Origin of the sequence: Paraburkholderia sp. WC7.3g (assembly GCF_050436345.1) — a bacterium.
Lineage (GTDB): Bacteria > Pseudomonadota > Gammaproteobacteria > Burkholderiales > Burkholderiaceae > Paraburkholderia > Paraburkholderia podalyriae.
This window is the reverse complement of the sequence record NZ_JBNDMA010000004.1, coordinates 575,722-691,064: the sequence shown is the minus strand read 5'-3', so window position 1 is coordinate 691,064 and position 115,343 is coordinate 575,722. Positions and strand designations below refer to the sequence as shown.

Sequence of the window (115,343 nt, the reverse complement as noted above, 5' to 3'; positions counted from 1 at the left end):
GGCTCGTGTTGATAAGGATCGCGCCTGGCTTCGCGCGTTTGAGCGTTTGCGAATTGATGACGTGGTATGTCGTGGGTGTGAGCGGACAATGCAGCGAAATGATGTCGGCTTCCTCCCCAATCTCGCCCGGCTTCGCATAGCTCAGACCGAGCGCCTCGAATTCCGCCGAGGGTTGCGGATCGAAACCGATCACCCTGCAGCCGAAGCCGAGCATGATCTTCGCAAACACGCGGCCGATCTTGCCCGTTCCGACCACCGCAACCGTCTTGCCGCAAAGGTCGAAGCCGGTCAGACCGTCGAGCGAAAAGTTCGAGTCGCGGGTGCGGTTGTAGGCACGGTGCACCTTGCGGTTGATCGCGAGCAGTAGCGCTACCGCGTGCTCCGCCACGGAGTTTGGCGAGTACGTCACGACGCGCACCACCTTCATGCCGAGCCCTTCGGCAGCTTCGAGGTCGACGTTGTTGAAGCCCGTGCAGCGCAACGCGAGCAGACGCGTGCCACCCTTGTGCAGCGCGCTCAGTATCTGCGCGTCAGCCTTGTCGTTGACGAAGATGCAAACGGCGCCGTAGCCCGCGGCAAGACCGACGGTGTCTCTGTCCAGCAGCACGTCGAAGTAATGCAGCTTGTGCTCGCCGCTCCTGTTGGCCTCGTCGAGATACCGGCGTTCATAGCGCGTCGAGCTGAAGATCGCCACTTCCATGATGGGCTCCTTGCGTATCCGTCATTCGAATTTCGTTCGGCTGCGGCGCGGCTGCGTCTAGCCGGCTGCGATCGCTATGGCGATCTGCACGAACAGCACCTTGACGATGGTCATCGACGGGAAAATCATCGCGTACATGATGTCGGGCTGATCCGTCGGCGCGATGCGGTTGGCAAAGGCGAGGATCGCCGGGTTGCCGGTAGCGCCGCAGATCACGCCGACCGACGTATCGAAAGACAGCCTGAAGATCCACAGGCAGCAGATAGCCGTCACGCCGACGAGTACCAGCAGCGTGATCGCGCCATAAAGCAGCAGCAGCGGCCCGGCGGTGCCCACGGTCGCGACGAACTTGGGTCCGCAAGCAATGCCCACCTGCGCGAGGAAGATCGTGAGTCCAAGATTGCGAAGGACCAGATTCGCCGAAAGCGGCATCACCCAGACGAACGGTCCGTTGCGGCGCGCCTTGCCGAGGCACAGCGCGACAAGCAGCAATCCCGCGAGACCCAGGCTGAACGCGCCGAGACCAGGCAAGCGCAGCGGGATCGCGCCGACCAGCAGCCCCGCCGCCGCGCCTATGCCCAGGCAGATGAAACTGAGGTCGGCCGTGCTTTTGATCGAATCGCCGAAGAACGCGCGCACGCTCGCCTGATGCGCGCGATTGACGAGCAGGCCGACCCGGTCGCCCGCTTCGAGAATAAGGTCTGGACTGGACAGCAGATCGGCGTCGCCCCGCCGCACGTGCGCGACCGCGCAGTTCACGCCGTCCGGGAAGCGCAGACTGCCAAGCGACATTCCGACGACCGACGGATTCGATGCGAACACCCGCATATAGTCCAGATCTTCCCGATGACTCGCGATTCGCCCGGGCTGCAATTCGCCGCACAGCGCCGTTGCTTCGTCGAGCAGGCGGTGGTCGGTGGCGGTGACGAGCAGAACGTCGTCAGCGCGCAGAATGAAATCGTCGGTGGTGAGCTGGTTGTGATGGTCGCGCCGCACGGCCGCGATTGCCACACCGGCAGGCAGACGTGTCAACAGCTCAGGCAGCCTGAGCCCGAAGAAACTGGCATTGCGCAACGCGATTTCCGCAGTCTGCAGCAGCTTGGCAGGCGGCTTGTGTATCTTGACTTTGAGGGCCAACTGCAGCGCGTAGATAAATAGAATCGGCCCAGCCACGCCGAACGGATAGGCAACGCTATAGGCCACGGCGGCATCGCTGCTCTTCATCGACGCAATGGCAACCTGCAGGCTCGCCGTGCTCGTGCCGCTGCCCGCGAACATCCCGAGGGCATCGGCGAGCGTGATGCCGAAACGGATGAAGCCGCACGCGACGAGACCCGAAACGATCACGCCGATACACGCGGCTGCGTTGGCCTTCATGCCATCCCGGCTCGTGAGCCCGCGAAAGAACTGCGCGCCATACTGAATGCCGATGCCATAAAGAAACATCAACAGACCGAGCGTGCCCAGCAGCGCCGGCGGCGTGGCTTTCGGCGCGAACGCGCCGAGCGCCAGTCCAACGAACAGCACGGCCCCGGAGCCCAAAGCGACGCCCTTCACATTGATTTCGCCGATCAGGTAGCCGACCGCGATGGTCAAAAAGAGCGCGAACAGCGGCTGACTTTCGACGAAGGTTCTGACTGCATCCATGCCGCCCCCTGGTGATGGACAAAGCAACACAGCAGTACGTAAATATTAAAGTCGCTTTGCTGCGCACCGTTCAGCGCGATTGCGACCATTCATTGCGACCATTCATCGCGATTCAAGCACGACGACACTGCGCGCTTCCACACGGCAGGCACCGCATTCGACGCGGGCTGTTTCAACAATCGAAACAATGTCCGACGGTGGTTGCGCGGCCGTATCGACAATCCGCCGCCAGTTCGCGTCGTCGAGGGCGGGAAGCTGCGCATCGCGCGCATCCGCATTCATGTTAAGGACCACGTGCAACATGGGCTCGCCCCGCGCATGTCCCGCGAGCGTGAACGCGACCAGGCGAGCACCCGGGTCGCCCCATGCGGGAGATCCAAGCCGTTCGCCGTGCCAGGCGACATCCGGCTGCGTCCGACCGTGCTCGGCACCGCCCGTGAGGAAACGGCGACGGCGCAGGCTCGGGTGACGCTTGCGAAGCGCAATCATCTCGCGCACGAAACGCAGCATGTCGAGCGCGCCATCGGCGAAATGCCAGTCCATCCATGACAGCGCGTTGTCCTGGCAGTACGCGTTGTTGTTGCCGCGCTGGCTTCGCAGGATTTCGTCGCCGGCGAGCAGCATCGGCACGCCCTGGCTCAGCAGCAGGATCGCGATGAAGTTGCGCGCCTGCCGCAATCGCAGACCGACGATCGACGGATCATCGGTGACGCCTTCGGCGCCGCAGTTCCACGACAGGTTGTCGTTGCTGCCGTCGCGGTTGTCGTCGCCGTTCGCCTCGTTGCGCTTCGCGTCGTAGCTGACGAGATCGCGCAACGTAAAGCCGTCGTGGCAGCTCACAAAGTTGATGCTGTTCACGGGCAGTCTGCCGTCCGCTTCATAAAGGTCCGCGCTACCCGCGAGGCACGTGCACATCTGGCCGATCAGTCCCGGATCGCCGCGCACGAAGCGCCGGATCACATCGCGATAGCGGCCGTTCCATTCGGCCCACGCCATGCCCGGGAACGCGCCGACGTGATACAGGCCCGCCGCGTCCCACGCCTCCGCGATTAGCGGCACGCGCGCGAGCACCGGCGACGCTTCCATCGCCCACGGCAACGGCGGCGTACCCAGCAACGCGCCGCCCTCGCCGCGCGTGAAGACGCTCGCGAGATCGAAGCGAAAGCCGTCCACGCCGAGTTCCTGCACCCAGTACTCGAGGCAATGCAGGATGAACGCCGACACCAACGGATGATTGCAGTTGACCGTATTACCGCAGCCCGTGTAGTCGAGATAGCGCCCGCCGTCCGCCGGATCGACGTGATAGAAGACTTCGTTGGCGAGCACCTTGAAGTTGATCACCGGACCGCTCAGGCCCGCTTCCGCGGTGTGATTGAACACCACATCGAGCAGCACGGTGATGCCGGCCTCGTGCATCGCGTCGATCAACGCACGGAACTCCTGCGGCGCGCGCTCGGGGTCGACGCAATAGCGCGGATGCGGACTGTAGAAGCTATGCGTGCTGTAGCCCCAGTAATTGACGAGCCCTTTCGCCACTGCCGATGCTGGCACGTCCTGCTCATCGAAGGCCATCACCGGTAGCAGCTCGACGTGCGTGATGCCCAGTTCCTTCAGATACGGGATCTTCTCGATCAGCCCCGCGAACGTGCCGGGATAGCGAACCCCGCTCGATGGATCGCGCGTGAAGCCACCCACATGCAGTTCGTAGATGATCGCGTCGTCGAGCGTGCGCACGGCCACGTCTTCGCGGAGGTCCAGCGGTTCGGTGACGATGGCTCGAAAGGACGCATGCCCGGGTTCGTGCACACCGGCGGCGGGCTGGCGGTGCCAGTGGCGATCGCTGATTGCGCGCGCGGTGGGATCGAGCAACTCGTAACGGCTGGCGGCTTCGTCGTCGAGTTGCGGCACGCGATGATTTCCGTAGGCGCGCCACGTATAGCAGCACTGCGCCGGCAGATCTTCGATCAGCACATGCCAGAAATAGAACGTGCGGTTGCTCTCGGGTTCAAGTCCGATGATCTGAAACGGCTCGATGCTATCCGTCGACGCGTAAAGCAGCAGTTCGAGATGCGTCGCGTGCCGGCAAAAAATGCAGAAGTTGACACCGTCCGGCACGACCGACGCACCGAGCGGAAATCGCGAGCCAGGCCGCGCCTGATAACTGCGCGTGCTTTCGACGTTAGGGCTGAGCAAGATCGATCCTCACCGCACGTGTGTTCCAGATGCGCTCGCAATACTCGCCGATCGCGCGATCCGACGAGAACTTGCCCGAGCGCGCCGTGTTCATGATCGACATTCGCGTCCACCGCGGAGCGTCGCGCCACGCGTCGCTCACGCGTTGCTGACACGCGACGTAATCCGCGAAATCGGCCAGCACGAGGAACGGGTCCGAGTGCAGCAGATTGTCGACGAGTGGTCTGAATACATCCGGGTCGCCGCGCGAGAAACGCCCTTGCGCGATCTGCGTGAACGCTTCGCGCAGATCGTCGTTGGACTGCACATAGTCGGACGGCCGATAGCCGTTGCGCTTTAACTCTTCCACCTGCTGCGCGGTCAAGCCGAACAGGAAGAAGTTGTCGGCGCCCGCTTCTTCGCGGATTTCCACGTTCGCGCCGTCGAGCGTGCCGATCGTCAGCGCGCCGTTCATCATGAACTTCATGTTGCCGGTGCCGGATGCTTCCTTGCCCGCTGTCGAAATCTGCTCGGACAGGTCCGCGGCTGGATACACCCAGTGCCCATTCTTCACGTTGAAGTCCGGGTAGAAGACCACTTTCAGCCGGCCGTCGATCACCGGGTCTTGATTGACGACTTCGGCGATCCCGGTGATCAGCCGGATCATCAGCTTGGCCATCGCGTAGCCCGGCGCGGCCTTGCCGCCGAAGATAAAGCAGCGCGGCGCGACATCGAGCGCGGGATTGCGGCATAGCTGGTGATACAGACTGATGATGTACAGCGCGTTCAGATGCTGGCGTTTGTACTCGTGAATGCGCTTGACCTGAATGTCGAACAGCGCGTTAGGATCGACGTCGATGCCCGTTGCGCTAGCGATGCGTGCCGCGAGCGCGCCCTTGTTGTCACGCCCGATCGCACGCCATGCTTCATGCAAGCCGGCATCGTCGGCGTGTGCGGCGAGTGCGTCGAGGCGCGTGAGATCGGTGCGCCATTCGCTGCCGATCGTTCGATCCAGAAGACCCGCGAGGCCAGGGTTGCTCAGCATCAGGAAGCGGCGCGGCGTCACCCCGTTCGTCACGTTGAGAAAGCGCTGCGGAAATATCTCGGCGAAATCGTGCAGTACGGTCTCGCGTAGCAGATCTGAATGCAACGCGGCCACACCGTTGACCGCATGAGCGCCAACCGTAGCGAGATGCGCCATGCGCACTTTCTTGTCGCCGCGTTCGTCGATCAGCGACATGCGCGTCACGCGCGCGTCGTCGTCGGGAAAAACGCGCCGAACGTCATCGAGAAAACGGCGATTGATTTCGTGGATGATTTCGAGCGGGCGCGGCAGCAGGCTCTGAAAGAGCGGCAGGCCCCAGGTCTCGAGTGCCTCGGGCAATAGCGTGTGATTGGTGTACGCGAAGGTGCGCTGCGTGAGGTCCCACGCGGTATCCCACGCGAGCCCGTGCACGTCCAGCAGCAGACGCATCAATTCGGCGACCGCGATCGACGGATGCGTATCGTTGAGTTGCGCTGCGAACAGCTCCGCGAACTGCTCGATCGACGTGCCCTTTAATGCCATCAGCCGCAACATGTCCTGCAGCGAACACGAAACGAAAAAATACTGCTGCGCGAGCCGCAGACGCTTGCCCGCCTCGGGTTCGTCGTTCGGATAGAGAACTTTGGATAAGGTCTCCGACACGACTTTTTCCTGCACCGCGTCGTAGTACTGGCCGGCGTTGAAGTCCTGAAAGTCGAACGACTCCACCGCTTCGCTCTTCCACAGACGCAGCACATTGCAGGTATCGACGCGATAGCCCTGCACCGGAAAATCGCAGGCGACGCCCTTCACTTGCCGCGCCGGTATCCAGCTCACACGCAGGCGGCCCTGATCGTCGGTCTGGTGTTGCGTGTATCCGCCAAAGCCGACGTAGTGGCTCACATCTGGCCGCACGATTTCCCATGGGTTGCCGTTCTGCAGCCACTTGTCGGTTACCTCCACCTGCCAGCCGTCGCGAATCTGCTGATTGAAGATTCCGAACTCGTAGTGGATGCCGTATCCGATGGCCGGTATTTCAAGCGTCGAAAGCGAGTCCATGTAACACGCGGCAAGGCGTCCAAGTCCGCCATTGCCGAGGCCGGGTTCTTCCTCGATCGCGAGCAGCGCGTCGAGATCCTGGCCGAGTGCATGCATCGCTTCGCGCGCTTCGTCCTGCATGCCGAGATTGAGCAGATTGTTGCCGAGCTGCGGACCGATCAGGAACTCCGCCGACAGGTAGCAGGCAAGCTTGACGTCCTTCGCCGCATAGACTTTCGTCGACGCGGCCCAACGCGCCAGCATCCGATCGCGCACGCTGAAGGCAAGCGCCATGTACCAGTCGTGCGGACCCGCAATGTCCGGATAACGCCCCTCGCGGCAAATCAGATTCCTCACCACGTCGTGCTGGAACGCGTAGCCGCTCACGTCGCGCGACGCGGCTTTCGCGTTCGAAGCCGCCTGTGCTACTGAAACATCGTTCATGGTCTCTGCCCTCGCATTTCACGCCGGAGCTGGATGGGCCGCCGGTTTCCATTGGAGGATTCAGATGGGCGTTGGCCGCGCTGCGGCGGCGCCGTCATTTTGCCAGCCGCGTCGCGCCTGTCGACGGCCCTTTGCGACCGGGTTCCGGAAAAGATAGCCCCAAAAGGAAGCTTCAGAAAAGCATATGTTACTGAACGCAGATTGCAAGCAACGGCCGAATTTTCCGGTGCACACACGCGTGTCTTTACTGTTTGACCTGCGACGCGCGCTCTTCAAACCTTTGTTTTAGACGCTTAGCGAAGCCCGCGAGTATCGTTGGTACTGGTCTACCCGGTTCTTCGGCGTTCCCCCGAAGCGAAAGGCACCGAAGCGCAAGCAGAGGCGCACCTGGAAATATCGAGGCTAACCTTCAGCACCAGACCGGCGCGCGGCTTCCTGGACACCCCGCACCGCGGCGGCTGTGATCAGTCCTGTTATGAGCAACCCGATCAGACCAAGCAAGATTGCATCGATCCGCCCGAACGTCGTGGTGGGCACCACGTCGCCGTACCCGATGGTCAGCGCCGTGATCGCGCAGAAGTACAAGGTTTGTCCGATCGGCGATGGCGTTCGGTTCACAGTCTCGACGGGACCACCGAAGTAATGCATTCCGAGCGTCAATAGAACAAAGAGCACCAGGAGGCCAGCGAGGATCCCGCGCAAGTACCAAAGAGTCCTGCCGAATCCCTGCAGAATCTCACGAGCACGAAGGGGGACAGGCGCATCATTTGTGGCGTTTTTCATCTCGAGCACCTCCGTCAATATACTTGACCCTTGCATGCGCGTTGTCGATGCGGACGTTGTGCGCCGCCGTCCTCAGCCATGCGCTGTCTGTTTGCAGCGCACCCACAGTCGGCAATTTTCGGCAACACACCGCCCCGCGATTCAGCTGGGCGCGGACGCGCGTCGCGTCACCGCGTGCGACTACGTTGCTCAAATAGCTGAAGCATCAAGCACGCATAAACGGTGACGGCCAGAAATAGCCCCATACGCACTGCGAACGCGCTATAAACGTCCTTGCCGGCCACGCTGTCCTGCACCGACTGGCCAAGCAGAATAATCATGGTGACGAGGCTGTTCAACCAGAAACCCGGCGTGTATCGCGTCTGGCTGATGCGATAGAGCTTGCGTCCCACCAGCAAACCGAAGAGCAGCATCCACAGGAAAAACATCCAGATATTGACAAAGAGCCTGAGCGAAAACCAGAACAGGATCGCGAGCAGGCCGCCAAACAACGTGGACCCAAGCAGCTCGCGCGCCGCACCGCGCGCCGATGTGCCGCAGCTTTGTCGACCAAGGCTGACGGACTTCATGATGATCGGCATATAGCTGGCTGGATCACTCATGGCAAGCAGCCAGGCAGGCATGACCACCAGAGCGGCACGCAGCGCTATGAGGGTAGCGTGGTCATCCGACATGATGCGATGGGGAGGCTTTGGCCTTTCGCTCACAGGCTCGGGAAAGACACAATGGCTGAATGCCGACACCAATATGGCGAGCAACAGCCCTTTCACCAGCGCGCCCACGACGGTCATGGCCATCTGGAAGTCAGCCGTACCGGCTGCCGAAATCATCGTCAGCCCAGCCACCAGAAAGGTCGCGACAAGGTTGTTCCCGCCACGCAAGCCATAGCGAAACGCGAAGAACAGCGTGAGCCCGATCAGCAGTACGCCAGCAATGGGGTAATAGCGAAGCACCGGGACGAGCAGCAGGCCGCTGCCTGTCGTCAATGCGACGACGATCGCGAATACCAGGCTCGCCTTCAACGACAGCGGCCGGTTCTGCGTTGCGAGCAGGAATACGGCGAATACCGGTGCGACTACGGGAATCGACAGGTCTAACGCAAAGCTGATTGCGAGGCACAGCGCCGTACCGAGGGCAACGCGTAGTGCACGGTAACCTAAGCACTGGAGACCGGGTTGCATAGGTGTCTCAGTAGAGGTATGAAAGCCAGCTCATCACGCGAAGGAACAAACGGCCGAGAGGATTGAGCGGATTCCCTGGACTTGGAAACGCCATCGTCTCAGCCTGGCCGCCGACTCGAACATTCCGAAGGCGCGCGCGCTCACCTGCTGCGAATTCGACGATCACCGGAAAGCGTTGAGCGGGGCGTAGCCAGTCCCGGCTGTTTTGCACGGTCGGCAGACTGCCGGGCGGCGTGCTCTGTCCCACGGCGACCCCATAGCCGATGCTGCGGATTCGCCCTTCGAATATCTCGCCCGGCAACGCGTCCAACGCGATGGCCACGGGCGTGCCCGGCTGGACGTGTCCAAGGTTGTTCTCGGTCATATCCGCGCTGACCCACACATCGTGGATCGCAATCAACGTCATGACCGGGCTGGCCGCCGCCGCGAACTGGCCGACTTCGGTGCGCAGGTCCGTGATGACGCCCGCCGAGCGTGCACGTATGCGGGTATTGGCAAGATCGAGTTCGGCCTTTTCCAGTGCAGCGGCAGCGCTGCGCAACTGCGCATTTTCCGCGTCGCTGCCGCCTTGCTGTTCGCGCGCGCGTTCCACCTCGGCACGGGCCGCGGCAACCTGGCTCTGGGCCTGCTGGTGAGTGGCGCGCGCCACTTCCAGCCGCCGCAGCGAGACCGTCCCCTCATCTTCGCGGTACAGCCTTTCGAGGCGCTCGCTGTCCTGGCGCGCCTTGACCTCGTTCGCGATGGCTGCGTGCAACGATGCAACCGCCGAATCGATCCCAGCCGTGCTCGCGCCGATCTGCCGCCGTGTGGACTCGAGGTCGGCGCGAGCGCGATCGACGGCGATCCGGTATTGCTCGCTATCGACCTCGAACAGCAGGTCACCCGCATTGACTTCCTGGTTGTTGTGCACAAGCACGCGGGTCACCCGCCCCGATGCCTCGGCGGCGACAGGTACAACATAGGCCTGGACACGTGCCTGTTGCGTATAAGGGGTAAAGCGGTCGGCAAGCAGATACCAGAGCAGGCTCACGACGATCACGACGACGATCCACTTCACTGCCTTGCCTGATGGATCGGTGGCCGGGGCAGGCGGCGGAGCCGGCGCGGCATGGGAGGGCTCAGGCGTATCGCTCATCGGGACGGACCTTCGGACTGCCTGACTGGGGCGGACGGAGCGCTCGCGTCGTTCAGCAGGTGACCCCAGTCGGTGCGTCGCTGCATCTGCTGACGGGTGGCCGAATCGATGAGTGGCTCTTCCGTGTGCCAGCCTCCGCCGAGCGCCTTGTAGAGCGCGATCAGACTGCCCGCCGCGTTGCTGCGGTTGACGACGTACGCGTCCTGCTGTGCGAACAGCGCGCGCTGCGCATCGAGGACCCGCTGGAAGTCCGAGTACCCTTCGCGGTAGATCGTATTGGCGAGCTTGAGCGAGCGCCCCGCGGCCCCTTGCGCGTCGTTCAGGATCGTGTCCCGCTGCAATGCGGCGATGAGTGCCGTGGCGGCGTCGTCCGCCTCGCGGGCTGCCTCGCGCACCGTGTTCTGGTAGGCGACGCTCAACTGCTGCAGGCGGGCGTCCTGCACGCGCACGTTGTTCGTGATCTTGCCGTGATCGAACAGGTTCCACGTGACGCTCGGACCGGCTGCTACGGCGAGCGTGCTCGGCGAGCCCGTGAGCGAACTGGCGCTCCAGACAAGAGAACCTAGCAACGACACGGACGGATACAGATCGGCTTTCGCCACACCGATGAGCGCGGACTGCGCGGCCATCTGCAGTTCGGCCGCGCGAACGTCGGGGCGACGTAACAGCAGATCGGCGGGCACGTCCTGCAGCACGGCGCGATCGACTAGCGGTACCACACCCTCCTTGCCCGGCTGCACGTCCAGCTCCGGCAACGGGCCAGGCGGCCGGCCAAGCAGCACCGACAGCGCATGACGTGCGAGCACGATCTGGCTCTCCAGGTCGGGAATGCTGCTGAGCGTGCCCAGATACTGGGTCTTCGCCTGCTGCAGATCCAGTTCATCGCTTTCGCCGCTCTTGAAAAGCTTTTGCGCAATCTCGTAGCTGCGCTTCTGCAGTTGGGCGTTTTCGCGCGCAATGCGCAGCCGCGCCTCGGCCGTGCGTAGCGTGAAATACGTATCGGCGACCTGCGCGTGCATCAGTACCAATACGTCTTCGCGATTGGCTTGCGTGGCAAAAAACGCGGCGTCCGCCGACTCGATCGCGCGGCTGAAACGCCCCCACAAATCCAGTTCCCATCCGATGCTGAGGCCCAGGCCATACTGCCAGTAGCCGCCCGAGCGGGGGTTGAATCCGTCCGAGCGCTTGCGCGCCGAGTACAGCACGTCGGCGTTGGCCTGTTGCACCTGCGGGTAGCGTCCCGCGAGCGCGATACCCAATTGGGCACGCGCCTCGATCACACGCAGGCCGGCAATCTTCACGTCGCCATTGTTTTCATCGGCCTGCGCGATCAGACTTTCGAGGTTCTGGTCCCCGAAGATCTGCCACCATTGACGGATGTCAGGCAGTGTTGCCTGGTGCGTGACCTTCTCTATTGACGCGGTGCTCCAGTGTTCGCTCCAGCTCTCATGCTGTGGATGAAAGTCTGGTCCCACACGGATGCACCCACTGAGGCAGCCGGCGCCGAGCAGCATCCAGTAAGAGCGCGCGCACGGGGACACGAGGGACACGGACCGGCCCCGGCGGCATCAAGCCTGCTGCTTTTCTTTCGCCCGCTCCGGGCGGGGCTGTTCCTCCACCCATCGCCAGAACAGCTGATAACCAACCGCGAGCATCACGGGACCGATGAACAGCCCGATGACGCCACCCGTCACCATGCCGCCGAGCGCGCCGATCAGCACGACGGGCATCGGCACGGCGACGCCGCGACCCAGCAGCAATGGCTTGAGTACGTTGTCGGCGAGTCCCGCGACAAAGACATAGACCGAGAAGATGATCGTCGCCGTGCTGAAGCCCTCCGTGACGAAGACGAAGATGATCACGGGCACCGTGATCAGCGTGGCGGGCAACTGCATGATGCCGATCAGCAGCACGGCGAGCGCCAGCAGGCCAGCACCGGGAATGCCCATCACCAAAAAGGCGATGCCAATCAACAACATCTGGATAAACGCGATCCCGACCACGCCTTGCGCCACTGCGCGGATTGTGGCTGTGCAAAGATCCGTGATCTGCGGGCCGTTCTCGGGACCGGAGATGCGCGAAGCGATCTGCACGGCGCTTTTATGGCCTGTCTCGTCATGAGCCATCAGAATGCCTGCGACGATCAACGCGACGAAAAAGATGAGCAGCCCCGCGCCCAGGCCTGTGAGCGTGCCGAGCAATGCAAGGCCAGCGTCCTTGAGCTGAGGTGCGAACTTGTGCGCGAGACCGGTGAGGTCCGTCGATGCCTGCTGCCAGAAGTCGTACACGTTACGGCCCACCAGCGGCCAACTGGCCACCGAGTCGGCAGGCGGCGGAATGCGGAAGCTGCCGCTCTTGACGACGGCCATCACATTCTCGACCGAGTCGGCCACCGCGACGCCCAACATATACGTCGGCACGAGAATCACCGCAAACGCAACGAGGATGATCAGCGTGGCGATCAGCCCATCCTTGTTGGCAAACCTCGCTCGAAGCCTCGCTTGCAGCGGATCGAGCGTGATCGCCAGGATCAACGCCCAGACCATCAGGTTGAGGAAGGGTACAAAAATCCGAAAGCAGAATATGGCGAGAACAGCAATGAGTCCGGCGCGGATCAGTACATCGAGTAGTTCTCTGGACAGCGCCCGTTGGACAATCGGCGTCTGCAGCATCACGTGCCTCCTGGCGGTTCGCCGCGAGGGTATATCCCGACGGCAAACCAGGTTTGCCAAGACTCCGGCACGGTCGGAATTGGACCAACCTGGGCCCCTCAATACTATCGCCGTAGATACACTCGCCAGTCTGAGTCTAGGACACGCTGGAAAAAGGGCAATAACTCTGCTGCAGTTCTTCGTTCAGCGCCGAATTAATCGGCTGCTGAATATCCCCGCCCGCATGCCTGCCGCAAATCACACGACGGCGAGTCCGAGGTAAGCGCGCAGAGTCTCCTTCAGGCTGCGCTCAACCTTTCCAGTTCGGTGTCGACCAGCAGCTTCTTTAGTTCCGGCACGCAAGATCCGCAGTTGCCGCCGGCCCTCACGCACGCTGTAATTTCGGCCGCGGTCTTCAGCCCTTGCTCACGGATTGCCGTGCAGATCGTATTGCGTCCCACACCGAAACAGGAGCAGACCGTGGGCCCCGTATCGACACCCTTGCCAATCGGCTGTCCGACCAGCAGTCCGGCGCGGTCCTCCTCGTCGAGCCTGTCCTTCCCGAACAGGCCCGCGAGCCACGTACGCGACGGTAACGGCAACTCGGGGCGCGCCGATACGAAGATGCAACTGTCGATACGCTCGTCGACCAGATGCACGGCGCGATAGATCCCCGCTGTCCTGTCCTCGTACTCCAGCCAGTCGGCGTGCGGGTCGTCGATGCCGAACAGCGCTTGCGCCCAGCCGCGGTGATCGGTGAGCGGCTTGCGCCCCGCGAGTTCGTAGCGCATGAACTGCATGCCGTGCACACGCGTCCAGTAGGTCATGCCGTCCAGCACCGGAGCGTGACGGCTCAATGAAAAACCCTGCCAGGCGACGTCGAACCGGTCGATGCGAACCGGCGTATGTTTGAACTCGGGCTGCCCGGAGACTGGATCGACCTCGGGATTCACGACCGCGCCGACACGCGCGTCGGACGCCACCTGATCGTTCCAGTGAATCGGCACGAACACGCTGCCTCGCGGCATGCCGCCGCCATGCTGCACACGTGCGACCATCGTGCCCCAACGGCTCGACACGCGCGCCAGTTCACCTTCGCGCACGCCGCACGACAGCGCGTCCTGCGGATGCAAATCGACAAAGGCTTCCGTCACATGGCCGGCGAGTTTCTCCGACTTGCCCGTGCGGGTCATCGTGTGCCATTGGTCGCGTACCCGGCCGGTGTTCAGCGTCAGCGGATACTCGCCGTCCGGCGCGTGGACCGGTGCGCGCGGCGGGGTGGCGACGAAGCGCGCCTTGCCGTCCGGGTGCGCATAGCGGCAATCGCCGAACAGACGCGCGGTGCCGCGCGGCGCGGCGCCGTTCGTCGCCAGCACCGGCCACTGGATCGGCTGCAGCGCATCGTAACGTTCGCGGCCGAGCGCGACCAGGCCGCCCAGATTGAACCGGCGCGGCACACTCGTTTCGCCTCCGATGCCGGCCTCGTTGCGATAAGCGCTCAGCCGCGCATGCTCGTCGAAGATCTCATGCGGAGCCGAAAAATCGAAGCCGGCATACCCCATGCGCTGGGCGACGTCGCAAATGATCCGCCAGTCCGCGCGCGCTTCGCCCGGCGCCGGCAGGAACGCCCGCTGGCGCGAAATTCTGCGCTCCGAGTTGGTGACCGTGCCGTCTTTCTCGCCCCAGCCGAGCGCCGGCAACAAGACGTGGGCAAACACATTGGTGTCCGTGTTTTCAACGATGTCGGAGCAGACGACGAGTTCGCAGCGCGCGAGCGCACGCTTCGCCTGATCGCCATCGGGCAGGCTCACAACCGGGTTCGTGCCCATGATCCAGACGGCCTTGATCCGGCCTGTTTCGATCGCCCCGAACAACTCGACGGCCTTGAGCCCGGGCCGTTCCGCGATCGCGGGCGAGTCCCAGAAAGTCTGCACGAGGTCGCGATGGCGTGAGTTGTCGAGTTCCAGATGGGCCGCCAGCATGTTTGCGAGGCCGCCCACTTCACGCCCGCCCATCGCGTTCGGCTGGCCGGTAAACGAGAACGGCCCCATCCCCGGCTTGCCGATGCGGCCCGTCAGCAGATGGCAATTGATGATGCTGTTGACCTTGTCGGTGCCGGACGTCGACTGGTTGACGCCCTGGGAATAGACCGTTACGACCCGCTCGGTGCGCGCGAACAGCCGATAGAATTCCAGCAGAGTGTGCGGGTCGACCTTGCAGGTCTTCGCGCACTGCGCGAGGTCAAAGCCGTTCGCTGCATCGGCCGAGGCGGCAGCGAGCGCCTGCGCATAGCCGGTCGTGTACGTGTCGACAAAACCTGCATCCGTCGTGTCGTGTTCCGCGAGAAAACTGAGCAGCCCGTTGAACAGCCGGACGTCGGTGCCCGCCTTCAACGGCAGATGCAGGTCGGCCATCTCGCAGGTCGCCGTGTAGCGCGGGTCGATCACGACCACTTTCATCCCGGGCCGCGTTTCCTTGATCCTGACGATCCGCTGGAACAGGATCGGGTGGCACCACGCTGTGTTCGATCCGACCAGCACGACCAGGTCCGCGAGTTCGAGGTCTTCATAGCACACCGGCACCAGGTCTTCGCCGAACGCACGCTTATGACCTGCGACCGAAGACGACATGCACAGGCGCGAATTGGTGTCGATGTTCGCGCTGCCGACATAGCCCTTCATCAGCTTGTTGGCAGCGTAGTAGTCCTCCGTCAGCAGTTGTCCCGAGACGTAGAGGGCGACTGCATCCGGGCCGTGCTGATCGATGATCCGGCGAAAGCCGGCGGCGACCGTATCAAGTGCATCGTTCCACGACACGTTGCGCAGTTCACCGTTGCCCGGATCGCGCAGCTTCGGATGCAGCAGGCGTCCATCGAGCCCGACCGTTTCCCCGAGTGCCGAACCCTTCACGCACAAGCGGCCGGCGTTGGCCGGATGACGTTCGTCGCCGGCAATCTCGGGCTGGCCGTTCGGGCGTGGCGTCGCGAGTACGCCGCAGCCGACGCCGCAATAGGGACAGGTGGTTCGGACCGCGTCACGACTGGCGTCAGGCGGGTTTGAAATGACGATGGGTAAACTCACGTTCGATTCCGGTTCAGGCGGGCTGAGCCTCGCACAGGGCTTTGCCGAACAACAGACGGGTGCGCAACGGGGCAATGTCGGTCCGGTTCTGGATCAGTTCGAAGTACCAGGCGCCGTCCTTGACGTCGCCGTACAGGACCGCACCGACTACCCGGTTGCCTTCGATCACGAGGCGCTTGTAGATGCCGCGTCGCGGATCGCGCAATACCAGATCCTCACTGTCCGGGCCGCCGACGAAATCACCGGCGGAATATAGATCGACGCCAGTGACTTTCAGTTTAGTCGCCGTCGCGCGCTGCACATACCGGCGGTGACCGGCACCGGCCAGGTGCGCGCCGCACACGCGCGCCTGATCCCAGATCGGCGCGACCAGACCGAATGTCGCCGTGCGGTGCTGCACGCATTCACCGACGGCGTACACACGCGGATCATAGGTCTGCAAGGTGTCATCGACGACGATGGCCCGTTCGCAGTGCAAGCCCGCCTGCTTCGCGAGTTCGATATTTGGTCTCACTCCGGCCGTCATCACAACCAGGTCGGCGGGAATCTCCATGCCGTCGTCGAAACGGACCGCGGTGACACGCTCCGGCCCGACGATTTCGGCGGTGCGTGCCATCATCAGGAAACGCAGGCCTCGGCGCTCGAGCGTCTGCAACAGCAAGGCCGATGCGCTCCGGTCGAGCTGGCGATCCATCAGGCTGTCGGTGTCGTGCACGACCGTCACCGACATGCCCTGGCGCATGAGCCCGTTGGCCGCCTCCAGTCCGAGGAGGCCGCCGCCGATGATCACGGCGTGACGGTGGCTGCGGGCTGCGACAAGCATCGTTTCGACGTCCTGGATGTCGCGAAACGCGATCACGCCCGGCAGCTGGTGACCCGGCACCGGAATCAGGAATGGCTTCGAGCCGGTCGCGATCAGCAGCCGGTCGTAGCCCACCTCGATGCCGCTTTGCGAGCGCACGATGCGGCGCTTGCGGTCAATTGCAGCTACCGGGTCGCCCGCGTGCAGCCGGATGCCATTATCCGCATACCAGTCACGTGTATTGAGGATGATCTCGTCGACACGCTTCTCGCCCGCGAGTACCGGCGACAACAGGATGCGGTTGTAGTTGCCGTACGGCTCGGCGCCGAATACGGTGATGTCGTAGAGGTCCGGCGCGAGCTTCAGCAGTTCCTCGACTGTGCGCATGCCGGCCATGCCATTGCCGACCACCACCAGCCGCGCACGCGCCGGCGTGCTGGGCGATGCGCCTGCAGAGGTTCGCCCGGCGTATTCGTGTCTCATGCGGCGACCCACACCTTACCGCTCTCAACGCGCACCGGGTACGCGTTGACGGAATTTTCGGGCGCCTCGAGGCACTCACCGGTGCGCAGATCGAAGTGATGCTTGTAGATCGGCGAGGCCACCACGATGCGCGCGCCGAGGTTGCCGATCAGTCCGCGCGAGAGCACCGCCGCCTGCGAACCCGGGTCGAAGTTGTCGATCGCATAGATGCCCGCTTCCGCGTCGCCGGTGGTCACGTGAAATACCGCGACCTGCTCGCCGTTCACGAGCGCGCAGACGCCCGTATTCGGAACGATGTCGTCGAGCGCGCACACGGGCATCCAGGATTGTGGAAGTCGATCGTTGTTCATGCTGGGTTCCTCACGTCAGGTTGTGGTGAATGGTCAGACGGTCTCGACGACCACAGGTATCGGGAATTGCTTCGCTTGCCGCTCTGCCGGCGTCGCCGGACGAATCTGGCCCCGCTCCTCGACGAAGGTTACGTTCTCGTCGAGCTTGTCGCTGTTGACGAAATGGCGGAAGCGCTTGCGCGTTTCAGGATCGGTCACGGCCTTCTTCCACTCGCACTCATAGGTACTCACCACGTGCTGCATTTCCGCCTCCAGCTCCGCAGCGAGTCCCAGTTTGTCGTGCACGACGACGTCGATCAGGTAGTCAAGCCCGCCCTCGAGGTTCTCGCGCCATACGCTGGTGCGCTGCAGACGGTCCGCGGTGCGCACGTAAAACATCAGGAAGCGGTCGATGTAGCGCACCAGCGTCTCACGATCCAGATCCGACGCGAGCAGCTCGGCGTGGCGCGGCTTCATCCCGCCGTTGCCGCACACATACAGGTTCCATCCCGTTTCGGTCGCGATGATGCCGATGTCCTTGCCTTGTGCTTCCGCGCATTCGCGGGTGCAGCCCGACACGCCAAACTTGAGCTTGTGCGGCGAACGCAAGCCCTTGTAGCGGTTTTCCATCGCCACGGCGAGCCCCACCGAATCGCCGACGCCGTAGCGGCACCACGTCGAGCCAACGCAAGACTTCACGGTGCGTAGCGACTTGCCGTACGCGTGGCCCGATTCGAAGCCGGCGTGGATTAGCTCTTCCCAGATCAGCGGCAGCTGGTCGACACGCGCGCCGAACAGATCGACCCGCTGGCCGCCGGTGATCTTCGTATAAAGGCCGTATTTCTTCGCCACCTGACCAACGGCAATCAGACCCTCCGGCGTGACCTCGCCCCCCGGCATGCGCGGCACGACCGAATACGTGCCGTCACGCTGGATATTGGCAAGGTAGTAGTCGTTGGAGTCCTGCAGGCCGGCGTGTTCTTTCTTGAGCACGAACTCATTCCAGCACGACGCCAGGATGCCCGCGACGGCCGGCTTGCAGATGTCGCAGCCAAGGCCATGGCCATGCTTTTCCAGCAGCGCGGCGAAGGTCTTGATGCGTTCGACGCGCACGATGTGGTACAGCTCCTGCCGCGAGTACGAAAAGTGCTCGCACAGGTGGTTGCTGACCGCGAGGCCCAGTTTCTTCATCTCGGCCTTCATCACCTGGGTGACGAGCGGCACGCAGCCGCCGCACGAGGTGCCGGCGCAGGTTGTGCTCTTCACGCCGCCAATGTCGGTCGCGCCCGCGCAAACCGCCGCGCAGATTTCTCCTTTGGAGACGTTGTTGCACGAGCAGATCTGCGCGCCGTCGGGCAGCGCGTCGACGCCGAGCCCAGGCTTCGCCTTGCCGTCGCTTTGCGGCAGGATCAGGAATTCCGGTGCTTCGGGCAACTCGATGCTGTTGAGCATCATCTGCAGCAGCGTGCCGTATTCGGTCGCATCGCCCACCATGACGGCGCCGAGCAGCTGCTTGCCGCACTCCGACACCACCAGCTTCTTGTAGACCTGTTTGCGTTCGTCGCTGAACTGGTACGTGCGGCTGCCCGGCGTCTTGCCGTGCGCATCTCCGATGCTTGCGACGTCCACGCCCATCAATTTGAGCTTGGTGCTCATGTCCGCACCGGTGAAGCCCGCGTCATCACCGCGCAGATGCTTCGCGGCGACGCGCGCCATGTCGTAGCCAGGCGCGACCAGCCCGTACACCATGCCGTTCCACGCTGCGCATTCGCCGATTGCGTAGATGTCGGGGTCGCTCGAGCGGCAGCTTGCATCGATCGCGACGCCGCCGCGCGGCCCGAGTTCGAGGCCGCAGGCGCGGGCAATCTCGTCGCGCGGACGGATGCCGGCGGAAAACACGATCATGTCGGTGTCGAGATGCGTGCCGTCGGCGAACTGCATGCGGTGCGCGCCCGACTCGCCGTCGACGATCGCAAGCGTGTGCTTGCCGGTGTGGACCTGCACGCCCAGTTCCTCGATCCGGGTGCGCAGCACGCGGCCCCCGCCTTCGTCGACCTGCACCGCCATCAGGCGCGGCGCAAACTCAACGACATGCGCGGCCAGCCCCATATCGTGCAGTGCCTTCGCGCACTCGAGGCCGAGCAGGCCGCCGCCGACCACGACACCCGACTTCGCCCGCGCGCCGCAAGCCCGCATCGCTTCGAGATCTTCGATGGTGCGATAGACAAAGCAGTCATGGCGATCGCCGCCAGCCGTCGGCGGAACGAACGGCACGGAACCTGTGGAGAGCACGAGTTTGTCGTAGGACAGCGCCTCGCCGCTCGAAAGGCTGACGGTGTGGGCCTCCCGGTCGATCGAGACTGCCTTCGTGCCGAGCAGCAGCTGCACGTTCTCGCGCTCGAAGAAGCCCGGTTCGACAAGCGACAGGTCCTCCGCCGACTTGCCGGAAAAGAATTCGGACAGGTGCACGCGGTCATACGCGGGACGCGGTTCTTCGCACAGCACGGTGATATTCAGCGCGGATCGCGGGTCGTCCAGCAGACATTCGAGAAGCTTGTGGCCGACCATCCCGTGGCCAACGACAACAACGTTCGTGACCGGGGTCTCATCCATTTCCAACGTGGTTCGCGCCATGTTTTGTCCGGCAAATAAAAAGGCGTCCCGCGGATGCAATCGCAAGTGCGACTGAATTCGGGGACGCCGTTGTCCAAAAACCTGTGATCTGAAGCGAGACTTTTTGCTGCGTGCTGACCGGATCACCGTTGATCCGCGCTCACATTTATGCAAGCGCCGTGCCATAACTGAACAAGCTCGCCGCCAAGGGGCGGCGGCGTATTGCAGCGCGTAAACGTTCAATGCGGGCGATGCATTCTGATGCGGCGGAGCGCAATGTTGGTGCGGCGCAGCACCTTCTGCGTGCAGCGGCACCTGACGTGCGCTGCTTTGCCATGCGGCGCGTGTCCGCTGCGAGGCATCCGCGCGTGCACCCGTGCGAGTCCATCAATTCATCACGCCTTGGGTGCTGGCGGCGGCCAACGCGCGCTCGCGCAGCGCCGCTTCGCGCGCCTTGTGCTCGCTGCTGAAGCGAACCGCCAGCGCGCAAAGCGCAGACACCGTGACGAGGACGCCGAGCGTCGCTAACGTCTGCTGGATACTGCCGACACCCTTCATCAGAAAGCCGGCGGCCACCGCGCCGACATTGCCTCCCGCGCCGATGATGCCGGCCACGCCACCCAGCGCCTTACGGTCGATGAACGGAACCAGTGCGTAGGTCGCTCCGCAGGCCATGTGCGTGAACAGACCGAAAACGAGCATGGCGACGAGAGCGAGTGCGATGCTATCCTCGTGCGCGAAGCACATCAGGCCGAGCCCTTCGCCGACCATCAGCACGCAGAGCAAGGTCGCGCGGACGCCGAGGCCTCGATGCGCGGCAGCCTTGTCCGACAGCCAGCCGCCCAACGCGCGGGCGAACAGCGCGAGCAGCCCGAAGCTGCCAGCGGCGATGCCCGCAGCCTTCAGCGACAGATGAAAATGATCGACGTAATAGATCGCTGCGACGTTGTGGATGAAGACCTCGACGCCGAAGCACGCCGCGTACGTAATGAACAGCATCCACACGCGATAGTTCGCGCAGGCCGCCCGGAAGCTCGCCCAACCGCCCTTCTTGCCACCTTCGACCGCGATTCCGCGCGCCCGCAGTTCCGCAACGTTTCCTTGCGGGCAATCCTGCGTGAAGCGCCAATAAAATATCGCCATAACAGGCATCGCAAGGGCCGGCAGCACCAGCGCAAGGCGCCACGCCGACGACTGCCCAGCGCCGAGCGCCATGATCGCTGCCAGCAGCAGCGGCACGAGTACTTGCGCAGCACCCGCCCCGGTGTTGCCCCACCCGGCCGTCGCCGCATTGGCAGTGCCGACCACGTTCGGCGCGAACATCATCGAGGTGTGATACTGGCTAATGACAAAGCATGCGCCCACCGCGCCGATGCACAGGCGGCACAGCAGGAAGCTCTCGTAGCCCGTGGAGAGCGCGGCGCCCAGCACCGGAAATGCACCCGCGAGCATCAGGGCGCAGTACATCTTGCGCGGGCCGTAGCGGTCGCATAGCGGACCAATCACCAGCCGCACGAGTATCGTCACCGCGACCGCAGCGATGCTGATATTCGCGACCTGGTCGACGGAAAGCCCGAATTCGCTCTTGATCAGCGGCATCAATGGCGCACAGGAGAACCAGGCAAAGAAGCAGACGAAGAACGCCATCCACGTCAGATGGAAAGCGCGCATTGGTGGTGTGAGCAGGCTGAAAAGTTCAATGCGAGTTGCCTTGTCCGTCATCGTCGTTCCAAAAATGAAAAAGCGTCCCGCGAACCGGGTCAGATGACCGGTTTCAGGGGACGCCGTTGTCCAAAAGCCTGTTGGGATGCTGCTATTGATTCGAATGAAGATAGGTCGACTTTGATCCTATGCGGGCTCTACATGCACATGCCGTGCCATACCGCGGAACTCGTTGTGCGGCATGCGAGACAACCGTAGTCACGCACGACGACGGTGCAGTGCAGCACCACTGTCGTGCGATAGCAGAAGCGACGGCGCACGGTTGTGCAACATAGTGGCCGTTCGTTGACGCAGCCGTTCGGGCTGTAACCCGGCCTTCTCGAGTTGAGCCAGTCCGGCCGCCAATGACTACAATCTAGAGATGGTCGCATTCCCTAAGGAGGCTGCCATGACTCAGTCAATGATCAGTTTTTGGGTTGGCATTGTGGTTATCGCTGTTGTTGCCTCGGCCCTGTCGAGGCGCTACAGGCGCGACCACCCCGAAGAGAGCGTGAGCCATTGGCTCGACACGCATCATATGAGCTGGATGCATCGCAAGCACTAGCTGGCGACGCGGGCTGACGCCGAGGAGCGCACCATGGCCTTCACCCTCACCTCGCAGGCTTTCCAGGAAGGAAGCGAAATCCCCCAGCGCTACACCTGCACGGGCGCGGACCTCTCACCCCCGCTCTCGTGGTCCGGGGTACCCGCCAATGCGAAAAGTCTCGTGCTAATCGTCGACGACCCCGACGCGCCCGACCCGGCCGCGCCACAGATGACATGGGTCCACTGGGTGCTTTACAACATCCCGGCGACGGCTCCGGGCGTTCAGGAGGGCGTCACTGCGGGCGCGCTTCCGGCAGGCACACTCGAAGGCACCAACGACTTCCATCGCACCACGTATGGCGGCCCATGTCCGCCCGCTGGCCGTCATCGGTATTTCCATAAGCTGTATGCGCTCGACACCGTGCTGCCCGATCTTCACAAGCCCACAAAGGCGGCGTTGGAAAGGGCAATGGAAGGCCATGTCGTGGCACACACCGAACTGCTCGGCACATTCCAGAAGTAACAGGCGGACCTTGGACGCTACTTGTGCCGGACTGTCGATTCCGCGTCGATGCATGGCGCAGATGTCATCGATTGGCGCGAGGCGTTTCAAGGCTACAAACTCGGCGAGGCAGCCGACAGGTGAACTTGAATCCCATACAGCGTTTGCGCACGGTTCGCCATCTCCAATGCGTCAGATGCGGCGCTGAGATCACCCGCCGGGTTTCCACGGCCACGACGGATAAAGACGTCCGTTGCTTTCGACACTTTCCCGCTGTGCGTCGCCCGCTTCTCCGCCACGCTCCGCTTTGGCGGTCTCGATGTCGGAGGTGTCCGACGTGGGCGAATCGTCGTCGCCCGCTTCACGTGATTGCCCGGTCGTCGCCGAAGCAACGGGCAATGCATCGCCGAACCATTCCACCTCGCGCGTTATTGCCCCGACATACGCGTGCCACCCTGAGGGGTCGTTCGCGAACAGATTGCTCCGTACGGCAAGTGCCAGTTGCCTATAGTCCACCTGCGCTTCCAGCAACTGTGCGGGCCAACCGGCAAACGACGCGCTAACACGCTTCGCGAACTCCGCGACCTCCATATCGGGCGGTACGGCGGCTAGCCATGCATGGGTGGCGAGAGTCGCGTCAGCGTCCAATAGATCGCGCACTGTGTCGCGCGGGTTGTTGGTTGCGAGCGCGGCAGCGACTGCTTGCAACGCGTCGCCGAGATGCAGCAGCAACGCGCGTCGTTCAAAAGCGTCTTTCATCTAACGATATCCGTCCGTAACTCGATCAAGTATTTATCCGTGGTCCTAGCTGGAGGCACTCGGCCACGATTGAGCATGCTCGGTCCAGTCGCAACTATGCCGGTTCCCGTTCAGCCCCGCCGCCAATCCGACGGACCAACATCACCGGATGCGTCGTCAAAGCGGACACGCGCGGCATGGATGTCGGGATAACGACGATCGGCCCAATCGATGAGGGCCGCCATCGGGTCCAACAGGGATTGGCCTAGTGGGGCCAGGCGATATTCGACGCTCGGCGGGCTGGTGGGAAAAACATGGCGGGTGATGAGTCCGTCGCGCTCCAGATCGCGGAGTGTCTGGGTAAGCATGCGCTTGGAAATGTCCGGGATGGCTCGGTGAAGCTCACTGAAGCGCTGCGATCGCGTCGCGAGTTCCATGATCATCAGCATGCTCCATTTGTCGCCGATGCGGTCGAGCACGTCGCGAACCGCGCAGTGTGCGGGCTGGGCGTCGCTCAATTGACGTTGATATCGGCTGAATCTGTCGATCGCATTCTGGGCGGTGCTCATTCGGGTTCCCTTTAAGTCTTCTGGTAACAAAAAACTGCCTCCTTCCGGCGCGAGGCACAGGTCTCTATGATAGACCTGCCCTCAAACAAGGACCGCAGCCGCAGAAATGTTGGCGTTCAAGGGCAATACAAATTTCAGGAGAAACACATGTTTTTGGTAATGGGAATTACGGGACGCGTAGGCGGCGCAACAGCCCGACATCTATTGGCGCAAGGCAAGAAAGTACGGGCGCTGGTCCGCAATCGCGAGAACGCGACGACGTGGGCGGATCAAGGTGTGGAACTGGTCGATGGCGACTGGAATGATGCGGCCGCCGTAGAAAGGGCGCTCGAAGGGGTCGAAGGTGCATTTGTCATGCTGCCGGCTGTCTGGGCACCCTCGCCTGATTTCCGCGAAGCGAAGAGCGTGCTCGCGAACTATGTCGAGGCGCTGACCAGGGCAGCGCCGCCGCGGGTGGTTGTGCTGTCGTCGATGGGTGCGAACAGAACCAGCGGGCTGGGAATGATCACGGCCCTGTCGCTTCTGGAGCAAGGACTGCGTCACCTGACGTTGCCGATCGCCTATGTGCGAGCCGGCGGGTTTTTCGAAAACTTCCTTTACGGCTTGCACGTCGCCCAGGGCGGCACGCTACCCGTCTACTACGACCCGACGAGTCGCAAGTCGACCATGGTCGCGACCGACGATATCGGCGCCGAGGTGGCGACGCTGCTGACCGGGCCGGCGTGGTCCGGGCATCGCGTCGTCGAGCTTGGTTCGATGGTCAGCGCGGATGAAGTCGCGGCCCAGCTAGGCGAAGTCTTGCGGCGCGACGTCAAGGCGTTTGCCATCCCGCGGGCTGGGTGGCCGGCAGCGTTCGAACAGTTCGGCATCCCGAAGGGCCAGACCGGACCGGCCGAAGCGATGTTCGATGCCGTCAACGCGGGCTGGATGGACCTCGGCGTCGCGGGTACGGAGCACGTCGCGGGCACGACGTCCCCTCGCGATGTCTTTGCGGCGGCCCACAAGGCCACTACGGCATGAGCAGCGGAGATCGGCCGGCTCGTCGACCAGGCGGCGACGCTGGTCCTCGGTTGCGCCCTCATCAGAGAAGGTAGAACGAATGTCCAAGATTTCCTGGCGCCAGGTATTACCGTTGGTTCTTGCCGCTTTTTTCGTCGTGGGATCGCTCAGCAACATCGTCGCCCCGCGATCCATCTTTGAGGAATACCTGAAGTGGGGATATCCGCACTGGTTCCATTTCGTGACCGGTTCGCTGGAACTCATGTCCGCCGTTCTGCTGGCGCGAGCACGGACGCGGCTGTGGGGCTCGGCGCTAGGCTGCGCCGTGATGTTGGCTGCGCTGGCAACCGTGACAGTCCACGGCGAATACGGACATGGGGTGGCGCCACTTGTCGTGGCGACACTATCGCTTGTTGTCGGCTGGATTGCTTGGCCCAAGCGGCTCGCTGCCGGTTCTACGGCTCGGGCCTAAACTTTACGCGGCCTCTTGCAGCCGGTGATCAGCCCTCTTCACGGCGTCTCACAGCGATCCGCAGCCGTCGCCGGCTTCACCGCATTCAGATCGAACTCAGCTTCCTGCAGCCCTTTCGGACTCGTCGCGACCCAATGCAATTGCGTCGGCGACCGCACAAGTCCGATGCTCCCCGTGTAAGTCCATTTGATCGGTGACGGCTGCGTGCCTGCGAGTTCGATCGATGTCGCAGTCAGCCGCAAATGCAGCAGCCGCCCGTCCTGTGACGGCGTAAACGCACGATCGCCGATCACCGCAATGCCCGCTTCGCGCACCGACGCCGGCATGCACGCGAGCGTCGCGGTCGTCTCGCCGTTCTGATCGATGAGTTGCGCAAAGCCTTTGCCGTCGCCCCCCGTGGCGACCACCAGAAAGCGGTCGACGGACGGCACATAAGCCGCCGCATACGTGTAGTACTGCAAGCGCGGCGCAATCACACGCGACTCGCCGAGAGCGCCGGTCGCGGGATCGAGCGTCGCGGCCTTGAGCCGCGCGAACGTCTCGCCGGCCACATATTGCTGCCACACGAGCAGCGCGCGCGTCGGCGAACCGGCAATCATCGGCCACCACTCGCGCACTCGCGGCGCGACATCGACCGCCTGCGCCAGCGCGCCGTCGCCGTCGTAAATCTTCGCGTAGACGCCGTTGCCGGTGCCCAGATTGTCGACGCCGCCTCCGTCGATCCAGTCGTTCGAATAGAACACGACGAAGCGCGAGCCGACCGCCGCGACGTGCCCCGAATGACCACCCGACAGCACGTCGACAGGATAAGGCCGCACGTCCCGAAGATTCGACGTGTAGACGCCATAACGCTGGCTCACCTCGTTGGGCGTATTCCATCCGTCCTCGAACGTCACCATCACGCGGCCACGGTGGTTCTGCGCAACCGACACCGGCTCCTGCGCTTCGGGCCGGCTGATGAACACGCGCGGCCTGTCGAGCTTCGCCTTCTGCGGCGTCCAGCGCGCGATGTACACGTCATGCGTCCAGTTCCTGTCGCGGCCCGCGCCGCGTGGCGGCAGGCCGGAGCTGCTGAAGAACACGGTCGATACGCCGCGCGCGTCGGTCGTCACGCCGATCCCGTGCATATAGGCGCGCAGATCGCCGATCGGCACGCGCGGCGCGTCGGCGGCCTTGGCGTTGGCTCTCGCCCCGGCCGCCGAAGCGCACGGAACGAGGCCAGACGCGAGGCCGCACGCGGCCGCCACGGCGAGAACTGCAAGGGTCGTTCGCATGCTGTCCGCTCACTCCACCGTGACGGATTTCGCGAGGTTGCGCGGCTTGTCGACATCGGTGCCGCGCGCGCAGGCCGTGTGATACGCCAGCAACTGCAACGGCACCACATGCAGGATCGGCGACAACGGCCCATAGTGCCGGGGCAGCCGGATCACGCGCACGCCTTCGTCATTCGCGATCTGCGCATCGGCATCCGCGAGCACGAACAGTTGTCCGCCGCGCGCGCGCACTTCCTGCATGTTCGACTTCAGTTTTTCGAGCAGCGCATCGTTCGGCGCAATCGTGATGACGTGCATTTCGTTCGTGACGATCGCGAGCGGACCATGCTTCAACTCTCCCGCGGGATACGCCTCGGCATGCACGTACGAGATTTCCTTCAGCTTCAGCGCGCCTTCCAGTGCGATCGGAAAGTGCACGCCGCGGCCCAGAAACAGCGCATGCTCTTTGCGCGCCAGCGCCTGCGCCCACGCGACGATCTGCGGCTCCAGCGCGAGCACGCTGTTGAGCGCGGCCGGAAGATGATGCAGTTGCCGCAACGCGGACGCTTCATGGTCGGCGCGCACGTGGCCGCGTTCCTTGCCAAGCGTGAGCGCAAGCAGGAACAGCGCGACCAGTTGTGTCGTGAAGGCTTTCGTCGACGCGACGCCGATCTCCGGTCCGGCGCCCGTCAGGTACTGCAGTTCCGTGAGCCGCATCATCGAGCTGTGCGGCACGTTGCAGATCGCGAGCGTATGGTGGTGGCCGAGCTGTTGCGCGTGCTTCAACGCGGCAAGGGTATCGGCCGTCTCGCCCGATTGCGACACGACGACGACCATCGCGCACGGATTCACCACGCTCTCGCGGTAGCGATACTCGCTCGCGATTTCCACCTGCGTCGGCATCCCGGCAATCGATTCGAGCCAGTATTTCGCCGTCAGCGCCGAGTAGTAGCTCGTGCCGCACGCCAGCAGCAACAGCGAATCGATCTCGCCGAAAGCACGCTCTGCCTTCGCGCCGAACAACGCTGGCGCGATCGCGCGCACGCGCTCGATGGCGTCGGCGACCACCTGCGGCTGCTCGAAGATTTCCTTCTGCATGTAGTGGCGATACGGGCCGAGTTCGGCCGCGTAGTGGCTCGCGTGCTGCGTTTGCACTTCGCGCCGCACGCTCGCGCCGTCGCGATCGACGATATGCACACCGTCGCACGACAGCACCGCAATGTCCCCTTCTTCGAGGAAAATGAAATGCTCCGCGGTGCCCGACAGCGCCATCGCATCCGACGCCAGATAGGTGCCGCGCTTGCCGACGCCAACCACGAGAGGCGAACCGGCACGCGCGCCGATCACGCGGTCCGGCTCGTTGTTCGCGAACACCGCGATCGCATACGCACCGCGCAGACGCCGCAACGAGCGTTGCACGGCCGTCAGCAGATCGCGCGATTCGTCCTGTTCCCGCGTGTAGTGAATCAGATGCGCGATCACCTCCGTATCGGTATCCGATTCGAACGCGTAGCCGAGCCCCTTCAGTTCGTCACGCAGCACCTCATGATTTTCGATGATGCCGTTGTGAACCAGCGCGATCTCGCCGCGCGAAAAGATCGGGTGCGCGTTGTCGGTGACGGGCGCGCCGTGCGTCGCCCAGCGCGTATGCGCGATGCCGATCGTGCCTGACAGCCGTGCCGCCTCGGCCTGTGCCGCGAGACTCGCGACGCGCTCGACACTACGCACGCGGCGCGGCGCGCCGTGCTGCAACACCGCGACGCCGCAAGAGTCGTAGCCGCGATATTCGAGGCGGCGCAAACCCTCGGTGAGTACCGCGACGACGTCGCGTTGCGCCACTGCTCCTACTATTCCGCACATGGTGATCTCCGTGGTGCGTTCAATACAGCTTGTGATAATTGCGTGTGGCTCAGGCCGTCTGACGCTCGAACTCGGGCATCGACACGACGTGCGAGACCGCGCCGTCGTCGTCGTGATAGGCGACGAGGCAGCGGCCCGCGTTGCCGACGGCGATTTCGCGTGTGGCATCGAGGGACACGTCGTCGCTGACGGGCATCCGGCGCGCGCGGTGGGTGTTGATCGCATCCATCTGGCGCCCGATGGTCCAGACAGTCATCGCCGCGGCAACGGCCGCGATGCCGGTGATGCCGGGCATGAACGCGTCGAGTGACAACTCCTCGGGACTCGCATTCGCAAGACACCAGCGGATGTAGACGGCCGCCAGCACCCACATGCACAGCACGAGCGCCGGCCGCACGACGCGATACCACGCGACCGTGCGCATCGCCCGGCCCTTGCTGCATTCGGTTGCGAACTGGGCGACGGACTGCTTCGAGACATCGATGATCGGGAAGTTCATGGTGTGTACCCTGCTCAGGAATGTTGACTGGACTGCGTGACGTCGAGCGGGCCGCCGAACTGCGGCTGCGCGACTAACTCCGTAGATGAATTGGCCGTCACGGCGCCGCTCGAGCGGATGCCGCGATCGGGACTGACCCAGCGCGCGCGCTTGCGGCGCCGCTGGCTGACGACGCCGGGCAATGCAATGACCGACGCAATCATGCTGATGGCCCAGAACGCGGCCGGATACCAGACGGTGTCGATGAAATAGCGCAACAGGTTCTTGTCGTAACGCCGGTCGATCAGACAGCCGACCAGGATCTGCGCGCAGCAGGTGGCGAACAGCAGCACGCCCGTGCCACGCGGCACGAACGCGAAGCGCCACGTTTCAGGCAGCGTGAATATCGCCGTGGCCGCCATCATCACGAGCGTGAACAGCATGCAGTACGCCCATACGATGCTGATCGCGTATTCGAAGAAGATCGGCCACATCATCATGTTGCGGCGGGACATCACCTCGCCCGCATACTTGAACAGCACCTGGATACCGCCCTTGGCCCACCGCAGACGTTGCTTGTAGAGGCCGCGGAGCGTCTCGGGCATCAGGATCCAGCTCAGCGCGCGCGATTCGAAATGCACGTGCCAGCCCTGCACCTGGAGCTTCCAGCTGATGTCGATGTCTTCCGTCAACATGTCGGAACTCCAGTAGCCGACTTCCTGCAACGCGCGCTTGCGGAACATCGACACGACGCCCGACACGGTCAGCAAACGCCCGTACATATGCTGCGTGCGTTTGATGAGGCCGACGATCGACGAGAATTCGCCCACCTGCATGCGTCCGAGCAGCGACGAGCGCGTGCGGATGCGCGGGTTGCCCGTCACGGCGCCCACCGACGCGTCGTCGATGAAGTGGCGCAGCATCCAGCCGATCGCTTCCTTGTCGAGCAGCGAGTCGCCGTCGATGCACATCAGATACTCGGCATCACTCAGCATCGCGGCCGTCGTGAGGCCGATCGCCTTGCCCTCGTTCTGGTGCTGATGCACGACCACCAGCTTCGGATAGACGTTGACCAGCTCGTTCAGGATCGCGCCCGTTTCGTCACGGCTGCCGTCGTTGATCGCGATGATGTTGTAGTTCGGATAGTTCAACTGATCCAGACACGCGATCACCTCGCGCACGTTGTCCGCCTCGTTATAGCAAGGCACCACGACCGACACTTTCGGATACGACGGCAGCGGCCCGACCGTCGTCTGGCTCGCGTGCTTCCGTTCGATCAGCAGATAGTGCAGCAGTCCGCCCACCATCCACAGATACGCCATCAGCAGCGGATAGTAAAAGACGAAGTTCGATATGACGCTCATCACATTTTTCATTGTTTTTTCCTAGCGTGGGGCTTGCGTGGCGGTTTCAGCCGACGCTCAGCCCAACATTCCCTGATTGGATCGCAGCGTGCCTTGCACCGACATCACGTCGCGCAACAAGGTCGTGTCTGGCCGGTTCGCGATGAAGTCGTCGGGCCCGTAGCCCAGATGCACGACGCCCGCCGCATTGAGCCGTTTCATCTGCGCGCGCAGCACGCCCGCTTCGACGGGGCGTTGCGACTGACCGTTGACGGCCGGCAACTCAAACACCGTTTTCGCCAGTGCGCCGGGCTGCTTCCTCACTGCCTTCGTGAGTCCGTCGAGCCATTCATCATCTGGCGCTTCACCGGCTCGGGGCGCCGCGACCAGTGCGACGAAGTCGTAATTCGCGAGCGACGACGCGAGGCTCTGCGAGAAGTTGAGTTCCGGGTTCGCATCGAATACGGCTTCGGCGGGCAGCGTGCGCGCGGTCAACACGTTGCCGCCGCCCTGATAGGCGCGTACGCGCCCGGCGAGCTGGTTCGTGAACGCGTTCAGATACGCGGTCTTGCCGGCGGCCCAGCGCTGCATCAGTTCGTCCGATGCGTGAATCTGCGCGATGTCCGCCGGCAGGCCCCACGATCGATAGACGGCAAGCGCCGCAGCGCTGGTGTCTTCATAGGCGTTGAGCGCCGCGTCCGGGCCGAACACCACGCCGTTGAAGCTCGCATAGCGCGTGAGGTCGTCGTAGAGGTCCTGAATCACGGCGCGCGCGACGGGATCGAAAGGGCTAAGGCGCGGCATGCGCACGTCGCGCGCGGCATTTGGGCTGCCGGCCGCCACTTCGACGAGACGGCCCGAGGCCGGATGCTGCGGCGGCAATGCGAACGCGAGCAGTGGCATGCGGGCGTAGACCTGCACGCCGGCGCGCGTGATCAGTTGCCACGCGGTGCGGTTGAACAGATCGGCGCGCATCGGCAGGTGGCGGTTCGGGAAGTACGTCGCGCGCGCAACACCCGTGTTGTCCGGGTCCGAATACGCCTGCAGATACACTGACTTCGGTTCGAGATCCTTGATGCGGTCGAGCAGCCGGCCAAGCTTCTCTTCACTCTTGCGCGGGTCCGGGTCGTACATCTGGTCGAGCGATACGTTGACGACGCGCTCCACCGGGTTGTGCTCGCCGCGATACGCTCGTGACGAACGCATCTGCGCGATCATCGTGCCGACGTCCCAGTCGTACGACACGAGCAGGCGCCGGATCTGCGTGAGCGGCACGTCGGGCGTGTTCGGCCCGTCGTCGAGCGTGAAGTGCACGGCCATGCCGAGCGCCTGCGACGCCTTGATCAGCGCGGCGTTGTACATGCCATACGGCCATACCGCGGAGCGCACGGTGACGCCCGTGTTCTGCCTGATCAGATCGGCGCTGCGCTGCAGGTCGCCCTGCACGCGTGCGTGATATTCGTCGTCGGTTTCGTAGCGTTTCAGATCGGCGAGATACAGATGCGCGCTGGCGGCGGGCAGCTCGTTGCCTTGCGGATTCGCGAGCGCGCCGTGGTGCATGTCGTGCGTGTGCGACGCGATTTCGACGAGACCGGATTGCGCCATCTCGCGCAGATCGTCCCAGCTCATGAAGTAGTCGGGCGGCATCACGGACTTGTGGCTGATCCGCACCGCCTGACCGGCCGGTGTATCGGTCCAGCGCGTCACGACGCCGATCAGCGCCGGATAGCCGTATTCCTGCAACAGCGGGAACGCGCGGGTGTACTGGCTTTTATAGGCATCGTCGAAGGTGAGCAGCACGGCGCGCGGCGGCAGGCGCGGGCCGCCGTTGCGTGACGCGACGATCTGATCGACGCTGACCGGGTGAAAGTCTTTCGCCTTCAGCCACGCGAAGATCGTGCTGAGCGTCGCAGTGCTGATCGCGCAAGTGTCGGCGACCGTCGACACATCTGCGTGAAGGTCGTCGCGCACGTCGTGGATGGCGAGCACGCGGAACGTGAGGCCGTCGTCGGCGTCCGGCGGCGGCAAACGGTCGAGAGCGACGCGCGCCTGCGCGGCGGGAACCGCGGCGAGCCCGGCGGCGAAAGCGAGAAAGCGTCTGCGGGTGAGCTTGTCCATGATGGCCTACAGAGGAATGTTCAGGTTCAGGTAGATGAGCTTGCTGGTCTCGCGAACGCGGTCCATGCGCTGGCTCGCTACACCGATGCCGTAGGCGAGCGATGCGTGCGCGCTGAACTGCCACTGCTGTTCGAGGCGAACCTCCCACAGCATGCTGGTGCTGATGTCGGTCTGCCGGTAGCCACCGACCGTTGCATAGGCGCGGTTCGCGAGCGACTGGTCCGCGTTGCGCCACGAGGTCCACTGGTACATCGCAGTGAGCTGCGCGGTCAGGTCACGATGCGGACTGAAGTACGCGGCGTTCGTGAGCGTGTTGCTGCTGGTGTTCAGCTCGACCCAGGTCGCGACGAGGTGGCTGGGCGTGTTGATCAGGCGCTCGTACCACGTCGCCACCCACGACTGATTGAGGTTCGAGTCGCTGTAGCGCGCGGCACCGTAAGCGAGTTCGAAGTAGCGGTAATCGTCCACGTCGTAGCGGATCTCGCCCGTCGCCGCGCGGCCCGTTACGCCCGCCTGATAGGCCTTCCACGGCAGCGTGTTGACGTTGCTGTCGACGCCCGCCGAGAATTTCCAGTGATCGTCGGGCGCGAAGCGCAGACTGCCGGCGCCGCCCGTTTTCGCTTGCGGGCCCGTCGAGCGGTCCACTTCGGCGGCTGCATCGATGCCATGAAAGCGGAAGTCGCCACCGATGCCGTTGCGAATGCGGCTCACGCTGTTGCCGTCGCCGGTGTTTGCGCGTCCGCTGAACTGATGCGCGAAGACGCGCCAGTAGTTCGCGATCGGCATCGAATAGAGTTGCGTATCGACGCCCCAGTCGTTGTCCGCGATGACCGAGTTACCCTTCTGTCCGTTCGCCGCGATGATCAGTTGCGGGCTCCTGTACGCCTCGAAGTCGCGTTGAAACGTCTTCACCGTGTTGTTGTCCGGGAAGCGGTCGCCGAACGTCGCGTTGACGTCCGCGGCGCGGTCGTACTGATTCAGTTGCAACGCGGTCCTGCCCAGGCCCGCAAGCGTTTCGACGTCGCCGGGGTGATCGACGAGCGTGCCCGCGTAGACCTGCTCCGCCTGATGCGGGCGCTGCTGCACAAGCGTTGCATCCGCTCGTGCGCTGATCAACGCGGGATCGAACGGCGCTTCATGACGCAGTTTGTCGAGCGCCGCAACGCCTTCGCGCGTGCGGTCCGTGTAGAGCAGGTACTGCGCCTGCAGCTTCTTCACACGGCCATAGTCTTCGCTGACGTCTTCCGGATGCTCGGCGAGATCCGCGCGAATCGGCGTGCTCGCCGTGATCGACTTCAGTAGTTGCTGCGCATTCTCGAAACGGCCCGCGTCGAGGTAGGCAAAGAAGAGACCTTCCTGCACGTCGATGCGCTTGAGCGCGTGCGGTTCGAGCGACGGCGTGAGTGGCTCGACGGGCGTCTGCAACGCACGCTCGTAAGCCGGCGCGGCCTTGCGCGGCTCGTCGACATAGGTGTAGGCGTCACCCGCAGCGGCGTAGGTATGCGCAGGCATCGGTTGCGGCGAGCGCGCGAGATCTTCGTACAGCGCCGCCGCTTCCTTCATGCGCCCGACGCCTTGCAGTACCGCGACACGTTCGGCGAGCACCGCACGGCGCAGGTCCTCGTAGTCTTCGCCGGCCGGCATGCGACCGAGCATGTCGTCGATGTGGTGAAGCGCGGCCCGGGTTTGCGCAAGCCGATCGGGCTCGTCCGTGGCGAGCGATTGCTGACGTCCCCAACGCACTTCCGTTTCAACGACGAGCGCTTCGATCTGCAGCAGATCATGTTCGGAGAATGCATCCGCACTGGCACGCGCCTCCTGCAACGCAAGTTGCGGAGCGCCCGCGCTGGCTTCTTCAAAAACGCGTTGGCGAAGCTGGTCGCGTTCGGACACGACCTTCCCTTGTGCAACCGTGGTTTTCGCGATGGTCCCTTCCGCAACGTTCCCCGGTGCTTCGGACGCAGTGGTCGGCTGCGCAGCGCAGTAGTCGCGCATCAGCAGCATCAGCAGCAGGGCTGTCGCCTTGACTGCCGCGTGCTTGCGTCGGCTAGAGCTTTTCGTTTTCATGGTTCCTCGTTTGTCGATACCGACGTTCAGACAAATCGAGGCCGTGCGTCATGCAAATGACGCATGGAGAACATTCAGAGAGCCTCGGAGGTCTGGCGTGCGGCGTGGAAGTTCAGCGTCTTATTCAGCATCCGGTCACTGCTTCGCAACGACCGGGTCCACTTGCGCGGCGAGGCATGTAGCGAAGTTCGTACCAGGCGGTACCCGATCCTTCACCGGCAACGATTCGACTGCCGAAAGATTTTGCGGCGCAACGACCCGCCGCTATATTCGTTTCATCGGTGAACGGTTCGACGAACGTGAAGTCATCGTCAGGGACGCGAATAGCCAGTTGTCACGAAGGGCTCGCTCGACGCAGACCGATGCACAGCAATGGCCTGCTTATGCAATTGAAATAGAGATCCGAGTGTTTCAAAGGTGATACAGCGCACCAGCCATGTATCAATGATGATGCGTACGGCGAAAACATCGCATCGCTTCGACGCCGTTTCTACGGGTCGAAAAAACCGGATGAAATCGATCTTGAACGGAAATAAGCCAGACCATCTCGATGCTGAAGTGCGCAGAACACTTCTGAAACATTTGCCGCAAAGTCGTGTCGCTATGCTTGTGGCAACGTCCTGGCGGCGCAGCGTTCACATGTGGGCAAACGCACAGAGACAGCATGTGCGCGTTGTGTATTGTCTCGCTGCGGAAGAAAGAAGAGAACAAATCGGCGACTCTCCGAGAGGCGCGAAGATCGCCATAAGCTTTACATCAGTGGTACTGATTAACAATGCGTGAGGCATCAGCGCGCCGCCCCCGCCTGTGCCCTGCCCGACTTCACACGCCAGTTCGCGACTGCGCCGAGCGCCATCAGCAGGCTGGTGCCGAGAAACACCGCGCGCATGCCGATGTGGCCGCCGACGAAACCGCCTAACAGCGGCCCGGCCACCTGCCCCGCGTACTGCGACGACACCGAGTAACCGAGAATCGCGCCCGTCACGTGCGCCGGCACGTTGTGGCGGATCACGCTCGCGATGCACGGCAGCAAACCGCCTAACGCGATTCCCATCAGGAAACGCAGCACGATCAACTGCCAGCTCGCGGTGACGAACGCCTGCGGCACGAGCAGCAGCGCCGAGACGGCGAGGCAGCCGACGATCACATTCCAGTGCCCCGCGCGATCGGCGAACTTGCCCAGCCGTGACGACGAGATCATGCTGCCGAGCGCCGCGCCCGACATGACGAAGCCCGCGACCATCGTCACGCTTTGCGGCTTCGTGAGCTGGGCGACGTAGACGGTGATGATCGGCTCGATCGACATGTTCGCGACCATCAGCAGCAGACCTGTGGCCAGCATCGCGATGGCCGGCCCCTTGTCGTCGACCGATGCCCACGCGCCCTGCTTCGGCGCGCTGCCCGCGCGCTTGCGAACCGGCATTTCGCGGATCAGGAACGCCGTCGCGAGAAAGGCCACGAAGATCGCCGCGCCCGATGCCCAGAAGGTCGCGCGGATGCCGATCAACGGCGGCAGGAAGCCGCCGATCAGCGGGCCGACCAGATTGCCCGCCATGATCCCCGACGACAGTACGCCGAGCGCCCAGCCCGAACGCGCCTTCGGCGTCTGCGTCGCGACGAGGATCATCGAGCCCGACGCATAGCCGCCCAGCAGCCCCGCGAGCAGCCGCAACGCGACCAGTTGCCACGCCGAGTGCGCCATGCCGATCAGCGACATCGCGACCGCCATGCCGAGGCTCGAGCGAATCAGCATCGGCTTGCGGCCGTAAAGGTCGGCGAGCTTGCCCCACAGCGGCGCGACGAGCGCGGCACTGAAGAAGGTCGCGCCGAACGCGGCGCCGGACCACTGCACGATCGCCGCGTGATCCTTGACGCCGAGTTGCTCGACGTAAAGCGGCAGGAACGGCAGCAGCAGCGTCATCGCGACGATGGTCGTGAACGAGCCGAACACGCATACGCCAAGATTGCGCTGCCAGTGCGCGGTGGCTTCGTCGGCCGTCGTGGCCTGCGCTTGCGGCGGCAGCGGTTCCGCCGATGGGACGTCGAGCTTGCGATTCATCTTTGGGAGTTTCCAGGTTGACTAGAAGCCGGTCGAGCTATCGAAAGCATCGTAACGGCGTGCGGTGCCATCAGGCAGTCAACCCGTCATCCTGGTATCGCTAATACCTCCTCCATAACTAATGGCCCGCGCGCGACGTACTGTGCGACGTCTGCGGCGCGGCCGCGCATCCGATACCCCGACCGCACCGCCCGGCAGATCGGCCCGCTTCGTCGAACTCACCGCATCCGGATAGAGCTGCATCAGCACGCGCAGCACGCCATTGGTCCAGCCGAAACCGTCCTGTAACGGATACTCGCCGCCGCCCGCGGACTTTTCGCTCGCGTCGCCGCCGAAGCGGGTGTTTATTGCCCCATTTCTTTAAAAGCGCTAGCGACTAGCGCTCTGGACGGGGTCGCCGGGTGTGCCGATCTGCTTCCAGCGAAATCGCGCATTCGGATGAAGCAGCCGAACGGTGTGTGAGCCTTGCATTACTCAATAGGGACAGTTCTTTGTCCGCCAGATCGTAGTCCCTAGCGGACATTTCTTGCGCTTGATTTTTGATGGCCTAGGAGTAACCTCACGTTATGCTAATAGTAATATTTCCAAGAGGTGGCTACATGAATAACGCACACAACGTTATCGACGCTTCTCGGCTCGTTGCAGCTTTGATCCTCGCCGGCATGGCGGCCTCGGGCGCACAAGCGCAAAGTTCGAACGCGGCACCGGCTGCGGCATCTGCGCCGGGTCTTGCAACAGCCGCTCAGGCGTCGTCAAACGCACTGAACCCATTCCCTCATGGCACGCACCCGTCTGGCGTCGGACCGAAAGTGCCGCCAGCCTTCGCCCTCGATGGATCGGACGTAGACAAACAGAACGGCGGAGACAAGATCAATCCGAATAAATTCCTCGACGATACCGGGCCGGCGGTGGATACGCCGTACCAAGCTCCCGAAGCAGCGACTAAAGCTACATTGAGCCGGACACCAGGGGCCGTCGCCGCGCCAACCTTTACGACGACCGACTGGCCGACGTATGGCATGAACAGGCAGCGGACTGGGTATAACTCAGTCGAGACGGTGCTCACCCAGACCAACGTGACGACGTTGAAAGAGCACTGGACGTCACCTGTCCTGGACGGTGCCATCCTGACTCAGCCGGTACTGGCTACCGGGGTGATAATCAACGGGATGCCAACCGATATCGTCTATGTTGCGACAGAGGGGAACACTACATGGGCACTGAATGCCGCGACAGGGAAGGTCATTTGGAAAAGCGCCCCTATCCCTCAAGCTATCTTGACGTCGAACTGCACCGGGCTGTTCCAAGGCAAGATCGGGGTGCAGGGCACGCCCGTCATCGACCATGCCAACAACCGGATTTTCGTTGCGAGCGGGCGAGGCTACCTGCATGCGTACAACCTCCAGACCGGCGTGGATCTCCCGGGCTTCAACCTGCCACTTCTAGACGCAGCCAACGCTTCTCCAAGAACGATGGTCTATGGCGGCTTGACGCTCAGTCCCGATAGTTCGTCGATATACGTGGCGACAGCCGGCGACCCCTGCGATACGGAGCCGTACCATGGACAGGTCGTCCGCGCGTCCACCACCAACCCAGCTGCGATTCTGCAACGCTGGTACCCAGACGGCGCAAGCGGGCCAGACGGGGGCGGTATATGGGGTGTGGGAGGCGTATCGATTCCGCCTGATGGAACGGTCGTCTATGCACTCACGGGCAACGCATTCGCCAATCCGGAAAATGCCGCGTTCGCGGAGCACGTCGTGAAGCTCACGCCGACCCTGGCGGTAGCCGCGTCGAACTCGCCGCTTAATCCGCCCAGCTCGGACTCCGACTTCGGCGCTACAGCATTGCTCTTCCAGCGTCCCACCTGCCCGACGATGCTCGCGGCCTACAACAAGTCCGGCAGCCTGTTCATTTATAACCGAGCCACTATTCAGCAGCAGGGCCCCATTGAAAAGTTGACTATTTCCCTCAGTTCAGTCGAGGGCAGCAACATAGGCCTTCCTGCATTCGACCCGGTGCTAAATCGGCTTTACGTCGTGTCCCCTGGCGGTTCGGGGAGCAACAACTTATACCAACACGGGGTCATTGCACTGTCGATCGACAGCAACTGTACTGTGAACCCCAAACCCGTGTGGCAGGCGCAAGTCGGCTTGAACAGATCCTCGTTCAACCCGGCTATCCCGCCCGTCGCCGCAAATGGTGTGGTGTATTACGCAGACGGTTTGGGCAACGACTTTTACGCATTGGATGCAGCGGACGGGACCATACTGTTCCACCGCCAATACACGCCAGTTCAAACCGGCGAGGGTAACTTCGCGTCGCCGATGGTCGTGAACGGGCAAGTCTTCGTCGCTGGTAGCGACCACGTGGTTCATGCCTATGGCCTCTGACTGCTAAATTCGTTAGGAATACGGTACCTTTTTCGCAAGAGTAACCACTCTGCCCTTATTGCGCGCAGTGATTCGCAGTATCGCGCCGCTGCGCGCGTCCTGCGGACACATCGCAATTCGATGTCGTCGACGCAGGCATTGCCGCGAGCGCTTCACGACATCGCGAATCTTTTTTAATAGTTGATAGCAGCGCGTTCCTTCGCGCTCGGGTCCTTTATTCACAGTGCCCTGACATCGAGTTCGACGAGCCTATCGTCTTAGCTCACTTTGTGGCTGCCATGAAAATGGAAGAAATATTTCGATGTACGAATAACAGCGTCGCAGATTTGACTGCACTCCTTAAAAATCAGATTGAAAAGATAATTTCTCCAACCGATACCGGTGGGACCAGCACGTTCGTTCCCCTGCCGACAGAAGGGATCAAGCTACTGAATTTCGTTTATCGAGAGCCCACGCTGGAAAACGTCAAACGCATGATGAATGTGTTTGTTTATGATCCTTCGGCACTGACCGATGACCTGCTGCAACAGCGTGTCAATAACTTGCAAGCCAACAAGCACCACGTCGAAAACTGGGTGGCGAGTATGGCAGCAAACCCCAGGCAGTTCACAGACTACCAACTGCGATTGTCGGAGATCAAGGCGCCGACACTGATCGTCTGGGGTAGAGAAGATCGATTTTTGCCCTTTGACATCGGGTTGCGTCTGCTATCCGGATTGCAGGAGGGGTCGCCGGCCCGAAGCGTGGGTAGCATCACGGGTAGGAGGCGGTCGGGAACGGTTGAGGTGGCACATGGCGACGCTTTCCGGGCGGCAGTCGGCGTTTGCTGCCATCCGCCATGATGGTTTGGCGGATTTTAGCGCACTGAAATGTCCGATAATTCATAAAACGTCCTCCCCGCAGTTGATTGGCTTAGAACAGCGACGCGCTATGGAATACGGCTTCACTTCATCTTCGCTTGTACTATGATGAACCGGTGTGTTCCGTCCTGTCTCTTGAGTAGTCGCGATCGGTGCTGCGACCGGAGGCGCGGTTATTAGCATCGGCACCGTTGGTGTTGGCATATTCGTGATGCACGTGATGCCAGGTTCGGTGCCTTCCGATATTCGCATGTATGTTCCTTGGGCAATGTGCTCGTCGCTACCTACGAAGGAGTAGCATGACTGCATCCGGTTCTAACGTGGCATCGAGGCGAGTCGCCATTCTGGTCCTGCTCTGTCGCGACTACGCAGCGCTCGAACTCACCCTCGCCAGTCACATGGCGTACCGGCCAACAGGCGTCGAGTTCATCCTGCTTCAGAACTGCCGGGGCGGCTATGACGCGGAACGCACGCTTGCCGTCGCGCGGCGCTACGCAAGACTTTTTCCGGGCATCGTTCGGGTCGTCGACGACATTCCGCCTGGCCCACCCTATCGCACGATCAAAAAACTACTCTCGCAACCGGCGCTCGCCGAAATCGACTTGATCTGCAAGGTGGACGACGACGCGTTCCCGATCGCCGGCGAGTGGCTCGACAAGATGCTCGCCACGTACGACGCGGCGGAAAATGAAAGCGCGAACGAGCTTGCCTACGTCACCCCGCTGATCAACAACAACAACTGGGGCTTCCCTGAGGTGATGCGTGTGATGAACCTGGAGCGCGAGTACTTCACGAGCCAGGCGCATTCCCATTTCGTCGGAGCCGACGGGGACAAGCGCTTTCCGATGCGAATCATCCCTGCGGAGCAGATCGAGATCGGCACCAATGGCACGATATGGGGCTATCCGCACATCGCGCGCTGGCTGCATGAACGGACCACGCTTCAGCCTGATGCTTTCATCGCTGCCACGCGGGACCTCGAACCTTGCGAAGTGCCGTCAGAATCGCGCTATTCGATCGGCTGCATTCTTTTTCGCAAGCGGTTATGGGACATGATCGACGACGGTGGGCTCGATGACGAGCACATGATGCATGTCTACTGTGCGCGAAACCGGTTGCGAATCGTCTGTGCGCGCAGCGTGCCATTCGTGCACATCGCGTACTTCTCCCAGCGCGAGGAGAACCGCGACATCGTCGATGCCGCTCGCGCGCTTTACGACGCGAGGCTTGGCCATCCCTTCCCGATTGCACTCTACGCGGACCGTGAACGCGATATCGAAGCACGGCTGCGCTGGCTCGAAGATCACCCGCCGCAGGCCACCAAGGGGACGCTTGAAGCGTCGAAGCGTGTGAGCCGCGCGATCTATCGGCGAGTGCGCGCGCTGTGGAAAAACGGTCGCCGAGCGTGGTATGTCGTGACTGGCAAGCGCGATGCGACGAGCGGCCGACGCTCTCCGTCGCCATGACGATGCGCAAGATCCATCCCCGGATCTTCTATTGCTTCGTGAGAAGCCTCAATAGCCGCTGACCCTGCGAAATGCGCCATCTGGCACATAACGCGGAGCGCGCTGCTATCTATCGAATCGAGTGCGCACTGCGCTTGTTCATGGCGGTGACTCTGATGCCGTCAACTATCCGAACGATCACGAATACACGAGGATTACGGAGTTCAAGTACCTCACCGGGCAGCAGCATCAGGGAACCTCGATCGTCAGGGAGTATCCGCGAGCCGAAGGCGAGTCGTACTATCCGATTCCACTCTGGCGGCTCAGGCGGTCAAGGTTTTCGACGATCAGCGTATCGCCGGGTACGACGTCACCGGCCTTGATACGCTCGATGAACGCGCCGAGCGCGCCGCCTTTCTTTACGTGCTCGCCCTTGTGAGCGGACTTGCCGCGGTCCTCCATGTGTAAAGAGCGATCGAGTATCAGGCCGTGCTGCTTGGCCCACGCTTCCGCGTAGGCATCCTGCCGCGCGATCGAGCTACCGTCTGCCTGCTGTGAACTCGAAAAACGGGCGCATGTATAGATTCGTGGCGTATTGCTTATCGCGCTTTGCGCTTTCGTTGACATGGTTCATCTATCCTGTGGCGTACTAGCTATATTCAGCAAATCTATTCGCGGCAATCGAGCTTCGTCGAACTCATCGCGTCCGGATAGAGCTGCATCAGCACGCGTAGCACACCAGCGGTCGAGCCTTCGCTTCCATTCGGCTGAAGCCCTTGCTGGACGGAGCCCTGCGGGCATTCATCTATTGTGCTTTGAGGTCCAACGAGCTTGCCGGTGCGCTGGTAGTACGCGACGTCGGTGCGGATCCAGCGCGTCGCGATATCGCGCGCGAGTTCCGGCTCGCTATAGCGGCGCAGCCCGATCACCGCGAGGTATTGCAGCGGCGCCCAGCCGTTCGGTTCGTCCCACTGCTGGCGGTGTTGGTCCGCCTCGTCGCGAGGCCGCCCGGGCGCAGCAGATCGCGCCGGATCGTCTGCGCCACTTCACGCGCGTCGTTGCGTGTCGCGACGCCGGCGTAGAGCGGATACACGGTTTTGCCTACGTAGCGTGTTCTGCCCCGCAGAACCTTCATCGACGCGCGCATTCCGTATTGCGCGAGCGTCTGATGCAATTCCGACCACGCCATGCTGTGGTCCGCTGAGGCGACCGGCCGTGTATGCAACACGGCAAAACGGTCGACAATGCCAACCTTCCCTAGCGGGGCGACCTGTTTGGGCCACAGGTAATCCAGACCCCAGCCGGTGCTGGTCCATCCAAAGCTGTCCTTTATCGCATGCAAGGCATTCGACGAGAAACATGGCACCATCACTTCCACGAAATTGGTTTCACGAAACTCGAACGCCCTGTTCTGCAACGTCGTTGCGTGACTGAAGTAGCTTCTCTGGTCGAGAGACGGTTGCGCGAGTGCGAAATTCTCCCGTTCTACATAGTCGAAGAACTCGTTGAGCGTTTGAACATCGGTCAGGATATCGTCGTCCGGGAGCCAGATGTAGCGGTATTGCAAAACCAATTCGGCGTTTCGCAACATGAAGTCGTGAAGACCATCCCACTTTGATCCCTTGAATCGATGTATGGTTTTAGCAAAGTCGTCCGCAAAATTTTTGTCTTTCCCGTAGTAACTCAGTATCAGGTCAAAGCGCGGGGTCTTTCCGCCGCTGAACCATTGCGGATGCAAGGAGCGGTCTCCACACCTCAGAACGACCAGGTACTTTTCCATCTTCCGAACTCCCTATGCGATGCTCCGAATCTTCCAGTCAGTCCCAGGAAAGCTCTCAGGTGCCCGCTAGCACTCGCTGATTGCTGCGCCCTGGATGAGCCCTTCCGCAGCTTTAAGCGCCGCACCAACGACCTGGTCCATGTTGTAGTAGCGATACTGCGCGAGCCTGCCCACAAAAGTAATATCGGCAACTGTCTCCGCAAGCGCGTTGTAGCGCAGGAACAATGCCTCGTTTTCCTTGCGTGGAATCGGGTAGTACGGCTCACCTTCGGCTCGCGGATACTCCCTGACGATCGAGGTGCCCGGATGCTGCTGCCCGGTGAGGTGCTTGAACTCCGTAATCCTCGTGTATTCGTGATCGTTCGGATAGTTGACGGTACCTGTCGTCTGAAAGCGCTCCAGGTCGCTCAGATGCTGGTGCTGAAAATCCAGGCTGCGGTACGGCAGCTTGCCGAAGCGATAGCCGAAATACGCGTCAATCCGTCCTGTGTACACAAGGTGTCCGCATTCGATACTCGCTTTCACCTCGTTATAGTCGGTCGACAGACGTACCTCGATGTCCGGACTGCCAAGCATCCTTTCGAACATCGCGGTGTAGCCTTGCGCCGGCATGAATTGATACGTATCGGTGAAGTACCGGTCGTCGTCGTTCGAACGTGTCGGGATTCGCGCAGCGACACCCGCGGACAGTTCAGAAAGATCGAGTCCCCATTGCTTGCGCGTATAGCCACGGAAAAACTTCTCGCACAGATCGCGGCCAACGCTGCTGAGCACCGCGTCTTCGCTGGTGGAGACGGTTCCTCGCGGTTCACGTACCGACTCGAGAAACGCCACGGTGGCCTGCTCGTTCAGATCGAGGCCGTATAACGTGTTGATCGTCGTGCGATTGATCGGTATTGGATAGAGATCCCCGTCTATACAAGCCTTTACGCGATGCTCGTAGAAGCGCCAATCGGTAAAACCCGACAGGTATTCGAATATCCGCTTGCTGTTGGTATGAAAGATATGCGGACCGTACGGATGGATCAGCACGCCGTTCTCATCGTGCCGGTCGTAGGCGTTGCCGCCTATATGATTCCGTTTGTCGACGACGAGCACGCGTTTTCCGCTTGCCGCGAGGCGTTCGGCACAGACCGCGCCCGCAAAGCCGGCGCCTACGATAAGGAAGTCATATTTCATCTGTGCGCACCCTCGTTTGGAAAGCCGGAACCTTGCATTTGATCAGGTAAAGCGCCATCGAGGCCGTGACGAGAAACTCGGTGGCCAGCGCTGACATTGCCGCGCCCTGAGCGCCGTAAAACCATACAAGCGGCACGAGGATGGCAAGATTGAACAGGCCGGCGACGATCAGGATCTCGCTGACCTTCTTCTTCATGCCGAGCGGCAGCATCAGCTGAACGCCGAATACACCGCTCAGCCCGATGAGCAGTGGCATCGGCGCCATCCACTTCAGGACGATCACGGCCGGTTCGTACCCGGAGCCCATCGCGATACGAACGATCAACTCGGCGCCGCCCCACAGCGCGACCGAAGCCAGCAACATGGACGAGCCCGCCAGGTAAAACATCTTGCGCACCAGCGCAAACGCCTTGGCGGAGTCTTCGGAAAAGAGCGCCGTCACGCGCGGGTACACCGCGTTGGCGACCGGTCCGAGCGGCGCCTGGGCGACGTTGCGGATCTTGTCGGCGACGCCAAAGAAGCCAACAGCGGCATCCCCCGCAATAAATCCGAGCACCACGCTATTGGTGGTGGTGTACAAACTGATCGCTGCGGTGGAAATGAACGTGTGCCAGCCGTCACGAAGCGTCTCCAGGATCTCCGCCTTGCCCGGCACCATCGCGACAATCATCCGGTCTTTTACGATCAGGAACGAGGCGACGAGTCCGGCAGCAACCACGCTCATCGAGCTGATCAGCGAGGCGATCCACGTGTCGGCCGGCGAGTGCACCAGGACGAACGTGAGCGGAAGCAGCAGCAGCCGCGCGCTCAGCATCGAAACGGTAGTCAGCGTCATCTGCTCCAGGCCCTGGAACAGCCACTGCGGAAACAGCACCGTTCCGATCACGACCGGATAGGTCGCCAGCAGAACCGGCAGCAATTCGCGCAGTCTTGCCACGAACAACGCCGCTAACAGCAGCATCGCGAGGCAGACCACCGCGATCAGCGCCTTGGCGCCTTGCGTCGCCCAGAAGATCTTCGACACCGCGTACCGGTCATTCTGGACCCGTGCGACGTGGGCAGTCGATGACCAGTTGAAACCGTAGTCGGTCAGCAGTACGAGGTAGCCAATGATGGCTTGTGCGAAGATGTATGCGCCAAAGTGTTCTGGGCGCAGCACGCGCAACAGGTAGGGAACGGTTGCAAGCGGCAGCAGCATGTTAGCCGCCTGCAGGATGGTCAGCGCGACGATGTTCTGTCGGAGTGGATTCGCCATGGTTAGACCGTTTTCAATACTTCGATGAAAGTTCAGGACAAGCGCGGCATAAGCATAAGTCCATCATATCTGTCATACGCACAGGGTCACCAGATTTCGTCGTCAGTAGGCGCGGCCCGTTGGGGTACGCAAACGCCGTGCCTTTCAGAGGGTTAAACGGATACTTCCAACGCGCTCTGCGTTATGTGCCAGATGGCGCATTTCGCAGGATCAGTGATGATTGAAGCGTCTCACGAAGCAATAGAAGATCCACGGATGGATCTTGAGCATCGTCATCGCAACGGAGAGCTTCGGCCGCCCGTCCGCATACATGCCGATCAGGTGCTTCATACGCAGCTTCTTCGCCATATAGGATCGGGCTCGCGAGCTCGTAGCTCGGCGCGGTCATAGCGGCCTGAAACGCGATCGTGCGGTATCCGAAGATGTATCTGAGCCGGAACAACAGACGTTTGTAGTCGGACAGGCTCCTGGAAGCTTCGGTTTCTCCGGGCCAAGCGATGCCCGTTGTTTTGCTCTGCAACTCTGACCTCAATCTTCGTCACCATCGTTGCCGTCAAGGCCGTAGCGCCGTTTGTCCCGGCAATCCCAGCGGTGACGACCTGGGAGTCCGGTGATCTTGCGGATCCTGAAACCATCGGCGACATACAGCGCTCCGTCACGCCCGAACGCGAGCCCCCTTGGACCCGACAGCATCGCCTGAACCGCGAGACCGCCGTCACCTGCGTAGCCCGCCGCACCAACCATGCACGAATGGGACATCTCATGACACACACCCTTGGATCTGTCCTGACGCAAGTAGTCGACGGAATGATCCGTCGACGCCCGTAGCGGGCGATCAGCCGGAAGGCAAAGTTTGAATATAGTCCTTGGCGCGAGGGCATTTGAAACACTGACCCGAAGCGCTGAAGATCTGGCGCGTTTGTTCGAGTGTATGCGTCATCCAGTTCAATGAGCCATGCGAGAAAACTTCACATGTCCAGCGGGCGAAGCCCTACCGGGCGGTGACAAAGCTCCAAAGCCCTGCGCATTCTGTATCGCTGAACGTGTATTGCGGCATCGCTTTCTTCAGCACGATTCCTGTCGGATCGACGCCGACATTCAGGACACGGCAGAACGAGCCCAAATCGTAACGACTCGGCGGGCCGCCGCGTCGGCGGGTATCGCTGAGAAGATACTGGCTTGTCAACGGGGGCGCAAAAGACGCTGCGTTGTCCGCGTGGCCGTGGCATCCGCCGCTATATTCGTTTCATCGATGAACGGTTCGAAGAACGTGAAATCAACGTCAGGGACGCGAATAGCCAGTTGGCACGAAGGGCTCGCTCGACGCAGACCGATGCACAGCAATGGCCTGCTTATGCAATTGAAATAGAGATCCGAGTGTTTCAAAGGTGATACAGCGCACCAGCCACGTATCAATGATGATGCGTACGGCGAAAACATCGCATCGCTTCGACGCCATTTCTACGGGTCGAAAAAACCGGATGAAATCGATCTTGAACGGAAATAAGCCAGAACATCTCGATGCACGAGTGCGCAAAAACACTTCTGAAACGTTCGGCGTAGATGTGTCGCAACACGTGCGGCAACCTATTCACAGCGAAGCGTTCACATGTGGGCTAACGCACAGAGCAAGCATGTGCACGTTGTGTATTGTCCCGCTGCACAAGAAAGAAGAGAACAATCGGCCACTCTGAGAGTATCGCGAAGATCGCCATAAGCATTACATCAGTGATACTGACTAACACGATGCCGTATAAAACGATACGCCGGGCGTGAATATCGAACCGCCGATAGATGCCATTGGCACCGGCTTGCGCGCACCCGAGATACTTGAACCCGAGCAGCCAGGAGTACGCAGCTTGATCGCGCGTGGACTTGTTCGATGATATTGTTCAAGAACTTCAACTGCCGGATCTTGATGGGCGTTTCGCGCTGATTTCGCGCGCAAGATCGCACCACTCCGAGGAGTAACTTGTGCCGCTCGCCTCCGCTACTTCCCGCCTTGCCGCCGACGCGCCCAACTACGTCGTCGCCATCGAGGCTGGCCACCACGCGCTGACCGGCGACGAAGGCCCGCACGAAGGCGGCCAGGATCGCGGTCCCGCGCCATTCGCTCTGGTGCTGTCCGGGCTTGCCGCGTGCACGGCCGCCACACTCCGCATGTACATGCAGCGCAAGACGTGGCCGGCCGCCACGATCGCCGTTGAGGTCAGCCTGCATGCCGATCACGACGGGACCCAGTACATCCGCCGCGGCGTTGCCGTCGACGGACCGCTTGAAGAGGCGCAACGCGCGCGCCTTGCCGAAATCTGCGAAAAGACGCCGGTCACGCTCTTCATCAAGCGCGGCACGCGCATCGACACAACACTGCGCATTGCATGACTGGCGAAAACGCGCTACCGCTGCGGTACGCGGTCGCGCCACTCGCCCCAATGCGTGACGATGTCCTGCACGAGCGGATTGCCTGTGAGGAACAGATTGTTGATCGCGATGGTGAAGCCGCCCTGCGACGCGTAGTTGAGCAGATTGTCCGCGCTCGACTGGCCCGCATACGGCCGGTCGAAGTCCGAGCCAGCGCGCAGCACCGCTACACGTTTCAGGTCAACGCGATGCGCGCTCGCCGCGCGCGTCAGCGCCTCGAAGGTGGCGTTGTCTTCCTGCTGCGTCGTGCAATAGGTGCCCTTGCCGTCGGTCAGGATCTTCGTCCATTGCCGCGCGCGCTCGCCGAGCTCGGTGCCCGACCACCAGGTATCGCCCGCCAGCGTGTCGCACTGGATCACGGTCGGCGGACGGTTCGCGGGCGCATAGCTGTACTTGGCACGGGCAGCCTGCGCCTGTGCGTCGTCGGTGAGCGTCACGTTGCGCGACAGCGCGAATGCCGCGTTCGAAAGCGCGGAATTGAGTTGGAACACTTCGGTGCGATAGTCGAGCGGCGGCTTCTGCGTCGGGCCCGTCGTGTTGATGCCGAGATAGCCGGTATTCCAGCCCGGTGGAATTTCGCGTCCGTCGATCTCCCATTGAATCCCGAAGTCGACGAGCCAGTTCGCCCATGCAGCCGAACCGACGGTCCCCTGAAGCGGATCAATACCAGCGATGCCCGCCACCATGAAGTACGTATGACGCAAGTCGAAACGCGGCGAGAACGTCAGCGCCATGATCGACGCGGCGGCATTCGCGTGCCCCATGCCCGTCGTCATCACGCAGACCTCCTGGCGATTGCAGTGTACGGCGGGGTAGTCAGGGGACAGACCCGCGACCGAGATGTCCTGCCACGGTCCGAGATGATCGAGCCACACCTGGCCTTCCGGACCGAACATCGAAATGATCATCACCTTGACCGGACGGCCATGCGACGCGCCGTCGTCCTGCGCGAAGCCGTCGTCGGCATGCGCGATGACCGGTGCAACTGCTGCGCCTGCCACGAGCAACGATGAAATTGCAGCACCAAAAGCACGATTTAGCATAAGAGGTCCCACCTGATATGTAAGAACTGCGGTTCCGGAATGTGATTCGCGTGCCAATTTTCGACTGACGTCGTGGCTTTTTGTCGGTGTGCAGCGTGGGACCTGGGCGTGAGCCGTTCAGGTGACTGTGAGTATAGGCAGAGAAAAATGTGAATGGGCAAGCGCCAGCGAATTTCGACGCGCACGACACGGCAACGGCGGAGACAACGTGCAGCGACTGACCACCAACGGACAACCGCCGAATACCGAAGCCGAAGAAACGACGCGCGCATCGCCGCCTCACCGGCGCCTTCGTGTGTTGCACGGGAGTATGCTGGTGTTTCTAGCGGGCGGGCGTATCTGCCACGTCCGTGATGGGACGAATGCGGGAGACGCGCATGGATGTGCCGAATAACGAATTCGTGCTCGTGGGGAGCCTCGAAGAGCTGAGGGCGAAGGAGCGGCTCGTTGTGCAGGGTGGCCATGGTCCAATCCTCGTCATCCACGATCGCGGGCGCATCTTCGCGCTCGACAATCGTTGCCCGCACATGGGCTTTCCGCTCGAGCGCGGCACTGTCGAGGATGGCATCCTGACCTGTCACTGGCACCATGCCCGCTTCGATCTGCAAAGCGGCTGCACCTTCGACCTCTGGGCGGACGATGTACCGAGCTGCGCGGTCGAGGTGCGCAATGGCGACGTCTGGGTGGCGACCACGTTCGGTCACGCCGATCCCGCGGCGCACTGGCGTCAGCGTCTTGCGGACGGTCTCGCACACGACCTCGAACTCGTCATCGCCAAAGCCGTGCATGGTCAGTTCACGGCAGGTGTACCAGTGACCGATATCGTTCGGCAAGTGGCGCTGTTCGGGGTGCAAAACCGCGACGGCTGGGGCGTGGGTCTCACGATACTCACGGCGCTCGCCAACCTGTTGCCTGTGTTGCCCGCGGACGACGCCTATCTCGCCCTGTTCCACGGCGCACGTCGTGTGGCAGCGGACTGCGAGGGCGAGGCGCCCCGGCGCGAACGTGCACCGCTTGGCAGCCGGCCGGAGCCAGCCGTGCTCCGGCGGTGGCTACGCCTTTGGACAACCGTACGCCACCGCGAGGCGGCCGAGCGCACCTTGTTGACGGCGATTGCCGCTGGTGCTTCACCCGCTGTGCTCGCCGATGCCCTGCTTTCGGCCGGTACAGAACGGGCGTTCGCCGACACGGGTCATTCGCTCGACTTCATCAACAAGGCGTTCGAGTGCCTCGACCGGATCGGTTGGGAGCACGCATCAGCTTTACTGCCCACGATCGTCGCCCAAATGGTCGGCGCCCGTGGCGCCGAGGAGTCGACCGCCTGGCGCCAGCCCGTTGATCTCGTCGAGCTGTGTGAGGAATCAGCCGGCCAGATGGCGCAACTTCTGGCTGACAGTCACACCTTGCAAAGCTGGTCCAACCACGCGGCGCTCGCCCGGGAACTGCTCGACGACGACCCAGCGAAGATCATTGATGCGTTGAAGGAAGCGATCCATGCCGGCGCCACTCCTGCAGACCTGGGACAGTCACTTGCTTATGGCGCGGCGCTGCGCGTGGCCCGGTTCGGCAATGCTAACGAGCACGCCGACTGGGAAACGGCGCACCACGTCTTCACCCATGCCAACGCGGTCCACCAGATGTTCAGGCGGATCGGGACCGAAGGCATCGACGGTAACGTCGCGATCGCGCGCGGCATCTTGCACGGCGCCATGGCGCTCTACCTTGCTCGCTATCTGAATATGCCACCGGCCCGCATCCCGGGCGAAGGCAACGATCAGCTCGACGACCTCCCTGCCGATCAGAAGTCGATCCACACCGCGTTACTCGACGCCTTTGACCGGCAGCGACAGATCGATCTTGCGGCAAGGCTGGTAGCGCGCCATCTCACGCTCGGCTATCCGCCACAGGCGTTGATCGCCACGCTTGCGCGGGCGGTGCTACGCGAAGATGCGGGGTTCCATGCCTATCAGATGCTGGAGGCTGGCGTCCGGCAGTTTACTGTGTGGGGCAATACCGACGAGGGCCGGCATATTCTGATTGCGGTCGTCCGCTATCTCGCGGCCCATTCACCGACTGAACGCGCGACGCTGCAGACGGCCGATATCGCACAACGTCTGATGCGGGGCGGCGAAATACATCAGGGAGCGGCAGCGACGTGACGGCTGTCAGTGCAATGGAGTTGATTGAACTGCACCCAGGGCTTCTGCATTGAGCACATATACGAACGACGACGGCCCCGTGCGCTCAACCATCGACGGTTCAGGTCCCGATCGACACGTATACAAGCACCATCGGCGCCTTCGAGCCGTTCGGCGTCGCGGCGCGCAAAGGCGCCGCATACGAGCAACGGAAATCGACGAAACGCGACCATTTGAAGCGCACGCCCGCACCGATGGCAGCGAGCAGGCCCGGGTTGTTCTCCGCTGGCTGGTCGATACGAGTCCACACACGTCCGGCATCGAAGAAAACGAAGGGTTGCACGAGCGCATTGCTCGCGCCAAATGCAATGGCCGGCGTGCGTAGCTCGGTCTGCACATTCCAGCCTCGGTCGCCCAGCACGACGTAAGGGTCGTAGCCTCGCACGCTGGATTCTCCGCCCAGGCCGATCTCCTCACTCGGCAGCAATGTGTTCGGGGTCCACTGGAACGTGCCGTTGGCCGCCAACGTGAAGCCGCTGCCGAGCGCGAAGGCGCGCGACGCAGTCAGTTGCATGTACACGTAGCGAGCCGTCGCGCCCTGTCGCGCCGCATTGAAAGCTGCGTCATCGTTGTTGCCGTCCAGCCCGCCCGGACTCGCGACGAGTGTCGCCGATGCGTGGGCCGTGCCGGCCTCGGTGGGCTTGCTGATGTCGTAGACCAGCAGAAACTGGTGAATGTGAGTGTTGGAATTGAATACCTGAAAGCCGCCGAATTCCAAATCGTTGTTGCTTCGCTTGAAGTCGTATCCGAACTGGACCATCTGCGTCGTGTCGTTGATGGCCGGCAGACGCCAGTCGTAGCGGAAACTCATCTGCGCCGAAATGCCCGTCTGCCCGTACGTATCGGGCAGCCGCGGCGTGCTCTGCGCATAGACGCCAAACAACTCGATACTGTCGAGCCAGGGCAACGGCGCCGTGTAGCTGAGCGCATGCGCGATGAAGCGTGCACGGTTCGGGCGGCCTTCGGAATCCGGATTGCCGCTGAAAAAATCGTTGCTGGCGGTGAATTGATAGGCGACTTGCTGATCGAGACCGAACAGGTTGCCGTAACCAAGCCCCGCAAAAAATCGTTCCCGCCCAAGGTCCGGCACGCCCGCATTGTCGAAGCCCACGGTAGCGCGAAATGGCAGCCGGTCCTCCGTTTGCAACACGACATCCGTCGTGTTCGCTGCTTCGCCGGGGGCAAAGACGGCATCGACCGCTCGATAAGGATTCGCGTTGAGCACGGCGAGCCCCAACGAAACCGCCGATTGCGGGATCGGTCCGCCTGGCTCGAGCGGCATCTCACGCTCCAGCAGTCCGCTGGAAAAATAACGGTTGCCGCTCGTGCGAACGCGGCCCAGCCTGAATTCCGCGACGACGATATGCACAACCCCCGAACTGACATCCTGTTCCGGCACATACACGTCGACGAGCGGTTTTCCCGCTGCCCTATATCGCTCGACGACGGCGCGGCGTATCTCGGCCAGCCGTCCGAAGGTCAGCGGCTTGTCCAGGTCCGCTGTGAAAATCCGCAGGAAGCTCGCATCGAGAACGGGCAGCCCTTGCGCAACGATGCGATGCTGCTCGTCCGGCGAGACCGCTATGGACGCGCCACTGGGTTCGAAGACCAGCCCGGTGAGCCGCTCGACCGCTATCCGTGTCGCGTCGGCCTGCGTCTGCGCGGGCGGCTTCGGCTGCGCGCCTGGCGGCGACCGCGGCGCGGGTTGCGGCGCGACATCGCGCCATGCCTGGGCTCCGGCCGGCGCGGATAGCGTCACTGCCGCCGCGCACGACGCGATCATCAGGCAATCGATACCGCCCAACGCAGCGCGCCGTCTGCGTGACGGTGCGGTTGCGGATGAGTCTGATCTCCGCATATCGCGCCTTCTTTATTCGGTTGCGACGTGGCCACGGGCCGTCGCAGACTATTGACCGGCAGGCCCCCTCAACACCGGATGCGTCGCGCCCGCCGGCATGATCCATGCGCCGTTCGGCCCGAAGTCGTAACCGGCAAAGCTCGCAGGGTCGCTCATCTGCGCGGTAGTCAGGCCGTTCGCCAGCGGCAGATTTCCGCCGCTGATCGCCTGCCCGGTCGTCTGCGTGTTCCAGTACACGTCCGAGGCGAGCGTGCCTGAGCCGAAGCCGATGACGCCATGCGTTGGCATCAATCGGGTTTGCACAGGCCCCGTCGCAAAGGACTGGCTGACGATACCCTCATTGACGCCGATAAGGCCCCCGCCGTACCCCGTCGAGTACACCGGATCGACGGCACCCGTCGCATACGATTGCGAAATCGAGCCGACGTTGCGACCGACAAGACCGCCGTTCGCGTCGGAGCCCGAAATCGTCGCGCTGCTCGATGAGCGCTCGATGGTCCCGTCGTTTCTGCCCACAAGTCCGCCGAACGTGGTGCCCTCCTGGGTCTGTTCGCCGGCAAGACCCGTCGTGTGCGCGTACGCGATCACGCCTTGATTGACGCCAGCCAGAATGCCGCTGCCCTGCAAGCTCGTCGAGACCGAAGCGTTGTCGACACCGACATCGCGCAGCACACCGCCATGTCCGACCACGCCGAAGAGTCCCGATGAGTAATCCGTGCTGAAATCGTCGATATTGATCGTGGCGTTCGACACGGTATGCCACATGCCGTCGAACTGGCCCGTGAACGGCGTCGTATGGTTGCCTATCGGCGTCAGTGCGTGGCCAGTGGCGTCGATGTCCGTGCCAAGCGCGTAATTGCCGCCGAGATCCTGCCGGACACTCTCCAGATCGGCCACGTTGTTGACGAGCCTGTACGCGGTGATCTGCGTGAGCTGGCCGCTCGCCGGCGCGGGCGTCCATGAGGGATTGACCAGCATTGTCCCGGCGCTATAGGTGCCGTTCATGTCGTAAAGCGCGTTGACGATGCCCGATCCGTGCGACCAGTCGATCACACCCTCGTTGGTGATCGAGCCCGAGTTGTCGACGCTCGACGCATCCGCGCGCAAAGTCAGGTTGCCACTGCCGTGATTCGCGAGCGTGACATGCTGGCCCACCGTCAGCGTGCGGAACGCCGCGAGCGTCAGCGATGCGCCGCCTTGCCAGTTGATCGGCGAAGCGACGTCGAGGTCGCCGGTGTTGCCGTTAGCGCCCGTCGTCCGCACGTTCACGGACGTGCCTGCATTCAGGCTGCGCCGCAATGCGCGCGCGGCGGCGCCATCGATCGTGAACTTGGGCGTCGACAGATTCCACTGAGCCGCCCGAACCACTGCATGCTTGCCGAAGCTCAGTTGCGCCGCTTGCGTCTCCACTGTTGCGCCGCTGCCGTCCGCATTGCTTGCGGCAATGGCACCGCGTTGCGCGACACTTCCTGTGTCGGCGACGAGCCACACATGCCCGTCGCGCGTGGCCGTGCCCGTCGCGCGAATCGCGTCGTGGTTGCCCGCGAGCGCATAGATGTTGCCATCCACGGCTTGCAGGCTGATCTGCGCTGCCTGGATCACGCCACGATTGGTCACAGCGCCGCCTGCTCCGGCCTGAACGAATACCTGTTGGCCCGACGCGGAATCCTGCAGCAATACCTGCTTGCCCACGGCCAGCTCGGCTGTGCCGGCGGGCGCGCTGATCGTGCCGCCATTGACGACGCTGTTGCGCGCAATCAGAAACACGTCGCCGCCCGTCGACGCGATGTTGCCCAGATTGACGACGCGTGAATCCGAATTGCCCGCGAGCACGAGCGGCTGGCCATTCATAAACGTGGCGGGATCGGCATCGAGTGTCGACGCGACGAATCGCCCCGTGGTGGTAACGACGCCCCTGGGGCCTATCACGATGCCTTGCGGGTTGATCAGATAGACCGTCCCGCTTGCGGTGAGCGTACCGGCAATGGCTGACGGCACGCCACCGGTGACGCGGTTCAGCGTCGCACCGCCGCCGTTGGCGAACACGACCCGATTGCTACTGCCGATCGAAAAGCGGTCCCAGTTGATAACGCCGCGCCCCGACGACTGGTTGATCGTCAGCGTCGATCCGCTCGCGACGATGGAGCCGTTCCCGGCAACGAAATGCCCACCGCCCGGCAACGCGCCCGCTGCTTGCGCATGCGCGCGCAATGGCGTGAAGCAATACATGACGAGCGCGGCGGCAGGCAGTGCGAAGCGCGCCACTGCCCGCGAGTCATGCCATCGACGCTGCGACCTCAGCCAGCTATTTTTCATGACGACTCCTGTGATTGGCTGCCGGTACCGTCCGCAGTCAATCGTGCCTTGGTACGGTGGGGTGGTCGCTGAATCACAGATGGCGGTCATTGATGGCATGCCGGTGCGCTCGCGGTCACAGGCATTGTCGCAGACGCCTACAGCCGGCGAACACCGCTGTGCCGCATCGCGTATCAGCACTTTCGGTCTAAAGTTCCACGCTAATGGCCACGACGAGATGTTGCTCGCCAGCCATACCCGCTGCAAGTATTGGAGGGGCGCTGTCATCGCTCAGACGCGTCGATACGTCGGGCCCAAAACCCTTGGTAGAAGGCGCGAAAGATTGAGATTTGCGGTCGCGCCGCCGCGACATCAACTGCTACTCTTGTTGATACGCGCCGGGGCAAACGAGGGCCTGATTGTCTACGCTTACACCACTGGCGGACGAAACTCCAGCTCGTTCGAGGGAGCGACGGTCGGCGGACTCGTGGGGCGAATGACGGTCTGATCGAAAGGTCGTGGAGCAGCGCGGCGGTGGGTACCGGCGGCGTGCTCGGCGGGCTCGTCGGCACTAACAACGGCACCATCAGCCAGTCCTTTGCCACCGGGAGCGTCAGTCCCAACGAGCACGGCATCGGTGGTGGCCTCGTTGGCATCAACGGGGGCACCATATCGCAGTCGTACTCGGCCGGTACGGTCTACGGGCCGTTTGCGGCTGGTGGATTGGTGTACGTCAATGGCGGCCGGATCGAGCAGTCATTCGAATCCGGCCTGGTTCAAGGACCGTCGTTTCGAGGTCCCGACTACGGCACTTACGGCGGGATCGCGGCGTACAACGGCGGCGGAACGATTGCGCCGAACGTGTATTGGGACAAGCAAACGACGACGCGGACGGTGGACACCGGCGATATGCCACAACTGCCCCCGTCAAATGGCCTGACGACTGCGCAGATGGGCAACCCTGCCAGCTTCGACGCATCATGGGACTTCAGCCCGACCGACGCGTGGATCATACCGGCTGGTGCCACGCATCCCCTCCTGCGATGGCAACTGAACCCATAGGCGAGCCCTGCCCTCACGCTTGAGCATTAGCGGCTCCCTCCACGATCAGCGGCCACACCAGCAGTTCGAAGTCATCCGGCGCAAGCGGCGTCGAATAAAGAAAGCCCTGAGCATAATCGCAACCCACGGCCTTGAGAAAATCCCGTTGCTCGGCGGTCTCCACCCCTTCGGCAATGACCTGGAGTCCCAGTTTGTGCGCGAGCACGACCATCGCCTCGCAAAGCGCCTGGTTGTCTTCGTCAAAGCTCAGGTTGTGGACGAATGAACGATCGATCTTCAGGTAATCGATATCGAAGCGCTTCAGGTAGGCGAGCGACGAGTAACCGGTCCCGAAGTCGTCGATCGAGATCGCAATGCCCGAGCGGCGGAAGGTCAGCAGCTTCTCGTCGATCTTCGATTCGGCCTGCAATAGCAGCCCCTCCGTGATTTCCACCGCCACGCTCTGACCCGGCATTCCTTCGCGTGCGAGGTAGTCGGACCACCGCGCGCACAGCAGACTGTCTTGACGAACCTGGACCGGAGACATGTTGACGCTGATCTGGAAAGACGGATGGAAACGCTCGCGCCATTGCCGGGCTTGCTGCACGGCTTGCCGGAACACCCAATCGCCGATAGGCACGATGAGACCCGTGTCTTCGGCGAGAGAAATGAAATCGAGCGGGCTGATCGTGCCGCGCTCCGGATGCAGCCAGCGGATCAGCGCCTCGGCTTTGCAGACCTGCCCCGTCGCGAGGTCGACAATGGGCTGGTAACAGAGCTGAAACTGCTTGCCGGGCAACGCGATGCGTAAATCGTTGGTCAGCCGCAGCCGCCTTTCGGCCTGCACCTGCATATCGGGCGTGAAGTAGCTGAAGCCATCGCGCCCGGCGTTCTTGGCCGTATACATCGCCTGATCGACGTTCTTGAACAACACGTCGAGATCGCTAGCGTCGTCCGGGTAGACTGTGACGCCGACGCTGGCGGATATGAAAGCCTCGTCCGCCACCCAGCTTGAACGGCTCGGCCAGTTTGCCGTTGATGGTCCTCGCGATCCGTTCGATGGTTGCGGTGTCGTCCAGATTGGGAAAAATGACCGTGAACTCATCGCCGCCAAGACGGGCGACCGTATCCGATTGGCGCACGCACGAACCGATCCGCTTGCCGGCCTCGATCAGCAAAATATCCCCCATGTCGTGACCCAGGGAGTCGTTGACCTCCTTGAAGCGGTCGAGGTCGATCAGCATCAACGCCATGCGCTGCTTGCAGCGGCTCGACTGCCTGGCTTCACGAGCGAGACGCTCATGGAACATCTGGCGATTCGGAAGCCCGGTCAGTGCGTCGAAATTGGCCTGTTTCCAGATAGTTGTCTCGAACGCCATGCGGTCGGACAGATCGCGACCGACGGCCAACACGGAGCTCACGTTGCCGCAACGATCGACCTCCGGCGTAATGCGGATGTGCGTGCATTGTTGCTGTCCGTCCTTGCCGGCCCATTTCAGCTCGACATTGCGCGCTTTTCCCGCCGGCAATGACTTCGCCGATGATCTTTTCGTAGACGAGCGCGTTGGGGCCGCCCGGAAGCTCCGAGGGCCGCTTGCCGAGCGCTTCGGCGACACTGCACCCCGCCGCGGCACAGAACGCGGGATTGGCGTAAATGCGGCGAGACTCGCGATCGTAGCGGGCAATGGTATCGGGCGAGTTCTCGATCAGCGTGCGCGACTCGCGCTCCCGCGCGACGAGTTCCGCCGTTCGTTCGATGACGGTCTGTTCCAGCGAAGCGTTGATCTCATTGATCTTCTGAATCTTCTGCCCGATCGCGCCGCGCATGATTTCGAAGCGCTGCGCGAGCCGGCCCAATTCGTCCTGGGCGCCGCCTGCTGCTTGAGCTTGCCCCTCTTCCAGGTGGGCGCCGGCATCGTCGCCGGTATCGTGCACCTTGCGCACCAGTTCCCTGAGCGGCGCAGTAATGCTGTGCGATATGAAGTAGGCGACGAAGATCGACAGCAGGAACCCCGAGATGCCGACCAGCACGATCTGGTTTCGTACCGCTTGCGCCTCGACCGTCAGTTTTCTTTCTGCAATGGTGCTGACCACGAACCACGTCGTGCCGGGGATTCTCGCGTACGCGGCCAGGTAACGTTCTCCCCGCTTCCCCACGAACGCGACGAAGCTTCGCGCCTCGTCCGATGCCGCGTTGTGCGCGATGTTGTCGATGAGGCCGGGTTCGGGCGTCGCGTCGGCGCTGGCCGATGCGTCGTCGGCCCGGATGATCACCCTGCCGCCGCTCGCATCGAGAATGTAGATTTGCGTGCCGCTGCCCGTGGCCGCGTCGGTGAATATCGTCGAGAAATACTCTGGGCGAACGATCAGAACCAGGTTACCGAGCTGCTCGTTGCTGCTCTTGTCGATGATGGCGCGCACCATCCCGATGTTCTGTTGCCCGGCGCCGTCCTCGTAACTGCCCCAGTAAGCGCGTTGACGCCCGCCCTGAGCCCGTTTGACGAAGCTCGTCACGCCGCCGGTCAATTGCGCGAACGCCTGCGTGTCCAGGATCCGGTTGTTCCTGTCGATCAGATATTTCTGGTTAATGAAATCAACCGAACCGTAATGCTCGAGGAGTAGCCGCGCCATGTCCTGGCGCGCCTCGCTTTGCTCCTTGGCGTTGCCGCTCGCTGCCTTCGCCAGCGCGGCTTGAACCCGGTTGGAGAGCACCAGCAGATTGCTTTCCGTCTCGATCTGCTGCATGCGCAGCTCGATGTTTCTCGATACCTGCCTGACCACTTCCTTCGAGAATATCTGCGCGTTTTCCTTGATCGCCGCGATCGACTTCACATACGAAATGCAACCCGAAATGAAGATCGGCAGCAGTGCCAGCAGAATGAAAGCGGCAATCAGCCGATATCGGATCTCGATACGGCGAAGCAAGTCCTGTGACAAATAGTCGGAAGCGCGTCGTAGCAACGCCGGGATCGAGTTCATTTGTAGTGCATCTTCGCTTCATTCTTGACCGATTTATCGAGGCGCTTCGCTGCCTCCCTGGCGGTCATTTTTTTCAACAGCACGTCCTGCATCAAGCCATGCAGCGACTCGAGCGTGTTCGAGGGCAGCGTCGAATAATACGGGCTCGCGGTTATCGAATAGCGGCTGACTGCGTTCGTGTAGCCGACGATTTCCGGGTCGCTGACGGCCATTCCCGCATTGCTCCGAAACGGGGAGATGTTGTGGCGCTTTCGCTGCAGAATTGGAAAGCCTTGACCGGCGATGAATTCCAGAAAGCGCATCGCTGCCGCCTTGTTGGACGTCTCGCATACGGCAAAGCCCGTCTCGCTGCCGAGCACGGGCACCATCGGCTCGCCGCGCGCATTCCATGGCGGAATGAACACACCGACCGCAAAGCGATTGCCATGCAGCAGAAGACCGGCCGACCAGCTGCCTTGAAAAGCCATCGCCGCCTTGCCGTCCTTGAAAAGACGCATGCCGTCGTCGTAGCCGGTCGTCATGAACGCCGCCTGGACGTAGCCGCGTTCAGGCAGCAGCGCGATCCTGGCGAAGATATCGGCGACCTCGGGCGTATCGAGATCCAGCGTGCCGACGGCCAGTTTGCTTTTCCAGTCCGGCTCGTGCGCCACCACACCGTTGGCGAAGCCCGAAGCGAACGGCCCATTTCCGAGCATGTTCGGAAAAGCGCCGTTCAACATGATCGGCGTGAACCCCGCGCGCTTGAGCTGCGCGCAAACGCGCAGGAACTCGTCGAAATTCGTCGGCAGCTTGTCGATCCCCGCCTTGGCGAACATGTCCCGGTTGTAATAGATCATGGTTGTCGCGACCCCGCCCGAAATACCGAACCCTTTGCCGCCACGGCTGGTCCAGTCCCGCTTGAGCGGTGCGAGCATATTGCTCCACGCCGATGTCCGGCTGACGTCGGCGAGGACGCCCTGATCGGCCAGCTCGGCCGAATAGGCGTTGGGGTTAACGCTGACCAGATCGGGCAGCGTGCCGGCGGCGACGCGGGGTTTGATGTTTTCTTCGACCGAATTGCCGATCATGAACTGAACGTCCACGTGCACATCGGGATTGCGTTTGCTGAACTCGGCAGCGATCTGAAGCATCTGTTCGGGCCAGTCCGGCGCCCATATCAATGCCGTAATGCTGGTTCGATGCGCGGGGGCCGCACTGGCGTCAGAGGCGTCTTGCGGGTGGCAACCACACAGCAGCAGCAAACCGGTCAGGCCGGATAGCAGCCAGCGAACCGCGGACCGGACCGGGAACACCGTGTGAGACCCAGAACGCGGATAGTTGGCCATGACGACGAATAGGGCGATTGAACGCAATAGACCTGACTCTGCCTATCGGCAGAAATCATGAATCCTTTAATTGTCACGACGCGCGCGTTGACTGGCGTGTCGCGCCCAGACGGCCGTATTTGTCCTGATTGCCTCCATCGACCCTTTTGTGCCGAAATGCGCATGGGATTCGTCGGGAAACGACAAGACGGAGCAATTTCGGCTCCCTATAGTGGCTTTCGGCGATCTGCTATCGATGTCGAGCCCGTTCAGGAGGAACCTGAAGCAGTCGATACGAACCCAGAGCTGCACCGGCCGCCGTCCGAAGCGCGCAGGGCGAGCAAGGCCGGCACGCGCGCCATAGTAGTGAACTCACGCTTGCCGACAAAGGAAACCAACATGCGTTTTGCGAAAACTCTAAGTCCTATTGCAGTTGGTGCACTTCTCGCTATCGCACCGCTCGCCGCTCGCGCGGATACGGTGGTCAAGATAGGTTTTGCCGCGCCGCTCACCGGACCTAACGCCAGTTACGGAAAAGACCTGGAAAACGGCGTAAAGATGGCGCTCGACGACGCGAAGGCGCAAGGCGTCAAAATCAACGGACAGCCCGTCTCGTTCGAACTCGTCGCCGAAGATGACCAGGCTGACCCGCGCGTCGGCGTGCAAGTCGCGCAAAAACTCGTCGACGAAGGCGTGTCGGTCGTGGTCGGCCACTTTAATTCTGGCACGACCATCCCCGCGTCGGATCTCTACGAGAAGGCAGGGCTGCCCGACATCGATCCGGCCGCCACCAATCCGACCATCAGCGGCCGCGGCTTCAAGAACATCTTCATGGTGATCTCGAGCGACGCGCAAAACGCGGGCACCGCGGGCGCCTATGCGGTCACGACGACGAAGGCCAAGCGCATCGCCGTCATCGACGACCGGACTGCGTTCGGCCAAGGCGAAGCCGACGAGTTCGTGAAGGCGGTCAAAGCGCACGGCGGTGACATCATCGATCGCGAATACACGACTAATCAGGCATCGGACTTCAAGACGCAACTCACGAATCTCAAGGGCAAGAACCCCGATCTCATTTTCGTGGGTGCCCTCAATCCGCAGGCGGCCGGCATCATGAAGCAGATGAGCCAGCTCGGCCTCAAAGCGCAATACGTGGGCGGCGGCGGCGTGAAGGACGTCGACTTCATCAAGCTCGCGGGCGACGTGTCCGAGGGCGCGATGGCATGGGAATACGGCCGTCCGCTCGACAGCACGCCGGTCGGTGCGAAGTTCGCCGAACGTTTCAAGCAGAAATATGGCGCGGACGTTCTGTCATACGCGCCGTTCGGCTATGACGCGGCATGGACCGCCATCAAGGCGATGCAAGCAGCCAATTCGACGAAGCCCGACGACTATCGCCCGAAGCTGCAAAGCATCAGTTTTGACGGCATCACCGGCCATATCGAATTCAATCCGAACGGCTCGCTTAAGAACGGCTCCTCCACTGTCTATCAGGTCAAGAACGGCCAGTGGGTGACGGTCAAGACTGTAAGCGGCCTCTGATCGAGCACGCGGCGCACCTCTGCTGGCGAGACGTGCGCCGTCCTCGTCGTGCTTTCAATGTGAGACGTCGGCCTTCAGCGAGGGGTTAGGCGTCGGTGTGCCCTTGGCGCCGTAGGACCACATGCGTGGCCTTCTCCGACGCTACGGATTCAACGCATTCGTATCCCAGAGCCCGCAAGTCGACCCCGTCGAACAGCGATTCTCCCCGGCCGAGCAGGACCGGCGCGACAGCAATGTGCAGTTCATCAATGAGGCGCTCACGAAGGTACTGCTTGATCGTGTCCGGACCACCGCCGATCCGCACGTCCATTCCGGCAGCGGCCTCGCGTGCACGGTCGAGCGCCTCGCGAATGCCTGCTGTTATGAAGTGGAACGTCGTGCCGCCTTCCATCTCGATGGACGGACGAGCATGATGGGTCAAGATGAAGACCGGAACATGATACGGTGGATTGTCTCCCCACCAGCCTTTCCAGTTTGTGTCCGGCCAGTCCCCACGAATGGGTCCGAACATATTCCTCCCAAGAATCCAGGCCCCAACATTCTGAAAGCCACGGGCGGCGAAATCATCGTCAACCCCGGTCGTTCCGCCGTCCTTGCCGAACAGGGCCCGCTGGAACGTGCGTGTTGGGACTAGCCACTGGTGCAGTTCCGTCCCACCAACGCCGAGCGGATTGTTGATGTCCTGACTCGGGCCTGCTCCGTATCCGTCGAGCGAAATGGTGAAGCCGTTAACGCGAACTCGTGTCATCGTTTGCCTCCGTTTAGACGCCTAACGTAATGTGGACAGCAATCTGCATGGTTTGCACGAACTACGTGAAATATTCTGGCAGCAGATTATTTTGCTTGCAGTGTTCTAATTTTTCTCGATAGTCTCGCCAGGAAGAAAGCATGCACCGGCCCGCGAAGCTCATCAACTTCTGACATGACCCTATCCAGTCCAGCCCGGAACGGGTTGACCATACGGCCGGCCCGTCGTCTGTCGACGCTCAGTCACGTACAGATCGCGTCGCTGTGGTTTGCGCTCTTTACCCAATGGATGACGGTCGTCCCGGTGCTCGTGCCGGCACAGGTTGCGGAAATGCTCGGACACAACGCCGCGCTAAAGGAAGCTGTGGCCGGCTCGGTCATTGCGTGCGGCGCATTCGTTGCGATGGTCGTGGCGCCACTGGCCGGGGCACTTTCAGATCGCTGCTCCGCAAAGCAAGGACGTAGGCGACCGTTTCTGATCACCGGCGTGTTCGGTACCTCGGCCGCACTACTATGGCTTGCTTCATTCAACGGCGCGGGGAGCGTATGGCTCTATACGCTCGCGTTCCTGCATCTCCAATTCTGGTGGAACTGGGCAGCGGGTCCGTACGCCGGGCTGGTTCCCGATGTCGTGCCGAAACAGCAAGCGAATCGCGCGAGCGCGTGGCTCAACGTGATGACCGTACTCGGTACCATCACTGGCAACGTGGTGCTGGTAGCGCTTTACTCTTCGGGCCACCTTTATCCCACGGTGGCCACGTTCATTGCGATCATGTTGCTGTGTCTCTGGCTGACGATTAGCGGCTCGCGCGAGCCGACGCCCGCCGGATTCCGCGAACGCTTCGAGCTGTTCGCGTTCGTCCGCTCGTTCTATCTCGATCCACGCCTCCACCAGAACTTCTACTGGGTGCTCGTGACCCGCCTGTTCGGGAACATGGGAATCTGGTCAATCTTCACCTTCCTGTTGTACTACCTGCAGGACGTGATCGGCATTCGTCATCCGACCGGTCTGCTGAACGGGCTGCTTGGTGTCGGCGTGGTGCTCGCGATCCCGGCCAGCCTGCTCGGCGCACGGCTTGCCGACCAACACGGCGTCGTTCCAGTCGTCCGCCTGACAAGCTGGATCATGGCCGGTGCCGCAATCGGCTTTGTGCTGTTGGCGTTGTATCCGAACCTATGGCTGGTGATCACGGTCGGGCTCGTCTTTTGCGCCGCGTATGGCAGCTATCAAGCCGTCGACTGGGCGCTCGCATTGCAAGTGCTGCCGGACGGTGCGTCCAGCGGCAAGGACATGGGCATCTGGCAGGTGTCGATGGTGCTACCGCAGATCCTCGGCCCTGCCGCAACCGGGTGGATGCTGTCATGGGTCAAGTCGTTTGCCGGTGCCGGACCCGCCTACGTCGCCGCGTTCGTCGTCGCGGCTGGGTGGTTCGTACTGGCGGCGTCGCTCGTCTCGCGTATCAGGATTGCTCGCTCCAACTCTTGTTGAGACGGTCTTTGAGCGGCGTGAATCTTGTCGATGCTGGCGATTTTAGGCGGACTACTCCACCAGTTTCGCAACAAACTGGGCGTGCTGCGCGCGCTTCCTGATCGTCCTGGCGAGCAAGGCCTCATCCTCCACAAACCTGGCAAGAAGCCCGGCCCGCGATGACGCTCCTGGCGTTCGGCCGTCACTGTTTGATCTTGCCCGTTGCGTTGGTATCTGACGCGCCTTGGGGCGACATGCCTTTTTCGCGCTTCTGCATCAAGGTCCCACTCGCAGGCTTGCCGCCAACGTCTGCAGCGCGACCCATGCTCTGACCGGCCGTTCCCGGCTGCGGACTTTGAGTGGCCTGGTTTCCCGTGTTCGCGTTGCCGGCACCGGTCTGCGCGAACGCGCAGGTGCCAGCAATGATGAATATTGCGCTCGTTACTGCCACTATCCACTTCATGATCGTCTCCGGTTCGGGGAGCGCTTTGCGCACTGCCTCCGTGCATGCCGGCGCACGCGGCGTGCCCGGAGGATATGTTGCAAAACATAGTCTTGTATACGTGCACATACGCGACTATAATTTGCAACGCAGTGCGCGGTAAATGGGCGTGCCGTCGCTGTGCGACCCTGCCGCCCAATAAGCGGCCCATCGACAAGTGTTTTTGACCAACGATACGGGAGGATTGAATGGTGAGGACCTATCAACACCAAGACTTCACGAAGCAGTCCGCGCACGATGACGCCCTTAACCAAGCCATGTCGTGGTTTGAATCGCGAGAGCGCCAGTGAGAGACCCGGCCGACATCGCCACGCGCGATATTGAGACAGGCGCATTCCTGATTGGTTATGCGCGCGTCTCGACGGACGACCAGGACCTCGGCAACCAGGAAGCGCAGTTACGTGCAGCCGGCTGCGGCCGGATTTTTGCCGAGAAAATTACCGGCACCAGGCGCGCGCGTCCGCAGCTCGATCGCATGCTCGACCACTTGCGGTCCGGCGACGTTATCGTTGTAACTCGCCTCGATCGGCTCGCGCGCAGCATCCGCGACTTGCTCGACATTGTTGAACGCATCCGCGAGGCCGGCGCCGGTCTTCGCAGTCTTGCCGAGCTGTGGGCCGACACGACGACGCCGGCCGGCAGCATGGTGTTGACGGTGTTCGGCGGTATGGCCGAGTTCGAGCGCAGCCTGATCGTTGAGCGCACGAGCAGCGGTCGGGCCGCGGCTAAGGCGCGCGGCACCAGGTTCGGCCGTAAGCCGACGCTCACGCCGACGCAGCTTGACCATATCTATCGTCTGGCCGATGAGGGCAATACCGGTATGCAGGAAATCGCGGCATTCTTCGGCATTCACCGATCTACCCTCTTTCGCCTCCTGTCGCAGCGCTCCGACTGTGCAAAGACAAGGTAAACATGCCGTCACTGCCCAATAAGAAAAACTTGCTCGGATGGCTGATCGGACCGCACGCTCTTTTTTGGGGCGGCTTGATCATTGCTGTTGTTATGATCTCGCTATGCGCCACCTCCCTATACGAGAGTCGGCAGGATGCACTGGCCCGGGCGCGCGAAACTTCGCGAAACGTCGCGCTCATCGCGGAACGCGATATCGAGCGCAATTTCGAGCTTTACGCGCTTTCACTTCAGGCCGTTGTCGATGGGCTCGGCAATCGGAAGGTGATGGCCTTGCCGCCTGATCTGCGAGGACAGATCCTGTTCGATCGGGCCGCGACCGCAAAAAATCTGGGTTCGATGCTAGTGCTAGATGCGTCGGGCAACGTCGTCATCGACGCCGGCAACGATACACCGCGCAAGGGCAACTTCGCCGACCGGGACTACTTCAAGGTCCAGCGCGACAATCCAGACGCCGGCCTCTACGTGAGCGCCCCGTTCCGCTCCCGCCTGCGCAACGGTTCACCAAGCATCGCGTTGAGTCGCCGGGTATCGCACCCGGACGGCTCATTCGCCCGGCATCGTGCTGATGGCGATTAACCTGGAGTATTTTCACGATCTGTTCGGAGGACTGTCGCTTGGCTCTCACGGAGCCATTTCGCTGATCGCCGGCAATGGCCTCATGATCATGCGTCAGCCCTACGATTCGAAGATTGTCGGGCGCGACATCAGCAGGGCCAGCACCTTCAGGCAGTTCAGGTCCGCGCCGGAAGGCAGTTTTTCCGACACCGCGTCGATCGATGGGGTGCGCCGCCTTTACTATTTCAAGAACTTCCCGCATCTGCCGCTGATCATCATGGTTGCCGAAGCGGAGCCGGATATTTATGCCGCGTGGCACCGGCGGGCGCTCACGATAGGTTCACTGATGGGCGCGTTCGCGTTAGGATTCATCGCGCTCTCATTCCTACTCGGTACACAGCTCCAGCGTCGCCTGCGTGCCGAGTCGGAGTTGCAGTTGCTCGCTAGAACTGACAGCCTCACCGGTCTCAACAACCGGCGCACCCTGGGGGAGATCCTCGAACAGGAGTGGCGCAGGGCAAAGCGCACGCGAAGCGTGTTCTCACTGCTGTTTGTTGATATTGACCGTTTCAAGGCATACAACGACACATACGGCCACCAGGCGGGCGATGATGCACTGGCTGCCGTAGCCCGCTGTATCGGCGACAACATTCGGCGACCGGCCGACACCGCAGCCCGCTACGGCGGCGAAGAGTTCATCGTTGTCCTGCCCGACACTCCGCCGGACGGCGCGTCCGTGATTGCCGAGAAGATCCGTTCGGCCATTAGTGAACTCGCCATCGAACACGCAGGCAGTGAATACGGACGCGTAACGGCCAGCATCGGTTCCGCGAGCTGGGCTCCAGAGCAGGATGTTGATGTAACGACAATCATCAAGGCAGCCGACGAGGCTTTGTACAACGCCAAGGCGACAGGCCGAAACAAGGTGGCGACGAGCCTCGCCTAAGTTGCGGCCAGGGGCCGGCGACGGATCGGAAAACGTAAGGCTGCTGAAACGACGGCGCGCATCGTGCCGGTCTGTTTCGCCTCGTGGTAATGCACCGCCACATCGCATCCTCGCGCAGCAGCTATCATCTACTCACATGTTTGGATAGTTCGGCCCACCGCCGCCTTCCGGCGTGACCCACACGATGTTTTGTGTCGGGTCCTTGATATCGCAGGTCTTGCAGTGCACGCAATTCTGCGCGTTGATTTGCAGACGGTCCTGCTGCTGATCGTCTTTCACATACTCGTAGACGCCTGCTGGACAGAAGCGGGATTCGGGGCCCGCATACGTTCGCAGGTTCACGTTCACCGGCACACTCGCGTCCCTGAGCGTGAGGTGCGCCGGCTGATTCTCCTCGTGGTTTGTATTCGAAATGAAAACAGACGACAGTCGATCGAACGTGAGTTTGCCATCAGGCCTTGGATACTCGATCGGCTTACACTGCGACGCGGGCTTGAGCATTTCGTGATCGCGATGCCGGTGACGCAGCGTCCAAGGCACATTGCCGGCGAGAACCTTCTGCTCGATACCCACCATCAGCGTGCCGAGATATAAGCCTTTGCTCATCCACTGCTTGAAGTTGCGCGCCTTGTACAGTTCCCTGTAGAGCCACGACTGCTTGAACGCTTCCGGGTAGGCCGCCAGTTCATCGTGCTGGCGGCCATTGTGCAGCGCTTCGAACGCGGCATCGGCCGCGAGCATGCCGGTCTTGATCGCCGCGTGCGAACCCTTGATGCGCGACGCGTTCAGGAAGCCCGCGTCGTCGCCGACCAGCGCGCCGCCCGGAAACACGAGCTTCGGCAATGACATCAGGCCGCCGGCGGTGATTGCGCGCGCACCATACGACACGCGCTTGCCGCCTTCCAGAAATTTGCGAATTTCCGGGTGCGTCTTGTAGCGCTGGAACTCCTCGAACGGCGAAAGGTACGGGTTCTGATAGGCGAGACCAACGACGAAGCCCACCATCACCTGGTTGTTGTCGATGTGGTACAAAAATGAGCCACCATAGGTGTCCGACTGCAAAGGCCAGCCGGCAGTGTGGATCACCAGACCCGGCTGATGTTTCGCAGGATCGATCTCCCACAGCTCCTTGATGCCGATGCCGTAGACCTGCGGGTCGGCGTTCTTGCCGAGTTTGAAATTTTCGTTGAGCTGGCGGCCGAGGTGACCGCGGCAGCCTTCGCAGAACAGCGTGTACTTCGCGTGCAGCTCCATCCCGAGTTGGAAGTTCCCGGTGGGCTCGCCGTCTTTGCCAATGCCCATGTTGCCGGTCGCGACGCCCTTGACCGAGCCGTCGCCGTTGTAGAGGACTTCAGCGGCCGGAAAGCCTGGGAAGATCTCCACGCCCAGCGCCTCGGCCTGCTGGCCCAGCCAGCGCGTCACGTTCGCGAGGCTGATCACGTAGTTGCCGTGGTTCTTGAAGGTGTCCGGCAATGCCCAGTTCGGCACCGACGTCGCACGCGTTTCGGAAAGGAAAAGGAATCTGTCTTCGGTCACGGGCACGTTCAACGGCGCGTCCCGCTCTTTCCAGTCGGGCATCAGTTCATTGAGCGCGCGCGGGTCCATGACAGCGCCGGAGACGATATGCGCCCCGATCTCCGAGCCCTTTTCCAGCACGCAGACGCCAATCTCGACGCTTTTTTCGGCTGCCACCTGCTTCAGGCGGATCGCCGCGGAGAGTCCCGCGGGACCGCCGCCGACGATCACTACGTCGTATTCCATCGACTCGCGCGGTCCATGATCTTGCTGATTGTTTTCCGCCATCCCCCACTGCCTCCCTGACGCCTCGAAACGCCGACACACTCGTTGGACTGTCGCCCGTCGAGGGCGCCGTCGACACGAGAATTGCGTTCAGCATCTCCCGTAGCCGACAGCGAGGAGTATACATAAATGAATGTCGTATAACAATATGAACGCAAAGGACCAACAATGGCACGGCACCAACGGGCGAAGCGCAGCGCCCCGCGCCCTCTCAGAGCGGCGCACCCCTCGACACGTTAAGGAATCCCGCGGTCTGGAGTTTCTCGAAGATCACCTCTACGGCCATTTGAGGAGAAACGGTCAGAGTGTTGATATGGATCTCAGGATTCTGCGGCATCTCGTAGGGCGAATCGATGCCTGTGAAGTTCTTTAACTCGCCGCTACGCGCTTTCTTATAAAGTCCTTTCGGATCGCGCTCCTCGGCCACTTCGAGTGGCGTGTCGATGAAGACCTCGATAAATTCACCCTCCTCCATCAGCTCGCGTGCCAGGGCGCGCTCTGCGCGAAACGGAGAAATGAACGCAGTAATGACGATCACGCCCGCATCTGCCATCAATTTCGCCACCTCGGCAATGCGTCGGATATTTTCCACCCGGTCCTCGGCCGTGAATCCGAGATCCTTGTTCAACCCGTGACGAACATTGTCCCCGTCGAGCAGATAGGTTCGCTTGCCCATCGCGTGCAAACGCTTCTCGAGCAGATTTGCAATTGTCGATTTTCCCGCACCTGAAAGCCCTGTCAGCCATACGACACCGCTCTGGTGCCCGTTCAGCACCCGCCGCGCGCGTTTGTCGACCTCCAGCGTCTGCCAGCGAATATTGTTCGCACGGCGCAGTGCGAAGCGCAGCATACCGGCCCCGACCGTGCTGTTGGTCATACGGTCAATGACTATGAAACCGCCCGTCTCGTGGTTTCGCTCGTACGGATCGAAAGCAATCGCGCGATCAAACTCCAGTTCCGCGACACCGATCTCGTTCAACGCGAGAGTCTCACTCGCCACGCGATCAAGCGTATCGACATTCAATTTGTATTTGAGCGGCAATATCGTTGCCGTGACGGTCCGGGTGCCGATTTTCAGCAAGTAACTGCGCCCCCGGAGCATGGGTTGGTCGCTCATCCATACGAGCGTTGCTTCGAACTGGTCGGCAACCTGCGCAGGCGAATCGGTCGTTGAAATCAGATCTCCACGACAGACATCCACTTCGTCGGCGAGCAGGAGCGTCACAGATTGTTCCGCGAACGCCTCGTCGAGATCGCCATCCGCCGTCACGATTCTTGCGACAGTGCTTTCCCGTCCTGACGGCTGTACCTGTATACGCTGGCCAACACGCACCACACCGGACGCAATAGTGCCTGCAAACCCACGGAAATCAAGATTGGGACGGTTGACCCACTGCACCGGGAAACGAAATGGCTGCGTCTGCAAATGCGTTTCGTCGATCTCGACAGTCTCGAGGTGATGCATCAAGGACGGCCCTTCGTACCACGACGTCTTCGTGCTCCTTTCAACAATGTTGTCACCATTTACGCCCGAAATCGGCATTGCCGTCACACTATGGATGCCAATCTTGCTGGCGAATTCGCAATACTCGCGGGAAATTTCGTCGAATCGTTCACGCGAGTACTCGACCAGGTCCATCTTATTGACCGCGAGAACAACGTTGCGAATGCCGATCAACGACACAAGATAGCTGTGCCGCCGCGTTTGCCGCAAAATGCCCTTGCGAGCATCGACCAGAATGATGGCGAGATCGGCCGTAGAAGCACCCGTTATCATATTGCGGGTGTACTGCTCATGCCCGGGCGTATCAGCAACGATGAACTTGCGCCGGTCGGTCGAGAAAAACCGATAGGCGACGTCGATGGTGATGCCCTGCTCGCGCTCCGCAGCGAGGCCGTCCAGCAGCAGCGCGTAGTCTATTTCCCCGCCACGCGTACCGACCTTCTTCGAATCGGCTTCGAGTGCGGCAAGCTGGTCCTCGAACAGCATCCTGGATTCGTAAAGTAATCGGCCGATCAACGTGCTCTTGCCGTCATCCACGCTCCCGCATGTAATGAAACGCAGAAGGCTCTTTCTTTCGTGCTGCTTCAGGTACCGTTCAATATCGGTCCCGATCAGCTCAGAGACGTGTGCCATTAGAAGTACCCCTCCTGTTTCTTCCTCTCCATGGATGCGGCGCCGTCATGATCGATCACGCGCCCCTGCCGCTCGGAGGTCGTCGTCAAGAGCATTTCCTGGATGATTTGCGGCAATGTCGTGGCGTTCGACTCGACTGCACCGGTAAGCGGATAGCAACCAAGCGTGCGAAAGCGCACCATTTTCTCTTCCGCCTTCTCGTGCGGCTTGAGTGGCATGCGGTCATCATCCACCATCACTAGCGTGCCGTCTCGATTCACCACGGGTCGCCTCGCCGCGAAATAGAGTGGCACGACGGGGATATTCTCGAGGTAGATGTACTGCCAGATGTCCAGCTCGGTCCAGTTAGAGAGGGGAAACACGCGGATCGACTCGTCGTTGTTCTTTCGCGCGCTATATAGGCGCCACAGTTCGGGTCGCTGATTCTTGGGGTCCCACTGGTGGGTAGCCGTACGGAATGAAAAGATTCGCTCTTTTGCACGCGATTTCTCTTCGTCTCTGCGAGCGCCCCCGAAAGCGGCATCGAAGCCGTACTTGTCGAGCGCCTGCTTCAGGCCCTGCGTCTTCCACATGTCGGTGTGAACCTGCGAACCATGATCGAACGGGTTGATGCCCAGTTCTTTCGCTTCCGGATTCTGGTGAACGATCAGCTCCATTCCGGTCTCGCGAGCCATCCGGTCCCGCATCGCGTACATGTCGCGGAACTTCCAGGTGGTATCCACATGCAGAAGCGGAAACGGCGGGCGCGCCGGGTAAAAGGCCTTTTTTGCCAGATGGAGCATGCAGGCGCTGTCCTTGCCGATGGAGTAAAGCATCACTGGACGCTGTGCCTCAGCGACGATTTCCCGCATGATATGAATGCTCTCGGCTTCAAGTCGCCGCAGATGAGTCAACGTCGGCATAGCACATCCTTTTGCAAAGCAGATTCACTGCGCGGCCGCGATGGCGGTCAGTATCGATTCGGCGATCTCGTGCCGACATACGAGTAAATCGGGCATCCAGACGTCCGTTCCGTTATAGATGCACGGGCTCCCGTCTATGCGACTGGCGTGAAGGCCAGCCGCGAGCGCGACGCCTACTGGAGCGCACGAATCCCACTCGTATTGTCCGCCTGCGTGCAGATACGCGTGAGCCTCGCCACCGAGCACCGCCATTGCCTTTGCGCCTGCCGAGCCCATGGGGACCAGTTCAGCGTTCAGTCGCTGGGCGACCCTCAGCGCCAGTTCCGGAGCGCGGGAACGGCTCACGAGAATTTTCAGCCGCCCTTCGGGCGCTGGCGGCAGCTCCGGCGGCGATAACGTTCCGAATGTCACCCCACGAGCCGGAAGCGCTACAGCGCAAGCGCGGGGTTCGCCGCAAACCGTCAGTGCCACATGGACCGCCCAGTCCTCGCGCCCCTCGAGTCGTTCGCCGTACTCGCGCGTGCCATCGAGCGGGTCGATGATCCATACACGATCGAGAGCGAGCCGCTTTGGATCCGGCGCGGATTCTTCCGACAGAAAGCCGTCGTCTGGTCGGGTGCGAGCGAGAATCTCTGTAATCAGCTCGTTCGCCGTGGCATCGCCGGCTGCGCCCAACGGTTTGCCCGCAAGCACGGCCGACGCGCGCATCGCGTTCAAGGCGCCGCCGGCCGCCGTAGCGATGTGCACTGCGAGACGGTGATCGTCGTCAACCGTAAGCGCCGTGCTGACAGCGTTCATTGGACCACTCCATTGCGAGGCACCTGTTCCATCGCAGCGAGACCGGCAGGGGTGTACCAGATATGCTCGATATAGTGCCCGAGCGTCCCCCGGTGATCCGTATAGAAGTACCGGGCGGCGCCATGCGACTGGCCGTCGATGACGATGGGCACGCCCGCGGCAGCCATTTCCTCACGCTGTGTTTCGAAAGCCGCTTCGCTCTCGATCAGCTGCGCAATGTGATGATGGCGAATCGCGAAGCCGTCTCGAGGCAGGGCATCGCGATACACGCGGTCGTCGCCGCACAGCGGCTCGATCAGTTCCAGCTGAACCGCCCCGACGAACGCGAGCGCGATGTTCAGCTTGCAGCGACGTCCCGCGATGGACTCTATTTCAATACCCGGCAAGCGCGCCCACGTCGGCACCTTCTGTTCTCTGCGAAAGCGCTCAATGGCCTCGTCCACATCGGTGGTGACGTACGCGATCTGCAGAAAGCCGGAAAACGGGGAAAGCGACGGCGTTTTCATCAGTGCAATCCATAAGTGGTCATATAGCGGGAGAAGCGCTCCCTGATCGCTGCCGGTGCAAGGCCGAATTCGTCCTGCGTATATCGATGCGCGCCATAAGCGCGTTCGGGACTCTGCTTGACGCGTCGGCGCATCGCTTCCACCGTTTCGGCGGTCAGTCTGAAGCCGAAGTGATCGTAGATACGCGTGATTGCGCCAATCGGATCGGCGTGGAAGTCGGCCTGCCTGATATCGAGGAACTGCCTGTTGGGCAAGGACGCGCGCGCCGCAATTGCCGCTTCGCTGGCGTGCGCCCAGTTATCCAGTTCGCGCCTGCCGATCTCGTGCCTGTCGACCTGTTCGCCCTCAGAAATCCGACGCGCCATCACCAGCACGCTCGCGAGCGAAGGCAGCGCCTCCACTGGATCTCGATGTGTCTGTACCACGCATGCATCGGGAAAGACCTCGAACAGCGCGGGTAACTGCATCAGGTGTCCGGGATTCTTCAAGAGCCACGTCTTTTCGCTGTCGCGCGCACCGATGAGGCTGATCGTCTTTGCCAGGTAGCGATATGCGGGCAATTCGCTCTGTTCGCGCCACCAGCGATCGTATTGAGGTACACGGAACGACGAGCCCCACAGATTGCTGCAAAAGCCTTGCTTGAGTATTTCGAGGCATTCATCTACCTCGTCAGCCACGATATTGTGTGCCGCGCGCATCTCTGGCGCTGACCTGAAAAAGGCCTCGAGCCCGGCCGCGGTCGCCTGGAACTGAACATGGCTGGTCCACGTATCGCGCGGAGGCCGCGGCTGCGGAAAGACGGTCAGCCATTTTTCCAAACCCTGAAATTGTGGATCAACCGAAAGCAGCTTGTGCAGCGCGGTCGTACCGGTTCTCGGTATGCCGGTGATGACGAGTGGGCGCCGCGGTGTCCGCGACAACTCATCGGCATGCTTGCGCAGCCCCTCTACCAGCGTCAGGCGCGAAATCAAAGCACCGACAACTGCGTTCCACGCAAATTCCCGTCCACCCGGCGCGAAGCGCGGACCATCTTCGTCGAGCGCGTTCAAAAGTTGTGTCAGGCCCGGCCTATACTCATCGCTGGAGCCGAAATCTTTCAAGCCGGCGGCCGCACTTGCGCTCGCGTGAAGTTCGTCCTCCGCACCCGTGAATCGTTTCGATACTGGCATCTGTTGTCTCCCGAAATCCATTTCTGTCCCTACCACCGCCGTCTCAACTGCGCACCTATGCGTCTGTCGCGCAGAAGTCTGCCGCGCTCGCTTTCGTCTACGAATCGAGTTCCTGCCGGCAAGTGATTGCGCAACTCGCAAAGCGGCACACGTTTGAGCGTCGGAACCGGCTCCGAGCTGCACCCATACCATCTGCCTATCGCAGTCCCACGGTTGACGCCGCATGTATCCAGCCAGTTCAGGACACCGGGATCGCGATGAGCGATCACCGCGCGAAAATAGCCGTCGTCGTCGACGTGTGCCTGATGCCCGTTGAGGCTGCTTTGGTGATCGATATAGTCAAGCGCGTTGAATAGTGTGTCGTTCAATTGCACGTTCCAGTAGCGGCGCGTCTGCGGCAGCGCGGTTTCGAGAATGAGCGCTTCGTCATCACCGAAATCGAAAATCGCCTGCCAGTACGCCTGCTTCGCGAGCCCACCACCGAAAGCGAAAAATTCGAACTCGTTCACATTGATTCGCGTGCGCAGTTGCTGCATATGCGTGAGCCAGCGACGTGACAAGCGCTTCGCGTAGTCCATCAACTCGCCGGTACGCCTGGCGATCTCCTCGTGGCCCATCGACGGCTTCAACGGCGGGGCATCGAGGCACTCGATAGCGATTCGCGCGTCATGCTCCCTTCCCCATGCATAAGAACGCTGGCGCAGCATGGCGAAGTCAGCCTCGCTATGCAGCTCGATCCAGTTGCCGTCGTACCCGGCAGGACGCTGCGCGCTCAACAAAATTTCGAAGCTGCCGTCATCGCCAATTTCTACGTCGTCGAGATCGAACTGACCGAGCGGCGGATGCGCTTCATCGGTAGTGCCCATGATCCCGCGGCCGAGATCGAGCGTCAGCAAATGCACGCTGCCGCGCTCTCCGACTATCCGGTATCGCAGGTCTCCTCGCAACGGTGCGACGAAATAGGTATCGTCGGGATTCGGCTGCAGCATGAAAACTGAGTTAAGGAAGGGCAGCCAGTCAGGATGAAGCGGATCGGATTGGAAGTAGATGAAGTAGGCCAGCGAAAGATTCATCTGCAACTGCCGATACAGCTCCGCGCGTGTTTGAGGATCGCTGGGTGTTTCAGTCAATTCGAGCAGACTGTCTGCGCTTGCCAACTGGGACAGATAGTCGCGCCAGGATTTCAGCTCAGCCATGGATTCACCATTACCTTGCATTGCGTCGAGCGATTGCGCAGAGTCTCGAACATCTCGGGTAACGCGTCGAGAGAGACGCGATCCGTGATCATCGCGCGCGGTTCGACACAGCCCGCGTCGAACACGTTAGCAACATGAGTGAACTCTTGCATACTGTAGGTGACAGCGAACTGAATTCGCACTTCCTTCCATACCGCTACCGCGGGGATAAATTGATCTGGCACCGTGCAAAAGCCGAGCACTACGACGTCGCCCCGTGGCTTGACGCAATGAATCGCCTTCGCAATCAGATCCTTTTGCCCTGCGCATTCGAAAACGACGTCTGGTGAACCCTTAAGCGCATCGCCAGCCAGCGCCGCCAGATCCTGCCCGTCCTCCGGAACCACAAACTCGTCCGCACCCATGTGCCGTGCAAGCGCTTCGCGACGCTGTGAGGAAGCGGTGACGACGATGCGTCCGGCGCCGAGGCGGCGGGCCCAGAACGTCGCTGCAAGCCCGACGGGACCCGCGCCGATCACGAGCGCGTTCGCACCCGGCGTGAGTTTTGCCAGCACAACGCCGTGCAAGCCAACCGCCATTGGCTCGATCAGTGCGCCGTCCTCCATGCTCAGCGTCTTCGGGAGCCTGGTCGTTACGCGCTCGGCCACGACTGCATACTGAGCGAATCCAGCGGCGGCGCCCTTGAAATCCGCGCAAAAGTTGGGCTTTCCGGAAAGACAAGTCGCGCAGTGCCCGCATCCGACAAACGGCAGCGCGGTAACTGCATCGCCGACCTTCAGCTTCTCTACACCCTTTCCCACGGCAATCACCTCGCCAGCGAATTCGTGGCCAAGTGTTGAATTTTCTGGAAGCGTGAAATGCGGAGCGTGCCCATCCGTCATATGAAGATCCGATCCGCAAATACCGCAGCGGTGAATCTTCAGCACGACTTCTCCGGATGCTGGACCTGGATCGGCAACACTCCTAACTTCCAGCGGCAAACCTACCCTCGTGAAATACGCGGCCCTCATCGCTCGGATCTCCGTTTGGCGTGAATGTCCTGCTCGTCATCAAGCATCTGTCAATGTACTTTACTGGGAAAGTATCTCGGTTAATCCTGGTGTTTGTACCGAGCGGGCACGAGAAGCAAGCGCTCCAATGCGTTGTTGCGGAGCTATCGATCGGGAAGATATCGTTGTGCGGGAGTGGTCGATTGCCACCGGATGCGTCGGAGGCAATAAAAGACGGAGGAGAAGGCCAGCTGAGAACGCCGGCCTGTGACTGGTCTTGCGTCTTGCGCCTTGCGCGCTTGTTGCCAGCCGGGATGGCGATGGTGATAAGTTAGGCGTTGCTATCGAGGCGGTGACCACCGCAACTATGTCAGCCGCGCTCGGCACTCCGACGTTCGGCCTCAGCATCTGCAAAGAGATGCAGTTCCCGCAACAAAATCGACAGTGCAGCTCGCCGCTCAGGCGTCATATGACTGGATGCCACCCAGTCGGTGCCGTACGCCCCCTCATGGAGAATGTTCCTTAAAACCTTGCGCGCCCGTGACTTCATTCGCACGAGAATTCCACGCCCATCCGCCGGATCCGGCAAGCGCTCCACCAAGCCGATCTGCTCAAGTCTGCTGACGCACTTGGTGATGCCGCCGAGCGTCATCGCCAGCGGTTTTTGAAGTTGCGTTGGAGACTGGCAGTAAGGCGGCCCTGAAACCAGGAGCGCGTCCAGTAGCAATAGTTCGGCTGCCAGCAGTCCCTGACTCGCAGCGGCTTCCTTGAGCGCCCGGTCGATGTGCGCAGATAGCCGTAGAAGTCGTTGCCCGATCAGATAAATGTTCGCATCCTCCGCTGGCCACTCGCGCGCCCACACTACGGCCTGTTGGTCCAACGCATCGCCATCCTCGGAGCATGCTGACTTCTGCAACGCTACGCATTCCGTCAGGAATTGTGCGTCAGCCTGAGAACGTCTCGAATAGAACGCCTCGCCATTGTCATCGACAGCAACATCGATCCAGCCGGCCTCGTCAAGCGCATTCAGGTGACCCGTCACCCCCGCACGTGACATGTTCAGTTCACGCGCCAATGCGGCTGCGCTTTGCGCTCCCTTGCTCAGCAGCGTCAACAGTTGTCGTCTGGAAGCGTCCGCTAACGCGGCAAAAAGCGAATCTGCGGCCTTGCGAGCAGTCATGCCATCATCGATCGGTGGAGACCCTCGCCTCTCGGATAGCAAAAACGCGTGCCGAGCAAAGGGGCGATTGGCATGAACCGCAATTCGACGGCCATGCCAGTGCCAGACAGGTGCCGTTTCCTGTAACGCGGGTCAATTTCGGCCACGCTAAGTTACCAGAAAATCAGGTCAGCAAAGCACAACGGGAAGTGACGCTTTGCTGCGCGAGGTACCCCGCCCGATACGGTGGCTATTGCTGGACCAGATCGTACGCCGCAAGCGCCGCAACCTGCGTCACGCCACCATCCACGGGTAAGCACGTGCCAGTAATGAATCGCGATTCGTCGCTGGCGAGAAACAGCGCGGCGGCCGCGACGTCCCATGCATCTCCCTCCAATGGGAGGGGCGCGATCTTGCGGCGACGTTCGCGAGCCTTATCGTCAAGCATGCTTTCCACCATTGGCGTGAAAATATGCCCCGGAGCAATCGCGTTGGCACGAACATGGTCGCGGCCGTACATCACCGCGAGTTCACGCGTAAAGCCGACCATTGCCGCCTTTGACGAGCCATACGCGGCCGACCCGTGGCTGCGGATGCCTGCGACCGAACCGATGTTGACGATGGCCCCGCCCCCGCGCGCCACGATCTTCGGCACCGCACTTCGGCTCATCAAGAACGCACTTTTCAGATTGACGTCGATCACACGGTCCCAGGACGCTTCGTCGACGTCCTGCAATCGCCCCGGCGCGCCTGAGATACCGACGTTGTTGATGAGAATGTCCAGGCCTCCGTACCGCTGTACGGTCTCTTCGACAATGCGCGCACAGACAGCGCCGTCGGTGACATCGCCGGTCGATACGAACGCTCTGCCGCCCGCTTCCGTGATCAGCGCGAGCGTTTGCGCCGCCCGCTCGTACTGCTGATCGACGAGACAGACGGACGCGCCCTCCGCCGCAAAAAGACAGGCAATGGCCTTGCCTGTGCCAAAACCCTGACCGAGCGATCCTGCGCCGGTCACGATCGCGATCTTGCCGCTCAAACGTTGATGAAAGATTTTCGGAGCAGGCATGCTGTAATCGGTTGATGAAAGTCGATTGTCATCTTGAACGTTCGAGCGAGCACCTGCTCGTTCACGTTCAAGCCATAACTCGCCAGGAGGCTGCCGATGGTCGAGCTTAGTCTCGCGAAGCCAACAATGCAACATATGGTTGCATTGTTGGCTTAGATCATGCCGATTCGCCAACCATGCCGTGATCCACCAATGCCGCGCCAAAGCGTGCCGCATACGCGGTGTTCACTGCTTCGGTCTGGAAGCGGGTTTCGTTAATCGCAAAGATGAAGTATCCATACGCGAGATCGCGTCGATAGTCGTTCCACGCTTCGTCGAAATCGGGCGCCTCGACCCCGCCAATCGCCAGCTGCGAAAGATAGTGTTCGAGCAGCGACCGCTCCCATGAGCGACGGTCTTCGATATCGAGTGCACACCCTATGTGGTAGGCGACCTCGAGGCTCCAAGGCGCCCGACTGACCTGGGCATCGAAAAAACCTGGCGTCCCGTCAGCTTCGACGTACAGATTTCCCAGATGCGTATCGCCGTGAATAAGGCATACCGGTTTGCTCTTATGTTCGCGCGCAATGCGCGCGAGAGATGCCATCATCCAGTCCCGATCGTGCAGATACCGGCTTACTGCCGCTCCTCTCGGCAGCGATATGTAGTGGGCCCAGACGTCCGGTTCGAGGTATCGGTTCTGGTATTCCAGCGACCAGTCCGAAAAGCGCTCTCCCACCCATTCGAGCCGACCGCCCTTGTCGAACTCCCGGCTGTTCCATGTTTGCGCGTGATAGCGCGCCATCGCACTCAACCGCAGGGCGACTTGTTCGTAGCCCTGCGATTGCTGGGCACGGCAAAACTGAACGTTACGCTCGCTCAGGTCTTCCATCACTACGACCGATTGCCAGGCGTCAGGATCCGTGCCTGCAAAAAAGCATCTAGGCGCGTTCATGTTGATGAACGGTAGTACGTCGCGATAAAAGCGCATTTCGTTGCGATACATGTCGCTCATCGAAGGACTGTGATCCTCGAAACCGCCCTTGACGATCATGCGCGCCGGCAGCGCCATTGCCTGTCCCGCGTCGTTGTACTCGAGTGCGACGCGTACCTTGGTCGACGTACCCGGCAATACCTCCACGTGCCTGCACGAAGTTACTTTGGCGCCGGGAAAGCGGAACGCGATCGCGGAGGTTAGCCACTTTGCGGTCACTTCCTCAACAGCGACAGGCAACGCCATGTCACTTACCACACCAGATTCCGACACGGTTCCTCCCGAAGATTGCAAACAAAAAGACGCGTGCGCATCGTCGCGCATACCTGCTCCCCGTCGCAACATGGGGAAAACCACACCTCGCCTATCGTTGCATATTTCGAATGGTGTGCATATAGTTGCTTGCAAATGCAGCTACTTTTTTGGCAGGAAATCGATGAATCTACCCGACTCCATCACGCTCGAGCGAGAACCGGCTGGCGCCGAACTCGCACAGAGGCTTGCCCCCGAGGAATACCGTACTGAAGAGAGCGTCGCGTTCAAGATGAACCTGGTTCGTCTTCTGCTTGGCGCGGAGATCGACGGAAAGCTCGCTGCGAGCGAGCTTTCAGCAATACAGTGGGGAATCCTGAAAGCACTGTACGACGGACGCGCTCGCACACCTACCGCCTTGTGCCGGGTGCTGCTTGCTGACAGCAGCATCATGACCCGCAAGCTCGATTCGCTTGAAAAAAGACGATTGATCGAACGAATTCGCAGCACTTCCGACCGACGCTGTGTCGAGCTCACTCTGACCGCAAACGGCCGCCAGTTGTTGCGCGGAACCCTGCCGCACATCGTCGATGCAAGTAATCGGCAGCTTCGCGGCTTCACCGTCGAAGAAGTCCGAACCGTCAAACATTTACTCGATCGGATGATCGTCAACCTAAGCTGACTAGCGACAGCAACCTCGGAATCGACCAGCGTCTGCGCCGCAAATCAACGCGTATCGAAATTTAAAAAGGAGCGTTTATGGAGCACCCCGAAACAACAGAAAGGCAACGCGGGAATCCGGCGCAGGAGCCCGGCCTCGCGCCGCTGCCGGTTCCTCACGTATACCGCGGTCGCACTGTCAACGGAAGCGCCATCAGGCACGTGTCGCGTGATCTTGGCCAAGGTTTCTGCACCCCCAGGATCGACCTTGACGACCTCGTGTGGCCGCGAGCCGAGCCCGGTCCCGCTTTCGATATTCCGATTGCGGAGGTCATCGACTTTCTTGTCGAACTGGGGCCGCGTTTGCATCTGGATGTCAATCCGCTGATGCAGGCCGCGCTCGAGTCAATGATCAAAGTGAGTCCGCTCGGGCGACGGATTCTCGAAAACTGCTATCGCGACATTCCCAACCTTTTCGCACGCGAGGTGATCGAGGACGAGCTGCGCGTAAGTCTTGGCGACGCGCGCCTCGTCGACGATTGGGTGGCACGCACGCTGCGCGGGCGCCCGAGTCGTCTACGCGCGTTTCCACCGCGCCTCGTACATGTGCTCGCAGGCAACTCGCCGATGGTGGCAGCCATGACGGTCATGCGCGCGGCGCTGACGAAAGGCGTCCACCTGCTCAAGCTGCCTTCGAACGATCTCTTCACGGCCACTGCAATTCTGCGCACGATGGCCGACATCGACCCGGATCATCCCGTCACCCAGTCATTTTCGGCTGCGTATTGGCGCGGTGGTGACGAAAATGTCGAGTCGATTCTTTATCGTCCGCAGTACTTCGACAAGATTGTCGTGTGGGGCGGCGACAGCGCGGTTCGGCATGTGATGCGATACGCTGGCCCCGGGCTCGAACTGGTCGCGTTCGATCCGAAGGTATCTATCTCGCTGATCGGCCGTGATGCCTTTGCATCCGACGAGGTGCTGCGCGACGTCGCGCGTGCCGGCGCAGCCGATGTGCTGTCGTTCAACCAGGACGCGTGCAACGCGAGCCGGTATCAATTCATCGAAGGCGACGAGGACGACGCCGACCGCTATGCCGAGCAACTGGCGCTGGCACTCGGCCAGGACTTTCGCTATGGCGACGGTCAGGGCCCGCTGGTGCCCAGCGATATTCGCGAAGCGGTCGATGTGCTGCGTGAGATGGAGCCGCTCTACCGGGTGTTCGGCGGATACGACGGCAAGGGGCTCGTCATTCGGTCGGAAGAAATGGTCGATTTTCATCCCATTTGCAAGACCGTCAACGTCGTTCCCGTGGCAAGCCTGCGCGACGGTGCGCGCTATGCGACCGTCGCCACGCAAACGGTCGGCATCTATCCGCCGCACCGGGTCACAGAGGTGCGCGACGCGCTCGCGTGCGCTGGCGTGCAACGCATCGTGGCGCTGGGCGAGTCTATTTCAGATGCGGTTGGCGGCTATCCGCATGACGGCATGTTCCCGATCCATCGATTCATGAAATGGGTCTCGGAGGAATCGGGCCCGAATCCGGAGGAGACGCAATAATGCAAGCCCTTTCCGCGCTGCTCCAACTCACGGATCTTCGAGACCCCTTCCGCAACGCGCCGGAAAACCTCCATGCCGCGCAACTGCAAGCCGTGCGCGAGCGCTTCATGCAGCGTCGGCAGCAGATTCGCATTCTCGACAGGCGGGCCAGCGAAGCCGGCGTGACGGAAGTGAAGAGCATGAGTGACGCCGTGCCATTGCTTTTTGCCGACTCCGTCTACAAGAGCTATCCCGATTCGTTCATCGAGCAGGGAAAATGGCGCCACCTCACAGCGTGGCTTCAAACGCTCACAACCCGCAAGATCGACGGAGTCGACTACGGCACGATTGCCGATCTCGACGACTGGATCAATGCGCTGCGTCGAAACGGCCACTACGTGATGAGCTCGAGCGGAACCTCGGGCAAGCAGTCCTTTATTTACCAGAGCGAAGCCGACCGCGAACTCGGCTGGCGCCTCCTCTCCCAAGGCATTCGCTGGGCGGCGAGCGGCATGCGCGATCCGTCGCGTCGCTATCCCGTGTTCCTTCTGACGCCCTCCTCCGGCTCTTACACCGGAACGGAGCGCATGGCGAAATTCGCCGAAGCGATTGCGATGCCGGGAGACATTCACTACATGTCGGATGTGCCGCAAAGCGCCGCGCACACCACGCGCATGGCACGCATGCGGCGGGCCATCGCGGACGGCACCGCGCTCCCCAGTGAAATCGAAGCCTTTCAGAACGAAAGTCGAGAACGCAGCGAACGCGTACAAGCCGATTTCCGGCAGTTCATCGACCAACTTCTCGAACGCCGTCACGAGCCCATGTTCATCATGGGCATGATGGGCATGCTTTACCAGATCGTCGCCACGGCGCGCCAGCGTGGCATTCCCGACGCCGACTTTCACCCTGACACGATCATCAGTATCGGCGGCGGCAAGAAAGGTGCAAACCTGCCAGAAGACTTCCAGCAACAGTGCGAGCGCTTCTTCAACTTCAACGCGACCAACTTCAACGACGGCTACGGCATGGGCGAAGTATCGGGCTTTTGCCCATGGTTTCATGAAGCGAAGGCGTGGACCGTCCCGCCGTGGCTCGTCCCGCTGGTGCTCGACTCGACCGGCGAACAACTGCTTAATCCTGCCGACGGGAAAGGCATCGTCGAGGGACGGCTCGCCGTGATCGACCTGCTCGCGGATGGGCGCTGGGGCGGCGTGATCAGCGGCGACAAGGTCACCGTGGAGTTCGGTCACGGCATCGACGGCGTGCGCACGCCCATCATTCGCGACGTGATGCGCTACAAGGATTTGCCGGGCGGCGACGACAAGCTGTCCTGCGCGGGAACGATCGACGCCTACGTCCGCGGAGAGATCGCCGACATGACCGAGGCCCGGACCGTCAACTAAATCGATGTTTCCTACTGATCTGAAACCCAATTCGACAATGACTGAAACCAAGACACACCCAGCCGTGTGGTTCATTACCGGCGTTTCGTCCGGCTTCGGCCGTTCCCTTGCGCAGGCGGTCCTCGCCGGTGGGGACAAAGTGGTCGGGACCGTTCGGAATGACGCACAGATCACGCCGTTCGACAATCTCGCACCCGGACGCGCGCACGGCGTGCTGCTTGACGTGACCGACGCGGCAGCGGTGCCTCGCGCCGTCGCGCAGGCCATCGAGCGCGCGGGCGCCATCGACGTACTCGTCAACAATGCCGGCTACGGTCTGTTCGGCGCACTCGAAGAGGTCTCCGACGCGCAAGCACGTCAGCTGTTCGATACCAACGTGTTTGGAACGGTCAACGTGATACGCGCCGTACTGCCTCATTTTCGCGAGCGCAATCGCGGTCATATCGTGAACTTCTCGTCGGTCGCGGGCGTGATCGGCATCGCGGGCTGCAGTTTCTATTGCGCTTCGAAGCACGCGATCGAAGGGCTTTCGGAATCGCTCGCTCAGGAACTGAGTCCGTTCGGGATTCGTGTGACCGTGGTCGAGCCGGGTGGCTTCCGCACCAATTTCGCAGGCGGATCGCTGAAGTGGAGCGAGGTCGAATCACCCGTCTATACGGAGACCGTGGGCAAGATGCGCCGTTACATGAACAGCTACCACGGCACGCAAACGGGCGATCCGGCCAAGGCTGCCGACGCCATCGTGCGCGCGGTTTCCGCAGACGTCCCACCGCTGCGGCTACCACTTGGTCCGGACGCCGTCGACGTCGTTCGGAAGAAACTTTCGTCCGTGCAAGAGAACCTCGAAGCGTGGCTCGACGTGTCGAGTTCCACCAGCTTCGACCACTGACGCCTGGCATCTCATAGCCCTGGAGACGACATGTCCGCTTTGGACCCGTTCTACGCAATGCTGCGCGGTGAAAGCGACCCGTTTCGCAATCACCCCGAGAACCTTCGCGAGCTTCAGCTCGCTGCCATGAAAGAGCGCTTCGCCGAGCGCCGCGAACAGATCAGGCTACTGCGCCGCAGAGCGGAAGATGTCGGCGTCAACGAGGTGGCCCGCCATCAAGATATGGTGCCCCTGCTGTTCGCGCATCAGATCTACAAGAGCTACCCCGAGTCATTCATCGACGCCGGCCGCTGGAAGCATCTTTCGGCATGGCTGCAAACGCTATCGAGCAAACGGGTGGCTGAAGTCGATCTGGACGGCGCGGACAACGTCGACGCATGGATGGACCGTCTGCGCACAGCGGGACACCATGTTTTCAGCTCGAGCGGCACATCCGGCAAGTGCAGCTTCATCAGTCAGACGCAAGCCGATCTCGACAATGTCACCGAGTCGTGCGTGAAACTGGGCGTCTACGGCAACGCAATGATCCGAAGAGATTTCGGCAAGCGCCCGGCTTTCCTTATGATGCCGCCTGCCGGCGCGCATCGGCATATCGAACCGGTACTGAACGCAGCGCAACGGCTCGGCGCGGAAACCACGCTGATGTTCGACGAACCGGTGCTCGCATCCGCAACGATTTCGATGGGCCGCATGCGCCGCGCAATGGCCGACGGCTCCGCGAAACCGAGCGAGGTCGCGGCGTTTCAGGAGCAGGCGGTGGCGCGCCAGCGCCATACCGGCAGGATGATCGACCGGTTTCTCGACAAGCTAACCGCGCAGCGCGAAGTTCCGGTGCTCGTCCAGGGCAACTGGTCGTTGCACTGGACGCTCGTGGAGCGCGCCCGCCAGCGCGGCATTGCCGATGGCATCTGCCATCCGGATACAGTGATCACCACCGGTGGCGGATTGAAGGGCACCTCGGCCCCCGCCGACTATCGGGAGCAGATCATCCGCTTCTACGGCATTCGTGCCGAGAACGTCCAGAATAGTTATGGCATGTCCGAGATGATCGGAACCGGCCCCTGGTCGGAAGTTGCGCAAGGCTATGCAATCTGCCCGTGGATCGTCCCGTTCGTCCTCGACAAGGCGGGAGAGCAATTGCTGAATCCTTCGGATGGACTGGGCGTTGTTGAGGGGCGCTTCGCGTTTTTCGACCTGCTGGCCGAAGGCTACTGGGGTGGCTTCATCACTGGCGACAAGGTCGTGGTCGACTTTTCACCGGCGGGGAACACCGACGGCCTGCAAGGGCCGCTGGTTCGTCAGGTCGGCCGCTACGCCGATCTCGAAGAAGGCGAAGACAAGCTCTCGTGCGCCGGCACGATGGAGTCGTATGTACGTGGAATGATCAACGTTTGAGCCCTGCTGCGCGTGGTCCGAGCCCCAGGGGGCGCCATCACTGGCGCCCCCTGGGGCTCATGAGTATACTGATGTCCTGATTCCGTCATCAAACACTCCCCGATGTACAAATCTATGTCAGTTCAGGCTCCCAACGGAGCCTCGCGGCTCGCTGCGGCGGACAAACCTCGAACGGCTGGCCGGCCCACCCACGACGATGCAGTTCAGTTGCGCGAGCGGTTGCTCGAGGCCGCCAAATCCGTGTTCATCAGAGAGGGTTTCGGCGCCGCCAGGGTCGAGGAGATCGCATCGCTGGCTGGCGTCAGCAAAACGACCGTCTATCGCCAGTTCGGCACGAAGGAGGAGCTTTTTCGCTCCATCGTCTGGCGCGGGATGGCCGATCTACGCGGCAAGATCTCGGAGCACCTGGAACCGGGCCGCGATTTCTCGACGAACCTGGCATCCCTTATCGATGCGCTCGTCGAACACATGGCCATACCGGACAGCATGCACACTTCACGCATGGTCATTGGCGAGGCGATTCGCTTTCCCGATGTCGCAAAGCAGTTTCTGCGGTTCGTGGTGACGATGCTGGAGCCGCTAACCGGCGTTCTGGAAGCCGCCGCGGTCAGCGGCGTGATCGCCATCGACGATCCCTCGACCGCGGCACGCGATCTTCTCACACTGGTCACAGGCGCGCCCGAAGTGCACCTCGCGGTTCAGACCACCCGTTCCGAACGGAAACGCCGGGCTGAGCGGATTCATCGGCTTCTGTTGACAGCGTGGAAGTACCGTGCGGCACTGGATAAGGTTCGAGCCCGGTCAATGCCGTAACGTTCGCGCGGCCATCCAGGTATCGTCGACGCACTAGCTGTCAATTTCACCCATCACCTGGAATTGCCCCGACGCCTGGGCGATGCATTTTGCATTCGCCCAGATCTGGCAGTCGGAGAAAATCACCCGCTTTCCCGAACGTAGAACGTCGACGTGTGCTTCCACCCAGTCGCCCGGCTCCGCGTTTCCCATGAAATTGACCGTCAAGCCCGTCGTCAACACCCTGACGGCTGGTTGACGCGAATACTTGCTCGCCCACGTGATGGCGGTGTCTGCCAGCATGCAAACAGCGCCCCCGTGCATCATCTGGCCAAGGTTGCGATGCGCTTCGCGAACATACATGCCGACGACGTGTCCGCGTTCGCTCTTGCGAAAGTAGGTAGGTCCGAACATCCGATGGAAAGGACCGAACTCCGGCATCAATGCGAAGCCCTCCGGGATGAGCTTTGCGCCGCTGTCTTCGAGCACGTCTACCGCCAATGAGTCTGCTTGCTCCAATGCAATCCTCCTGTTCAACGCCGCCTGCGCGACGACGCCAATATTGCTTTTTCATCGATAGAACATAGCGTATCATTATTCGCACACAAGTCAAATATGTGAATGCCACTATGGATACCGCTTCGCTCTTTTCGCCCCTCACCGTGCGCGGGGTCACGCTTGCCAACCGTATTGTCATGTCACCCATGACTCGTGGCTTTTCGCCGAACGGATTGCCCGGTATTGACGTCGCCGCCTACTACAAGCGGCGTGCGCAGGGCGAGACAGGCCTGATCATCACGGAAGGCGTCGGCGTCGATCATCCGGCGGCGCTCGGCGAAGCCGGACTCGGAGAAAATTCGATTCCAGTGCTCGCCGGAGAGGAATCAGTTGCCGCGTGGCAACGCGTGACGGACGAAGTTCACGCTAGCGGCGGAATCATCTTTCCTCAGTTGTGGCATATGGGACCCATGAAAGAGGCGAATACGGGCCCCTTCCCTGCCGCCTCGCCACTGCGCCCATCGGGACTGTGGGGACCGGAAGGACGAACCACATCGCTCAACGCAGGTTACATGGAGCGCGTCATGCCGCCAACGCGCCCGATGACCGATGCCGAGATCGCGGACGTCATTGCAGCCTATGGTCAAAGCGCGCGTTATGCGATGGCCGCCGGCTTCGATGGCATCGCGATTCACGGAGCTCACGGCTATCTGATCGACGCTTTTCTGTGGGCGGAAACCAATCAACGCACGGATCGATGGGGCAAGGATCTCACGGCGCGCAGCCGCTTCGCCGCCGAAGTTGTCCGTGCAATCCGCGAAGCGATCGGCGCGACGATGCCTATCACGTTCCGCTTCTCCCAGTGGAAGCAGCAGGATTTCCGCGCGCGTCTCGCCAACGACCCGCACGAACTCGAGCACATTCTCGCGCCCCTCGCGGATGCTGGCGTCGACATCTTCGAGGCGAGCACCCGCTATTTCAACCGGGCGGAATTCGCGGGTTCAGAGATGAATCTCGCCGGTTGGGTGAAGAAGGTAACCGGCAAGCTTTCGATGACTGTTGGTGGGATCGGCATTAACAAGGGCTACTACGATTCAATGGCCGGGGCCGCGACATCGGCGCAGCCCGACCTCACTGCCCTGCTCGATCGTTTCTCACGCAGCGAGTTCGATCTTATTGGCGTGGGACGCTCGCTTCTACATGATCCGAACTGGGCGCGGCGCGCACGGCTTGGCGAGCCGTTCCTCGGGTTCAGCAACGACTCTCTCGAACACCTCACCTGAAACGCGATTTGCAGTTGGCACCGTTGACTCGGGCGTCAACTGCTATTTCCGGTTCGGGATCTTTACGTACGCCCGGAGACAGGAATCAACGCACCGGTCACCCCCGACGCGGCGCCAGACGCCAGAAAGAGAATCACGTCGGCGATTTCTTCAGGCCGCACCCAGCGGGAAAAGTCAGCGTCGGGCATATCCTTGCGGTTCTGTGGCGTATCGATGATGCCTGGCAAGATTGCGTTGACGGTAATGGAACGGCCTTTGAGTTCTTCGGCCAGCGCCTCAGTCAAACGCATCACCCCCGACTTCGAGGCCGCATACGCTCCCATGCCCGCGCCCGCCTTCAGCGCAGCGCCGGCTCCAATATTGATGATGCGTCCGCCCTCCGCGCTGCCGGCAATGTGGTCGAGTGCCGCTTTCGACGCAGTCGCCGCCGTGCGCACGTTCGTCCGGTACATCAGATCCCAGGTGTCGAGACTGCCGTCCGCCAGCGTTTCCCAGCGGAAGCCTCCCGCTACGTTGACAATCGCATCGAGCTTGCCAAGCTGCTCGACGACCGCGGAGAGCGCCGAGCGCGCCGCATCGAGATCAGTTAGCTCGACGCCTCCTCGCCACCAGGATGCGTGCAGCTGCTCCGCGCTCGCGTTCTCCGGCTCGCGCGCCTTGTCGATCAGCGCGACCTTCCAGCCGTTCTCAGCAAACACGCGACCAACCGTGCGCCCAAGCCTGCCGAATCCACCCGTTATCGCCACTACCCGTTGCATGTGCATCCCTCCCTCGCCGCGCCCGGCGCCGCCTGTACCGCTGGCGCCGGACATTGTAAAGGCTCAACGTCCGTTGAACACCGGCTCGCGTTTCTCGCGAAACGCGTTGACCGCCTCTTGATGATCTTCCGTCAGGTTCGACAGCGCCTCGTATGCAATCGACGCGTCGAGAATGGAATGCGCAAGTTGCTTCAGGCCGATGTTGATCGACGCCTTGGTCCACTGGATGGCGCGCGAAGCGCCGTTTGCGAGACGCTTCGCCATCGCGTCGACCACGGCATCCAGCTGGTCGGCCGGTACGGCATGATTGATGAGCCCCAGTCGTGCCGCCTCTTCCGCGGTGACGAGATCCCCCGTCAGCAGGTATTCCTTGGCCTTCGCATAGCCCACGAGCTGCGGCCAGATCACCGCGCCGCCATCGCCCGCCACGAAGCCGACTTTCACGTGCGGATCGCCAATCTTTGCGTGATTGGCCGCGTAGCTCAGATCCGAGAACAGCGCGATCGTCGCGCCGAGACCAATTGCATGACCGTTGATCTTGGCGATGACCGGCTTCGGACAATCCAGCATCGAGAAGACAATTTTCTTTGCACGCTGCATGCCTTCGAGAAACAGCGTGGGATTGTCGATGACCTGCTGCATATGTTCGATATCGCCGCCCGCGCTAAAAGCCCGCCCTGCGCCCGTCAACACCACGACACGGGTCTCAACGTCCTCGGCGACATCGAGAAAGAGCCGTGACATCTCAATGTCCATTTGCTCGTCGAACGCGTTCAACGTTTCCGGGCGGTTGAGCGTAACGGTCAAGACGCCGCCTTCGCGTTCGAGCAATAGCGCCTTATAGTCCGAAATATTCATGGCTAACCTGTTCATAATGAAGAAATCGCGCGGGACGGAACGACCGTCTGCCGCCGTCGACCGGTGCAAGGCCGATTACACGTGCAGCGGAATGAACCGGCGGCCGTTGTCGTACATGATCTTGCGCGTGTCTTCTTCCGAGAGCCGATTGCATGCTTCCGACGCGAAGTCCTTCGGTTCCGGCACGCCTTCCGCGTGCGGATAGTCGGAGCCCATCAACAGGAAGTCCGACGATCCCGTTTGAGCGATGATCTGGGCGATGTCGTCCTCCGGATACGCGACCACGAAGACATTTTCCTTGAAGATCTGGCTCGGGCGTTTCTTCAGCTGACCGCACGGCCAGTAGCCATTCTTCGCCATTCCCCGGCACTTGTCCATTTTGACGAGCAGCGAAGGCACCCACTCGGCACCGTTTTCGGCGCTGCACAGCTTAACGCGCGGGAAACGCACGAAGAAGTTGTAGAAGATGAACGACGACAGCGTTTCCATGACCGGCCGCTCGCCGTAACCGTGCATCCAGACAAAGGCCGTTTGACGCTGGCGCGACTGCTGCACGGGCTCGCCCCACACCGCCATATGATCCTTCATGTAGATCGCTTCCGACACATGGAAGGTGACACGTACGCCCGCTTCGTTGAGGATGGACCAGAACGGATCGAAGTACGGATCCGCAGGTGCACGGCCATTGAACGGCCCCATCGGCATCAGGATCACGCGCACACCGTTCGCAACCAGCCACTTGGCCTCGGCGACAGCCGCATCGAGATCGTCGAGCGTGACGACCGGCGTCGTGTAGATGCGGTCTTTGTAGTTGAAGCTCCAGTCGTCAAGCATCCACTGGTTATACGCATGTAACACCGCGTTTGCCGCAACGGGCTCGTCGAGGTAGGAAATACACGCGACCATTTCGCCGATGTACATCGTGCAGGCTTCAACACCGAAATCGTCCATCTTCTTCAGGCGCGCGTCGCGGTTGAACATGTCCGGCGTCGGCGAAACCCGCATATCGACGTTATCCTTGCCATCCTTCATCGCGCGCAGCCATTCATGCAGCTTGCCCGGCGGCGGAACGTGCCCCTCGGCCGATGTGTATCCCTCGCTGATTTCCACCTTCCGGTCGCCCACATACATGCAGCGGTTGCCGTCTGCCGTGATACGGCTTGTAAAAGACCAGTCCTTCCTGAACTTCTCGGGCAAATGACGGTTGAATGCGTCCTCGACTTCGTAGAAGTGCGTGTCGGCGTCGTAGATCTTCCCTTGATACGTTTGCATGATCTGTCTCCTGATTGTGGGGAGCGCTGCAGAACGTGCGCCCTTCAGAGAAGTATCGGGTCAAGCCATCGACCGAAAAACTTTCATATCGAACTCGAAACCGTCGATATCGATTTGATATCGGGCGGTGGCCTCGCTACGCTAGCGACCCGCATGGGATTCTTGAGTAAACACCTATCCGAACGACGTTCGCATATAAGTATAATTGAAACGAACACACGCAACCGGAGACGTTTATGCAAGCCGAAGTACTGTCCCAGCCGGCACACCGGGCGCAACCCGTAGTGGGTCCACCGCGCGGGTTCACGATGGCGATCCTGCTTGCCGCGGTAGCGGCCTCGTCCGGCATCACCGTCATCTACACCGTGCTGGTCACGCTCTACAAGGCCTTTCCTGCGTCGAACTCCGTGAGCTGGACCGTCACCGCATACTGGCTCGGCTCGGCCGTCTTTGCCGCGGTGAGTGGGCGACTCGGCGACCTGTTGGGCTACCGCCGCATCCTGCTCACGGTGATGTCGGTCGCTGCGGCGGGCGCAATCGTGGCCGCATGCGCGACCGATGTCGGCATGCTCGTCGCGGGGTGTGCGATGCAATCAATCGCGGCAGGCATTACGCCACTCTCCATCGGTCTGGTTCGTGAGAATCTGCCACCCGCCAGGCTGCCTGCCGCGGTGGGGTTGATCAGCGCGGCAGGAATGGTGTCGGCGGGGCTGATCTACATCTGCGCGGGCGTTGTCGTGGATCGCTATTCGTGGCAGGGCGGCTTCTGGTTCAAAGTCGCGCTTTGCGTCGTGGCCGTCGCGGCGGTACGTGCGTGGGCACCGCCGTCGCCACCGAATCCCGGCGTACGGATCGACTACGTTCGAGGTCTCGCGTTCGCTCCAGCACTTTGCGCCATCCTCTTCGCCGTGCAGCAAATCCGCACGTGGGGGCTCGGCGATCTGCGGCTGTGGGGCTTGATCGCTGGCGGGATGATCGTGCTCGGACTCTGGGCACGCCATCAACACGGGGCGCGTCATCCGCTCATCAATGTGCGTCTGCTGAAGACGCGCGAAGTCGTGTTGGCCAATGCATGCATGGCATTCCTCGCGGCAGGCGGCATGCAACTAGGACAGGTCTTCTCGCTGCTCGCCCAACAACCAGCCGGCACGCACGCCGGATTCGGGTTGAGCGCGACGGCAGCCGGATTACTGATGTTCAGCATCAACATCGTCGCGTTGGTCGCGAGCCCATGGAGCGGCCGGGTTGCGGCCCGCTACAAGGCCCGGCCCGCTGCCTTGATTGGCATGCTCATACTGGCCTTGGGCTGGGCCTCGCTGATCGTGCTTCATCGCAGCCTGCTGCTCTTCGTTCCAGGTGCGGTGCTGTGCTCGTTCGGCCTCGCTTTCGCAAGCACGGCGCTGTACAACCAGATCGTGGAGGCGACGCCTGCGCATCGGACAGGCGAGGCAACGGGCATGCTCTACGTTTTCTTCTCGTGTTTCTTCGCGGTAGGCGCCCAGGCGGTATTCGCGCTGCTGCGCAGCGCGACGGCCGCACACGACGGCGCATCGTTTCCGGCCGATAGTGGCTATGTTTCGGTATTCGTCTACATCGCCTGTAGTTCGATCGCCGGACTGCTGGTCGCCTCCATGCTGCCGAAGCGTCGTACACACTGACGGTCGTTGCGACCCATCCGTTGCGCGTGGGTGCAACGCTTCTTCGACCGCACCGCGACCGCGGCGCAGTGAAGCACCCGCTTCACTGCGCCGCCGACCGACTGGCGAGTCACTCCTCTTCTGCTTGACCCAACGCAGACGCCCGCTGGGCGACTCTGACCATGTTCTCTTCCAGCCGGTGACGTTCGCGGTCGAAGCGTTCGAGCGGCGCACCAATTGCCATCGCCGCGATGACACTGCCATTCGGCCCGAAGATCGGCGACGACACGCCGGCCGAATCCGGCAGTAGTTCACCGCGACTCACCGACAGGCCGCTTTCGAGGATGTGATCGAGTTCGTCACGCAACGCCTTCTTCGTTGCGATCGTTTGCGGCGTGCGGCGCTCGAATTTGACCGTCTTCATGTAGTCGGTAACGAAAGTGTCCGGTGCATGGGCGAGCAGCACGCGGCCCGCAGCCGTGCAGTAGAGCGGGCGACGCAAGCCGATGTGCATTGAATAGCGCACCGATTGCTCGCTCTCGATCACGTCGACATAGGTGATCTCTTTGTGTTCGGCGTCAAGGACACCGACATACACGGTTTCATTGGTGCTCTTCGAGAGATCCACCAGGAATGGGTGCAGCACCTTCGAAAAATTCCACGAGGCCATCACGCCCGCCGACAACCGGAAGATCGACGGCCCCAGGCGATAGCGGCCTACGTCGTGCATCAAGTACCCTTCCGCCACCAGAGGTCGCAGCAGATTGAGCAGGCTGCTCTTCGGTGACTCGAGAGCGACATTCAGTTCTGCTAGCGACATCCCGTCCGGAGACTTCGCCAGCACATCGAAAATTCCGAGGAGTCGGGTCAGCGAGCGTGGCCCGCTCACGTCCCGGTCCGCCGGCGCTGAGGTCTCTTTCAACATGATTTTCCCCATGAATTGACCGTATCGATTATACGGGAACTATTCACATAGTTTTACATCGATCGTAGTTTGGCACACCTTTGCACCCCCGAATTCGGGAATACGCCAGGGCGCTCTCTCACACAGCTTGCGATATATTTGAACGTCGTTCGAAAATCTGCAATGAAGAAGCATCGTCTTCCAGACCATTTACGCAATACGCTCGCGTGTCGAACAGCAACATCAACCTTCACTTCTGGATTTACTCATGTACACGAAAAAACTGGCAGAAAAGGTCGCCATCGTGACCGGAGGCGGGCAAGGCGTAGGACTCGGCATCGCCCTTGCGCTTGCTACCGAGGGGGCGAATCTGGTCCTCACTGGTCGCACGGAGGCCAAACTCACGCGGGCTGCTGAGGAATTGAGCGCCCTCGGTTCGCAAGTGCTGGTCGTGCCCGGTGATACGCGCAATCGTGCCGACGCCGTGCGGACAGTCGAGCTTGCCGTCGAGCGATTCGGACGTGTGGACGCACTCATCAACAACGCACAAAGCAGCAGCCCGGGGGTGCCGCTCGAGTCTGTTACCGACGATGACTGGAGCAACACGCTCGAATCGGGCTTGTACGGCACGCTGTACTTCATGCAGGCCGCATTGCCGCGGATGAAGTTGCAGGGCCGCGGCGCCATCATCAACTTCGGCTCGCGCACCGGCATCGAAGGCCTCAAGGGATTCGGCGCGTACGCCGCAACCAAGGAGGGCATTCGTGGGCTTTCGCGTGTTGCCGCGCGCGAATGGGGCGTCTACGGCATTACCGTCAACGTCATTTGCCCGGCAGCGCTCACGCCTGCCGCCGAAGCCTACCTCGAAGCCAATCCTCAGGAACGCACTCGCTATCTCTCTGAGATTGCGCTTGGCCGCTTCGGCGATCCTCAACTCGATATTGGACGAACAGTTGCATTTCTATGTAGTGACGACGCTAATTTCATAACCGGGCAGACTATCAGTGTGGACGGCGGACAGTCAATGCTTTAGTGCGTCTTTTTGAACACGGTGCGATATATGAAACGGTCAGTTGCATTTTCGCGAGCCTCGATCCGAGGAGTGAGCTTCCCGCCAGGCGCGTACCACGAAGCTTGACGAGCGATCAGGTGTTTCTCCTCTCACACACTTCGCGAGAGCGTGTAGAGTTTGGCCTTGGCTGCGGAACACCGAGCCAAGGCGTTTTTTCGTCGTTACCTTTGGGACTCGATCGCGCCTGTTCAGAAGTTTCTTAAGACCATTCAGACGTGAAGAACGGTAAGTGCACGTCCATCCAGTCGAACTCGCTGCGGCAGTTCGCCCACGCCCAATGAGGTGACTTTCCGCTGCGCGCGGGAGTGTCCGAACGTTGATGCGGACGCGAGATATTTGCGGCGTCCCTACCGGAGTGGATACACCCGACTTCTGCGTGGTCTGTACATACGATACGGCTGTTGCTTCTCTCAGTCGTCACGACTCCCCCTTAGCTGCAACTTTCACCATCTCGTCGATCACCTTTTTCGCATCGCCGAACACCATCATCGACGTCGGTCTGGCCGAACTCGCTGTTGATGTCCTTTCTAGAGAACTTTCTTTTCGCGCAGGATATCGATATCCGACTGCGACATACCCAGCACATCACGCAGCACGTCGTCCGTATGTTGTCCGAGCATCGGCGGCGCCCCGTACGAATCGATAGGCGTGCCCGACATCTTGACCGGATTGGCGACCATTCGAACCGCCTTATCTGTGAGCGGGTGGGCAACTTCGACGCACATCGCGCGTGCCTGCACATGCGGATCTGCGAACACCTGCTCCAGATTATTGATCGGTCCGGCCGGCACCCCGGCGGCGTCGAGTGCCGCGAGCAGTTCATCGCTCTGCCATTCAACGATCAGCGGTTCGAACACTTCGCCCAGCGCGCGACGATTCTTCACGCGCAGCGCAATCTCGCTGAATCGTGGATCGCTGGCGAGCTCGGGGTGCCCCAGAACGTTACACATCCGCGCGTATTGCTCGTTGTTGCCCGCCACGATCATGATGTCGCGATCGGCGCAGCGGAACATGCGGGACGGCATACCACCGTTACCCTCGGTACCGCGCCGGACGGGAATCTGGCCGGAAACGAGATACTGGCTTGCATAGTGCGATGTGGCAGCAATCATCGCGTCCAGCAACGCCAGGTCGATGTACTGCCCCTGCCCGGTACTGCCTTGCGCCGCGTCGCGATGATAAAGCGCTGCGATGATCGCCGAAGCGGCGTACTGGCCACAAAGGATGTCCGCAAGACTGGGCCCGGTTTTCATTGGACCACCGCCCGGCACGTCGTCGCCGTTTCCGGTAACGCTCATCAGGCCACCCATCGCCTGGAAAATCGAGTCGTAGCCAGGACGCGGGCTATACGGTCCGGTCTGACCGAACCCGGTTATCGAACAGTAGATCAGGCGCGGATTGACCAGCTTGAGGCTGTCGTAGTCGAGCCCGTAACGCTTGAGGTCGCCAACCTTATAGTTCTCGATCAACACGTCGCAGTGCGCCGCCAACGAGCGGATCAGCGCCTGGCCTTCGGCCGTGGAGATATCGCACGTGATCGACTTCTTGCCTCGGTTCGCGCTGATAAAAAACGTCGACTCGCGCGTGACCTTTCCCTCCCGATCCATCAGGAACGGCGGGCCGAATTGCCGCGAATCGTCGCCCTTGCCCGGACGCTCGACCTTGATGACCTCCGCGCCGAGATCCGCCAGCATCTGAGCCCCCCAAGGCCCCGCGAGGATGCGGCTCAGGTCGAGTACGCGAACACCCGCCAATGCGCCTTTTGTCATAGCAAACGGTCCCTTTGAATTCGCACCGGCTGCGCCGGAAGCCTTGCATCAGCGTCCGACGAACTTCGCCGTACGTTTTTCGACGAAGGATTGAACGCCTTCCTTCGCGTCTTCGGTGTTGTACAGAAACTGCTGGGTCGACTGAATCGTCGCGTAAGCATCCTGCCAGCCTTGTCCCAGCGAAACGCGCGCGTTCTGCATCGTGGCCTGCACGGCTAGCGGTGCCTGCGCCGCGATTCGCTCGGCGATCGCGAGCGCCTGGTCGAACTCCTGCCCCGCAGGCACGACATCCTGCACGAAGTTCATGTGCCGCGCCTCGTCTGCGGTGAATTCGTCACCGGTAAGCAGTACCTTCATGGCGTTGCCCCAGCCGGCTCGCTGCACCATGCGGAACGTCGCACCACAACCTGCCATGATCCCCCGCTTGACTTCAAGCTGGGAGAAACGGCAGTTATCGGCTGCAACTGCCACTTCCGATGCGAGCATCAATTCGACCGCGACCGTGAAGCAGATTCCCTTCAGGGCAATGACGACCGGCTTGGTACGCAGCGGCGCGCGCAAGTTGAACGGATCGATCTCGCCTTCAGGAAGCAGCGGTTTCCCTTCGCGCCGCAACGGCGCGATCTTCGGCATGTCGAGCCCCGCCGTAAAGTGATCGCCTTCGGCGTATACCAGCCCGCAAAAAATATCGCTGCTCTTCTCGAGTTGCGTGTAAGCCATGGCAAGCTCGCTGAACATTTTCGGCGTGAAACCATTGCGCTTTTCCGGCCGGTCGATGCCCATCAAGAGCAGGTTCCCACGCTGCTCAACGCGAATCTGTCCATCCTCGTGACGAGTGGTCATGCAGTGTCTCCTCGCGGTGTTTTCCGTTAGCAATTCTGACCTCGCGCTCAATTGACAAAGCCGGGTCGCACATTCAGAATCATAAACGTCGTTCACAAAATTGGCAACGCACGATCCGCTCTGACGCTGTCGAACGGCGCACCGCAGACACGTAAATCATCGGCGAGCAGGCTCCATCCGGGCCTAGGTGTTCACCCTCATTCGTTCAAGGAAGAACCATGGCCTACGAGACGATCATCGTCGAAACGCACGGCAAGACCGGCTTGATCAGGTTGAACCGTCCGCAAGCCTACAACGCACTGAACAACCAGTTGATGGACGAGCTAACGGCGGCACTCGACGCCCTCGAAACCGACCCCGCCATCGGCGCCATCGTGATGACCGGTAGCGAAAAGGCGTTCGCCGCCGGAGCCGACATCAAGATGATGAACGAATGGACGTACATGGACGTGTACAAGAATCAGTTCATCACGTCGAACTGGGAACGCACCGCGCGTTGCCGCAAGCCGGTCATCGCCGCGGTCGCGGGTCTTGCGTTAGGCGGAGGCTGCGAACTCGCCATGATGTGCGACTTCATTCTCGCCGCCGACAACGCCCGCTTCGCCCTGCCCGAAATCACGCTGGCGACCATTCCCGGCGCCGGCGGCACGCAGCGCCTGACGCGCGCGCTCGGCAAATCGAAGGCGATGGAAATGATCCTCACCGGCCGCAGGATGGACGCCACCGAAGCCGAACGATGCGGCCTCGTGAGCCGCATCGTGCCCGTCGACACGCTCGTCGAGGAAGCGCTGAAAACGGCCGATGAGATCGCGCGATACTCGCAACCCGTCGTAGCGATGGCCAAAGAGTGCGTCAACCGCGCCTACGAATCGAGCCTGGCAGAAGGCATCCTGTTCGAGCGGCGTATGGCGTATTCGACCTTCGCCACAGAAGATCGAAAGGAAGGCATGGCAGCCTTCGCCGAAAAGCGCAAACCTCAGTTTCGCGATTGTTGAATTGCAAAAAAAGCGCCACGCAGTCGTGGCGAACAGAGCCCGCCAGGTCACGCGCGTCACGCGCATTTCTCTGGCACCCATACTTCCTATCCAGGCTACAGGCGCGCGATGAAACCGTATGTCAATCGCATTACTGAATTACTCGGCATTCAATATCCCATCATTCAAGGCGGCATGCGCTGGGTGGCGCGAGCCGAACTGGCGGCGGCCGTGGGCAATGCGGGCGGTCTCGGCTTCATCTCCGCGCACACCCATGCAAGCGCCGATGCACTCGCGCGCGAAATCGACAGGGTGCGTTCGCTCACCGACAAGCCCTTTGGAGTCAACCTGACCGTTCTCGGCGCCAATGTCGGTCTCGACTATGACGCGTATGTGCGCACGATCGTGTCTCAAGGCGTCCAGGTCGTCGAGACAGCAGGCAGCAATCCGGCGAAGTACATCGCCGAGTTCAAGGCGCAGGGCGTCAAGGTCGTGCACAAGTGCGTGACGGTTCGCCACGCGGTGAAGGCCGAATCGCTCGGCGCGGACGCCGTCAGCATCGACGGATTCGAATGCGCGGGGCATCCCGGCGAAGACGACATCCCTGGACTGATCCTGATTCCCGCGGCCGCCGACAAGCTGAAGGTGCCGATTCTCGCGTCTGGCGGATTTGCCGATGGGCGCGGGCTGATGGCGGCTCTCGCGCTCGGCGCAGACGGCATCAACATGGGAACCCGATTCATGCTCACGCAGGAGTCCCCCGTCCACCCTGCGATCAAGCAACGGCTGCTGGAAGCGAGCGAGCGCGATACGCTGCTGGTTGGCCGCTCGATCGGCGATTCAAGCCGGGTGGTCAAGAACAGCGTGAGTCTCGCCGCGCTTGAACTCGAGCGCGCCGGCAACGTGACGCGCTCGGACCTCTACGCGCTGACCGGAGCACAGCGCTGGATGGACGCATTCGTGACAGGAGAAGTGGAAGGCGGCGCCTTCCCCGCCGGTATCGTGACCGGCCTCATTCACGACTTGCCGACCTGTGCGGAATTGATCGGCCGCATCGTGAAGGAAGCCGCCGCGATTGCGCAACGCCAGCTCGGCTTCAGCTCTGCTCTGGCATGAAACTGACCGGCCTTCGCGTCGTGGACCTGTCGCAATTCATGCCGGGTCCGTACCTCGCCGTCAACCTCGCCGAGCACGGCGCGCACGTCGTCAAGATCGAACCGGTCACCGGCGACCCCACCCGCGGCGCACCGGGCACCGACGGCGCGTTCTTCGCCGCGATCAACCGCGGCAAGCGCAGCATCGCGCTCGATCTGAAGCATCCGGACGGACGCGAGGTCGCGCTCAAGCTGATGAACGAGGCCGACGTCGTGATCGAATCGTCGAGGCCGGGCGTGGCCGCTCGCCTTGGCATCGACTACGACACGATCAGCCGGACGAACCCGGGAGTCGTTTATTGTGCGATTACCGCATTCGGCCAAACCGGCCCGCTCTGTCAATTGCCCGCACACGATCCGGTAGTTCAATCGCTTGCGGGTACGCTGCCGCGCGACGGCCGGGGAATCCCAATTGCCACGGGGCCGTCGCTCGCCGCGCTGGCCGGTTCATTGACGGCGTTGTCCGCCGTGTTGATAGCGCTGCTGCGCGCGCGGGAAACGGGGCGCGGCGACTACATCGACATGGCGCTTTTCGATGCGGCACTCACATCGCAGCCGTATCTGAGCGGCCGCTTGCTCAACGCGCCGGATAGCCAATTGCCTGGGCCGACTGAAGGCGACAGCGGGCTCGCGTTGCTCGACACTTATGAGACCGCCGATTCGAAGTGGCTCTGCCTTGGCGGCCGGGAACACAGCTTCGCAACCAACCTGCTTACACCACTGGGCCGTCCGGATCTCGTCGCCGACGCGATCGGCCCAGCCGGTGAAGGCCAGTTACGCGTCCGGGCGTTCCTGACGCAAATCTTCCTGACTCGCACACTCGATGAATGGCTGTGCTGGTTCGAAGGCCGAAACATCAGTGTGGCGCCGGTGCTCTCGCTCGCCGAAGCGCTCGACCATCCGCATGCGCACGAGCGCGGGATGGTCCAGACGGATCCGTCCGGGCGCAACCACGTTGCAAGCCCGATTCACTTCCGTTTGGAGCCTGGGTCGCCACCGCTCGCCGTTCCACACCTTGGCGAGCACACAGAACTCGTGCTGCGGAGCATCGGCTACAGCGAAGAACGGATTGCGGAACTCGTCGCGACAGGCGCGGTACGTGGGCAGCACGACGAAGCCCTGGCCCTTGCGCAACCCGCCACTTGAGGCAAACAACATCATGCCCTTTCTGCTAGAGGCGGGCGCCGTCGATTTCGCGTCCATCATCCGCCCCGGCGATACCGTCGCATGGGGCCAATCGAACGCAGAGCCCCTTGCGCTCACGCGCAATCTACTTCAGCAGCGGCACAGCATCGGCGCGTTCCGGGTCTTTCTAGGCGCCAGCAACTACGACACGTGCCGGCCTGAGCACGCGGACTGCATCGATTTCGTTTCGTACTGCGGGAGCGGCTCCAACCGCGCACTGGCCAAGGCTGGCGCGCTTGATATCCTGCCCTGCCATTATTCGCAGTTGCCAGAGATGATGGAGTCGGGTCAGCTATCGATCGACGTCCTGCTGCTGCAGTTGGCGCCACCCGACGCGCATGGCCGCTACAGCTTGTCCGTCGCGCATGAGTATCTGATCCCGGCGCTCAGGCGCGCGCGCGTCATCATTGCGGAAGTCAACGAACAGGCACCCTGGACCTACGGCGAGCGATATCTGCGCGACAACGACATCGATTTCATCGTCCCGACGTCGCGCACTTTGCCCGAGAGTTCGCCCAGCGCCGTCAACCCGACGGAGCTGGCGATTGCACAGCACACGGCCGGTTTGATCGAAGACGGCGCCACCATTCAACTCGGTCTCGGCGCGATTCCAGAAGCGATCCTCGCTTGCCTCGGCGATCGGCGAGACCTTGGCATCCATTCCGGCACGATCGGGGACAAAGTCGCCGATCTGATGGAAAGCGGCGTGATCAACAATGTGCGCAAGACCATCGACGCAGGCAAGACCATTGCTGGCGTGATGATGGGGGGGCGCCGCATACACGAGTTCGCGCATCGAAACGACGCCGTGCAGTTTCGTTCGACCCGCTACACGCACGATCCGAACGTGCTCGCAAGCATCGACCGCTTCGTCGCCATCAACTCGGCGGTCGAAGTCGATCTGAGTGGCCAGATCAACGCCGAAATTGCCGGTGGCGTGTATGTGGGCGCGGTGGGCGGCGCACTGGATTTCCTGCGCGGCGCGCGGCGCTCGCGTGGCGGCGTTCCTGTCATCGCATTGCCGTCCACAGCGGGCAAGGGCGCGACCCGCATCGTCGCGTCGTTGACCGGACCGGTCAGCACGCCACGCAGCGACGCCGCCATCGTGGTGACCGAATACGGCGTGGCCGATTTGCGCGGCCTGACGCTGCGCCAAAGGCGCGAACGCATGCTGGCAATCGCCCATCCGGATCATCGCAGCGCTCTCGATCAGATGGTGGGCATCCCGCCTTCCAATCGCTGTGCAAGCGCGACGCTCATTGGCTGAGTGCAACCGCGCCCGAATCAGAACTTTCAAACTTTGTAAGGAAACGTCCGATGAAACGCGCGGCAATTGTCTCCCCTGTACGAACGCCCGTCGGCACCTTTGGCGGTAGTCTGCGCGGCGTTTGCGTCGAAGACCTCGGCGCGCTCGTCGCGAATGAAACGATCCGGCGCGCAGGACTCGATCCCGCTCGCATCGACGACGTCGTCTTCGCGCAAGCGTACGCGAACAGCGAAACGCCTTGCGTGGGCCGCTGGATTGCGCTGCAGGCGGGCCTGCCCGTGGAGGTGCCGGGCATGCAGCTTGACCGACGTTGCGGCGGCGGCCTGCAGGCACTCGTCACCGCCGCGATGATGGTGCAGACCGGCGCCGCCGACGTGGTGTTGGCTGGCGGCGTGGAAAGCATGAGCAATATCGAGTACTACAGCACGGACATGCGCTGGGGCGCCCGGTCAGGTTCCGTCCAGTTTCACGACCGGCTCGCGCGAGGCCGCGAGCGCTCACAGCCGCAAGCGCGCTTCGGCTTTATCTCCGGCATGATCGAGACCGCGGAAAATCTGGCCACCGAATATGGCATCAGCCGCGAGGCCGCCGATGAGTTCGCGCTGCGCAGCCATCAGCGCGCGGCCGCCGCATGGGAGTCTGGCCACATGGCCGAAGAGGTCGTGGCGGTCAGCGTTCCTCAGAAAAAAGGCCAGCCGCTTCTGTTTTCCAAAGATGAAGGATTCCGCGCCGACGCCAGCATGGAAAGCCTCGGCAAGCTTCGCGCGTTGATGCCGGGCGGCACAGTCACCGCAGGCAACTCCAGCCAGCAAAACGATGCCGCTGCCGCTTGCCTAGTCGTCGCGGAAGACCGCCTCGAAGCGCTTGGACTCGAACCCATGGCCTGGCTGACCGGCTGGGCCGCAGCCGGATGCGAGCCATCACGCATGGGCATTGGGCCCGTGCCGCGCGGTGCAGAAGCTGATGACGCGAATCGGTCGGACGCTCGAGCAGATGGATCTTGTCGAAGTCAACGAAGCATTCGCGTGTCAGGTGCTGGCAGTCCTCAAAGGCTGGAACTGGCACGATACCGACCGGCTCAACGTGAACGGCTCTGGCATATCGCTCGGCCACCCGATTGGCGCGACGGGCGTGCGCATCATGACAACGCTGTTGCACGAGTTGACGCGCCGGAAAGGACGTTATGCGCTCGAGACCATGTGCATCGGCGGTGGCCAGGGTATTGCCGCCGTGTTCGAGCGCGCCTGATCCTGAGCGATGAAGCGCACGGCCTCACTCAGGTCGGCCGCTCAGTCATTGAGCCGTTGACCATGCTTTCCTCCTGGGCCGAGACAAACCTTCCAGCCATCGAGGCTGCACGCGCCGGGAACGAGGTTGAGGGGCAAGCGGACATCTATCAGTGATCGGACGTTCGGTTCATTCCAGCAAGATATCGCGCAACCGGCATAGTTGCGGCCGATCAAGCCCGGCCGTATGTTCGAGATAACGATCGACCGAGCCGTGGCTTGCTGCCATCGCCGCGAACGCCTCATCCAGGTAGCGCTCGTCGACACCGGCGAGCACATCGATGATCGATGCATCGAGCATACGGCCGAAATGGATCGTCATCGCCTGCGCAGCGGATTCACGCAGCCGTTCGCTACCAGCCCCCGACAGGTAGTCGCAATAGATCGTCTCGCGCGAGGCTCCCAGCGCATGAAGGATGATCGCCGCCAGAAAGCCGGTTCGGTCCTTGCCCGCCGTGCAATGGAAGATCACGGGCAAACAGTCGTCATCGGCAAGCCTTGTAAACAGTCCCCGCAGTGGGCGGGCAAACGCCGCGGGCAAGTTTCGGTAAGTTTGCAGCATCATGCGACGCGCGCCCTGCGCGTTAGGCTCGCGCTTCAGAATTTCGAGCAGCGTGCTGTCGCCTGCACGCAAATCGGCGCTGATGTCCATGTGCATCTCTTCCACGCCTTGGTCATGGCGCCACCGGTTCGGCGCCGCTGTGCGCTCACCATCGCCGCGCAGATCGCAAATCAGGCGGATCCCGAGTTTGGCGACAATGTCGCGGTCGCGCACCGTCAGCGCTGCAAGACTGCCAGAACGGAAGAGGCGTCCGCTGCGGATGCGACGACCATCCCCTGTGGGCATTCCGCCCAAATGACGAAAATTCGGAGCACCGTCGAGCATAAGGTTGGTATTCATATCGAAGGCGGAAACGCATTGCTTGATAACCGCGAGCCAGCGTTCCGCGAGTGTGTGAATCGCATTATGGAACCTTCGTGCGACGGGCAACGGTGCCATCGCCCGTACAAATATCATCAGCGCTTAAGCGTTGTCATATCGATCACGAAGCGATAGCGGACGTCACTTTTGAGCAACCGCTCGTACGCGCCGTTAATGTCCTGCATCTCGATCATCTCCACGTCGCAGCAGATACCGTGGGCGGCGCAGAAATCCAGCATTTCCTGCATCTCCTCCACCCCGCCAATCGCCGATCCTGCGATGGATCTGCGGCCGGTGACGAGCACGCCGCTGTGCACAGGCGGTGCGATGGGGCCGATCATCCCGACCAGGACCAGCGTGCCATTCAAATGCAACATCGCGAGATAAGGATTTAGATCGTGCGCGGTCGGTACTGTATCGAGGATGACATCGAATCGCCCGGCGGCCGCAGCCATCTGCGCTGCATCGCTGGATACGAGCACATGCTCGGCACCGAGGCGTCGCGCCTCCTGTTCCTTGTCCCGATTGCGCGTAATCAGCGTGACTTCGGCGCCCATCGCCCTGGCGAATTTCAGTCCCATATGGCCGAGGCCGCCAAGACCCACTACCGCGACCTTATCGCCCTGCCCTACGTTCCAGTGCCGCAGCGGCGAATAGCTTGTGATGCCAGCGCAGAGCAAAGGAGCCGCTGCTTTAGCGTCCAGACCGTCGGGAACGCGCAGAACGAATCTCTCGGCGACAACGATACGCTCCGAATAGCCGCCGTAGGTAGCTAATCCATCGTGACGGTCGATGCCGTTGTAGGTGGGCGTCGGTTGGTTGACGCAATACTGCTCTTCGCCTTCACAGCACGGGGCGCATTCGCCGCAGGAATCGACGAGGCAACCGACGCCGACCACATCTCCCGCTTTGAAACGGGTCACGGACTCGCCCACACTGATAACCCGCCCAATGATCTCGTGCCCCGGTACGACCGGGTAACGCGTATTGCCCCAGTCATTACGCGCCTGATGAAGATCCGAGTGGCACACGCCGCAGTACTGGATATCGATCACAACGTCGTCGGCCCGCGGATGACGCCGGGTGAACTGGAAGGGCGCGAGGTCGGTGTCTGAGGCCGCCGCCGCGTAGCCATTGATCACGTCTGTCATAAAAGCTCCGAGGGAGGCGTTCGTCCGCTTCAAAATTTCCGGAAGTTCACGCCAATGCGCGCACCCATTGCTGGCAGACGATTCACGGGACGGCTTCCATGCTCAGGCGCCGCCTCGCCCCATGCGAACCAAACGTCGGGCTCGCGCGTGTCGCCGACTCGGCGCCAGCGACCGTCTACCTGTGGATTTTTCAGCGTCCCGAGACCGACCAAACGTCCTTTCGGATCGGGCATGAACTCCCATTGTTCACCGAAGGCCGAGTACTTGATGCCTTCTTGCCAATAACCGTTGGCGCCGAAATCGACCTCGCCGGTCACGTCATACGTGTAGCGCACCTCGCCCTTCTCATTGCCATGAATGGCAAAGCCGAACATGTCGTTGCCGAGTGTGAAGTGGCCAAAATCGATGCTGCCATCCTTGTAACGCGTGGCCCACGTGTACCAGACGAGTTCCAGCTTCTGTTGCACGAGTGCGTCTTTCGTCTTGTAGATCTCGCCGCCCTCGTACATATAGATCGGATCGAACCCAATCATGCCGCGTACTTTCTTGCCGAGGATCGTGCCTTCCATCTCGAAGATGTTCGCGACGTAATACATGCCGGCGTCGCGCCCTGGCAGATACCAATGCATACCCGGCTTGACGAGCTTGCCCTTGATGTTCATGCCATTGTCTTCGTACCAGCTGCATTCGTCGGGCGTCCATGTCACGTGAAGGCCGTTGCCAGGTGCCTGCGGATGGCTTCGCCAGTGGATGCGCTCGCCTTCCAATGTTCTCGAGAAGCCGTCGTTCGGCGCGGATTCCTTGCCGACCGCGTGCATATGCATACCGTCGTCGTGACCAAGCGTCGAGCAAAGATAAAAGCGACGACGTGTGTCCTTGCCGTCCGTCGACAGCCCTGCGGGTATCCGGCGCATCGGACAGTAGATCTCGCCATCCTCGTCTCGAAAGGTTCCCCACAGGTAGAGCGCTTCGGGCGGCATGCCGAAGTAAGCACGGTTGGACATCATGTCCTCGATGGTTGGCTCGAAAGCGCTGACCAGCGGTTGCCAGCCGAAGTCGCCACGGCGCGGGAGTTTGGGGTTTGTGTCGCTCATGATGGAGGCACTCGTCACGATGATGGAATTGTTGGTGCGGTTCACTATAGGCCTCTGCCGTTCCCAGGAAAAATCGCTCGATTCGTGGGCTTGAACAGAAGCATGCTTGCCACGAAGCCAGAAACCTCCATCGGCAGCTAATGCATTGATTTGTCGGCATCCTTTTCGATGCGGATTCCTGCATCGTTTTAGCGTGGCGCAAGTTCGTTACCTGTAACGCCGTCTGTGCGATATTCTGAATATCGTTCTATTTCTAACCTCGGACCGCGTCGGGATATGCCGAAGTCGTCCGCTGAGCGAGTTGCCGACTATCGTGCCCGCAAGAAAGCTCAGGGCATGGTCACGTTGTCCGTTGTCGTCCCCGCGGCCGACGTTGCCCTGTTCAACCAGTTCGCGGCGCAGCGCCGTAATAAGCATCTCGAAGACAGGCACCCTGCTGGCGCGCCGAACGCAGATGGCGACCTATATTGCGGGCATCAGGACGTGGCTCGAGTAGATAGACCCTGCCCGCACGCTCAGGCCGCCACTTCGACCATCACGAAGTCGGCCTTGGTGGCACCGCACTCGGGGCATGCCCAGTCATCCGGGATGTCTTGCCAACGCGTGCCAGGCGCGATGCCCTCCGCGGGAAGTCCCGTTGCTTCGTCGTAGTAGAAACCGCAAAAAATGCATTGCCACTTTTTCATAGTCGTCGATGAGTCGTTGAGGGTGGGGGATCTTTCAGCGCGCTACGTCCCAGACGAGCGGCAGATAAAGCATGCCGTTGACGGAGCCGGAACCGCAGCGCGGCTTTTCGCCCTCGCGGATGCGGAAATCTGGAATGCGCTTGAGCCATTCCTGCAGGAACACCTTGATCTCCGTGCGCGCGAGAAACGAACCGGGGCAGCGATGCGGTCCGTTGCCGAAAGCCGCGTGAATCACCGGCTTGCGTGTCAGGTCAACGGCGAGCGGATCGCTGAACTTGCGGTCGTCGAGGCCGAACAGGGAGTTCGGCAACTGGATCTGGTCGCCCTTCCTGAACTGGATGCCCTTGTATTCCATGTCCTGTGTGATGAGCCGCGCGGTATTCGCCACGCCAAAGCGCCGAATCAGTTCGTCGACCGACGAAACCATCAGATCGGGATTCTCAATCAGCTGCCTCCGATGCGCCGGATTCTCGGCGAGAAAGCGCGCGATGAAACCCATCATCGATGCGACGGTATCGAGGCCGCCGAACAGCACGACGATAAACATCCCAAACATGCGCTCGGGGCTGATCGGCTTGCCTTCGATCTGCGCGTTGGCGACGAGGCTGACGAGATCGCCGCCTGCCTCTGCCTGACGCTTTTCCACCCAGGTGGAGATATACCCGATGAGCCGGTGCTGCGATTCGTTGCGCTCTTCGACGTTGCCACGCACGGCCCACTCCGCCCATTCGAGCAGTTGCTCGCGATCGCTCAACGGAAGATCTGCCAGCCGCAGGAAAATCACGATCGGCAGGATCTTCGAGAACTCCGACACGAACTCGCATTCGCCCCGCGGAGCGAGCTTTTCGATCAGCTCGATTGCGAGGTTGCGCACGTCGTTCTCCAGCGAGGCGATCGCTTGCGGCAGGAAAGCGGGCGTGATCAGGTTACGGTACGCGGTATGTTCGGGCGGGTCGAGTTCGAGCGGCACGAGCCGCGTCTCGTTGAGCGGCGGGATGTTGACGCTGCGATGCGAAAAGCGGGTATGGTCCCTCTGCATCGCCTCGATGTCTTCTCCTCGCGTCGCGATCCAGTGGCCGCCATGGTACGGAGACCAGACGATATCGGGCCCGGTGTGCAGCGTCATCCACGCGATATGAACATCGTCTTGCACGCCTGGCGGATTCATATAGTCGAAATCGACCACGAGTTCTCGCGGAACATGGTCCGGCACGGTCCAGTCTTTCGTAGGGTTCATCTCGCGTCTCCTATCATTTAGTCGTCTTCGAATGGATGAGTCGTCACACTGTGCATCAACGTGCTTGCGTTCATATTATGCAACGCCGTTCAGTTTTGATATTATACCGAAGCGAGCTTTTTTACATCAACGCCTATCGAACGGAGACAAGAGTGAGCGATTTCGTCAAGGACAAGGTGGTAGTGGTAACGGGTGCGGGTGCCGGCATCGGGCGCGATTTCGCGTTGCAATTCGCGGCGAACGGCGCAAAGGTCATCGTCAACGACCTTGGTCGCAACGCCGAAACCGGCCAATTCGCCGCGGAGCGCGTGGTCGAAGAAATCAAGGAGACCGGCGGGCAAGCGCTTGCTTCGACGGATAGCGTCGCTGAATGGGATTCCGCGCAGAAGATCGTGCAGGCCGCGCTGGACACGTTCGGCCGCATCGACTGTGTGGTCAACAACGCCGGCATCGTGCGTGACCGCATGTTCTTCAACATGAGCCTCGACGAGTGGAAGGCCGTCGTCGACGTGCATCTGAACGGATCGTTTTTCGTGGCACGCGCGGCGGCTCCGCATTTCAAGGCACAAAACGGCGGCAGCTTCGTTCATATGACCTCCACCTCGGGTCTGATCGGCAACATCGGACAGGCCAACTACTCCGCCGCCAAGATGGGGGTCGTCGGTCTGTCGAAGTCGATTGCCCTCGACATGGCGAAATTCAACGTGCGCTCGAACTGCATCGCGCCGTGGGCATGGACCGCGATGACGGCCTCGATCCCCTCGGAGACGCCTGAGCAAAAAGCACGGGTCGAAATTCTCAAGCGCATGGAATCGCGCAAGATCGCGCCGCTCGCGGTCTACCTCGCGTCCGACCAGGCCGCAAAGGTTTCGGGTCAGATCTTCGGCGTGCGCGCCAACGAGATCTACTTCTTCAACCAGATCCGCATGATCCGCTCGCTGCATCGCGACGGCGGCTGGACGCCCGAGGCGATTGCCGAGCAGGTGATGCCGGCGTTCGAAGCGAGCTTCTTCCCGAACGTGCCCTCCATGGCGCTCACGCCCTGGGATCCGGTGTAAGCGATACCGTGTCACGCCCGCGCCACCTGATGCGGTGGTGGCGCGGGCGGTGCGGCGCTCACACCCGCCACACCACTTACCCTTCCTCTGAACCGCGCACGCTCTCAGACATGCCAACGATGCGTCTTGCCTTCAGCAATACCGGCAAGTCCACCATCCGTCCATCTACGGACACCGCCCCGCCTTCTGCCCGCTCATACGCGTCGACGATTCGCTGCGCCTTGGCAATTTCATCCGCGCTCGGGCTGAACGTCGCATTGACCGCTGCAACCTGGCGCGGATGAATGCACAGCTTCCCGCCAAAGCCCAGCGATCGCGCCTTCGACGAATCCCCCGCGAGTTGCTGTTCGTCATCGATCGCTACCGTAACGCCGTCCACCGGGGACAGGATTCCAGCTACACGCGAGGCCAGCACGATACGCGAACGCGCGAGCAGCAACGCGTCCCATGAACCGTCACAATCCAGATCAAGCTCGAAGTCAACCGAACCGAATATGAGTCGCTCGACGCCGGGCATGCGCGCCACGTCCAGTGCGTTCCAGACGCCCTCGGCAGATTCGATGATCGGCAAGATGGGTTTCGCCGTTGCCGCCGCGACAGCGGTCAAAGCAGCCGGATTCTCCGCCTTGGGCAACACGACGCCATCGATACCATCGAACGCTGCGAGTGAGAGGTCCTGCTGGAACCACTGCGTACCCGCTCCATTGATGCGCAGCAGTACGCGAACCGGCGATGCCGAAAATGTTCGTACCGCACCGGCAACATGTGCACGCGCCGACGCTTTGTCCGCATCTGCGACAGCGTCCTCCAGGTCCACGATCACCGCATCCGCGCCTGCCGCGAGTGCCTTGGCGAATCGCTCGGGCTTGCTGCCCGGCACAAAAAGAAACGAACGCATAAGTCTCCCATTCAGCGTCCGGTCCGGCTACGGCGACCCCGCCAGCGGACCGGCTCGACGATCAGACCAGAGTAGCCGTGGCTTCCATGCGCAACGATCCGTCGCTGCCGGCGATCCACAAGCTCACCTTGTTTTGGTCCGATTCGTCCTGCTTTCCGCAAACATAGAAAGGCGCAGTGTCCACCACCGGTTTGATCGCGCGGAACGAAAACGCTCCGACGCGAGCGCCCGGCAGCTCCGATCCGAGCGAGTCCATCAGAAGCGTGGCGAGCAGCGGGCCATGCACGACGAGTCCCTCGTATCCCTCTTCGCCGATCGCGTAAGGCCGATCGTAGTGAATGCGATGACCATTCAACGTAAGCGCCGAGTAGCGAAACAGCAGCACCGGATCGGGATTGCTCTCGCGTGCCCATTGAGCGCCGATGGGCGCGGCCTGTAATGCTGCGGGCTTTTCGCCGGCAGCCGGATGATCGCGATACACGATATCCTGGCGCTCGACGATCGCAGGGCCATTAGCGTCGCTGATCTCGTGCTTGACCTTCACGAACACGAGATCGCCGGTACGTCCATGCTTGTGCGCAACACTCTCGATGCATGAAAGACGCGTGACCGCGCTACCCGCTTTCAGCGGCCGTAGAAACTCGAGTTGACTGCCCGCCCACATGCGGCGAGGCAAATCGACCGGCGGCAGAAAGCCGCCGCGTTTCGGATGACCGTCCGTCCCCACCATCGACTGGCGATGAACCGGCAGAAAATAAAGCCAGTGCCACAACGGCGGCAGGTCATCGCCACGTGCTGAAAGCGCGTCATCGTGGTCAAGCATGGCGCTGAGAGCCGCCATCGGCGTGGAGGTGACCTGGTCCTGCACTTGCTCAGTGCGCCCGGTCCATTGCTGCAAATACTCGATATCCATGAGCGTCGTGCCAATCACTTCAGATCCAGTGCGTCCCGAATCGCCGCAGCGATCGGAAGCAGCGGATCTTCTTCCGGCGTGGCCGGGTTGAACAGCTTGTTATGGCAGATCGCGACGGCGAGCCCGGTATCCGGATCGGCCCAGCCGATCGAATTGCCCTGCCCCGGATGGCACAAAGCGCGCGGCGAACGTGCCGCCGTCACCGGCGGATGGTTGCCGCCGAACCAGAAGCCACCGATCGTGATGGGAATCGGAAAGCCGAACATCACCGGGTCGGGCTCCTCGCTATTGGCGCGTGGCGTGTTCAGCGTGGCAACGAGTTCCTTCGAGAGTATCCTCACGCCGTCCAACTCGCCGCCGCATGCCAGCATTGCCCAGAAGCGCGCCTCGCTGCGCGCGTTGAAGATCCCGCCAACGCCCGCCACTTCCGCGCGCCGCACGTCCGGGCGCTCGAACACTTGCGGCGTCAATGCGACCTGTTGCGGCATCGAGCGCAAGAACAGCGGCGGCAGGTATTCCGCGGGAACCGGCACCATTGCATCGGTCAGACGTGCGATGCGCGGTTCGACTTCGTCGGGAATGCCGATCCACAGATCGTCGATGCCGAGCGGCATCGCAATCTCTTCCCGGACAAAACGGCCCAGCGAGCGCTTCTTCGGATCGGCGCGCCGCACCAGCTCGCCAACGATCCAGCCGAACGTCATCGACAGGTACAGCGTTTTCGTCCCCGGCTCCGCAAGCGGCTCAAGGTTGGCGATGGCGCCGGTCATCCACTGCCAGTCACACATCAGCTCCGGCGTGACGCCTTCGGGCATTTGCGGCACACACGCGCGATGCGTCAGCACATCGCGCACCGTCGTGTTCTGCTTGCCGTGCGCACCGTACTCTGGCCAGTAGCGCGTCACCGGCGCGTCGTATTCGATCAGCCCGCGGTCGGCCAGGATATGCAACGCCGTTGCAGCAACGGCCTTCGTCACCGAATACACATTGAACAGCGTTTCGCCATCGACCAGACGGCCGGTGGACGGATCGGCCACGCCGCTCCATGCGTCGATCATAAGCTTGCCGTTCAGATAGGCCGCCACCTGCACGCCGATCTCACCGCCTTCCCGTGTGGCACGGTCGAGCGCCTGCTGAACGATCGCGTTGCGCTCGGTTGATGCTTGCACTACCAAGGTCATATCGTGTCTCCCATTCGTGAACATTCGCGTTGACCGACTATGTCTTGCCGGACTGCGCGGCAATACCGGCGAGCCCTTCTAGCGCGAGCCCATAGCCCAGTTCGTCGAGCACGCGGCGCTTGAACGGCTGCGTGAAGACCGCGCGCGTGTATCGCAGCGTTTCGATCGGCTTCGCCGCGAGTTCGTGCGCCATTTGCCACGCACGTTCGAGCAACGTGTCGTGCGCGACGACTTCGCCGACGACGCCAAGCTCCCACGCACGCTGCGCCGTGATGCGCTCGCCGCTGAGAAGAAAGTAGCGGGCGCGGTTGTGGCCAATCAGCATCGGCCAGACGATCTGCACGCCGTCCGCCGGCACGACGCCGTGAACGAAGTGCGCCTGGTCCGAGATTTCGGCGCGACTGGATGCCAGCACGATATCCGACAGCACGAGCAACTCGGCATGAATGAGTGCCGGCCCGTTGATCGCGCCGATAACTGGAACCGGAATGTCCAGCAGTTGCATCAGCAGGTCCTGCCCTTCGCGCTGCAGGCGCGGCCAGGCTTGCGCAAGCGGCTCCGACGGCAACTCGGCGTAATTCATCGCGTCGCAGAACGAATCGCCGGTGCCGGTCAGGATCACTACGCGATTGTCGAGGTCGCGTGCGATCTGGTAGAACGCCTCGCCTAGCTGGCTGTGAATGCTGCGATCGAGCGCGCCCCACTTGAGCGGGCCACCCTCCGTATGCAAGCGCACTTGCAAAACTCCGTCGCGTCGCTCGAAATCGATGTTCGTAAAACGCCCGCTGTAATCTTCGAGGCGGCTCATCGCGCGTCCTCCAGGATCAGGCCGGCGGCGCGCCATGCCATCGCCATCATGGGGCCATTCGTGTTGCCGGAGATCATCGTGGGTGTGACGGAGAGATCCATCACGCGCAGGCGTTCGACACCGCGCACGCGCAGCCGCGAATCGAGCACGGCAAGCGTGTCCGATCCCATCTTGCAGGTACCGCAGGCGTGATAGCCGGATTGGCCTTCACGCCGGTAGAGGTCGAGAATCTCGTCATCGGTCTGGACGGCGGGGCCTGGGCGTGTCTCCCCTGCCAGCAGGCTGGCAAGCGGCTCGGCGGCCAGCACGCTGCGCATGAACCGGAAGGCGTTGACAGCCATCTGCCGGTCGTACGGATCGGCAAGGTAGTTCGCGACGACTTGGGGCGGCACGCGGGGGTCCGCGGACTGGATCCTGACGTGCCCTTCGCTGCGCGGGCGCAGCGGATAGCTGAAGAGCTGCATGCCTGGGAAAGACTCGAACGCGTAACCGGCCGCGCCGAAATCCATCGAGTACGGCGCCATCATCAGTTGAACGTCGGGACGCATCGCATCCGCCGCGGTCTTGACGAAGCCGCCCACCTGGTACGAGCCGAGCGACATCACGCCACGGCGGAACAGCAGATACTGCATCGCGTTGCGCCATAAGCGCATGCCGCCGAACTGGCGGTTCTGCGAATCGCGCCAATGCCGCAGGCGGGCTTGAAGCATATATAGATAGTGCTCGCGCAGGTTCCGTCCGACCCCCGGATTCGCCGCCACGACAGGAATGCCAAGCGACTGCAGATGGCCGGGATCGCCAACGCCCGACAGCTGCAAAAGCCGCGGCGACTCGATCGCGCCCGCCGACAGCACGACCTCGCGGCGCGCACGGTAAGCGATCTGCTGCCCAGCGCTTTCGCACTGCACGCCGACCGCGCGCGTGCCGTCAAACACGATTCGCGCGGCTTGTGTGCCGGTCACGACCGTGAGGTTCTTGCGCGCCCTCGCGGGCTTCAGAAAGGCTTCGGCCGAGCTTTGCCGACGACCGTTGCGTATCGTATAGATCAGGTAGGCGACGCCCTCATGATCGAGCCTGTTGATATCTTCAACGCGCCGCACGCCGAGCGACCGGCACGCCTCGAGTACGGCGTCGCCAATACGATTGCGCTGCGGGTACGGTGACACTTTCAGCGGGCCGCCCTCTCCACGCAGCTCATCGGCGCCGAGCGCGTGATCTTCGATCCGCCTGAAGCAAGGCGCCAGGTTCTGCCAGCTCCAGCCCTCGACACCCAGTTCGGCCCAGCCGTCGTAGTCCTCGGGATGACCTCGCATATACACCATGCCGTTGATGCTGCTGGAACCGCCGAGCATCTTGCCGCGAAGCCAGATTTCGTTGCGATGCCCGTTTCCGTGATCGGGCTGCACCGGAATGAACCAGGCATGAGCTGGATCGCCCAGCAGCTTGCCAAAGCCTTTCGGCATCCGGATCAACGGATTGCGATCTTCCGGACCT

At 61.6% G+C, this 115,343-nt stretch carries 91 protein-coding genes and 5 pseudogenes (2 of these 96 only partly in view); 29 read left to right on the top strand and 67 right to left on the bottom strand.

What is annotated here, in order from left to right:
* The 14 genes from OKW43_RS36485 to OKW43_RS36420 all read right to left on the bottom strand — a co-directional run.
* On the bottom strand, positions 1 to 700 hold the 5' portion of the coding sequence (locus tag OKW43_RS36485; protein WP_429453381.1) for a 2-hydroxyacid dehydrogenase. It extends 296 nt beyond the left edge of the window; only the first 700 of its 996 coding nucleotides appear in the window; its start codon is at positions 698 to 700; its stop codon lies off the left edge, out of view.
* A 57-nt stretch (positions 701 to 757) separates the two neighbouring features.
* A complete protein-coding gene (locus OKW43_RS36480; RefSeq protein WP_187638126.1) occupies positions 758 to 2,347 on the bottom strand; it encodes an aspartate:alanine exchanger family transporter in 1,590 nt (529 codons plus the stop codon).
* 102 nt (positions 2,348 to 2,449) lie between these two features.
* Positions 2,450 to 4,540: a glycogen debranching protein gene (locus OKW43_RS36475; RefSeq protein ID WP_429453379.1), complete on the bottom strand. Its 2,091-nt coding sequence runs from the start codon at positions 4,538 to 4,540 to the stop codon at positions 2,450 to 2,452.
* Positions 4,527 to 7,025 (bottom strand): glycogen/starch/alpha-glucan phosphorylase, encoded by a 2,499-nt coding sequence (locus OKW43_RS36470; protein ID WP_429453377.1) that lies wholly within the window; start codon positions 7,023 to 7,025, stop codon positions 4,527 to 4,529. Before OKW43_RS36470 ends, OKW43_RS36475 begins: the two co-directional genes overlap by 14 nt.
* A gap of 402 nt (positions 7,026 to 7,427) precedes the next feature.
* A complete protein-coding gene (locus OKW43_RS36465; protein WP_429453375.1) occupies positions 7,428 to 7,808 on the bottom strand; it encodes a potassium channel family protein in 381 nt (126 codons plus the stop codon).
* 167 nt (positions 7,809 to 7,975) lie between these two features.
* Positions 7,976 to 8,989, bottom strand: a complete 1,014-nt coding sequence (locus OKW43_RS36460; RefSeq protein ID WP_429453373.1) for a DUF2955 domain-containing protein — start codon at positions 8,987 to 8,989, stop codon at positions 7,976 to 7,978.
* Between the two features lie 7 nt (positions 8,990 to 8,996).
* Entirely contained in the window at positions 8,997 to 10,124 is a 1,128-nt protein-coding gene (locus OKW43_RS36455; RefSeq protein WP_429453371.1) for an HlyD family secretion protein, read from the bottom strand.
* Positions 10,121 to 11,638 (bottom strand): TolC family protein, encoded by a 1,518-nt coding sequence (locus tag OKW43_RS36450; RefSeq protein ID WP_429454735.1) that lies wholly within the window; start codon positions 11,636 to 11,638, stop codon positions 10,121 to 10,123. Before OKW43_RS36450 ends, OKW43_RS36455 begins: the two co-directional genes overlap by 4 nt.
* A 54-nt stretch (positions 11,639 to 11,692) precedes the next feature.
* The gene (locus OKW43_RS36445; RefSeq protein WP_187638120.1) at positions 11,693 to 12,796 is read right to left on the bottom strand and encodes an AI-2E family transporter; all 1,104 of its coding nucleotides are present in this window, start codon (positions 12,794 to 12,796) and stop codon (positions 11,693 to 11,695) included.
* Positions 12,797 to 13,074: 278 nt separating this feature from the next.
* Complete coding sequence (locus OKW43_RS36440; protein ID WP_429453368.1) at positions 13,075 to 15,855, bottom strand: molybdopterin-dependent oxidoreductase; 2,781 nt, start codon at positions 15,853 to 15,855, stop codon at positions 13,075 to 13,077.
* 13 nt (positions 15,856 to 15,868) lie between these two features.
* A complete protein-coding gene (locus OKW43_RS36435) occupies positions 15,869 to 17,140 on the bottom strand; it encodes an NAD(P)/FAD-dependent oxidoreductase (RefSeq protein WP_429453366.1) in 1,272 nt (423 codons plus the stop codon).
* A complete protein-coding gene (nirD, locus tag OKW43_RS36430) occupies positions 17,137 to 17,490 on the bottom strand; it encodes a nitrite reductase small subunit NirD (RefSeq protein WP_187638117.1) in 354 nt (117 codons plus the stop codon). The genes OKW43_RS36435 and nirD overlap by 4 nt, the downstream gene beginning before the upstream one ends.
* A 33-nt stretch (positions 17,491 to 17,523) precedes the next feature.
* A complete protein-coding gene (gene nirB, locus OKW43_RS36425) occupies positions 17,524 to 20,082 on the bottom strand; it encodes a nitrite reductase large subunit NirB (protein ID WP_187638116.1) in 2,559 nt (852 codons plus the stop codon).
* 387 nt (positions 20,083 to 20,469) lie between these two features.
* Positions 20,470 to 21,804: an MFS transporter gene (locus tag OKW43_RS36420; RefSeq protein WP_429453364.1), complete on the bottom strand. Its 1,335-nt coding sequence runs from the start codon at positions 21,802 to 21,804 to the stop codon at positions 20,470 to 20,472.
* A 577-nt stretch (positions 21,805 to 22,381) separates the two neighbouring features.
* Here OKW43_RS36420 and OKW43_RS36415 point away from each other — a divergent pair.
* Positions 22,382 to 22,852: a YbhB/YbcL family Raf kinase inhibitor-like protein gene (locus tag OKW43_RS36415; RefSeq protein WP_429453362.1), complete on the top strand. Its 471-nt coding sequence runs from the start codon at positions 22,382 to 22,384 to the stop codon at positions 22,850 to 22,852.
* A 189-nt stretch (positions 22,853 to 23,041) separates the two neighbouring features.
* Here OKW43_RS36415 and OKW43_RS36410 read toward each other — a convergent pair whose 3' ends face one another.
* Together OKW43_RS36410 and OKW43_RS36405 are read right to left on the bottom strand one after the other, a co-directional pair.
* Positions 23,042 to 23,590, bottom strand: coding sequence for a hypothetical protein (locus tag OKW43_RS36410; protein ID WP_429453360.1), 549 nt, complete (start codon positions 23,588 to 23,590; stop codon positions 23,042 to 23,044).
* 110 nt (positions 23,591 to 23,700) lie between these two features.
* Positions 23,701 to 24,138, bottom strand: coding sequence for a winged helix-turn-helix transcriptional regulator (locus OKW43_RS36405; protein ID WP_429453358.1), 438 nt, complete (start codon positions 24,136 to 24,138; stop codon positions 23,701 to 23,703).
* Between the two features lie 147 nt (positions 24,139 to 24,285).
* Here OKW43_RS36405 and OKW43_RS36400 point away from each other — a divergent pair, with 147 nt between their 5' ends.
* Entirely contained in the window at positions 24,286 to 25,158 is an 873-nt protein-coding gene (locus tag OKW43_RS36400) for an NmrA family NAD(P)-binding protein (protein WP_429453356.1), read from the top strand.
* 79 nt (positions 25,159 to 25,237) lie between these two features.
* Positions 25,238 to 25,609, top strand: a complete 372-nt coding sequence (locus OKW43_RS36395; protein WP_187639330.1) for a DoxX family protein — start codon at positions 25,238 to 25,240, stop codon at positions 25,607 to 25,609.
* 38 nt (positions 25,610 to 25,647) lie between these two features.
* Here OKW43_RS36395 and OKW43_RS36390 read toward each other — a convergent pair whose 3' ends face one another.
* The 8 genes from OKW43_RS36390 to OKW43_RS36355 form a co-directional block, all read right to left on the bottom strand.
* Complete coding sequence (locus tag OKW43_RS36390) at positions 25,648 to 26,883, bottom strand: hypothetical protein (protein WP_429453354.1); 1,236 nt, start codon at positions 26,881 to 26,883, stop codon at positions 25,648 to 25,650.
* A gap of 9 nt (positions 26,884 to 26,892) precedes the next feature.
* Positions 26,893 to 28,722, bottom strand: coding sequence for a glutamine--fructose-6-phosphate transaminase (isomerizing) (gene glmS, locus OKW43_RS36385; protein WP_187639328.1), 1,830 nt, complete (start codon positions 28,720 to 28,722; stop codon positions 26,893 to 26,895).
* Positions 28,723 to 28,771: 49 nt separating this feature from the next.
* Positions 28,772 to 29,221, bottom strand: coding sequence for a hypothetical protein (locus OKW43_RS36380; RefSeq protein WP_187639327.1), 450 nt, complete (start codon positions 29,219 to 29,221; stop codon positions 28,772 to 28,774).
* Positions 29,222 to 29,235: 14 nt separating this feature from the next.
* On the bottom strand, positions 29,236 to 30,576 hold the full coding sequence (gene pgaC / locus OKW43_RS36375) for a poly-beta-1,6-N-acetyl-D-glucosamine synthase (RefSeq protein ID WP_429453352.1): 1,341 nt from the start codon (positions 30,574 to 30,576) through the stop codon (positions 29,236 to 29,238).
* A 45-nt stretch (positions 30,577 to 30,621) separates the two neighbouring features.
* Positions 30,622 to 32,661 (bottom strand): poly-beta-1,6-N-acetyl-D-glucosamine N-deacetylase PgaB, encoded by a 2,040-nt coding sequence (pgaB, locus tag OKW43_RS36370; protein ID WP_429453350.1) that lies wholly within the window; start codon positions 32,659 to 32,661, stop codon positions 30,622 to 30,624.
* Positions 32,662 to 32,667: 6 nt separating this feature from the next.
* Positions 32,668 to 34,728, bottom strand: a complete 2,061-nt coding sequence (pgaA, locus tag OKW43_RS36365) for a poly-beta-1,6 N-acetyl-D-glucosamine export porin PgaA (RefSeq protein WP_429453348.1) — start codon at positions 34,726 to 34,728, stop codon at positions 32,668 to 32,670.
* A 787-nt stretch (positions 34,729 to 35,515) separates the two neighbouring features.
* Positions 35,516 to 36,787 carry an MFS transporter gene (locus tag OKW43_RS36360; RefSeq protein ID WP_429453346.1) on the bottom strand — a complete coding sequence of 424 codons (1,272 nt, stop codon included), beginning with the start codon at positions 36,785 to 36,787 and terminating at the stop codon, positions 35,516 to 35,518.
* A gap of 78 nt (positions 36,788 to 36,865) precedes the next feature.
* Positions 36,866 to 37,135, bottom strand: coding sequence for a trehalase family glycosidase (locus tag OKW43_RS36355; protein ID WP_429454734.1), 270 nt, complete (start codon positions 37,133 to 37,135; stop codon positions 36,866 to 36,868).
* A 251-nt stretch (positions 37,136 to 37,386) separates the two neighbouring features.
* Here OKW43_RS36355 and OKW43_RS36350 point away from each other — a divergent pair, with 251 nt between their 5' ends.
* The 4 genes and pseudogenes from OKW43_RS36350 to OKW43_RS36335 all read left to right on the top strand — a co-directional run.
* A complete protein-coding gene (locus tag OKW43_RS36350) occupies positions 37,387 to 39,180 on the top strand; it encodes a PQQ-binding-like beta-propeller repeat protein (RefSeq protein WP_429453344.1) in 1,794 nt (597 codons plus the stop codon).
* Between the two features lie 377 nt (positions 39,181 to 39,557).
* Positions 39,558 to 39,899: pseudogene (locus tag OKW43_RS36345) on the top strand (alpha/beta fold hydrolase); the annotation flags it as partial.
* Between the two features lie 440 nt (positions 39,900 to 40,339).
* Positions 40,340 to 41,506: a hypothetical protein gene (locus OKW43_RS36340; RefSeq protein WP_429453342.1), complete on the top strand. Its 1,167-nt coding sequence runs from the start codon at positions 40,340 to 40,342 to the stop codon at positions 41,504 to 41,506.
* 160 nt (positions 41,507 to 41,666) lie between these two features.
* Positions 41,667 to 41,798 (top strand): annotated as a pseudogene (locus tag OKW43_RS36335) (UDP-galactopyranose mutase); the annotation flags it as partial.
* Here OKW43_RS36335 and OKW43_RS36330 read toward each other — a convergent pair.
* The 6 genes and pseudogenes from OKW43_RS36330 to OKW43_RS36305 form a co-directional block, all read right to left on the bottom strand.
* On the bottom strand, positions 41,786 to 42,112 hold the full coding sequence (locus tag OKW43_RS36330; RefSeq protein WP_429453340.1) for a recombinase family protein: 327 nt from the start codon (positions 42,110 to 42,112) through the stop codon (positions 41,786 to 41,788). The pseudogene OKW43_RS36335 and the gene OKW43_RS36330 overlap by 13 nt on opposite strands.
* A 41-nt stretch (positions 42,113 to 42,153) precedes the next feature.
* Positions 42,154 to 42,435 (bottom strand): annotated as a pseudogene (locus tag OKW43_RS36325) (trehalase family glycosidase); the annotation flags it as partial.
* On the bottom strand, positions 42,411 to 43,265 hold the full coding sequence (locus tag OKW43_RS36320; protein ID WP_429453338.1) for a hypothetical protein: 855 nt from the start codon (positions 43,263 to 43,265) through the stop codon (positions 42,411 to 42,413). The gene OKW43_RS36320 and the pseudogene OKW43_RS36325, both read right to left, overlap by 25 nt.
* A 66-nt stretch (positions 43,266 to 43,331) precedes the next feature.
* A complete protein-coding gene (gene glf / locus OKW43_RS36315; RefSeq protein WP_429453336.1) occupies positions 43,332 to 44,444 on the bottom strand; it encodes a UDP-galactopyranose mutase in 1,113 nt (370 codons plus the stop codon).
* Complete coding sequence (locus OKW43_RS36310; RefSeq protein WP_187633512.1) at positions 44,434 to 45,699, bottom strand: flippase; 1,266 nt, start codon at positions 45,697 to 45,699, stop codon at positions 44,434 to 44,436. Before OKW43_RS36310 ends, glf begins: the two co-directional genes overlap by 11 nt.
* Before the next feature lie 528 nt (positions 45,700 to 46,227).
* The gene (locus OKW43_RS36305; protein WP_246530000.1) at positions 46,228 to 46,458 is read right to left on the bottom strand and encodes a hypothetical protein; all 231 of its coding nucleotides are present in this window, start codon (positions 46,456 to 46,458) and stop codon (positions 46,228 to 46,230) included.
* 1,215 nt (positions 46,459 to 47,673) lie between these two features.
* Between OKW43_RS36305 and OKW43_RS36300 the strand changes: the two genes are divergently transcribed.
* Complete coding sequence (locus tag OKW43_RS36300; RefSeq protein WP_187633513.1) at positions 47,674 to 48,081, top strand: OsmC family protein; 408 nt, start codon at positions 47,674 to 47,676, stop codon at positions 48,079 to 48,081.
* Between the two features lie 14 nt (positions 48,082 to 48,095).
* Here OKW43_RS36300 and OKW43_RS36295 read toward each other — a convergent pair whose 3' ends face one another.
* Entirely contained in the window at positions 48,096 to 49,163 is a 1,068-nt protein-coding gene (locus OKW43_RS36295) for a purine-nucleoside phosphorylase (RefSeq protein WP_429453333.1), read from the bottom strand.
* A 377-nt stretch (positions 49,164 to 49,540) separates the two neighbouring features.
* Here OKW43_RS36295 and OKW43_RS36290 point away from each other — a divergent pair, with 377 nt between their 5' ends.
* Complete coding sequence (locus OKW43_RS36290) at positions 49,541 to 51,322, top strand: Rieske (2Fe-2S) protein (RefSeq protein ID WP_429453331.1); 1,782 nt, start codon at positions 49,541 to 49,543, stop codon at positions 51,320 to 51,322.
* A 100-nt stretch (positions 51,323 to 51,422) separates the two neighbouring features.
* On the opposite strand, the gene OKW43_RS36285 is transcribed toward OKW43_RS36290, so the two are convergent.
* Both OKW43_RS36285 and OKW43_RS36280 read right to left on the bottom strand, forming a co-directional pair.
* On the bottom strand, positions 51,423 to 53,144 hold the full coding sequence (locus tag OKW43_RS36285) for a ShlB/FhaC/HecB family hemolysin secretion/activation protein (protein ID WP_429454733.1): 1,722 nt from the start codon (positions 53,142 to 53,144) through the stop codon (positions 51,423 to 51,425).
* Between the two features lie 123 nt (positions 53,145 to 53,267).
* Entirely contained in the window at positions 53,268 to 55,535 is a 2,268-nt protein-coding gene (locus OKW43_RS36280) for a filamentous hemagglutinin N-terminal domain-containing protein (RefSeq protein ID WP_429453329.1), read from the bottom strand.
* Between the two features lie 513 nt (positions 55,536 to 56,048).
* Between OKW43_RS36280 and OKW43_RS36275 the strand changes: the two genes are divergently transcribed.
* The gene (locus tag OKW43_RS36275; protein ID WP_187633518.1) at positions 56,049 to 56,576 is read left to right on the top strand and encodes a hypothetical protein; all 528 of its coding nucleotides are present in this window, start codon (positions 56,049 to 56,051) and stop codon (positions 56,574 to 56,576) included.
* A 13-nt stretch (positions 56,577 to 56,589) separates the two neighbouring features.
* Here the strand turns inward: OKW43_RS36275 and OKW43_RS36270 are convergent, their stop codons facing one another.
* Genes OKW43_RS36270 through OKW43_RS36255 form a run of 4 tightly spaced genes read right to left on the bottom strand, consistent with a single transcriptional unit; the run spans position 56,590 to position 60,766 of the window.
* Complete coding sequence (locus OKW43_RS36270) at positions 56,590 to 57,489, bottom strand: putative bifunctional diguanylate cyclase/phosphodiesterase (protein WP_429454732.1); 900 nt, start codon at positions 57,487 to 57,489, stop codon at positions 56,590 to 56,592.
* Positions 57,490 to 57,499: 10 nt separating this feature from the next.
* Positions 57,500 to 57,865: a diguanylate cyclase domain-containing protein gene (locus OKW43_RS36265; protein ID WP_429453326.1), complete on the bottom strand. Its 366-nt coding sequence runs from the start codon at positions 57,863 to 57,865 to the stop codon at positions 57,500 to 57,502.
* Positions 57,855 to 59,534: a cache domain-containing protein gene (locus OKW43_RS36260; protein WP_429453324.1), complete on the bottom strand. Its 1,680-nt coding sequence runs from the start codon at positions 59,532 to 59,534 to the stop codon at positions 57,855 to 57,857. Before OKW43_RS36260 ends, OKW43_RS36265 begins: the two co-directional genes overlap by 11 nt.
* Positions 59,531 to 60,766, bottom strand: a complete 1,236-nt coding sequence (locus OKW43_RS36255; protein WP_429454731.1) for an ABC transporter substrate-binding protein — start codon at positions 60,764 to 60,766, stop codon at positions 59,531 to 59,533. The genes OKW43_RS36260 and OKW43_RS36255 overlap by 4 nt, the downstream gene beginning before the upstream one ends.
* Before the next feature lie 471 nt (positions 60,767 to 61,237).
* On the opposite strand from OKW43_RS36255, the gene OKW43_RS36250 reads away from it, so the two are divergent.
* Complete coding sequence (locus OKW43_RS36250; protein ID WP_187633521.1) at positions 61,238 to 62,380, top strand: branched-chain amino acid ABC transporter substrate-binding protein; 1,143 nt, start codon at positions 61,238 to 61,240, stop codon at positions 62,378 to 62,380.
* A gap of 85 nt (positions 62,381 to 62,465) precedes the next feature.
* Here OKW43_RS36250 and OKW43_RS36245 read toward each other — a convergent pair whose 3' ends face one another.
* On the bottom strand, positions 62,466 to 63,128 hold the full coding sequence (locus tag OKW43_RS36245) for a dihydrofolate reductase family protein (RefSeq protein ID WP_187633522.1): 663 nt from the start codon (positions 63,126 to 63,128) through the stop codon (positions 62,466 to 62,468).
* A gap of 174 nt (positions 63,129 to 63,302) precedes the next feature.
* On the opposite strand from OKW43_RS36245, the gene OKW43_RS36240 reads away from it, so the two are divergent.
* Positions 63,303 to 64,616, top strand: a complete 1,314-nt coding sequence (locus tag OKW43_RS36240; RefSeq protein WP_429453321.1) for an MFS transporter — start codon at positions 63,303 to 63,305, stop codon at positions 64,614 to 64,616.
* 181 nt (positions 64,617 to 64,797) lie between these two features.
* Here the strand turns inward: OKW43_RS36240 and OKW43_RS36235 are convergent, their stop codons facing one another.
* Positions 64,798 to 65,058 carry a hypothetical protein gene (locus OKW43_RS36235; protein ID WP_429453319.1) on the bottom strand — a complete coding sequence of 87 codons (261 nt, stop codon included), beginning with the start codon at positions 65,056 to 65,058 and terminating at the stop codon, positions 64,798 to 64,800.
* Positions 65,059 to 65,383: 325 nt separating this feature from the next.
* Between OKW43_RS36235 and OKW43_RS36230 the strand changes: the two genes are divergently transcribed.
* Together OKW43_RS36230 and OKW43_RS36225 are read left to right on the top strand one after the other, a co-directional pair.
* Positions 65,384 to 66,007 carry a recombinase family protein gene (locus tag OKW43_RS36230; protein WP_429453317.1) on the top strand — a complete coding sequence of 208 codons (624 nt, stop codon included), beginning with the start codon at positions 65,384 to 65,386 and terminating at the stop codon, positions 66,005 to 66,007.
* A gap of 2 nt (positions 66,008 to 66,009) precedes the next feature.
* A pseudogene (locus tag OKW43_RS36225) lies at positions 66,010 to 67,510 on the top strand (sensor domain-containing diguanylate cyclase).
* A 132-nt stretch (positions 67,511 to 67,642) separates the two neighbouring features.
* Here the strand turns inward: OKW43_RS36225 and OKW43_RS36220 are convergent.
* The 11 genes from OKW43_RS36220 to OKW43_RS36170 all read right to left on the bottom strand — a co-directional run bounded on the left by OKW43_RS36220 (position 67,643) and on the right by OKW43_RS36170 (position 80,532).
* Positions 67,643 to 69,313: an electron transfer flavoprotein-ubiquinone oxidoreductase gene (locus OKW43_RS36220; RefSeq protein ID WP_429453315.1), complete on the bottom strand. Its 1,671-nt coding sequence runs from the start codon at positions 69,311 to 69,313 to the stop codon at positions 67,643 to 67,645.
* Positions 69,314 to 69,521: 208 nt separating this feature from the next.
* A complete protein-coding gene (gene cysN / locus OKW43_RS36215; RefSeq protein WP_429453313.1) occupies positions 69,522 to 71,447 on the bottom strand; it encodes a sulfate adenylyltransferase subunit CysN in 1,926 nt (641 codons plus the stop codon).
* Positions 71,447 to 72,349 (bottom strand): sulfate adenylyltransferase subunit CysD, encoded by a 903-nt coding sequence (gene cysD / locus OKW43_RS36210; RefSeq protein WP_429453311.1) that lies wholly within the window; start codon positions 72,347 to 72,349, stop codon positions 71,447 to 71,449. The genes cysN and cysD overlap by 1 nt, the downstream gene beginning before the upstream one ends.
* Before the next feature lie 24 nt (positions 72,350 to 72,373).
* The gene (locus OKW43_RS36205) at positions 72,374 to 73,147 is read right to left on the bottom strand and encodes a 3'(2'),5'-bisphosphate nucleotidase CysQ (RefSeq protein ID WP_429453309.1); all 774 of its coding nucleotides are present in this window, start codon (positions 73,145 to 73,147) and stop codon (positions 72,374 to 72,376) included.
* Positions 73,144 to 73,653 carry a VOC family protein gene (locus tag OKW43_RS36200; protein WP_429453307.1) on the bottom strand — a complete coding sequence of 170 codons (510 nt, stop codon included), beginning with the start codon at positions 73,651 to 73,653 and terminating at the stop codon, positions 73,144 to 73,146. The genes OKW43_RS36205 and OKW43_RS36200 overlap by 4 nt, the downstream gene beginning before the upstream one ends.
* Entirely contained in the window at positions 73,653 to 74,753 is a 1,101-nt protein-coding gene (locus OKW43_RS36195; protein ID WP_429453305.1) for a sulfotransferase family protein, read from the bottom strand. Before OKW43_RS36195 ends, OKW43_RS36200 begins: the two co-directional genes overlap by 1 nt.
* Positions 74,754 to 74,851: 98 nt before the next feature.
* Positions 74,852 to 76,018, bottom strand: a complete 1,167-nt coding sequence (locus OKW43_RS36190) for a DUF1214 domain-containing protein (RefSeq protein WP_429453303.1) — start codon at positions 76,016 to 76,018, stop codon at positions 74,852 to 74,854.
* Positions 76,006 to 76,944 (bottom strand): alcohol dehydrogenase catalytic domain-containing protein, encoded by a 939-nt coding sequence (locus OKW43_RS36185; protein WP_429453301.1) that lies wholly within the window; start codon positions 76,942 to 76,944, stop codon positions 76,006 to 76,008. Before OKW43_RS36185 ends, OKW43_RS36190 begins: the two co-directional genes overlap by 13 nt.
* A gap of 433 nt (positions 76,945 to 77,377) precedes the next feature.
* Positions 77,378 to 78,187, bottom strand: coding sequence for a MarR family transcriptional regulator (locus OKW43_RS36180; protein ID WP_429453299.1), 810 nt, complete (start codon positions 78,185 to 78,187; stop codon positions 77,378 to 77,380).
* Between the two features lie 229 nt (positions 78,188 to 78,416).
* Positions 78,417 to 79,409, bottom strand: a complete 993-nt coding sequence (locus OKW43_RS36175) for an SDR family NAD(P)-dependent oxidoreductase (protein ID WP_429453297.1) — start codon at positions 79,407 to 79,409, stop codon at positions 78,417 to 78,419.
* A complete protein-coding gene (locus tag OKW43_RS36170) occupies positions 79,393 to 80,532 on the bottom strand; it encodes a phosphotransferase (RefSeq protein ID WP_429453295.1) in 1,140 nt (379 codons plus the stop codon). Before OKW43_RS36170 ends, OKW43_RS36175 begins: the two co-directional genes overlap by 17 nt.
* A gap of 112 nt (positions 80,533 to 80,644) precedes the next feature.
* On the opposite strand from OKW43_RS36170, the gene OKW43_RS36165 reads away from it, so the two are divergent.
* The 6 genes from OKW43_RS36165 (at position 80,645) to OKW43_RS36140 (ending at position 87,162) form a co-directional block, all read left to right on the top strand.
* Complete coding sequence (locus tag OKW43_RS36165) at positions 80,645 to 81,142, top strand: MarR family winged helix-turn-helix transcriptional regulator (protein ID WP_429453293.1); 498 nt, start codon at positions 80,645 to 80,647, stop codon at positions 81,140 to 81,142.
* A 77-nt stretch (positions 81,143 to 81,219) separates the two neighbouring features.
* Positions 81,220 to 82,680 (top strand): acyl-CoA reductase, encoded by a 1,461-nt coding sequence (locus OKW43_RS36160; protein ID WP_429453291.1) that lies wholly within the window; start codon positions 81,220 to 81,222, stop codon positions 82,678 to 82,680.
* A complete protein-coding gene (locus OKW43_RS36155) occupies positions 82,680 to 84,065 on the top strand; it encodes a hypothetical protein (protein ID WP_429453289.1) in 1,386 nt (461 codons plus the stop codon). Before OKW43_RS36160 ends, OKW43_RS36155 begins: the two co-directional genes overlap by 1 nt.
* Positions 84,066 to 84,102: 37 nt before the next feature.
* Positions 84,103 to 84,954, top strand: coding sequence for an oxidoreductase (locus OKW43_RS36150; RefSeq protein WP_429453287.1), 852 nt, complete (start codon positions 84,103 to 84,105; stop codon positions 84,952 to 84,954).
* A 30-nt stretch (positions 84,955 to 84,984) separates the two neighbouring features.
* A complete protein-coding gene (locus OKW43_RS36145) occupies positions 84,985 to 86,349 on the top strand; it encodes a hypothetical protein (RefSeq protein ID WP_429453285.1) in 1,365 nt (454 codons plus the stop codon).
* Between the two features lie 114 nt (positions 86,350 to 86,463).
* Complete coding sequence (locus tag OKW43_RS36140; RefSeq protein WP_429453283.1) at positions 86,464 to 87,162, top strand: TetR/AcrR family transcriptional regulator; 699 nt, start codon at positions 86,464 to 86,466, stop codon at positions 87,160 to 87,162.
* 33 nt (positions 87,163 to 87,195) lie between these two features.
* Here OKW43_RS36140 and OKW43_RS36135 read toward each other — a convergent pair whose 3' ends face one another.
* Complete coding sequence (locus OKW43_RS36135) at positions 87,196 to 87,660, bottom strand: PaaI family thioesterase (protein ID WP_429453281.1); 465 nt, start codon at positions 87,658 to 87,660, stop codon at positions 87,196 to 87,198.
* Between the two features lie 110 nt (positions 87,661 to 87,770).
* Between OKW43_RS36135 and OKW43_RS36130 the strand changes: the two genes are divergently transcribed.
* Positions 87,771 to 88,922, top strand: coding sequence for an NADH:flavin oxidoreductase (locus OKW43_RS36130; RefSeq protein ID WP_429453279.1), 1,152 nt, complete (start codon positions 87,771 to 87,773; stop codon positions 88,920 to 88,922).
* A 62-nt stretch (positions 88,923 to 88,984) separates the two neighbouring features.
* On the opposite strand, the gene OKW43_RS36125 is transcribed toward OKW43_RS36130, so the two are convergent.
* The 3 genes from OKW43_RS36125 to OKW43_RS36115 all read right to left on the bottom strand — a co-directional run bounded on the left by OKW43_RS36125 (position 88,985) and on the right by OKW43_RS36115 (position 91,810).
* Positions 88,985 to 89,680, bottom strand: a complete 696-nt coding sequence (locus OKW43_RS36125) for an SDR family NAD(P)-dependent oxidoreductase (protein ID WP_429453277.1) — start codon at positions 89,678 to 89,680, stop codon at positions 88,985 to 88,987.
* A gap of 63 nt (positions 89,681 to 89,743) precedes the next feature.
* Entirely contained in the window at positions 89,744 to 90,538 is a 795-nt protein-coding gene (locus OKW43_RS36120; protein ID WP_429453275.1) for an enoyl-CoA hydratase/isomerase family protein, read from the bottom strand.
* A gap of 75 nt (positions 90,539 to 90,613) precedes the next feature.
* Positions 90,614 to 91,810 (bottom strand): amidohydrolase family protein, encoded by a 1,197-nt coding sequence (locus tag OKW43_RS36115; protein ID WP_429453273.1) that lies wholly within the window; start codon positions 91,808 to 91,810, stop codon positions 90,614 to 90,616.
* Positions 91,811 to 92,046: 236 nt separating this feature from the next.
* Here OKW43_RS36115 and OKW43_RS36110 point away from each other — a divergent pair, with 236 nt between their 5' ends.
* On the top strand, positions 92,047 to 93,468 hold the full coding sequence (locus OKW43_RS36110; RefSeq protein ID WP_429453271.1) for an MFS transporter: 1,422 nt from the start codon (positions 92,047 to 92,049) through the stop codon (positions 93,466 to 93,468).
* Between the two features lie 109 nt (positions 93,469 to 93,577).
* On the opposite strand, the gene OKW43_RS36105 is transcribed toward OKW43_RS36110, so the two are convergent.
* On the bottom strand, positions 93,578 to 94,372 hold the full coding sequence (locus OKW43_RS36105) for an IclR family transcriptional regulator (protein ID WP_187633546.1): 795 nt from the start codon (positions 94,370 to 94,372) through the stop codon (positions 93,578 to 93,580).
* Between the two features lie 247 nt (positions 94,373 to 94,619).
* Here OKW43_RS36105 and OKW43_RS36100 point away from each other — a divergent pair, with 247 nt between their 5' ends.
* Positions 94,620 to 95,384 (top strand): SDR family NAD(P)-dependent oxidoreductase, encoded by a 765-nt coding sequence (locus OKW43_RS36100; protein WP_187633547.1) that lies wholly within the window; start codon positions 94,620 to 94,622, stop codon positions 95,382 to 95,384.
* A gap of 566 nt (positions 95,385 to 95,950) precedes the next feature.
* Here OKW43_RS36100 and OKW43_RS36095 read toward each other — a convergent pair.
* Positions 95,951 to 97,192, bottom strand: coding sequence for a CaiB/BaiF CoA transferase family protein (locus OKW43_RS36095; protein ID WP_187633548.1), 1,242 nt, complete (start codon positions 97,190 to 97,192; stop codon positions 95,951 to 95,953).
* Positions 97,193 to 97,240: 48 nt separating this feature from the next.
* Complete coding sequence (locus OKW43_RS36090) at positions 97,241 to 98,035, bottom strand: crotonase/enoyl-CoA hydratase family protein (RefSeq protein ID WP_187633549.1); 795 nt, start codon at positions 98,033 to 98,035, stop codon at positions 97,241 to 97,243.
* Between the two features lie 218 nt (positions 98,036 to 98,253).
* On the opposite strand from OKW43_RS36090, the gene OKW43_RS36085 reads away from it, so the two are divergent.
* From OKW43_RS36085 to OKW43_RS36065, 5 genes and pseudogenes are all read left to right on the top strand, one after another.
* The gene (locus OKW43_RS36085) at positions 98,254 to 99,030 is read left to right on the top strand and encodes an enoyl-CoA hydratase (protein WP_187633550.1); all 777 of its coding nucleotides are present in this window, start codon (positions 98,254 to 98,256) and stop codon (positions 99,028 to 99,030) included.
* Positions 99,031 to 99,138: 108 nt separating this feature from the next.
* The gene (locus OKW43_RS36080; protein ID WP_187633551.1) at positions 99,139 to 100,125 is read left to right on the top strand and encodes an NAD(P)H-dependent flavin oxidoreductase; all 987 of its coding nucleotides are present in this window, start codon (positions 99,139 to 99,141) and stop codon (positions 100,123 to 100,125) included.
* Positions 100,122 to 101,309 (top strand): CaiB/BaiF CoA transferase family protein, encoded by a 1,188-nt coding sequence (locus OKW43_RS36075; RefSeq protein WP_429453267.1) that lies wholly within the window; start codon positions 100,122 to 100,124, stop codon positions 101,307 to 101,309. Before OKW43_RS36080 ends, OKW43_RS36075 begins: the two co-directional genes overlap by 4 nt.
* A gap of 13 nt (positions 101,310 to 101,322) precedes the next feature.
* Entirely contained in the window at positions 101,323 to 102,615 is a 1,293-nt protein-coding gene (locus OKW43_RS36070) for an acetyl-CoA hydrolase/transferase family protein (RefSeq protein WP_429453265.1), read from the top strand.
* Positions 102,616 to 102,665: 50 nt separating this feature from the next.
* A pseudogene (locus OKW43_RS36065) lies at positions 102,666 to 103,863 on the top strand (acetyl-CoA C-acetyltransferase).
* A 168-nt stretch (positions 103,864 to 104,031) separates the two neighbouring features.
* Here OKW43_RS36065 and OKW43_RS36060 read toward each other — a convergent pair.
* The 5 genes from OKW43_RS36060 to OKW43_RS36040 all read right to left on the bottom strand — a co-directional run bounded on the left by OKW43_RS36060 (position 104,032) and on the right by OKW43_RS36040 (position 108,991).
* Complete coding sequence (locus OKW43_RS36060; protein WP_429453263.1) at positions 104,032 to 104,901, bottom strand: tyrosine-protein phosphatase; 870 nt, start codon at positions 104,899 to 104,901, stop codon at positions 104,032 to 104,034.
* Positions 104,902 to 104,918: 17 nt separating this feature from the next.
* Entirely contained in the window at positions 104,919 to 105,974 is a 1,056-nt protein-coding gene (locus OKW43_RS36055; protein WP_429453261.1) for an NAD(P)-dependent alcohol dehydrogenase, read from the bottom strand.
* 29 nt (positions 105,975 to 106,003) lie between these two features.
* Positions 106,004 to 107,068 carry a hypothetical protein gene (locus OKW43_RS36050; RefSeq protein WP_429453259.1) on the bottom strand — a complete coding sequence of 355 codons (1,065 nt, stop codon included), beginning with the start codon at positions 107,066 to 107,068 and terminating at the stop codon, positions 106,004 to 106,006.
* A 515-nt stretch (positions 107,069 to 107,583) separates the two neighbouring features.
* Positions 107,584 to 107,754 (bottom strand): rubredoxin, encoded by a 171-nt coding sequence (locus tag OKW43_RS36045; protein ID WP_429453258.1) that lies wholly within the window; start codon positions 107,752 to 107,754, stop codon positions 107,584 to 107,586.
* A gap of 34 nt (positions 107,755 to 107,788) precedes the next feature.
* Positions 107,789 to 108,991 (bottom strand): cytochrome P450, encoded by a 1,203-nt coding sequence (locus tag OKW43_RS36040; protein WP_187633558.1) that lies wholly within the window; start codon positions 108,989 to 108,991, stop codon positions 107,789 to 107,791.
* Between the two features lie 152 nt (positions 108,992 to 109,143).
* On the opposite strand from OKW43_RS36040, the gene OKW43_RS36035 reads away from it, so the two are divergent.
* Entirely contained in the window at positions 109,144 to 110,049 is a 906-nt protein-coding gene (locus OKW43_RS36035) for an SDR family NAD(P)-dependent oxidoreductase (RefSeq protein ID WP_187633559.1), read from the top strand.
* A gap of 76 nt (positions 110,050 to 110,125) precedes the next feature.
* Here the strand turns inward: OKW43_RS36035 and OKW43_RS36030 are convergent, their stop codons facing one another.
* From OKW43_RS36030 to OKW43_RS36010, 5 genes are all read right to left on the bottom strand, one after another.
* Complete coding sequence (locus OKW43_RS36030) at positions 110,126 to 110,947, bottom strand: HpcH/HpaI aldolase/citrate lyase family protein (RefSeq protein WP_429453255.1); 822 nt, start codon at positions 110,945 to 110,947, stop codon at positions 110,126 to 110,128.
* Positions 110,948 to 111,008: 61 nt separating this feature from the next.
* Positions 111,009 to 111,860, bottom strand: coding sequence for an FAS1-like dehydratase domain-containing protein (locus tag OKW43_RS36025; RefSeq protein ID WP_429453253.1), 852 nt, complete (start codon positions 111,858 to 111,860; stop codon positions 111,009 to 111,011).
* Between the two features lie 14 nt (positions 111,861 to 111,874).
* Positions 111,875 to 113,041, bottom strand: coding sequence for a serine hydrolase domain-containing protein (locus OKW43_RS36020; RefSeq protein WP_429453251.1), 1,167 nt, complete (start codon positions 113,039 to 113,041; stop codon positions 111,875 to 111,877).
* A 37-nt stretch (positions 113,042 to 113,078) separates the two neighbouring features.
* The gene (locus tag OKW43_RS36015; RefSeq protein ID WP_429453249.1) at positions 113,079 to 113,849 is read right to left on the bottom strand and encodes an enoyl-CoA hydratase/isomerase family protein; all 771 of its coding nucleotides are present in this window, start codon (positions 113,847 to 113,849) and stop codon (positions 113,079 to 113,081) included.
* Positions 113,846 to 115,343: the 3' portion of a GMC family oxidoreductase gene (locus tag OKW43_RS36010; protein ID WP_429453247.1), read on the bottom strand. The gene runs 104 nt beyond the window's last position; the window shows 1,498 of its 1,602 coding nt (coding positions 105-1,602); its start codon lies beyond the right edge, outside the window — the gene reads right to left on this strand; its stop codon occupies positions 113,846 to 113,848. Before OKW43_RS36010 ends, OKW43_RS36015 begins: the two co-directional genes overlap by 4 nt.

Bases quoted from the DNA above. Each gene is read 5' to 3' on its own strand.
- glf (WP_429453336.1), bottom strand. From the start codon at position 44,444: ATGAAATATGACTTCCTTATCGTAGGCGCCGGCTTTGCGGGCGCGGTC.
- OKW43_RS36105 (WP_187633546.1), bottom strand. From the start codon at position 94,372: ATGTTGAAAGAGACCTCAGCGCCGGCGGACCGGGACGTGAGCGGGCCA.
- OKW43_RS36220 (WP_429453315.1), bottom strand. From the start codon at position 69,313: ATGGCGGAAAACAATCAGCAAGATCATGGACCGCGCGAGTCGATGGAA.
- OKW43_RS36305 (WP_246530000.1), bottom strand. From the start codon at position 46,458: ATGTCCCATTCGTGCATGGTTGGTGCGGCGGGCTACGCAGGTGACGGC.
- OKW43_RS36150 (WP_429453287.1), top strand. From the start codon at position 84,103: ATGACTGAAACCAAGACACACCCAGCCGTGTGGTTCATTACCGGCGTT.
- OKW43_RS36340 (WP_429453342.1), top strand. From the start codon at position 40,340: ATGACTGCATCCGGTTCTAACGTGGCATCGAGGCGAGTCGCCATTCTG.
- OKW43_RS36100 (WP_187633547.1), top strand. From the start codon at position 94,620: ATGTACACGAAAAAACTGGCAGAAAAGGTCGCCATCGTGACCGGAGGC.
- pgaA (WP_429453348.1), bottom strand. From the start codon at position 34,728: ATGAAAACGAAAAGCTCTAGCCGACGCAAGCACGCGGCAGTCAAGGCG.
- OKW43_RS36250 (WP_187633521.1), top strand. From the start codon at position 61,238: ATGCGTTTTGCGAAAACTCTAAGTCCTATTGCAGTTGGTGCACTTCTC.
- OKW43_RS36290 (WP_429453331.1), top strand. From the start codon at position 49,541: ATGGATGTGCCGAATAACGAATTCGTGCTCGTGGGGAGCCTCGAAGAG.
- OKW43_RS36360 (WP_429453346.1), bottom strand. From the start codon at position 36,787: ATGAATCGCAAGCTCGACGTCCCATCGGCGGAACCGCTGCCGCCGCAA.
- OKW43_RS36205 (WP_429453309.1), bottom strand. From the start codon at position 73,147: ATGAACGCTGTCAGCACGGCGCTTACGGTTGACGACGATCACCGTCTC.
- OKW43_RS36075 (WP_429453267.1), top strand. From the start codon at position 100,122: ATGAAACTGACCGGCCTTCGCGTCGTGGACCTGTCGCAATTCATGCCG.
- OKW43_RS36445 (WP_187638120.1), bottom strand. From the start codon at position 12,796: ATGCTGCAGACGCCGATTGTCCAACGGGCGCTGTCCAGAGAACTACTC.
- OKW43_RS36415 (WP_429453362.1), top strand. From the start codon at position 22,382: ATGGCCTTCACCCTCACCTCGCAGGCTTTCCAGGAAGGAAGCGAAATC.
- OKW43_RS36165 (WP_429453293.1), top strand. From the start codon at position 80,645: ATGAATCTACCCGACTCCATCACGCTCGAGCGAGAACCGGCTGGCGCC.
- OKW43_RS36310 (WP_187633512.1), bottom strand. From the start codon at position 45,699: ATGGCGAATCCACTCCGACAGAACATCGTCGCGCTGACCATCCTGCAG.
- OKW43_RS36465 (WP_429453375.1), bottom strand. From the start codon at position 7,808: ATGAAAAACGCCACAAATGATGCGCCTGTCCCCCTTCGTGCTCGTGAG.
- OKW43_RS36295 (WP_429453333.1), bottom strand. From the start codon at position 49,163: ATGCTAAATCGTGCTTTTGGTGCTGCAATTTCATCGTTGCTCGTGGCA.
- OKW43_RS36320 (WP_429453338.1), bottom strand. From the start codon at position 43,265: ATGGAAAAGTACCTGGTCGTTCTGAGGTGTGGAGACCGCTCCTTGCAT.
- OKW43_RS36455 (WP_429453371.1), bottom strand. From the start codon at position 10,124: ATGAGCGATACGCCTGAGCCCTCCCATGCCGCGCCGGCTCCGCCGCCT.
- OKW43_RS36435 (WP_429453366.1), bottom strand. From the start codon at position 17,140: ATGAGACACGAATACGCCGGGCGAACCTCTGCAGGCGCATCGCCCAGC.
- OKW43_RS36400 (WP_429453356.1), top strand. From the start codon at position 24,286: ATGTTTTTGGTAATGGGAATTACGGGACGCGTAGGCGGCGCAACAGCC.
- OKW43_RS36090 (WP_187633549.1), bottom strand. From the start codon at position 98,035: ATGACCACTCGTCACGAGGATGGACAGATTCGCGTTGAGCAGCGTGGG.
- cysN (WP_429453313.1), bottom strand. From the start codon at position 71,447: ATGGCACACGTCTCTGAGCTGATCGGGACCGATATTGAACGGTACCTG.
- OKW43_RS36170 (WP_429453295.1), bottom strand. From the start codon at position 80,532: ATGCGCGACGATGCGCACGCGTCTTTTTGTTTGCAATCTTCGGGAGGA.
- OKW43_RS36460 (WP_429453373.1), bottom strand. From the start codon at position 8,989: ATGCAACCCGGTCTCCAGTGCTTAGGTTACCGTGCACTACGCGTTGCC.
- OKW43_RS36180 (WP_429453299.1), bottom strand. From the start codon at position 78,187: ATGACTGCTCGCAAGGCCGCAGATTCGCTTTTTGCCGCGTTAGCGGAC.
- OKW43_RS36405 (WP_429453358.1), bottom strand. From the start codon at position 24,138: ATGAGCACCGCCCAGAATGCGATCGACAGATTCAGCCGATATCAACGT.
- OKW43_RS36450 (WP_429454735.1), bottom strand. From the start codon at position 11,638: ATGCTGCTCGGCGCCGGCTGCCTCAGTGGGTGCATCCGTGTGGGACCA.
- OKW43_RS36050 (WP_429453259.1), bottom strand. From the start codon at position 107,068: ATGAGCGACACAAACCCCAAACTCCCGCGCCGTGGCGACTTCGGCTGG.
- OKW43_RS36025 (WP_429453253.1), bottom strand. From the start codon at position 111,860: ATGGATATCGAGTATTTGCAGCAATGGACCGGGCGCACTGAGCAAGTG.
- OKW43_RS36030 (WP_429453255.1), bottom strand. From the start codon at position 110,947: ATGCGTTCGTTTCTTTTTGTGCCGGGCAGCAAGCCCGAGCGATTCGCC.
- nirB (WP_187638116.1), bottom strand. From the start codon at position 20,082: ATGGATGAGACCCCGGTCACGAACGTTGTTGTCGTTGGCCACGGGATG.
- OKW43_RS36120 (WP_429453275.1), bottom strand. From the start codon at position 90,538: ATGAATATTTCGGACTATAAGGCGCTATTGCTCGAACGCGAAGGCGGC.
- OKW43_RS36235 (WP_429453319.1), bottom strand. From the start codon at position 65,058: ATGAAGTGGATAGTGGCAGTAACGAGCGCAATATTCATCATTGCTGGC.
- OKW43_RS36190 (WP_429453303.1), bottom strand. From the start codon at position 76,018: ATGGCTGAGCTGAAATCCTGGCGCGACTATCTGTCCCAGTTGGCAAGC.
- OKW43_RS36040 (WP_187633558.1), bottom strand. From the start codon at position 108,991: ATGAACCCTACGAAAGACTGGACCGTGCCGGACCATGTTCCGCGAGAA.
- OKW43_RS36130 (WP_429453279.1), top strand. From the start codon at position 87,771: ATGGATACCGCTTCGCTCTTTTCGCCCCTCACCGTGCGCGGGGTCACG.
- OKW43_RS36390 (WP_429453354.1), bottom strand. From the start codon at position 26,883: ATGCGAACGACCCTTGCAGTTCTCGCCGTGGCGGCCGCGTGCGGCCTC.
- OKW43_RS36080 (WP_187633551.1), top strand. From the start codon at position 99,139: ATGAAACCGTATGTCAATCGCATTACTGAATTACTCGGCATTCAATAT.
- OKW43_RS36265 (WP_429453326.1), bottom strand. From the start codon at position 57,865: ATGTTCCATGAGCGTCTCGCTCGTGAAGCCAGGCAGTCGAGCCGCTGC.
- OKW43_RS36245 (WP_187633522.1), bottom strand. From the start codon at position 63,128: ATGACACGAGTTCGCGTTAACGGCTTCACCATTTCGCTCGACGGATAC.
- OKW43_RS36115 (WP_429453273.1), bottom strand. From the start codon at position 91,810: ATGCAAACGTATCAAGGGAAGATCTACGACGCCGACACGCACTTCTAC.
- nirD (WP_187638117.1), bottom strand. From the start codon at position 17,490: ATGAACAACGATCGACTTCCACAATCCTGGATGCCCGTGTGCGCGCTC.
- OKW43_RS36470 (WP_429453377.1), bottom strand. From the start codon at position 7,025: ATGAACGATGTTTCAGTAGCACAGGCGGCTTCGAACGCGAAAGCCGCG.
- glmS (WP_187639328.1), bottom strand. From the start codon at position 28,722: ATGTGCGGAATAGTAGGAGCAGTGGCGCAACGCGACGTCGTCGCGGTA.
- OKW43_RS36015 (WP_429453249.1), bottom strand. From the start codon at position 113,849: ATGAGCCGCCTCGAAGATTACAGCGGGCGTTTTACGAACATCGATTTC.
- OKW43_RS36020 (WP_429453251.1), bottom strand. From the start codon at position 113,041: ATGACCTTGGTAGTGCAAGCATCAACCGAGCGCAACGCGATCGTTCAG.
- OKW43_RS36155 (WP_429453289.1), top strand. From the start codon at position 82,680: ATGCAAGCCCTTTCCGCGCTGCTCCAACTCACGGATCTTCGAGACCCC.
- OKW43_RS36480 (WP_187638126.1), bottom strand. From the start codon at position 2,347: ATGGATGCAGTCAGAACCTTCGTCGAAAGTCAGCCGCTGTTCGCGCTC.
- OKW43_RS36200 (WP_429453307.1), bottom strand. From the start codon at position 73,653: ATGAAAACGCCGTCGCTTTCCCCGTTTTCCGGCTTTCTGCAGATCGCG.
- OKW43_RS36420 (WP_429453364.1), bottom strand. From the start codon at position 21,804: ATGACGGACAAGGCAACTCGCATTGAACTTTTCAGCCTGCTCACACCA.
- OKW43_RS36110 (WP_429453271.1), top strand. From the start codon at position 92,047: ATGCAAGCCGAAGTACTGTCCCAGCCGGCACACCGGGCGCAACCCGTA.
- OKW43_RS36240 (WP_429453321.1), top strand. From the start codon at position 63,303: ATGACCCTATCCAGTCCAGCCCGGAACGGGTTGACCATACGGCCGGCC.
- OKW43_RS36260 (WP_429453324.1), bottom strand. From the start codon at position 59,534: ATGAACTCGATCCCGGCGTTGCTACGACGCGCTTCCGACTATTTGTCA.
- OKW43_RS36285 (WP_429454733.1), bottom strand. From the start codon at position 53,144: ATGATCGCGTCGTGCGCGGCGGCAGTGACGCTATCCGCGCCGGCCGGA.
- cysD (WP_429453311.1), bottom strand. From the start codon at position 72,349: ATGCCGACGTTGACTCATCTGCGGCGACTTGAAGCCGAGAGCATTCAT.
- OKW43_RS36145 (WP_429453285.1), top strand. From the start codon at position 84,985: ATGTCCGCTTTGGACCCGTTCTACGCAATGCTGCGCGGTGAAAGCGAC.
- pgaB (WP_429453350.1), bottom strand. From the start codon at position 32,661: ATGGACAAGCTCACCCGCAGACGCTTTCTCGCTTTCGCCGCCGGGCTC.
- OKW43_RS36085 (WP_187633550.1), top strand. From the start codon at position 98,254: ATGGCCTACGAGACGATCATCGTCGAAACGCACGGCAAGACCGGCTTG.
- pgaC (WP_429453352.1), bottom strand. From the start codon at position 30,576: ATGAAAAATGTGATGAGCGTCATATCGAACTTCGTCTTTTACTATCCG.
- OKW43_RS36395 (WP_187639330.1), top strand. From the start codon at position 25,238: ATGTCCAAGATTTCCTGGCGCCAGGTATTACCGTTGGTTCTTGCCGCT.
- OKW43_RS36380 (WP_187639327.1), bottom strand. From the start codon at position 29,221: ATGAACTTCCCGATCATCGATGTCTCGAAGCAGTCCGTCGCCCAGTTC.
- OKW43_RS36095 (WP_187633548.1), bottom strand. From the start codon at position 97,192: ATGACAAAAGGCGCATTGGCGGGTGTTCGCGTACTCGACCTGAGCCGC.
- OKW43_RS36350 (WP_429453344.1), top strand. From the start codon at position 37,387: ATGAATAACGCACACAACGTTATCGACGCTTCTCGGCTCGTTGCAGCT.
- OKW43_RS36160 (WP_429453291.1), top strand. From the start codon at position 81,220: ATGGAGCACCCCGAAACAACAGAAAGGCAACGCGGGAATCCGGCGCAG.
- OKW43_RS36410 (WP_429453360.1), bottom strand. From the start codon at position 23,590: ATGAAAGACGCTTTTGAACGACGCGCGTTGCTGCTGCATCTCGGCGAC.
- OKW43_RS36055 (WP_429453261.1), bottom strand. From the start codon at position 105,974: ATGACAGACGTGATCAATGGCTACGCGGCGGCGGCCTCAGACACCGAC.
- OKW43_RS36070 (WP_429453265.1), top strand. From the start codon at position 101,323: ATGCCCTTTCTGCTAGAGGCGGGCGCCGTCGATTTCGCGTCCATCATC.
- OKW43_RS36140 (WP_429453283.1), top strand. From the start codon at position 86,464: ATGTCAGTTCAGGCTCCCAACGGAGCCTCGCGGCTCGCTGCGGCGGAC.
- OKW43_RS36280 (WP_429453329.1), bottom strand. From the start codon at position 55,535: ATGAAAAATAGCTGGCTGAGGTCGCAGCGTCGATGGCATGACTCGCGG.
- OKW43_RS36045 (WP_429453258.1), bottom strand. From the start codon at position 107,754: ATGAAAAAGTGGCAATGCATTTTTTGCGGTTTCTACTACGACGAAGCA.
- OKW43_RS36060 (WP_429453263.1), bottom strand. From the start codon at position 104,901: ATGGCACCGTTGCCCGTCGCACGAAGGTTCCATAATGCGATTCACACA.
- OKW43_RS36330 (WP_429453340.1), bottom strand. From the start codon at position 42,112: ATGTCAACGAAAGCGCAAAGCGCGATAAGCAATACGCCACGAATCTAT.
- OKW43_RS36125 (WP_429453277.1), bottom strand. From the start codon at position 89,680: ATGCAACGGGTAGTGGCGATAACGGGTGGATTCGGCAGGCTTGGGCGC.